The following is a 115343-nucleotide window of genomic DNA, read 5'->3' as shown; positions in this document are numbered from 1 at the left end:
TCATATAAAGCACTGCCGTATTTCTCAATAAAAATGCGCTCTTTTTCGGCCTGTATATCCTCAGCTGGGATAACCACCTCATCTTTAAGACTTGAAGCTTTTTTGCTCGCTACCCAATTATCAGTAGCTTTTTCAACTTTAGCCATAATATCTGCGTAAGTTTTGTTTTGTGGTGTATACATCATGTTTTTTCCTTTCTTAAATCCCGCCATCTTATTACTCTACTTCCTTGATTAACTCATTTCCCTGAACCATATCATCCATTTCCTCAGGTTGATCATAATAGTCCTTAAAGCTGTCACAGATACGTTTAAATACTTTGTTTAGCTTTCTGTTCTCTGCATATTCTAACACTAACTGATTAGCATGACCGCCTTCATCATCATTGTGATAAGTCGCTTCAATCACTGGTTACTCATAAGTGCCAGTCATATACCCTAGAATTGCATGACAGGCTACTTGAGCGGTGTCAAAGTCTTTAAAAGTGTAGTGGAATGTGAATGTTTTTGGTGTGTCTGAAATTGTTCTCATGTTATTTCTCCTTTGTAATGGCTATAATTTCTGATAAATTGATGATGGCAGAAGGACACGCTACCCAGTTAGGTTGCTTGCCAGATAGAAGGTATTTGACCAACTCATCATAAAAGGTACGATCACCTTGTATTGTTATAACGTTGCCACCTCGTGTGTGCAGTTTAAGTTTCATATTAAGTTACCTGTATAAGACTAATAGACCTGTGCATGTATCCATGTCCTCATAATGACCATAAGTTGCTTCTTGGAATTTGACGTCTATCACCGATACTGACACCGTAAATAAGTTTACCCGACGTTCAAAGTCATCTAGTGATTCCTTGTATTTTCGATAAAATAGTTTTATTTTCATATTTTCCTCTTATTTTGCTTCAAAGTGGTGGGTGCCACCCACCACCCTTAAAAAGTGAAATTAGACGCTAAAGGCGCATTTTTAAGCCATTTATAGACACCAACCACCACCAACCACCACTTTTCTATATAGAAAAATAAATGAGATAAATGAATAGTACAGTGCAAAGTAAAATACCTACTAAAAATAATTTTTTCTCTTATAAAGTTATGGGTGGTTATGGGTGATTACACCTAATCGCTTGACGTTACTGAATTTATACCACCCACTACCCCTACTGTCTGGGTTATGGGTGGTTGTGTCTTGTTATGGTGAATTTAGATCTTCAAACATATCAAAGATATTGGTATTTTCCTTTTGACCTCCTGAGAATTTGTTGAATCGTTTTATGTTATCGATTTTGTAACCTGGTATTTTACGACTACCTGTTGTCTGCTTACGATAACTTTTAACCCCTATTGTCCGCATTTTTTGGCTAGCTTGGTTATTATTCGTCCCATAAGTAGATTTATACAATTCTTTAACTATGTAATCACGTTCGACAAAATCTGTTTCAGAAAGACGGTTAATCAGATAAATTTGAAAATCATCTAAATCATCATTATTCACCACTTCAACTGCTCGCCAATCGAACTTCATTCCGTTTCTTTGAAAATAATCAAGTGATACGAGTAAGAAACCTATTACTCCTTCTATTTTTGGGCTTTTATCCATTTCAGTGAAGACTTTCCAATATTCTTCAAAGTTTTTTTCACGTTCTAAATCGGTTTCTTCTTCGGGTCTATCTTGGTATTGAATCAATACCGCTCTACCATTCATTTCATCAGATAACGCAACAGTCCTATTGGTATCAATACATAGCACACTGGTAAGATTTACAAGACCTAAATTTCCACCAATACTTCTAGCAATATGAGTCTTCTCAGTAGCAATAATTTTAAGCACACGCTCCATTTTATCGCCTACAATATCGCCCTGTTCCGTTGCTAGAGCCATTTCACCGCCAGCAAAAGCCCCCCAAGCATTATTGGCTTCAAATCCACCTTTGGTTAATAAATCAAGCTCAACATCGATTTTATTAAAGATACCGCTAAGTCCTATATGTCTTAAGCCTTTACCAGTCCTCACTCCAGATTTTGAGATGAAGAAGTTTTGTTTTGATTTTAAGCCACATGCTACTTGGGCAATATAGTAAGCTTGTAACGTTGCATTGTGCAGGCTATCTGTATCAGCAATAACATACTTTAGAAACTTATCCGCCTTTTGCTCACTTCGTTGAGCGGTGTCAAAATCAACATCATAAAACTTAAAAAATGAACTATCAGGTCTGGGATTTGTTCGATATAACCTATGTTCTTTAAGATCAATAATGAAATCTTTTCCAGAAATTTTATAAGCCTCAAGTTGTTTTGCTGGTTGGATATTTAAGGTTTGGTGGATTCCTTGTAAAATCTCTAAAATGAATGGATTATCCTTTTTAAAGCCATATAAAGATTGAATAGTGAAATCATCTAACACTTGCGCTTGACGATTATTGACATCATATAACTTGTTATTAAAGAAGGTAAATCGTCCAAGTAAATAATCCACCACTAACTTAGCAAAGGGTTGAAAGTGAGGGTCAAAGGTTACTGCAAGGTATTCTTGTTTCTCTTTTCCTTTGCCTTTAGACTTTGTTTTAACACTACCTGCAATAAACTTATGCGTCTGCCCCTTACTTTCGCTTAGATACATCACTTCTTGATTGGCAATGATGTATGTTTTTCCATTATGGTGTATATTATTTAATGAATCCAATTCAATAATCTTTGATAACTGACGTTTATAATCTGCTTTCATTTTAGACTGGCCAAAAATTGCTTCAGACCATTCCATAGATACTAATTTATCAATGTGTTCTTTAATACTCATGTTTTCCTTTCTGTGTTTGATAAAGTTTAGACTGCAATAGAATAAATTCTTTTGACAACTTTAGATTCTTAGTTAAATTGCTAAAAATCTGTATCACAGTCTCTTGATCATAACCATGGCAGAATAATAATTTAGTGAAATATTGCATATCATAGCGCGTCCTGATACCATAGCTTAATAAGTGCTCTATATAGGCTTTTATTTGAAGATAACAAGCCATACGATGACTAGCTAAATAACTTACCTCTAAGTCTTCAATAACTTCTAACAGCTCTCCAGTGGCTAAATTAGGCTTTAAATCTCTAATTAATTGCCACCCAGCTAAATTAGGGGCAGTGCTGATGCCAATTTTTATTCCTGATAAATTAAATTCTGTCAAAAAGCGATCCTTAGGCTTAAAGTAAAGTAGCTTGAAATAATCTCTCTTTCGATAAGCTGCAGTGGGATAATCTTTTAAAAAAGGAAACACTGTTAGACAATCTTTTTTTAATGTGATTTCAAGATAATGCACCCCAGATACCTCCTTAGTCAACACTCAAAAAATTATAAACGTCACTCTTTCGATAATAGATTTTCTTGCTATTCTCAAACGGCGATTGATAGGGTTTCAAACCACACTTTTCCCAATTATTTAGGGTTGTTCCTGAAATGCCTAGCTTTTTAATAAGTTCTGGTCTTGCGATTAAGTCCCAACCGTCATTGTTTTCTAACTCTATCTTCAACCGCTGCTCTAGGTGCTTATCTACTTTTTCTAGCAGCTCTAACTCTGCTTCTCGTGATAATATTTGCATATGTCCTCCCTAATTGTAGTAATGGTTCTGTGCTTGAATATATGCTCCATAGTTTGCGTTATACTGTTGTTTCTTTACGGTTTTGCCCTCAGGTATGTCAATAGATACATCGGTCTTAGAACGGATTAAAATGAGTAATAGGATACCTGAGACAATTAATATAGTAATCATTTCTGTTGGTGTGAGGTTAAATTCTTGCATCATGCCGATACCTCACTTAAATAAGTTTCTAGTTCCCCTGTGTCTTTCTCTGAACAAGGTAAACCGTTAACGGCTCTAAAGACAATCTCTGTGGTTCGTTGATAACCTAAAGTATCCCATGCTTCTTCAAAGCTGGTGGCACTTTTTCTGAATTTATTGACGTATTCTGTCATAACGTTAGCAATAATCACCCATGCGATATGTTGGTTATATAGTCGAGTGAAATAAGCCTCAGCCTTTTCTTTGCTGAGTTGGCGATTTTTGAACATTTCTCGTTGTTCAGGAGTGTATCTATCTTTTGAAAAAGGATTTTTTCTACTCTATATTTCATTATGTCTTACCTCCTAAAATAACTGACTTGCTTTAAGTTCTTTGATATTATCGTTTTCAAGTAAAATATAAGAAATATCATCTACTCGTCTCGCCAGTTTCGCTAGGGAAGTATGAAGAGATCTTAAAACTTGTGTATTGGAATTGAGAAGATAATGTTCCATCCCTCTATCCCGTTGGCAAACTGTTTGATAATTCAAATGATAAGTTGCTAACAACTCTAAGGCATTAATGTCGCCTGTAATATCTGCTAAGTCACTGCCAAGGCGTTGAAGCTGTTTGCTAGTTAATTGTGTCATTTTGTCTTCCACTATATTTTCCCTCGTTTTTATTTTTGCTTGTTTCTTATACTAGTTTCATGCTAGTTTAAAGGGGTAGCTCCCTGCGTATGGTCACATACCACTGATTGTGGTATAATAAAATAAATACCTAACTAAATCCCATACTTGCTTTTTGTGGTTTTAGTTGTTTAAGTGAAAAGCCTGTCTCTCGCCAAAGGTCAAGGCTTTTTTTGTTGTTCTAATAATCTTCCGCTAACCATTCAGTAACTTTGATGTATACAGTGTTTTTCACTGTTCCGCCGTTACAAACTTTGCGTAATGTAATTGGATTAATTCCAATAATTTTACTTGTTTGTTTCGCAGTTAATTGCCCATCTGCCATTTTACGACGGACGACTTTAGCGATAGTTGAGGTGATAACTATCATTTAGATTTCTCCTTTTTTAAAAATTTAAAACATCCTTTCGGATACTTTATGATGTCATTATATATCCATTTGTAAACATTATCAACAAAAAATAGCCAAAAGTATATTTTTATTTTTTTATCTATGCTATAATCATTTTGAGGTAATACTATGACTAATGAAATAAAACCAAATATACGAAAACTACGACGTGATACAATTAATCCTGAAACAAATAAAATGCTAACTCAAGAAGAGTTAGCTCAAAAAATAGGCGTTACAAAATTAACTATTGCTCGATGGGAAAACGGTGAACGTGTACCAAAATCCGATAAAGCCAAGCAATTAGCAGACTACTTTGAAGTCCCGGTTTCATATCTATTGGGATATGATGACGGAATTGATCCTAATAAACCTTTCACTATTAACTATTCAGCAATAGATGATGTTTATTATAAACCAGTTATTTCAGCACTAAAACAAACCCAAAAAAATATTCAAGTAGCACAAAAATCTAAAAAAGAGTTGGCAGAAAAATCTAAATACTTCGATTACGCTCCTTTCAGCCAACGTTTAACTAAGAGACTAGATTGGTTACATGGTGACATAATTGAACTAATATCCATGCTGGATCGATACCCAAAAGAAGAATTAACAGATATTGAAAGACAATCTTTAGCTAATTTGTATGAATATCTTAAATTTTTTATAAATGATATACCTGCGACATATGATTTTTTTGAAAAGTCACTATACTTGGATAGTGATAAAAACTAACTAAACTTATTGTATTCTAAATCAAAGCCCAATTGATGAAGTGTTAATGCAACTAGACGATATCTATCGTTGGGGACGCAGAGGAATAAGGAAAGTTATTGTTAAAAAAATAATGATATAATTGGTATTTTTGATACAAAAAAAGACTAGAAACACCGACCGCCTATGGGCGAACGACATCTCTAGTCCTTATTAGTATTGTATCGTATTCTTATTTAAAATCAAGCCAGTAGCTACGGTTCCCACCTTTTTAAGACCTGAAATAGGAGAAAATCATGAAATACTTACTAACCTTTTTATTTTGCTTTATTACTTACCTATAGGTAAGTCACGATGAAAATAAATAAATTTAATCACTTTAAAATGGCTTAAAAAGCTGTCTCCTCTAAATGTTGCCACTACCCATGATAAAAACTAAATACCTAACTAAATCCCATACTTGCTTACTGATGTTAGAAAGGTATTATCATGAATATAACAGAATACAAAAAGAAAAACGGCACAATCGTGTATCGTGCTAGTGTCTATCTTGGTGTTGACCAGGTAACAGGTAAGAAGGCTCGTACAACTATCACAGCTTCAACTAAAAAAGGGGTTAAAATAAAAGCTCGTGAAGCTTTAAATAGCTTTGCTAAGAATGGTCACACCGTCAAAGAGAAACCAACAGTAACCACTTATCGAGAGTTGACAGCCCTTTGGTGGGGAAGCTACAAGAATACGATCAAACCAAACTCTAGGCAATCTATGGAAGGTATCGTAAGGCTTCATATTTTGCCCGCATTTGGGGATTGCAAGCTATCTAAGCTAACCCACCCCTGTTATTCAGCAACAAGTTAATAAGTGGGCTAACGACGCTAATAAGGGCGTTAAAGGGGCGTACGCTAACTACAGCTTTCTGAATAATATCAATCGCCGTATTCTACAATATGGTGTAACCATGCAAGTTATTGAGCATAACCCAGCTCGTGATGTCATTATTCCACGGAAACAAAATAATAGAGAACACAAGGTTAAATTCTTCAGCAATCAAGAATTAAAGCAATTCCTGAACTATCTAGATAACTTAGATTTATCTAGTTATGAAAATTTCTTTGATTACGTTCTTTACAAAACCTTGCTTGCTACTGGTTGCCGTATTGGAGAGGCTTTAGCTCTTGAATGGTCTGATATTGATCTAAAAAAAGGTACCATCAAGATTTCTAAAACTCTGAATAGATACCAGGAGACAAATACGCCTAAATCAAAAGCAGGATTAAGAGACATTGATATTGATAGAGCTACTGTCTTATTGCTCAAACAATATAAAAAACGTCAACAAGTTTTATCATGGGAGTTGGGACGGTCTGAGATGATTGTTTTTACTCCCTTTACCACAAAATACGCCTATGCTTGTTTACTCAGAAAGAGATTGCAAAAGCATTTTAAAGAAGCAGGTGTAACTGATATTAGTTTCCATGGTTTTCGTCATACCCATGCCACAATCATGTTATATGCTGGTATAGAAGCGAAAGATTTACAATATCGGCTAGGTCACTCTAATATCTCAATGACATTGAATACTTACGTCCATGCTACAAAAGAAGGCGCTAAAAAAGCTGTCTCCATATTTGAAGCAGCTATCAGCAATTTATAACTAACAAGGGTATCCCACTTTGAGGCTACCCTCTTACTATACAAAAATCAAACAAGGGATAACTAAAAGGGTAGTTAAACACAAAAAAGCACCTTGGAATAAAGCTCCAAAGTGCCTAATATCAAGGCTTTTAAGCCTCTCTTGTTCAATAAAATATTACAACATTTTGTTGTAGAATTCAACGACAAGAGCTTCATTGATTTCTGGGTTGATTTCATCGCGCTCTGGGTAGCGTGTCAATGATCCTTCTAATTTTTCAGCGTCAAATGATACGAAAGCTGGGCGTCCAAGTGTTGCTTCAACAGCTTCTAGGATAGCAGGAACTTTCATTGATTTTTCACGAACTGAGATGACTTGACCTGCTTCAACGCGGTATGAAGGAATATCAACGCGTTTACCATCTACAAGGATGTGTCCATGGTTAACGAATTGACGTGCTTGACGACGAGTTGTTGCAAGACCTAAACGGTAAACTACATTGTCAAGGCGACGTTCTAAAAGAATCATGAAGTTGAAACCAAGGGTTCCTTCTTTAATTTTTGTAGCTTGTACGAACAAGTTACGGAATTGTTTTTCGCCTAAACCATATGAAAAACGTAGTTTTTGCTTTTCAGCAAGTTGCAAGCCGTATTCAGAAAGCTTGCTACGGTTGTTAGGACCGTGTTGACCAGGTACGTAGTTACGACGTGCCAATTCTTTACCTGTGCCTGTAAGTGACAAGCCAAGACGACGTGATTGTTTCCATGATGGACCAGTATAACGTGACATTATTAATGTCCTCCTCGAATATATATAGTGAGGAAATAACGATTTAAAAAATCCTGATTCGTGCAGGGGGCTTTCGCCTAAACAGCAAAGGTTACTAGAATAGTTAACCACCTGTTGACGAGCTTCATATTTTTCTGCTGTTATTTCACACAAAGGTCATTATAGCAAGTTTATCAACAAAAGTAAAGAAAAGTTATTAAAAAAGCTAATCTTTCAATTAGCTAATCAGCTTAGTCAAAATAGCGAATTAAGGTCTTTTCCGTGAGAATATCCGAATAGGTGTAAGATTCAACGTAAGCATTATTTACAGCACCAGGCTGATCAGATGCTTCATTATATTCAATAATAAATAATGACGGATACACCTCAATTAATCGACCAATTTTATTCTTTTCGCGTTTTCGGCCATTCTCAAGGGTGAGTTCCACTAATTGGCCTTCATGAGCCTTGATTTCCTCTTTTATTTTTTTCATTTTTGCTACATCAGCAAATGCATCACTCATAACACTTTTCTCCTTTATCTTTCCTCAAATTGGGCTATACTTGAAAATTTATTGTATTCTTTTTGGAACATCAATTTGACTGTCCCACGTGCACCAGAACGGTTTTTCTCAAGTATCACTTCAATAGTGTTATCTTCCATCGCATCGTCAGAGTCTTCTCCTTCTTTACGATAGTAATCATCACGGTATAAGAAGGCTACAATGTCCGCATCTTGCTCAATCGAACCAGATTCCCGAATATCTGATAAAACTGGACGCTTATCCTGGCGCTGCTCAACTCCACGTGACAACTGACTAAGGGCAATCACTGGAACTTTTAGTTCCTTAGCTAGAATTTTTAGTTGACGTGAAATATCTGACACTTCTTGTTGACGATTTTCAGGTCTAGTCCCGGTGATTAACTGTAAGTAGTCAATAACAATTAAGCCTAAGCCTTCTTCAACTTCCTGCGCCAATTTACGTGCTCTAGCTCGAATCTCAGTAATTTTAATCCCAGGAGTATCATCAATATAGATTGGAGCTTCTGCAAGGGCTCCTTGCGCTATGGTGACATTAGTCCAATCCTGATCGGTTAATTGACCTGTTCTTAGGTTGTGTGAGTCCACCAAGCCCTCAGCTGCAAGCATTCGATCAACCAAACTTTCTGCACCCATCTCCAAAGAAAAAATGGCGACTGCTTTTTTTTGCTTTGTTCCAACGTTTTGGGCAATATTCAACACAAAAGCTGTTTTCCCGACAGCTGGTCTTGCTGCAAGAATAATCAATTGATCAGGGTGTAAACCTGTTGTAATCTTATCCAAATCTCGAAAGCCAGTTGGTAAACCTGTCACATCTGAGGTTTGCTTAGAGCGCAGTTCCAGATTTTCATAATTGATTTTTAAAACATCTGCTATCTTTCGAAAACCACTCCGATTGCTATGCTCATTAATTTCTACCAATGCTTTTTCAGCACCAGCAATTATCTCATCTGAGGCGGTTGCACCTTCAAAAGCTTGGTTGACAGTCTCTGTCAACCTGGCAATAATATCACGCAGCATAGCCTTTTCAGCTACAATCTTAGCATAGTATTCTGCATTTGCACTTGTTGGCACACTATTGACAAGTTCAACAATGTAGGATAAGCCACCAATATTTTGTAAATCACCTTGATCATCAAGAATGGTTCGAACAGTGGTAGCATCAATAGCATCATTACGATCACTGAGAGTAATCATTGCCCGAAAAATGACTTTATGTGCATATTTGTAAAAATCATCTGGGCTAATAAATTCTCTAACCGTTATCAATTTATCAGGAGAAATAAAGATTGAACCTAAAACAGATTGCTCTGCTAATAAATCTTGGGGTTGAACGCGTAGTTCTGAAACTTCAGGCAACCTCAGCACCTCCACATCTTAACATATTTAAGCTTCTTTAATATTTAATTTGATTTCAGCAAGGACTTCTTTATGCAATTTAACAGGAACTTCAATTAGACCAATTGCTCGAATGGGATGGTCTAATTCAATGTGGCGTTTATCCACTTTTAAGCCATATTGTTTTAACAGCTCTTCTGAAATCTTTTTAGCTGTAATCGAACCAAAGGTGCGACCATCCGGTCCAACCTTCTCAGTAAATAAAACAACTGTTTTTTCATCAGCTAACTTTTCTTTAAGTGCTTTAGCTTCTGCTAGAATTTCAGCTTGTGCTTTAACTTCTGCCTTTTGCTTACCCTTTAATTCACCAATTGTTTGGCTAGTTGCTTCCTTTGCTAACTGCTTTTTCAATAGAAAATTTTGAGCATAGCCATTAGGAACTTCCTTAATTTCTCCTTTTTTACCTTTACCTTTTACATCTTGTAAGAAAATAACTTTCATTATTCCACCTCTTTAGTTTCTTTCATTGTAGTATCAATAGTGTCAATAAGTAATTGCTTGGCATCATCATAGGAAATGTCTTCCATTTGGCAAGCGGCTAAATTGAAATGGCCTCCGCCTCCCATTCGCTCCATAATCCTTTGCACGTTAATTTTACTTCTGCTACGTGCTGATACAATAATTCGGTTTGGGCTAGTTTTAACCATTGCAAAGCTTGCCTCAATACCTGCCATTTGCAACATGGTGTCAGCAGCCTTACTAGCAAAGACATTATTATAAAAGGTTTCTGGATTACCAGTTGCGACCATGATTGATTCATGATACTTTTCCCCTCTCAAAATAATCTCGTTAATTTGCTTATATTCTGTAAAATCTGTCGCAGAAATTTGTTGGATTTCTACACTATCACTTCCTCGATTTCGCAGATAGCTAGCGACATCAAAGGTACGACTCGTAACCCGCGTTGTAAAGTTTTTCGTATCTAACATGATCCCTGCCATCAAAATACTGGCTTGGACTTTACTAAGGCGTGCCTTCGCATTTTGAAACTGAATCAGTTCGGTTACCAATTCAGCTGCGCTACTAGCACCACTTTCGATAAAAGTGAGAATCGCATTTTCTGGAAAATCATCATCACGCCTGTGGTGATCAATGACAATAACATCTTTAAATAGGTCAAAAAAGGCTTGAGATAAGGTCAAAGAGACTTTTGAGTGGTCAACCATAATCAGTAGTGAACGTGAAGTAACCAGGCGCGTTGCTTGAGCCAAGCTAATCAAGCGTGTCTTACCATCGGCCTGCAAACGCTCTATCGCCCGTTCAATGTCAGAACCTAGTTCATCAGGATTGTATACAGCATAGCTATTTTCAATAATATTATGAGCAAAAAACTGCATTCCTACCGATGCCCCTAAGGCATCCATATCTAACTTACGGTGACCAACAATAAAAACATTGTCTACAGTCTTTATTTTATCAGCTATGGCCGTCATCATCGCGCGCGTCCTTGTTCTTGAACGTTTAACAGTTGATACTGATCCCCCACCAAAATAAATCGGATTTTTAGTATCGTCATTTTCTCGGATAACAATCTGATCACCCCCACGGACTAAGGCGATATTCAAATTTTCTAGGGCGACCTGACCGATTTGGTCATGGTTGTCATCACCATATGAAATCCCCATACTCAAGGTTAAGCGCAGCTTTTCTTCCTGAGCCTCTTTTCGAAAAACCTCAAGGATGGCAAATTTATTTTCCATGAGTTCAGATAAATTCGCATAATCTGTAAAGAAGTAAAACCGATCCATGTTGACACGGCGATAAAAAATATGGCGACTTTCCATGAATTCGGCAATAAAGCTAGCGACAAAGCTATTGATTTTTGAGACTTCTGTATCAGGTAGATTATCAGTAATGTCATCGTAATTATCAATAGAGATAATCCCAATAACCGGACGTAGCATATTAGCATCTGAGCTTTGACGACTGCCATGACTACAATCAAAAAAGTAGAACATGCCCGCAGACTCATCAACATACGAAGTATAGCGATTTCCTGAAACTTCAAAGGTCTGAGAAATATCACCCTTACGCTTTTCAGCAAGAATTTGCTGAATGCCTGCATCATCTAGGAAACCATCTTCTGTAGTAAAAATCAGCTCTGTATAGGGATTATACCATTCAACAGTATTCGTTTCTTGGTCAAATTGCACGATTCCAACAGGCATTTTTTCTAACAAGGCCTTAAGATTATTTTCTGTTTGCTCATTGAGCACTTCAATATGACCGAGATTTTCCAATTCATAGACTTCTTTTTGATACCACAATAGAGCCACTACAAAAAGCAAAACGAGAAAAATGGCTGATATAATAAGCTCTTTGGATTCAAGCAAACGAACGCTCAATGCCAATAAGCCAAATAAGATTAAGCCCATCATGACAAGATGGATTGTCCTAAACCGAAATTTTTTCATCATATATCCTCTTAAGCCCATATTATACCATAAAACAGCCCTGAGATACAGAACTGTTCCTTGTGATTATCTGGATTAAGTGATTAATCGATTTTGCGGCGAGCCTTTCCGTTGCCTTCAATATAAACCATTAATATAGAAATATCAGCAGGATTAACCCCAGAAATACGGCTGGCTTGGCCAATTGTTTCAGGATTAATTTTTTTGAACTTTTGCCGAGCTTCAGTAGCAATCGAATCAATGGCATCCCAGTCAATAGTTTTTGGAATACGTTTTTCCTCCATGCGCTTCATCTTAGCTACCTGGTCAAGTGCCTTATTGATATAGCCTTCATATTTGATTTCTGTTTCCAGTAATTCAATGATTCTAGGACTTAGTTCTTCAGCTGCTGGACCAATAAAAGAAACCACTGTCTCATAATTGACACCCGGACGGCGCATGAATTCTTTGGCTGTCATAGCATCTGTTAGTGGCTTAAAGCCTAGAGCCTGCACCTTCTCATTGGTTTCCTTAATTGGTTTTAATTTGATACTCTCTAGGCGCTTTAGTTCATTAGTAAACTGATATTTTTTAATATTGAACTGCTGGTAGCGCACATCGTCCACTAGTCCAACCTGACGTCCAATTTCTGTCAAGCGCATGTCTGCATTGTCATGCCGTAAAATCAGACGATACTCAGCGCGGGACGTCAAAAGACGGTAGGGTTCCAATGTCCCTTTTGTCACCAAATCATCAATCATCACTCCAATATAAGCATCACTTCGCTTGAGAATAAGCTCTGGTTTACCTTGGACCTTTAGCGCAGCATTAATTCCCGCAATTAATCCTTGACCGGCTGCTTCTTCATAACCAGAAGTGCCATTTGTTTGACCTGCGGTAAATAGCCCAGCAATAACTTTGGTTTCAAGAGTTGCTCGCAATTGATGTGGCAAGACAATATCATATTCGATGGCATAGCCTGTTCGCATCATTTCTGCTTTTTCCAAGCCTTTGATGGAATGAATTAATTCTTTTTGGACATCCTCTGGAAGGCTAGTTGACAAGCCTTGCACATAAACTTCCTCCGTGTCCCAGCCCTCAGGTTCCAAAAATAGCTGATGCCTTGGTTTATCAGCAAACCGCACAATCTTATCTTCAATAGATGGACAGTAACGTGGACCAACGCCTTTGACAATCCCTGAGAACATTGGTGCACGGTAAAGATTTTTATTAATAATATCGTGACTAGTTTGATTCGTGTAGGTTAGCCAGCAAGGCACCTGGTCTTTTAGGTAATCCTCATCTTTGGATAAGAAAGAAAAATGGTTAGGTTTTGAATCACCTGGTTGAATCTCAGTTTCATCATAATTAATTGTTGAGGCTTTCACACGAGGGGGAGTTCCGGTTTTAAACCGTCCAATTTCTAAGCCAAGTTTTTTCAAATTATCAGCCAAGGTTACTGATGCCAAACTGTTATTAGGCCCAGAAGAATATTTAAGCTCTCCTAAAATAATCTCCCCACGCAGGGCTGTTCCTGTTGTCACTATCACAGCCTTAGCCGCAAATTTTTGTCCCGTTGCTGTTAAGACTCCAATAACCCGACCGTCTTCAACCAAAATATCATCAATCATAGCCTGTCTTAGGGTTAAGTTGTCCTGCTTTTCAACCGTATGCTTCATCTCCCGTGCATACAAAGCCTTATCAGCCTGCGCACGTAGGGCCCGAACAGCTGGCCCCTTACCCGTATTGAGCATTTTCATCTGGATATAGGTCTTATCAATGTTCTTACCCATTTCACCACCAAGAGCATCAATCTCTCGCACCACTATCCCTTTGGCAGAACCTCCAATTGAAGGATTACACGGCATAAAGGCCAGCATATCAAGGTTGATTGTTGCTAATAAGGTTTTACACCCCATACGGCTAGCCGCTAAGCTCGCTTCAACCCCAGCGTGACCTGCCCCGATGACAATAACGTCATAGCTTTCTGTAAATTCATGTGTCATTTTTTTCAAATCCTTTATTTAAGTCTATTAATTAAAGTAATCTTCTTTAGTTTAGTCTTCAATGTGAACAATATGACCTGACCATTTAGCCAGCTCAGTTTGTAAAAATTCAGGAACTAGCTTAATCTGATCTAGCCGATTAATTGGAATCCATTCACAAACCTGTTGCGTGGCATTCTCCATCATCTTGAGTTTAGGTTCTTCTAAAGGTCGTACGAAATAATGAAATTCAATATTATGCCAAAAAACATCGTTGATATAAAACCGATTTTCAACAATAAAAGCAAGTTGACCTACCTCAACTGGAATGTTAATTTCTTCCAACGTTTCACGTAAAACAGTCTCACGTGTTTTTTCACCCACTAGGCTTGCACCACCAATCGTGTAATATTTGCCAGTTGCATCTCTGGTTAAAAAAATCTTATCATCTCTAACAATCAAAGCACTAGCTCTTAAACTGAAAGTTGTTTTGCCCTGAGTTGTTCTAAAATCTTGTTTCATTTTGTTTCCTCGCTACACAGACCAAACCATAAAAAGAGCCAAAACCCGAGAAGATTGCAGGACAAAAAACCTACAATTTTCATGAGCTTTGACCATCACTAATATTGTTGCTATCTATTTTACCAAAAGCTGGAAAGATGTCAAGAATCACAGTGTAAAGATAGTATCAACTTATTTGACAACGGTGTAAAGATAGTGACAACTGTGTCATAAGGTCATCTTAATTCCAGTCATTAACATTTCAATTCCGATTGTCATCAATATTAAGCCCATCATTCGTGTCATGACATTCATGGCATTAGAACCCAGTAGCTGTGTTATTTTCTTTGCACTAAGGAGGATCATGTACATCATCAGACATAGGAGAGCAAAAGCTAAAATAGTAATAAGCTTGGTTGAAGTATCATTTCCTACTAAACTAATTGCAGTAGCAATAGTGCCAGGCCCTGCTAGTAGTGGCATGGCTAAAGGTGAAATCGCAACATCCATGGGATCTTGCCTGCTTTCTTCTAAGTGTTTATTAGTAGGTGAATGCACACCATTAATCATTTTATAGCCAATAGCAGCAACTAAGATACCGCCCGAAATTTTTAAAGCACCCAAAGTAATCCCGAAAATGGTAAAAATAAAGTGACCTGTCAAAATAAAAAATACGACAATAATGAAGGCTGTCAACACTCCTTTACCAGCAATTTTACGTGAAATATTCTGATCATCATCAGCCACCAAAGCCATAAAAGCAGGTAAATTAGAAATAGGATTCATAATGGCAAAAAACGCCATAAAGGCTAGGAAAAATTTCGACAACATTCAACCTTCCTCTTATTCTTAGTCTGATTGCCCAGAAAGATTTAAATATACTGACAGGCTTGCCCATCTTGATAAGCCATGTCAATCAATCCACCGCCAAGGCATTCTTCTCCATCATAAAACACCACCGCCTGGCCAGGTGTAATAGCTCGCTGCTTTTCATCAAAGACAACCTCGGCCTGGTCACCCTTGACATGAACCGTTACCTTTGAATCAGGTTGACGGTAACGAAACTTGGCTGTACAGGTCATGGTAAATTCTTCAGGCATCTCCCGTGTAAAGTGAACAGTAGAGGCATCCAAGCTAGTTGACATCAATGACTCATGATAAAATCCCTGCCCAACATATAAAATGTTTTGACTAAGATCTTTGCCAACCACAAACCAAGGTTGATTATCACCGCCGTGTTGACCACCAATACCAAGCCCACCTCGCTGACCAATCGTATAATACATCAGCCCAGCATGCTGCCCCATATCACGTCCATCAACTGTAAGCATGCGTCCAGGCTGAGCAGGGAGATATTGGCCAAGAAATTCTTTAAAATTCTTTTCACCAATAAAACAAATCCCTGTAGAATCTTTCTTTTTAGCAGTTGCTAATCCAGCTGCTTCAGCAATTTTACGTACCTCTGGTTTTTGCAAATGCCCCAGTGGAAAGAGTGTTTTTTGCAACTGTTCTTGTGATAACTGACTTAAAAAATAAGTCTGATCTTTTCCATTATCAGCTCCCCGAAGCATGTGTACCGTTCCATCAGAATCACGTACAGCTTGTGCATAGTGACCAGTAGCCACATAATCGGCACCCAAAGTCAATGCATAGTCTAAGAAAGCCTTAAATTTAATTTCTTTATTGCACATCACATCGGGATTTGGCGTTCGTCCAGCGCGGTATTCTGCCAAAAAATATTCAAAAACTCGGTCCCAGTACTCTTTTTCAAAATTTACGGAGTAATAGGGAATACCGATTTGATCTGCTACCGCAGCCACATCCTTGTAATCTTCCGTCGCGGTGCAGACACCAAATTCATCAGTATCGTCCCAGTTTTTCATAAATACACCGACAACATCATAGCCTTGTTCTTTTAATAGCAAGGCGGTAACGGAGGAGTCAACACCTCCACTCATGCCAACAACAACACGAGTATTTGCATTATCTGCCATAATTAGTCTCCCATCTTTTCGTTATAACGAACGATTTGAAGGTCGTCGTTAATCAAAAGTCGATTTGAAGGTCGATTTTGATGCGCCCTTTCAGCGCAGTCTATATTATAACAATTATATAGAAGGAAAGCCAATAATATCGCGATAAGAATAATTTTTTATTATAAGAATAATTTTTTATTTTAAATCACACTATTTTTAATCTTTTCTGTTATAATAAAGGTAGATAAAAAAAGGATGGAGTTGCTTATGAAAACACAAAAATTTCAATCCGTTTTCGATATTATTGGCCCAGTAATGATCGGACCTTCCAGTAGTCATACAGCTGGCGCTGTAAGAATTGGCAAAGTTGTCAACTCAATCTTCGGAGAAATCCCTGAAGAAGTAACTTTCCACTTATATAACTCCTTTGCTAAAACCTACCGTGGGCATGGGACTGATAAAGCACTAGTCGCCGGTATCATGGGAATGGATACTGATAATCCCGATATTAAAAACTCTCTTGAAATTGCTTCCAAAAAAGGCATCAAAATCTATTGGAATGTCATGAAAGAAAGCAACGCTCCCCATCCAAATACTGTCAAGATTTCTGTCAAAAAAGGGGATAAGAGCATGAGTATCACTGGAATCTCAATTGGTGGAGGTAATATTAACGTTACTGAACTAAATGGTTTCCCTGTCTCTTTATCAATGAACACCCCTACTATCATTACTGTTCACCAAGATATTCCTGGGATGATAGCTCAGGTAACTGAAATTCTTTCTGAGCATAATATCAATGTGGCACAAATGAATGTCACGCGCGAATCTGCTGGGCAAAAAGCAATTATGATTATCGAAGTTGACAGTCGTGATTGTCAAGAAGCTGTCAAGCAAATTGCTAAAATTCCCAACCTTCACAATGTCAATTTCTTCGGATAGAAAGGCTCGCCATGTTTTACACGATTAAAGAACTTGTTCAACAAGCCGACGACAATTACAACGGTAATGTCGCTGAATTAATGATTGCAACTGAAATAGAGTCAACGGGACGTAGCAAAGAAGAAATCATTTCTATTATGTCTCGTAATCTTGAAGTTATGAGAGAAGCAGTGGTTGATGGTTTAACACCTAGTAAGTCAATTAGTGGCTTAACAGGTGGCGATGCTCTTTTGATGGACAAATACATGGCAACTAAATCAACCTTGGCCGATTATACAGTGCTTTCTGCTGTACGCAATGCAATGGCTGTTAATGAACTCAATGCTAAAATGGGGCTTGTCTGTGCGACACCAACAGCAGGCAGTGCTGGTTGTTTACCAGCTGTCTTATCTATGGCAATTGAAAAGCTCAATCTTTCAGAAGAAAAGCAGTTAGAATTCTTGTTTACTGCTGGTGCCTTTGGCCTTGTTATTGGTAATAATGCTTCCATTTCTGGAGCAGAAGGTGGCTGTCAAGCTGAAGTGGGCTCAGCATCAGCTATGTGTGCAGCTGCGCTCGTTATGGCAGCTGGTGGAACAGCCTTTCAAGCCAGTCAGGCGATTGCCTTTGTTATCAAAAATATGTTGGGATTAATTTGTGATCCTGTAGCGGGACTTGTTGAAGTACCATGTGTAAAGCGTAATGCTCTAGGAGCAAGCTTTGCTATTGTAGCAGCTGATATGGCCTTAGCTGGTATCCGTTCTCAAATTCCAGTAGATGAAGTGGTTGACGCTATGTATCAAGTTGGCTCTGCTTTGCCATCTGCCTTTAGAGAAACCGCAGAAGGTGGCCTTGCTGCAACGCCAACAGGACGAAAACTACAAGCCCAAATCTTCGGAGAGTAGAGAAGAAGGATAAGAGGCACATGCATTGTTTGACTTAGATGGAACTCTAGCTCACTCAAGTAAAGGCGAAGGTATGAAAAATACTTTTCAACAATCACAAATACCTAGCCCTGATTTAGCCACTTTAGCAACCATTAATGACACCCCTTTACCTGTAACCGATTATCTTATTTTCTCTGATAAGATGATTAGTTATATTAAATCTAGACGCATACAAAAAGTGGAGTAGAGCAGATGAATTTTCTCATCATGCTTTACTCCACTATTTTATAACCTAAGAATCAACGTTTTATTAAAATGCTCTGATTGCCTTATTTATGAAGACACTAGACAGGGAACACTTAGATAGAGTATATAAGCCACCTCTTACAAGTAACCTAATAGTCCTATGTCAAGCCCAATCTCTATATAAAGCCATGACACAAGTTCTCCATTATAATATGGCACCTTCAGATGACAGTTTTAATAACCCCAAGCTGCTAGACCTTGAGCATTATAGGCCCTAATAGCTGAATTTACTTGATCTTGAACAGTTGCAGTTGACCCCCAGCCTGGCATTGTTTGGAAAAGTCCTGATGCCCCTGAAGCATTAGCTACATTGGGGTTACCATTAGACTCACGGGCAATAATGGCTTCCCAGGTTGCTTGTGAAACTCCTGTCGCAGAAGCCATCTGAGCTGCTGCTTGTCGACCCACAGCTCCTGCAGTATTCCCATTAGAAGCACTAACAATATGGCTTGTTTGAGCAACAGTATAAGCCTGTGCTTGTGGTTGGTCAGCTGTTGTTTGAACAGCAGCTACTTCTTGTAATGGGGCTTGAGTATCTTGTGCTTCTGCAGCGGCAGCTTGAGTTGCCGCTGGTGCAGCTGGCTTCGCCTCTGTTTTTACTTTTGCAGGCTCTTTGGGCACAGCTTTTTGACTTGCTTGCGTTTTTTTATTAGCAGAAGACTGCTTTGTTTTTGTACTTTTGACTGCTTTAGCATGAGATAAAGAGTCAGTGTTTACACTTTTACTGGAAAATGTAAATAAGATAGCAAGTATGCTCACTGCAATTGCAGCAACTCCAAAACTAATATAGCGTTTTTTAAACATTTCTTTCTTAAACATAAAATAATACCTCTTTTTTCTCCAGTGTCCATCATAACCTATGATTATTACTACGCGGTAGAGAATATATTAAAAATGTTACAAAGAGATGTAATTATAATAATAAAGACACTATATCTAGTTGTTTGAAGGTGATTTTAAGCAAAATAACACTATACCTAGTATTACCATCCCAACAATGGCTAAGCTATCTTGAAAATGCCATTGTAATAGACGATACTTACTTCGGCCTTCTCCCCCCTGATAACCACGTGCTTCCATTGCAATTGCTAAAGCATCAGCACGCTTAAAACTCGAAGCAAACAAGGGAATTAAAATCGGAATAATGGATTTAACCTTTTGAAAGAGACTGCCTTCTCCAAAGTCAACACCTCTTGCTCTTTGTGCATTCATAATACGAGTAGTATCATCCATTAATGTAGGCACAAATCGTAAACTAAGAGACAGCATCAGCCCAATTTCATGTGCCGGAATTTTAATCACTGCTAAAGGTTTCAAGAGCGACTCTACAGCATCTGATAAACTCAAAGGTGTAGTGGTTAAGGTTAATAGAGTCGAAAAAAAGATAATTAAAACAAAACGCGTAAAAATCAATGCCGCCTGATTAAATCCATTTGAGGTGATATTTAGAATTCCCCAATGAAAGTAAGTGTGCCCCCCAGTAGCAAAAAACATTTGAAACAAGGTTGTAAAAAGAATAATTCCAATCATCGGTTTTAAACCTTTCAAAAAGAAAGACAGGCTTACCCTAGAAAGGAAGACCACAAGAAGTGTAAACACAAGCATAATAATATTGGTGATTAAGTTATTAGCCCAAAAAATGATTATAATATAGACAATCATAGCTAATAATTTACTTCTTGGATCTAAGCGATGAATAATCGAATCTCCAGGAATATATCTTCCTAGAATTAATTTATCCATGTTGCATTTCCTCTCTCAATTCTTCTAAGGTAACAGGTAACTGTTCTAGTTGCCATCCCCTTTTAACCAAACCTTCTGCAAACTTAGTCACTTTAGGAACCCCTAACTGTTTTGCTTCTAAAAAGGCAACATGTTGAAAAACCTGTTTTGGTGTTCCAGATAAGATGATGCGTCCTGTTTCTAATACGTAGACAAAATCAGCATAATTAGCTACATCATCCATTAAATGCGTTACTAAAACGATAGTCAAACCAGCTTGATGCAATTTTTTAAATAAGGTCATGAGCTCTAGACGTCCCTTTGGATCAAGTCCAGCTGTTGGCTCATCAAGTACCAATACTGAAGGCTGCATCGCAAGAATTCCAGCAATTGCCACACGGCGCATCTGACCACCAGATAACTCAAAGGGATTTTTAGTAAATAAATCCTCTGTAATCCCCACAATAGCTAATTTTTCACGGGCAATCTGCTCAGCTTCTTCTTGCGCAATACCAAAATTTTGTGGTCCAAATGCTACATCCTTTAAAACGGTTTCTTCAAATAATTGGCTTTCAGGAAATTGAAAAACTAGACCAACTTTTTTACGGATGGCTCTGATAGATTTGTGTTTTGTTTTAGATGTAATGACTTGATCATCAACCCTAATCTCTCCAGTGGACGGGACCAGTAAACCATTCAACAACTGCATAATCGTTGACTTACCAGATCCTGTATGGCCAATGAAAGCAGTATAGGAACCGTCTTGAATATCCAGAGAAATGTCAAAAAGGGCACGCCCTTCAAAAGGTGTACCAGCTTGATAAGTATAGTCTACATTTTGGAAATGAATTGCCATAATTGATTTTCTAATTCCTCTTCTGTAAGGTAGTGACCACTGATAGGATAACCTTCAGCTTGCAGCATGTTTACTACTGCATTAGTAAAAGGAACATCCAAGCCAAGCTCAATAAGTTCATTACCTCGTTCAAACAACTGGGCAGGGGTCGAACTTGATTCAATTTGACCTTTCTGCATAACAAGAACACGGTCACTTAACGCAACTTCATCTAAATCATGAGTAATCGAAATAACTGTCAAACCATAATCCTTACGAATCGCTTGAATGGTCTGAATCAGGTCTAAACGCCCTTTTGGATCAAGCATACTCGTGGCCTCATCTAAGATAATAATCTTTGGGCGCAAAGCAACTGCCCCAGCAATGGCAACACGTTGTTTTTGCCCTCCAGACAGTCGCGCCGGCTCACGAGAAGAAAAATGAGTCATTCCAACCAACCGCAAGGACTCTTGAACCCGTTCAACCATTTCTTGATGAGGGATCCCTTTATTTTCTAAACCAAAGGCAACATCATCTTCTACTGTCGCACCAACAAATTGATTATCTGGATTTTGAAAAACCATGCCTATTTTTTGTCGGATAGTCCACACATTATCTGCAGTTAGCTGTTCACCGTCAATAAAAATCCGACCGGATTCAGCTTCCAAGAGACCATTTAATAAACGCACAGTTGTGGATTTGCCAGAACCATTGTGACCAATAATAGATAGCCATTCACCTTGTTCCACGTGAAACGAAACATCCTTGAGAGTATAATCTGACTGCTCTTTATGGTATTTAAAAAAGACATTTTCCACTTCAATCATTGTTGCAACCATTATTTGAACGTATCCTTAAATAAGAAACGAGCACCCTTAAAGTAGTCATAGCCTGAATATATAGTAAAGAATAATGCAATATATAAGAGAATCGTTCCTACAAGAGTGAGATGACATAGTAAAAAGATAATAGAAAGCATCTGCGTGGCTGTTTTAATCTTTCCGGGCATAGCTGCCGCAAGCACCGTTCCACCAGTTTCCACAAGGAGGAGGCGCAGACCAGTCACCGCTAACTCTCGACAGACAATGATAGCTGCAATCCAGGCAGGAGCTAATCCTAATCCAACTAACATGATAAAAGCACTCATAACAAGCATTTTATCAGCAAGAGGATCCGCAAATTTACCAAAGTTACTAACCACTTGCCACTTGCGAGCCAGGTATCCATCTAGGTAATCTGTTATGCTGGCAACTGCAAAAAGAATAGCCGCAAATACATGCCAACCAACTGCATGCGTCAATGACGTTATCAGCAAAAAGAAGGGAATCAGCAGGATTCGCAAAATGGTCAATACATTTGGCAGATTTTCTTTTTTTGTCATAATTTGTCCTTTTTAATCTTCAAAAGTGAACGTAATATAATTGGTTGCAGTATTTGCTAGACCAGATAAATCAACTACTTGACCATCAACGGTGACTTCCATTCCTTGAGTAATTCCTAAGGTGAGAATAGATTGTTTGGTTTGCGCTGGAAGAACCGCACTATAAGACGGTGTCTCTTTGGTTAAGGTCATTCCGGTTTCAGCAATATCAGATGATGTCAAGGAAATCCAACTACTATCACCTTCTTTAAGCGTAACTGTGATTTCAGGTTGCTCTTTTGCACCTTTTACCGTCACACCTAGATTATCTTCTTGTGGGACAAGGACTAATTTGGGTTTATGATTTTTCGAAGAAGATAAACCTGTCGAATTATCCTTTAAATATCTGTCATCTGCCGTCTCTTGAACTGTTTTTTGAGCTTGAGGAGAAACATGTGATTTTCCAAATTGCTTCCACACAGCAAATAAGACCAAACTAAAGACTAGTAAAGTTAATAAACCTAGTAAAAGACCTGATAGAAAAGGTTTGGATTTTTTTTCTAAGACCTGTTGACGACTCAAACGTTCGTGATGAGATTTTTTGCGAGAGTGAGGCTTAGCTGCAAGAAATTCTGGTTCATTTGCCGTTTTATAGGGTTTATAAGGTTTTTTATGGGAATAGGATACTTTATAAGTATTTTTCGCATTTTGAAAATTACTATGTGATAAATCAGAATGTGGTAAATCAGGCTCTGAATAAGCATGTTGCTTGCTTAATTTTTCTTCTACAATTTCCGTCACACTGGGATGATCAGACACTTTTTTCATCCGTGTTTGCTGCATGTAACGTGCCTTTAGCAAATCATAATCCAGACCAACTTCTTGACCATAGACTCTTAAAAAATAATCAATATCATTGGTTGGAATAATTTTAAATTGGTTTAATTCCATGGCCAACAAATAGTGAGAGGAAATGCCTGTTTTCCTCTCAAGATCATCTAAAGTAATTTGTTTACTAACACGTGTTTCGCGTAGTAAGTCACCTAAACTATAATTTCTCATACTGGTACCTCTATGAAATTTTTACGTTATTACTATTATATCAAATTTCTACATTAAATTTACTTTTACTTTGGAAAAACAGTAAAATCAGAAGTTTCAGCATTTTTAAAAAAATGCTCACCCGCTGCTATCACATGCTTTAACGTTAAGGATTGCAGGACACTTGGCAAATCATAATAAGATTCATCCTCACTGAAATAAAGATTAAATTGGCTACCTAACTCTTCAATATTATCTAAACTTTGAATAAAATCTCCATAGAGTTCCTTTTTAACCAACTCTAAATGTTGCTCATTAACATCCTCAGCTCTTTGATAATGCTTAATTTTTTTTCTGATATTACTGGACATAGCTATCGGTTGATTAGAATCCAAAGTAATCATTAAAAAAATAAATTCTTGTTGAACTTCTATTTCAACAGTAAAAGAATCATCAATTTTTCCTTCTTCGTACCACGCCTGGTAGGTCTTAGAAGTCCATCCAAACAGCATATTTAATAATAACCGTAGTGCAAGTTTATAAGTCAAAAGAGAAATGTCGTCTCCTAACGGCTTTCCTCGGTAGCCAATAGCTAGCTTGGGAAATGAAACTTCCATACTGATAGAGCTGGTTGTAATTACTGGGTGGTAAGTTATTGATTCTCTTGTTATAGTTGCTCTTCTTTTTTTCTCAAATTGCTGTTCAAAACTTTCTAATTGGCTAAACAATTCAGATGGGTTAAGGTCACCTATGATAATCATGTTCATTTGAGAGGGCCTGTAAAACAAATGATAGTTTTCCAGCAGGAATTCTGGACTAATCTTTTCAATAGACGTTTTTGAACCAGCAATATCTTCTGCTAAACTGGTTTTGGGAAACAAATTTCCCAACATTCCACTGTAAAGCCTGAAGTCAGGATCGTCAAGGTACATGTCAATCTCCTGGGCAATTATTTTCTTTTCCCTATCTATTGAATCCTGGGTGAAGTGAGCAGTATTAACTAATTTTAACAGGAGTAGTAAACTTTGATAAAAATCTCCGCTCGTTGACATTACAAAGCTTGTCTTATCAAAAGTTGTAAAGGCATTGACATCAGAACCTATTTCTGTAAACTTTAGTGTAAAATCTTTTCCATCTTCATCTTCAAATAACTTATGCTCCAAAAAATGCGCAATCCCTGTAGGATAGGACCGTCTCTTTCGGTAATAAGTAAATATATTGTCAAGCGAACCAAAGGCGACTGACAGTATCGCTAACTTTTCTGAGTAGGCCTTCTTAGGAATAAACTGCACTGTCATACCATTAGCCAACTTAGCGGAAATTATTTCTTCATTTATTATTGGAAAAAGGCGTTGTGTCAGCTTAACCATTTTATATTCCTTTCAAAAAGTAAATTGCTTGTAGCCTCATTTGTTTAGCCAGCAAAATTAAGTCTAATTTTTTTACCTTGTCAACCTTGTTAACCCATGTTGACAGAGCATAATCCTTGTCAATATAATCTCTGATATAGGAAATATCAATTAAATTTTTATAATAGTCATCTGTTTGAAGGGCTTCATTGATAATCATTCTTTTAGTCTTATTTAGCATATCAATAGAAAAACGTCCCAGCTTAATGTCATTTAATTCTTTGATAATGAGCTGAAGTGCCTTTGTTTTATCCTCTTTAGAAATGCCTACATAGATTTCAAACAAGCCTGTGAAACTATCAAAACGACACCCTAGGTGATAAGCCAAGCCCTCTTGCTCTCTTAGCCGACTAAATAACTTGGAGTGGGCAAAGGATCCTAATAAACCACTAAGCACAATCAGTGCATAATAATTTTCATCAGCAAAAGAAACAGGATGATGGTAAGCAACTTCTAGAACTGACTGGTTAGCTGGCTTACTTTCAGTAACCTCTTGGACAACATTATGATAAGGCTGCTCATATTGGAATTGAAGACTTTTCTTTCGAGCTTCAAATGGATAAGTATGAAATAATTGGACAACTCTATAGTCATCAAATTCACCCACCAAGTAGATGTCAATCTGATCTTCCATTATCATTTTATGAAATTCTTGGTAGGCTGTAAAGGCAGTTTCCTTGTCAACTAAGTCAGCATCTGCTTCATTAGACACCTGTAAATCTAACTGGTGATAGAATAATTTTTTTAATGCTAAATGACTATAATAGAAAGAATCTTCATTATCTGCCTGCAAATAAGAGATTAAATTCTTCTTTTCTAACTCAAAGACCTTTGGTTGGTATTGGGCAACTTTTAATAAAGGAGAAAAGAGAACGCCTTTAATAAAGGTGATAACTTCTTCTAAGAGTGACTCTCTTTGTAACGTAAAAGCATCTCGAATAAAGATAACATCAATATCAACAATATGCGTCAAACCTTTACTTGAGACACTTGTTGACAAGGTTGCACCATATAAATGAGCTAAAGCTGCGCGAAACTGCTTTGCCGTTGGAAATACTTCATTTGCTGTTTCCAACATTTGAGCAACTAAAGCACGCTTAGCAACAGACTTTGCTGCCAATTCTCCAGAGAACCGGATAGTGAGATGATTAGTCTTAAATTTATCGGTTTTAAGCAGATGTAGGTTAACACCTTCAACAATTTCCATATTATTTCCTTGCATCAAACGGTATTTCCTTAAATTATACCATTTTTAGAGCTATTTATTTAGCCTTAGGTTTAGACTTTTACATTTAATCTCTCAAAAAGTTTCAAACCTGCTTTTTTATTTAATGACCTACCATATAAAATAAGAATCTAGCATATAACTGCAGCATCGATTACTTCTTTGTAAAAATGTAATTTACCTTCATTTATGCTATAATGACTTGAATTAGTTAGAGGAGAACACCATGCAATACAAATTATATTCTGAATACATAACCCTTCAAGCCCTCTTAAAAGAATTATCTCTTATCCCAAGTGGCGGTGCGATCAAAGGCTTTCTTGCCGAGCATGTAGTCTTGTTCAACAATGAGGTCGAAACAAGGCGCGGCAAAAAAATCCGTCTTGGTGATATGATTACATTACCTGAGCAAGACTTAACAATCACCATTATTGAGCCAACAACTGAAGAACAAGAACAACACCTTGTAGAGATAGAAGAAAAAAAGCGGGTTGCTCAAATGGTCAAAGAAATAAATCAACAGCAAAAGGGGAAAACGAAGAAAAATGCGCAGACGCCAGCTAAAACAACTAAACGCATGCGCTTTCCAGGAGTTAACTAATGTGGATTGAGCAATTAACCCTACATCATTATCGTAATTATCTTTCTTTAAATGCTGAGTTTTCTCCACATTTAAATGTTTTTATCGGAAATAACGCACAAGGGAAAACTAATTTTTTAGAGGCCATCTATTTTTTATCTTTAACGCGCAGCCATCGAACTAGAACCGATAAAGAACTAATCCATTTTGCTAAAAAAGAGGTCGAACTCTCCGGTAAAATTAATCGTCTAAGTGGTAGTATTACTCTAGAGATTCAACTCTCAGACAAAGGACGAATCACCAAAATCAACTCACTTAAACAGTCTAAGCTATCGGACTACGTTGGTAATATGATGGTTGTTTTGTTTGCACCAGAAGATTTACAATTGGTAAAGGGAGCACCTAGTCTTCGACGAAAGTTTATTGATATTGATTTGGGGCAAATAAAGCCTGTCTACCTTGCTGATCTTTCTCAATATAACCATGTTTTAAAGCAACGCAATAGCTACCTTAAGCATAATCAGATAATTGATAAGGACTTTTTGGCTGTTTTAGATGAACAACTTGCTTACTTTGGCAGTCGTGTCATCCAACAACGCCTTGATTTTATCACTGCTTTAGAAAAAGAAGCTAAAAAGCACCATTTATCCATTTCTAATCAACAAGAAGAATTAGCTATCCATTACCAGTCATCCTTTCCTCTAAATAAGAATGAAGAACTCCTCACACAGTTTATGAAGGCACTCGCAGCTAATCACAAACGAGATATGTTTCGACGTAATACTAGCCTTGGCCCCCACCGCGATGACTTAATTTTTTATATTAATGAGGTAGACGCCAACTACGCAAGTCAAGGCCAACACCGCAGTTTAATCCTTTCATTAAAACTAGCAGAAGTTGGCTTAATGAAAGCTTTAACCGGGGACAATCCTATTTTACTTCTTGATGATGTGATGAGTGAGTTAGACAATACCAGACAGACTAAGTTATTAGAGACTGTTATTAATGAGCATGTCCAGACATTTATCACCACAACTAGTCTTGAACACCTCTCACAATTGCCAACTGATATTAAAACGTTTACAATCGAAAAAGGTAGCATAAAAGCAGACTCCTAAAGTCTGCTTTTTATTGGCTTAACTAAGCTTTTACAATTCCTAACATAACTGCGCCAAGGACAAAACAGGCAATACCAATCCAGACCCAACGCATTTCTCGTTTTGACTTTTTCTCACCTAACAAAAAGATACTGCCGATAATAGAAATAATTGCTCCTACTTGTGAAAAACTAAATGCAATTGCTAAGCCGGCTTTTGAAGCAGCTAGTAGCATAAAGACATTTCCAATTCCCCACATGAGACCGACAACACTGTTTTTTATGACATAACGATCAAAACTAAGCTTGAAGGACATAAAATAAGCTGCACCAAGGACCATCCCAATAGCCATAGGAAATAATACTGCAAGAAGATCAAATTTCATGATGTTGTTAAATAACACAACATACATAACATAACCTATTGTTGAAATGGTTAAGGCTCTAAAACCTTTTGGATAATCGCGGTGCTGCGTATCCGATTGACCCGTGCTATCTTTTTTACTTGAAAAATAAAATCCAATCGTTAAGAGTATTAAAGCGGTGAAACCTAAAACATAGTGCCAAGTTTGGACCCATTCATGAAAAAAGAGCACTCCAATTAGGCTCCCTAAGACTAGCTGTGATCCACTTGATAATGGATTTGCGACTGAGACTCCCATGTATTGCATGGCTTTGAACTGGCCATTTTGCCCAATAGCCCATAAAATACCACCTAAAATACCAAATACCCATAAGTTCAGAGAGATCTCTGGTTTTACAACGATAAAAACCATAAGGGCAAACCCTAAAGCCCCAAGGGTCATACCAAAGGTTTGTTGCGATGGCTTTCCACCAAAAATATTGCTCACTAAACCAATACTTCCCCAGGCAACCATTGGAACTAGAGCATATAAAATCCCTTCCATTTACACTCCTTTTACTGTCAATATAATTTACAAAACTGTAAACAACTAGTAAAGATAGCTTTATTTACAGCACTTGAACAATTATTATATCGTAAGCTGCCATTAATTTCAAGGAACTAAAAAAGACTAGCATCGATTCTTCGATTGCTTTTTCTTAGTCCACAAGAATTGCAGAGCAAAAAGTATGTAAGGCAAACCATAGCTCGGCAACTCTTACAAGGAGCTGCTTTTTCTTATCACTTAAACAACCTTCTTTTCATCCCTACTTCACGCAAACAAAAAAGAATAGTTAAAAATCAGCTAACTATTCTTTAGAGTAAATCACATTTCATTTATCATCATAGAGCAAAAAAACAAGTTATGCTTTATTGATAAAGGTGAGAAAATAAGCAATGCTTGCAACTAAGTCACGATTATATCTTACTTTATTTGACAGAGTAATTCGGTGCTTCATTGGTTATTTGAACATCATGTGGATGGCTTTCAATCAAGCCTGCACCTGACATTTCAATAAATTGAGCCGTGTCATGTAATGCTTTTAGATCGGCAGCTCCAACATAACCCATCCCAGAGCGAATACCACCTAGCATTTGAAAGACAATATCGGCTACTGCACCTTTATAGGCCACACGTCCTTCAATTCCTTCTGGAACAAGTTTGTTAGCTTCATTAACTGAACCTTGGAAGTAGCGATCACTTGAACCTTTTTTCATAGCTGCGATTGAACCCATTCCGCGATAGGTTTTGAATTTGCGGCCTTGGAAAATTTCTGTTTCACCCGGTGCTTCATCAGTACCTGCAAACATAGAACCAAGCATCACGGCATTACCACCAGCAGCAAGGGCTTTAACAATGTCACCAGAATACTTAATCCCACCATCAGCAATAATAGTTTTTCCATATTCACGCGCAACAGCTGCGGCATCATAAATAGCTGTTATTTGTGGAACACCTACACCAGCAACTACTCGAGTCGTACAAATAGATCCTGGGCCAATTCCCACCTTGACCACATCAACGCCGGCATCATATAAAGCGCGTGCCCCAGCGGCAGTTGCAATGTTACCAGCGATGAGTGTTTTCTTAGGGAAGTGCGCTCTAATCTCAGCAATTTTACGAAGGACACCGGCAGAATGACCATGTGCTGTATCAATGACAATAGCATCCGCCCCAGCCTCAAATAGGGCCTCTGCCCGATCAAAAGTATCAGAAGTAACCCCTACAGCAGCAGCAACTAATAAGCGGCCAAATTCATCCTTAGCAGCATTAGGGAATTCGATAACTTTTTCAATATCCTTAATTGTAATTAAACCAGATAATCGCCCGTTATCATCTACCAACGGTAATTTCTCAATACGATGCTCATGTAAGATGCGTTCTGCTGTTTCCAAATCAGTCCCTACTGGAGCAGTTACCAATTTTTCACTAGTCATGTGTTGAGAGATTGGAGAATTAAAATCAGAGATGAAGCGCATATCACGATTGGTAATAATCCCTACTAATTTGCGATTTGCAAGGGAATCAACAATCGGCACCCCACTAATGCGATAACGTTGCATCAATTCTTCAGCTCCAGCTACTTGATGATCAGGAGTTAAAAAGAACGGATCAATAATGACCCCATTTTCTGAGCGCTTTACCTTACGAACTTCCTCGGCTTGTTCAGCTATGGACATATTTTTATGAATAATACCAAGCCCCCCAGCACGTGCTATTGCAATGGCCATCTTACTGTCTGTAACGGTATCCATCGCTGCTGTAATAATCGGAATGTTCAATGTTAAATTAGGAGCAAGTTTTGTTTTAAGATTCACTTCGTTTGGAAGAACATGGCTTTCAGCAGGAATTAGCAAGACATCATCAAAGGTATAGCCTTTTTTTACGAATTTATTATCCCAATTCGACATTCAATCATCCTCTTTTCTTTAGACATTATAGGTAAAAATACCCAGCTTATTTTTATTGTTACTATCATAACACGCTATTACCATTTGTCAATAACGGAAAATGACGACCAGAAAGCAAGCAAACTTTCCTGATTTTAAAAATAATTAATTCCCATAGCTGCTTTTACTTCTGAAAGGGTTTTTGCGGCAACGGCTTGCGCTGCTTGACTTCCTTGATCTAGTATATGAAAGACTTCTCCCATATCTTTAGCATAGTCTAAGCGGCGCTCACGAATAGGTGCTAATTCCCGTTCCAAAATATCCAAAAGGTAGCGTTTTGTTTTGACATCGCCAAGCCCACCTCTTTGATAATGTTCTTTCATTGCCTGCACCTCTGCCAAATCTTCCTTGCGGGCAAATATATCCAGATAGTGAAAAACCATATTTCCTTCAATCTGACCGGGATCTTCCACCTTAATATGATTAGGATCTGTATACATACTCATAACTTTTTTGCGAACAGTATCCATATCATCAGAAAGGTAAATACCATTGCCTAATGACTTCGACATTTTAGCATTGCCATCTAGCCCTGGTAAACGACCAGCTCCTGCACTACTTGGGTAAATCCCTTCTGGTTCCACTAAGCAAGTTGTTTTATAGGTATGATTGAAACTACGAACAATTTCACGTGTTTGTTCAATCATTGGTTTTTGATCATTACCTACTGGTACTAAGTTTGCTTTAAAAGCAGTAATATCAGCTGCCTGTGAAATGGGATATACCAAAAAGCCTGTTGGGATACTCTCTCCAAAACCTTTTTGAGCAATTTCTGACTTAACAGTTGGATTGCGTTCTAAGCGAGCTAAAGAGACCAAATTCATATAGTACATCGTTAATTCAGCTAACTCCGGAATTTGACTTTGAATGAAAAGGGTTGATTTTTTAGGATCCAAGCCAACTGATAAATAATCCAAAGCCACATTGCCAATAGATTCTTTAATTATTTCAGAATCCTTTGCATGATCTGTTAATGCCTGTTGGTCTGCTAGAAAAACAAACAATTGATATTTGTCTTCATTTTGCAATCGTACTCGATTTTTCAGACTGCCAACGTAATGACCTAAATGCAGTTTTCCCGTTGGGCGATCGCCTGTTAAAATAATTGGTTTTGTCATTATTACCTCCTTAAACTATTAAAAAATCCCTCACGTCAAAAAACGCGAGGGCGTCTAATCTTGTTAGCGCGGTACCACCTCAATTAATTCCTCCTAATTAGGAATTATCTCATTCTTCTCTATAACCAAAGAAGCTGCACGATAAGGAGTGCTAATCCTGAGAGTTATGGTTTGCTCTCAATCATACCATTAGTCCAATTCATCCTGAGGCATACTAGTTTGCAGCAACCACTAGCTCTCTATAAAGCTCTTCAAGACTACTCTCTAATTAAGCTTCATTTTATGAAAATTTGAAACCTTTGTCAATAACTTTTCATTTTTTTCAGAGATTTTACTTGACTGATGTCCTGTCTTTAAGAGATAATAAGTCTCTACAATTTCAACATAATCTAAAATAAAGAAAAGGAGTTGATGACATGCAAAAAAGGGTCATGGATTTTTTTTATGTTACCATTGGAACTTTAATTACCGCTGTGGGTTTTAATACGATGTTTGTTCATAATAACATTGCCTCAGGTGGAATGGTTGGTATTTCTGTTATTATAAAAGAATTATTTGGCATCAGTCCATCACTCTTTTTAATGCTTAGCAATATTCCATTATTATTGCTTTGTTACTTTTTTCTAGGTAAGCAGACTTTTTTAAAAACCTTATATGGTTCGTGGATTTATCCCTTTGCTATTAAGTTAACCAACTTTCTCCCCACAATAACGACTAATCAATTACTAGCTGCTATTTTTGGCGGCATTATTGTTGGTTTAGGCCTTGGCTTAGTTTTTTGGGGAAATTCCTCAACCGGCGGAACAGGGATTTTGACCCAAATCTTACACAAATACTCACCACTATCGCTTGGAGTAGCCATGACAATTGTTGATGGTATCAGTGTATTACTAGGCTTTATTGCTCTATCACCTGATGATGTTATGTATTCAACTATAGGTTTACTGGTGATTGGCTATGTTATTAATGCCATGGAAACTGGTTTTGTTTCTTCTAAAAATGTTATGATTATTTCAGAACACTATCAACCAATTAAAGACCATATCACCCAAGTTATGGATCGTGGCGTTACCAAAATCCCTATTCGAGGTGGTTACACAGTTACTGACAAGGTCATGTTAATGGCCATTGTTACCACCTATGAGCTACCTGCTCTTCAAGATAAAATCCTAGAGATTGATGATACCGCATTTATGGTCGTTATGCCCGCAGCACAAGTTATGGGACGCGGCTTTAGCCTTACCAAACATTACAAAATGGAAGATCAAGATGTCTTACTTCCAATGTAGACTGATAACTCCCCCTTACAATTGAAAAAAGGGGCTTTTTCAGGTACAATAATGTTTAGAGAAAATAGATGAGGTGAACTAGTGTTAACAGTTTCTGATGTGTCACTCCGTTTTAGTGACCGCAAACTTTTTGATGATGTTAATATCAAATTTACAGGTGGAAATACCTATGGTTTAATTGGTGCCAACGGTGCTGGAAAATCTACCTTTTTAAAAATTCTAGCTGGTGATATTGAACCAACAACAGGTCACATAGCTTTAGGCCAGGATGAGCGTCTGTCAGTATTGCGCCAAAATCACTTCGACTATGAAGAAGAACGAGCTATTGATGTTGTTATCATGGGTAATGAACAGCTCTATAATATTATGAAAGAAAAAGATGCTATCTACATGAAAGCAGACTTTTCAGAAGAAGATGGTGTCCGAGCAGCTGAATTAGAAGGGCAGTTTGCTGAATTAGGAGGTTGGGAAGCTGAAAGTGAAGCTTCACAATTGCTACAAAACCTCAATATTGCTGAAGCCCTTCATTATCAAAATATGAGTGAACTCGCAAATGGTGATAAGGTTAAAGTCCTTTTAGCAAAGGCTTTATTTGGAAAGCCAGATGTCTTATTACTTGATGAACCAACCAATGGACTTGATATTCAATCGATTGCTTGGTTAGAAGATTTCCTCATTGATTTTGAAAATACAGTTATTGTTGTTTCCCATGACCGGCATTTCCTAAATAAAGTATGCACCCATATGGCTGATTTAGATTTTGGAAAGATTAAGTTATATGTCGGTAATTACGATTTCTGGAAGCAATCCTCAGAATTAGCCGCCCGCTTACAAGCTGATCGCAATGCAAAAGCAGAAGAGAAAATCAAAGAATTACAAGAATTCGTGGCCCGTTTTTCAGCTAATGCTTCTAAATCTAAACAAGCAACCTCTCGGAAAAAAATGCTTGATAAAATTGAATTAGAAGAAATAGTCCCGTCCAGTCGGAAATACCCTTTTATCAACTTCAAATCCGAACGTGAAATGGGAAATGATTTTCTAACCGTAGAAAATTTATCTGTCACAATTGAAGGTGAAAAAATCATTGATAATATTAGCTTTATTCTTCGACCAGGTGATAAAGCTGCTATTATTGGTCAAAATGATATTCAAACAACTGCCTTAATGCGTGCTCTTATGGATGATATTGATTATGAGGGAACAATCAAATGGGGAGTAACCACCAGTCGCTCTTACTTACCAAAAGATAATTCCAAAGATTTTGCCACAGATGAGTCTATTTTAGAATGGCTTCGCCAATTTGCTGCAAAAGAAGAAGACGATAATACATTTTTACGTGGTTTCTTAGGACGCATGCTCTTTTCTGGCGATGACGTTAACAAGTCTGTCAACGTGCTTTCAGGTGGAGAAAAAGTACGTGTCATGTTATCAAAACTCATGTTATTGAAATCAAATGTCCTGATCCTTGATGATCCGACTAATCACCTTGATTTAGAATCTATTTCAAGTCTTAATGATGGTATTAAGGATTTCAAAGAATCCGTAATCTTTGCTAGTCATGACCACGAATTTATCCAGACAATCGCCAATCATATTGTTGTAATTTCAAAAAATGGCGTCATTGACCGCATTGATGAAACCTATGATGAATTTCTGGCAAATGAAGAAATTCAAGCAAAAGTTGCACAACTATGGCGTTAACACTTTTTTATGTTTCGAGGATTTACTTCGTTAAGCAACAAAGAGAACTTTAAAAATATAAATTCTTATAAATCCTGTTTTAACAGAGTTTATAAGAATTTTTTGCTTAAGCGATAAACTAATGATAGAAGCAAATAGGCCAATCAATTTAAGCTTTTATCTGAGATAAGACTAGTTGAGCTTATCTTTTTGGCATAGAAAGGTATCAATAATGTCTACCAAGTCCAAGAGTTCTATTTATTACTATTTGTGCAGTTTTCTACTTCCTCCGCTTATACTTGGAAGCGTTCTTTTTTCAATGGGAATTTACTGGGGAAGTGATAAGACGATTTTAGCAAGTGATGCCTTTCATCAATATGTGATTTTTGCACAAGCATTCCGCAATATTTTACATGGAAATGACAGCTTCTTTTACACCTTTACAAGTGGTCTTGGCTTAAATTTTTATGCCTTAATTAGTTATTATCTCGGTAGCTTCTTTTCGCCTTTATATTACTTTTTTGATATAAAGAGGATGCCAGATGCAATCTATCTTGTTACCCTATTAAAGTTTGCTAGCATCGGCTTGGCTTCCTTTTTTAGCTTCAAGCACATTTACAAGGGTGTCAAGGACTACTTGACATTGCTACTAGCCATGTGCTTTACACTTATGAGTTTTTTGACCAGCCAACTTGAATTGAATACCTGGTTAGATGTCTTTATTCTCATTCCCTTAATCTTATTAGGATTTCAACACTTAAAAAGAAAACAGCAAAGTTTACTTTACTACTTTACCTTAGCCTTATTATTTTTCCAAAATTATTATTTTGGTTATATGATGTCCTTGTTTCTCATTATCTACTTCAGTATTGAAGTTTCTGAAATAAGGCCTTTAAAACAAAAAGTGGCTTTTTTTGGTAGATTTACATTTGTGTCAATATGTGCAGCCTTAACCAGTGCCATGATGCTTTTGCCTACTATTTTAGATTTAAAAGAACATGGTGAAACCCTGTCAACCAGCACTCATTTCTTTATTGAAGGAAGGGGGGTACTAGATCTATTAGCAAAATACCAATTAGGTGCTTTTGACACCACTAAATTTAATGCAATTCCTATGATCTATGTTGGGATTTTGCCTTTGTTTTTATCTTGTATCTTTTTCACCATGTCTGCTTTCTCCATTAAGCGTCGTCTTGCCTATGCCGTGAGCCTCTTGATTATTGGTGTCAGTTTTTACATTGAACCCTTGGATTTAGTTTGGCAAGGGATGCACGCGCCAAATATGTTTTTGCATCGTTATGCTTGGTGTTTTTCATTATTGCTTATCCTCATCTCATTTGAAACCTTATCACAATTTCACCAAATAACTAAAAAGCAACTCTATCTTAGCTTTCTTATCTTAGGAACCTGTTTAGCTCTTCCTTATATTAATCTTGATCGTTATTCTTTTTTAGCAGTTCATCTTTTATTTCTAACACTAGCAATTTTAGTGGCCTACTTTATTATTATTTGGGTAGAGTTTGAAAATAATGTTCCTCGTCTGGTGATTATTAGTTTTTTACTTATTTTTAGTTTACTTGATGTATCTCTAAATACTTTTTATCAAATTCAAGGAATCAGTAATGAATGGGTCTTTCCTTCACGTTCTGCCTATCATAAAAATTTAACAGCGATAGATACACTAGTCAAACAAACCCGTGCTACCCATTCAAATTTCTACCGTATGGAGCAGTTAGTTCCCCAAACAGGTAACGATAGTATGAAATACAATTATTATGGTATATCTCAATTTTCATCTATTCGTAATCGTTCTTCCAGCCAGTTGCTTGATCGCCTCGGCTATAAATCAGATGGTAGCAATCTCAATCTGAGATACCAAAACAATACTCTCTTGATGGATAGTCTTTTTAATATAAAATACAATCTAAGCCCCTGGCCCTTAGCTAAATTTGGCTTTAGTAGGCAAGCCTTCAAAAATGGCATTATCCTTTATCAAAATCACTATGCCAATGATTTGGCAATCATGTCCAAAAAAGTGTATCAAGATATTCCAATCTCCATAAACACACTTGATAATCAAACGCGATTTTTAAATCACATCAATCAAACCAAGTACAACTATTTTAAAGAAATTCAGGCAAAGCCAGTAACTAAATTAGTAGGCCTTAATCATCGCTTTACGGTTAAAGCTTTAGAAAACTCCAAAGATACGCTCGTTCGCTATACCCTTAAAATACCAGCCAATCAGCAAGTCTACCTTAGTTTGCCTCACTTAAATGTTTCCAATGCTCAAGAAAAAAACCTTTCCATTCGAATAAACCAAGGTTTAATGAACTATACCCTTGATAATACCTTTTCATTGTTTGATTTAGGATACATTAATGAAGAAAAAACTAGTGATGTCGAATTGATTTTTCCAAATAGTCAGAGCGTTTCTTTTGATCAACCGCATTTTTATGCCTTGGATATTGACACTTATCAAAAAAGCTTTACAGCTATCATGCAACGAAAAGTAACAAGTCAAGTGGCTAAAAACAACATTTTCACAACATATCAAGCTCCCCACCCTTCCACCTTAATCTACACTATTCCCTACGATAGGGGCTGGAAGGCTAAGGTGAACGGTCGATCTGTCACCTTACGCAAAATTCAAAATGGACTTGTTGGCATTAACATTCCATCTGGTAAAGGTAAAGTGGTTCTAACTTTTCTTCCTTATGGGCTAAAAACGGGCGGTTTAATCAGTGTTCTAGGTTGCCTATTATACTTTAGTAGCTATTATTACAGTAAGAAAAAAAGACAGGCTTAATGTTTTAAGTCTGTCCTTTTGGGTTAACTGATGCTTGGTAAGAGGACTGATGTTTAACACAAGAGTAAATCAAGTTAATCCTCACTTGGCCCTAGTGACGCACTCTTGTTGAGAATCAATCACTTTTTAAGACTCCGGCAGTAGGACTCGAACCTACGACATCATGATTAACAGTCATGCGCTACTACCAACTGAGCTATGCCGGATAATTTAACATAAAAAAACTCTATAATTTCTGTAGTGGGTAACGCCACTCTAGAGATTATGAGCCTTTTTCCAGCAGACAAAAAGTCCCATATGACTTATAATGAAAAGTAACCAAACCACTCATTAGAAAGCATCATATGGAACAACTCTATCACATACTACAGAAGTAATCGGAATTAAAGATAAACATATCACATTAGATAACGTTTTTAAATGTGAGACGCACATTGAAGTCTATGTAAGGTTTGATTATGAGCCTAAAGGGTGTCCGACTTGTGGAGGAAAACAAGTAAAATACGACTTCCAAAAGCCGTCGAAAATGCCATTTCTTTGACCTGATAACAGAGGCTTGCCCCAACCTCAATCAAGCTTTCAGGATTGCTCTCAATACCCTTGTTCGCTACAAAAAATAGGTCACTAATGCCATCCAACTGCCTTATTCGAACGCCAAGCCTGAGGCAACAAACAAACTTATCAAAGATATTAAGCGCAATGCCTTTGGTTTTCGAAACTTTGAACATTTTAAAACTCGCATCCTTATCGCTTTGAACATAACAAAAGAGAAGACGAATTTCGTCTCCTCTCGCGCTTAGCTATAAGTCACCCACTACAGTAAACATAGAGCTAAATAATTGCCATAGGCAATTAAATAGTCCGTACGGGATTCGAACCCGTGTTACCGCCGTGAAAAGGCGGTGTCTTAACCCCTTGACCAACGGACCAGAAGTTGTTTAAGAGAGGCATCTCCTTAACACTCTTATTATTATATCAGAATGTTTTGGTTTGTCTAGACTTTTTTAAAAAAATTTTTTATTTTTTCTAAATGTTTTTTATTTTATCAATGACAATCATAACAAGTAGTGTTAAAGGCAATTTGACAAAAGTAGAGCATTTTTGTAAAATAATGGAGTTGAGGTCTCATAGCTCAGCTGGATAGAGCATTCGCCTTCTAAGCGAACGGTCGCAGGTTCGAATCCTGCTGGGATCAAAGGAAAAGTAGCAAGTGATTACTTGCTGCTTTTTTTGTTTCACATGAAACCGTTATTGTTTATTTATGATAAGGACTACCTTCTTGAATCATAAAACCACGATAAATTTGCTCAACAAGAACTAAGCGCATTAATTGATGAGGGAGGGTCAGCTTTCCAAAACTTAAAAGCTGGTGGCCTCTGTTTTTAATCTCTTTTGCTAGGCCTAAACTGCCTCCAATAATAAAGGTTAAATCGGAATATCCCCTTAAAGTAGCTTGCTGGATCATCTCACTAAATTGTTCAGAGGATAACTGCTTTCCTTCAATAGCCAACACAACAATGAAGTCTCTTGCGCCAATCTTGTTGAGAATTCTCTTTGCTTCCTTTGCCATGATAAGCTCTTTTTCAGTCGAACTTGCTTTATCTGGTGTTTTTTCATCCGGTAACTCAATGACCTCAAACTGGCAAAAACGCGATAGCCTCTTTTGGTATTCAGCAATACCGTTTTTAAGATAAGCTTCTTTTAATTTGCCGACACAAATAATTTTTACTTTCATGCTCATCATTGTAGCATAAAATAATGCAAATCACACTTTATCCACATTTCTTAAAGGCTTAGTTTTTCCCTTAAAGTGCATAAACTAAGCTTTTTTATAATCCTTAGTAAAAGTTTTCCACAAGCTGTGGATTTCTTTCATTTTACAGGCATTTAAGGTATAATTAAGCAGAGTTTTATAAGCTATGTAGAAAATTAGGAGGAAAGTTCGTGTCAACATTCAAAAAATATTCTCAATTTTTCTGGGTTCTTATTGCAGGTTTTTTAGGTGGCTTCCTTGCGACCCTCTTATTAAATGGAATCAACCATTCCAATACGCCACAAGAAGTCAATTCTAATCCTACAACCGTCAGTAAAGTAACCTATAAAAACACAACTAACACTACAAAGGCTGTTAAAGTTGTGCAAAATGCGGTCGTTTCAGTTATTAACTATCAAAAAGTATCCTCTGGTTCCATTCTTGATCCATCTAAAAATTTATTTGGCAATAATAATGATAATTCCAAAAAAGATGATGGGTTAGCTATCTACAGCGAAGGCTCCGGAGTAATCTATAAAAAAGATGGGAACTCTGCTTATTTAGTTACCAATAATCATGTTATTGACGGTGCTGAACGTATTGAAATCTTACTAGCAGACGGAACAAAAGTTGTTGGTAAATTAATTGGTGCAGATACTTATTCTGATTTGGCTGTTGTTAAAATTCCATCTGATAAGGTAAAAACAGTTGCCCATTTCGCCAACTCTGCTAAATTAAGCGTTGGGGAAGAAGCCATTGCTATTGGTAGCCCACTTGGAACTGAGTATGCTAACTCTGTTACTGAAGGGATTGTCTCAAGTTTGAGTCGAACAGTAACCCTTAAAAACGAAAGTGGCCAAACTGTTTCTACAAACGCTATTCAAACAGATGCTGCAATCAATCCTGGGAACTCAGGAGGGCCTCTTATTAATATTGAAGGTCAGGTTATCGGGATTAATTCTAGTAAGATTTCATCTACTTCTGCCAGTGCATCTGGTGGTGCTGTTGAAGGGATTGGTTTTGCCATTCCAGCAAATGATGTCCTTAAAATAATCAATAAATTAGAAGCAAATGGTGAAGTTATCCGCCCAGCACTTGGCATTGGAATGGTGAACTTAAGTGATCTTTCTACTAATGCACTTAATCAAATAGGGGTCCCCAAAAATGTCACAAGTGGTATCGTCGTAGCCTCTGTCAACAAGCATATGCCAGCAGCCGGTAAGTTAGAACAATATGATATTATTACTGAAATTGACGGTGAGGCCGTCCAATTAAGCAGTGATTTACAGAGTCAACTTTATGGTCATGAAATAAATGACACCATTAAAATCACATTCTATCGAGGAAATAGTAAAAAAACAACAACTATTAAGTTGACAAAAACTACTAAGGATTTACCTCGAAGATAGCTTAGCTTGACAAACTATCCTAAAAACCTTTACACTAATGTAAAGGTTTTTACAGTGTAAAGAGGTACTTATGACTGAACAAATTATTAATATTCCGGTAGAAGAAATTGTAGCAAATCCTCACCAACCTCGTCTAACATTTGACCAAGCTGAATTATTAGAACTAGCAGAATCAATAAAAATGAATGGGCTGATTCAACCCATCCTGGTCCGAAAATCAGAGGTATACGGTTATGAATTAATCGCTGGTGAAAGGCGCTTTAAGGCCACTCAAATAGCAGGCTTAACGCAAATTCCAGCTATTGTCAGACAGTTATCAACCACTGAAAGTATGCAGCAAGCTATTGTTGAAAATTTACAGCGAAGCAATTTAAGCCCGTTGGAAGAAGCTAAAGCTTATCAAAAGATTCTTGATAAAAAGCAAATGACCCATGAGCAATTAGCCAAATTTATGGGCAAATCACGACCTTACATTACTAATACTATTCGTTTATTGCAACTTCCTGCACTAATAAGTCAGTCCTTGGAGGCAAAAGAAATCAGCTCTGGTCACGCACGCGCCTTATTAAGTGTTGACGACCAAAAAGAACAGCTTTTGTTTTTTGATAACATTCGGCGCCATCATTTAAGTGTTCGTCAAACAGAACAGCTCATTAGAGAGCAACATCAAAAGGTCAAAAAAGTAAAATCTAAGGACATTTTCATTCAAGCAATTGAACAAGAAATAGCCCAATCTTTAGGCTTAGATACTTCTGTTTCTTATCATCCTCAAAAACAAAGTGGCGCTATTACGATTCATTTTGCCAATGAGCAAGAAATGAACAGAATTATCAACAAATTGACATAAACTGTTTATAAGCCTACTATCTTGTACGGATTTTTCCACAGAGAGAATGGTGTTACTTCCTTGATTCTAGTGGTTTTTAAGTTCTTTCCACAAGCTGTGGAAAACTATAAATAACAATGTGCAAAACTTATCCACATCCTGTGAGTAAGTCCAGTTTTCCACACACACTTGTGGAAAACTTTTTTATTTTGTGGTAGAATAAAGCACGTATAACCTACTAGAAGGAATTCCTAATGACTGAAAATGAACAATTGTTTTGGAATAGGATCTTAGAGCTTGCACAAAGCCAATTAAAACAAGCTACTTTTGAATTTTTTGTGCTTGATGCACGCCTTATTAATGTCGAAAACCAAGTAGCAACAATTTACCTAGACCATATGAAGGAACTTTTTTGGGAAAAAAATCTAAAAGATGTTATTTTGACAGCCGGTTTTGAGATTTTTAATGCTCAAATTTCAGTCAAATATGTCTTTGAAGATGATTTAGAAGCATTAAATCCACAAACCCAACCACAGCATCATGTTTTTTCCAGAGAGGCTATCCAACCAGTCCCTCTAATGACTTCCGATTTAAATCCTAAATATAGTTTTGAAAATTTCATTCAAGGAGATGAAAATCGCTGGGCTGTAGCTGCATCAATAGCTGTCGCTAATACCCCAGGGACCACTTATAACCCTTTATTTATTTGGGGTGGACCTGGACTTGGAAAGACGCATCTATTAAATGCCATTGGTAATGCTGTCTTATTGGAGCGGCCAAATGCTCGCATTAAATACATTACTGCTGAAAATTTTATTAATGAATTCGTAACTAATATCCGATTAGACACTATGGATGAGTTAAAAGAAAAATTCAGAAACCTGGACTTGTTGTTAATTGATGACATTCAATCTTTAGCTAAAAAAACCCTTCAAAGTACCCAGGAAGAATTTTTTAACACCTTTAATGCTCTGCATAATAACAATAAGCAAATTGTTCTAACCAGTGATCGAACACCAGACCAGCTAAATGATTTAGAACAGCGGCTTGTGACGCGTTTTAAATGGGGTTTGACGGTTCAAATCACACCACCAGATTTTGAAACACGTGTAGCTATTTTAACCAATAAAATTCAAGACTATCATTTTACTTTTCCACAAGATACCATTGACTACCTGGCTGGGCAATTTGATTCCAATGTACGTGACCTAGAGGGGGCTTTAAAAGACATTAGCCTAGTGGCTAACTTTAAGCAAATTGATGTGATTACCGTTGATATTGCAGCTGAAGCTATCCGTGCCCGCAAATTAGACACACCAAAAATGACCATTATCCCAATTGAAGATATTCAACAAGAGGTCGGTAAATTTTATGGGGTTACTGTAAAGGAAATCAAAGCTACCAAACGCACTCAAGATATTGTCTTAGCAAGACAAGTAGCCATGTTTTTAGCGCGTGAAATGACGGATAATTCACTGCCCAAAATTGGAAAAGAATTTGGTGGCCGAGATCATTCAACTGTTCTACACGCTTTCAATAAAATCAAAAATATGATTGCCCAAGATGACAGTCTTAGAATTGAAATTGAAACCATCAAAAATAAAATAAAATAGGGCTGTTGATAAGTCTTAGCAATTCTTCTAAGTTATCCACAAGTTGTGAACAGACTAGAAGCATTGCCCTCACTATACTAGGCTTACTTATCCCCTTTGTACACAAGACCTACTACTACTATTACAATTTATATTATAATTAAAGGAGTTCCCATGATTCAATTTTCTATTAATCGCTCTTTATTTATCCAAGCACTAAGTGCTACTAAACGAGCTATCAGTTCAAAGAATGCTATTCCGATTTTATCTACTATCAAAATTGAGGTTAATCAAACAGATGTTACCTTAACAGGATCTAATGGGCAAATATCTATTGAAAATACCATTCCAGTAAGTAATGAAAATGCAGGGCTGTTGATTACTGATACAGGAGCTATTCTATTAGAGGCATCTTTTTTCATCAATATTGTTTCTAGTATGCCAGATGTCAGCCTTGAGTTTAAGGAAATTGAAAATCAACAAGTTGTGTTAACCAGTGGTAAATCAGAAATCACCTTAAAGGGAAAGGATGTTGTTCAGTATCCACGGTTACAAGAAGTTTCAACTGAAAATCCTCTTGTTTTGGAAACAAAATTGCTAAAAACGATTATTTCAGAGACTGCTTTTGCAGCTAGTCTTCAAGAAAGTCGGCCAATTCTAACAGGGGTGCACTTGGTCTTGAGTAATCATAAAGAGTTTAAAGCTGTGGCTACAGACTCGCATCGTATGTCGCAACGCCTTTTAACCTTAGATAAAACAGCAAGTAATTTTGATGTGGTTATCCCAAGTAAATCACTTCGTGAATTTGCCACCGTCTTTACAGATGATATTGAACAGGTTGAAATTTTCTTCTCACCTAGTCAAATTCTCTTTAGAAGTGAACATATATCCTTTTATACGCGGCTGCTTGAAGGAAATTATCCTGATACCGATCGTTTGTTAATGAAGCAATTTGAAACCGAAGTCGTATTTAATACTCAAGCTTTACGCTACGCCATGGAACGAGCTTTCTTAGTTTCAAATGCTACCCAAAGTGGAACGGTTAAGCTTGAAATTGCTGGTGATACCATCACTGCTTTAGTTAATTCACCAGAAGTTGGTAAAGTCAATGAAGAATTGGAAAGTTTAGAAAAATCAGGTTCTGATTTAACCATTTCTTTTAACCCCACTTATTTAATTGAGTCATTGAAGGCTTTAAAAAGTGAAACAGTCCGCATTCGTTTTGTTTCTCCTGTTCGTCCATTTACACTAATGCCTGGTGAAGAAGAAACGGATTTTATTCAGCTCATTACGCCAGTTAGAACAAATTAAGACTAGCCCCTTAAACACGACTCTTCTTATATCAAAAATAAGTCCTTGGGGCTTATTTTTTGGTATGATATAACTAAACTAATCATGGTAAGGAGACCTTATGTATCAACTTGGTTCAATTGTGGAATTAAAAAAACCCCATGCTTGTATCATTAAGGCAACTGGAAAAAAAGCAAATGAATGGCAAATTATGCGACTAGGGGCAGATATTAAAATTCAGTGCACTAACTGTCAGCATTTTGTGATGATGAGTCGGCATGATTTTGAGCGGAGATTAAAAAAAGTGCTGCAACCGTAAAAATCCTTTTAAGCCAGGGATTTTAGTCATATTTGCAACCCATGTTTGCTTCAATAATTGCTAGTATGTCTTTGAAAAATCAGTTATTCTAAAGGTATTAAAAGACGAAAGGTAATCATAACTAATGACAACAGTTGCAGAACAATTAAAGCAATTACGATTGAAACATCAGTTATCTCAAGATGCCCTAGCAGCACAGTTATTTGTTTCTCGGCAGGCCGTATCAAAATGGGAAAACGGAGATAGCACTCCGGATTTAGATAATTTAATCAGGCTAGCTGACATTTTTGACGTGACACTTGATTACTTAGTGAGAGGAAAAGAATCAGCGTCATCATTAGATAAGGAAACTATTCTAGAAAATGACAGCCTGAATCTTCTTAAAGGTAGAGAATATGCCATTAATCCAGAGACAGGAAAATATGAAAAACGTGATGGCCTTGCAATTTTTATTGACCTTGTATCAGAATATTGGTGGATTGTAATCCTGATATTTTGGATAGTTTTTATCTTTTGGATAATATTTTAATATTCTCGGGTATAAAATGCTTCTTGAATCATTCCCGTAGTTAGTTATTCCATAGCCATCATAGCTTTTCAAACCCTCAAAAAGAAAAATCGCCACGTTAAGTAGCGATTTTTCCCTTTTGTGAGCCTCAATGAAACGTCAAAGCGTTATAATAGTTTTAAGCAAAAATCTCTATTAACGAGGTCTCACTATGAAAATTATAACACAGCTTAACCTTTTTGAAGATCAGGAACTGGGTGATTTGGAAAAAATTTTGATGGTATTAGATGGTCTTCCAGAAACGGATTTCTTTGACCAGTTAGAAGCCAAACGAAAACATGGTCGAAAAGATTACACCATCCAGTCCTATTTCATTGCCTATATTGCTAAAATAGTTCTTCAATTGGAAACCGATCAACAGTTGATTCGTCAGCTTAATATGAATAGTCAACTACGTCAAATCTGTGGCTTTGAAACCCACGGGGTTAAATTGAAAAATGGGACGATAAAACTAGTCCATGCCCCCTCTAAATCTGCTTATTCCCGTTTCATCCAGGACTTGGAAGAGGTCTGCCCTGATATTGAGGACTGGGTATTATCTGGCATATCTGAACTATATGACCTTCTTCCTAATTTCGGTGTTAACTTGGCCTTAGATGGTAAATTCATAGATAGCTATGCTAGTCCTTATGGTAAATATAAGAAAAAGAAAGATAAGCGTGCCGATTTAGATGCCGATAGTGGAATCAAACAGTGCCCTCATAAAAATGGGATGGTAACTAAAGAAACCCATTATGGCTATCGTTGTCATCTTATCGTTGATACGACCTATGAATTACCTGTGGCTTGGAGAGTAACACCAGCCTCAAAAGGGGAACCAACGGTTGCGAAAGAGCTCATCAGGAACCTCAGTCCAATGACGCTTGAAAAAGGGAAGTACCTAATGGCAGACAAAGGCTACAGTGGCAGCCCTCTTCAAGCTCTTTTGGAGGAGGCTCATATCGTCACAATCATTGATAACCCACATAAGTGGAAAAAGAATGGCACTAGGCAATATTTGGATACCGATTTGATTTATAACCAATCAGGAGAAGTGTTTTGGGTAGATGATAGAGGCCAAGCGATTCAGCTCATGTACAAGGGCTATGATTCTTCTAGTGATAGTTTACGATATGGTTTTCACCCTAAGTATCAAGATAACTGTATTTTTCGTTTAAAACGATGTGTTGAACCGATTATCTTTAATCAAGTAGCGCGAGATAGTAAGAAGTTCAAGAGGCTATACAGGAAGCGAATAGCTGTGGAGCGAGTGAATGGACGATTAGACAGAGACTTTAGGTTTGAGACCCATACTATTCGAGGGTTAAAGAAGATGAGTTTAGCTGTTGCCATGAGCTTTTTAGTCATGCTCGGCTTTGCCTTAAGGAAAGCCAAGTCAGGGACAAGGACTCACCTTGCGAGCTGGGTAGTTTAACTGGTTCAAAAAAATCACCACATAAACAAGGGGTTATTTCGCCCTTTTTTGCATTTAATTGGAAGAAAGGGCATCAGTGAATATTGTTGAGCAATTGTTAAGACAAGGAAAGTCATTATTATCTCCCTTTGGACTATAACAAATTGGACAACAATATTAACTACGGGAATGATTCCTTCTTAGTTAGTAGGCATTTAACCCTATTTTTTGATATAATATAAGTGATTGAAATTTTGAACGGAGATTTAGTAACCATGGCATTAACAGCAGGTATTGTAGGCTTACCAAATGTTGGTAAATCAACTTTATTTAACGCTATTACAAAAGCAGGGGCAGAAGCTGCTAATTATCCTTTTGCCACGATTGATCCAAATGTTGGAATGGTTGAGGTGCCAGATGAGCGCTTACAAAAATTGACAGAGCTGATTTCTCCGAAAAAAACTGTTCCTACAACTTTTGAATTTACTGATATTGCTGGTATCGTTAAGGGAGCATCTAAAGGCGAAGGGTTAGGGAATAAATTCCTAGCAAATATTCGTGAGGTTGATGCGATTGTACACGTTGTTCGCGCTTTTGATGATGAAAATGTCATGCGTGAACAGGGCCGTGAAGACGCTTTTGTTGATCCAATGGCTGATATTGATACCATTAATCTTGAATTGATTTTAGCTGACTTAGAGTCTATTAATAAGCGTTATGCGCGTGTTGAAAAAATGGCTCGCACACAAAAAGATAAAGATTCAGTGGCAGAATTTACTGTTCTTGAAAAAATCAAACCTGTTCTTGAAGACGGCAAGTCGGCTCGTACTATTGCATTTACAGAAGAAGAGCAACGTATTGTCAAGCAATTATTTTTGTTGACAACAAAACCAGTCCTCTATGTAGCTAACGTTGATGAAGACAAGGTTGCTGATCCAGATGCTATTACCTATGTCAAGCAAATTCGTGAATTTGCTGCTACTGAAAATGCAGAAGTAGTTGTTATTTCAGCGCGTGCAGAGGAAGAAATTTCAGAACTTGATGATGAAGATAAGGCAGAATTCTTGGAAGCTATCGGTTTAACAGAGTCTGGCGTCGATAAATTAACCCGTGCTGCCTATCATCTGCTCGGTTTAGGAACTTACTTTACTGCTGGTGAAAAAGAAGTAAGGGCTTGGACCTTTAAGCGAGGTATTAAAGCGCCACAGGCTGCTGGTATTATTCATTCTGATTTTGAGCGAGGCTTTATTCGTGCTGTAACCATGTCTTATGACGATTTAATGACCTATGGTTCAGAAAAAACAGTCAAAGAGGCAGGCCGCCTACGTGAAGAAGGTAAAGACTACGTCGTTCAAGATGGTGACATAATGGAATTTCGGTTTAATGTCTAAGATGAAGATTGAATAATGAAAAGGTTGGAAAAACTTTCCAGCCCTTTTCCTATTTAAGAAAGGATAAAAAATGGTAAAAATGATTGTGGGACTAGGTAACCCAGGTTCTAAATATGAGGGGACACGACACAATGTTGGTTTTATGGCAATTGACAGCATTGTCAATAATCTTGACGTCACCTTTACAGAAAATAAAACGTTCAAAGCCCTTGTTGGAGCTGCTTTCCTCAATCAGGAAAAAGTCTACTTTGTAAAGCCGACTACTTTTATGAATAATAGTGGCTTAGCTGTCAAGGCACTGTTAACATATTACAATATTTCGGTCAAAGATATGATTGTCATCTATGATGATTTAGATATGGAGATTGGTAAACTTCGCTTTCGCCAAAAGGGTTCTGCAGGTGGTCATAATGGCATAAAGTCAATCATTGCACAAGTCGGAACACAGGAATTTAATCGCATTAAAATCGGTATAGGCAGACCTGCTAAAAATATGACGGTTATCAATCATGTCTTAGGAAAATTTGATAAGGAAGCAGCAATTGCGATTGATATTGCTTTAGAAAATGTTGTCAATGCTGTCAACTTTTATTTACAAGAACAAGACTTTGCATTGACCATGCAAAAATACAATGGGTAATTATGGATATTATAGAATTATTTAGGCAGAATAAACAAATTGCAGCTTGGCAAGAGGCATTAGGAAAAAAATCTCGTCAATTAATCATAGGCTTATCGGCTTCTAGTAAAGCCCTTGCGGTAGCTTGTGCTTATCGTACCACTTCAGGAAAATTACTTATTATTACTGCCAGTCAAAATGAAGCTGAAAAGTTAGCTAGTGAATTAGTGACATTGCTAGGAGAAAAAGCTGTTTTTCCATTTTTTGCAGATGACGCTGCCGCTGCAGAATTCCTGTTTTCGTCACTAGATAAAGCTGTTTCAAGGATTCAGGCTTTACAATTTTTACTTGATCCTACCCAATCAGGGGTTGTAGTAACGAGCCTTGTAGGAACGCGTATTTTATTGCCAGATCCTAAGATATTTTTAAATAGTATGCCTCATTTACAAGTAGGTTTAGACCTAGATCCTGACTCTTTGGTTCATCAATTGGTGGCTATGGGGTTTGAACGTGTTAATCAAGTTATGAATCCGGGTGAATTTAGTAAACGCGGTGATATTATTGACATTTATGATCTGACCCAAGAATGGCCTATCAGGATAGAATTTTTTGGTGATGAGATTGATGGCATTCGTCAATTTAATCCGGAAAATCAAAAATCCTCTCAAACTTTAGAGAACTTTTTGATTACCCCAGCAACGGAGTTTATTTTGCTGGATGATGATTATATCAGAGGAGTAGAGGCACTTGAAAAAGCAATTCAATTAAGCCAATTAGAAGATAAGACCTATCTTCAAGATATATTTGCAGCAAGCAAGGAACACTTTAAACATAGGGATTTAAGAAAGTTTAGTTCCCTTTTTTATGTAAAAGAATGGACTTTGTTAGACTACCTACCAAAAGAAACTCCCATTTTTATTGATGACTTTCAAAAAATAGTAGATAAAAATGCGACATTTGATTTAGAAACCGCTCATTTGTTAACAGAAGATTTACAACAAGGTAAAGCAGTGTCAAGTCTTCGTTATTTTGCAGACTCCTATCAAGCACTTAGGAGCTATAAACCAGCTACTTATTTTTCAAATTTTCATAAGGGATTAGGAAATATTAAGTTTGAAAAGATCTATAATTTCACCCAATACCCTATGCAAGAATTTTTCAATCAATTTCCCTTATTAATCGATGAAATAAAACGTTATCATAAAAATCAGGCTACTGTTATTATCCAGGTTGATTCTCATAAGGGGTATGAGCGGTTACTTAAAAATTTGGCTGATTTTGATTATAGTATTCCGCTTGTTGATAGCAAAGCTATTCAACCAAAAACTACTCAAATTATTGTTGGTCAATTATCTGCAGGTTTTTATTTTGCCGATGAAAAGCTTGCTCTGATCACAGAACAGGAAATTTACCATAAAAAAATCAAGCGACGTGTTCGTCGTACTTCTATTACGAATGCTGAGCGGCTTAAAGACTATGACGAACTAACAAAAGGAGACTATGTTGTCCATAGTGTTCATGGTATTGGCCAGTTTATGGGCATTGAAACCATCAAAATCCAGGGCGTCCATCGCGACTATGTGACCATCCAATATCAAAATAATGATCGTATTTCGTTGCCAGTAGAACAAATCCAAACCTTATCAAAGTATGTCTCTGCTGATGGTAAAACGCCTAAAATCAACAAACTAAATGATGGGCATTTTCAAAAAGCAAAGCAAAAAGTTTCAAAGCAAGTTGAAGATATAGCAGATGATTTATTAAAATTATATGCTGAACGTAGCCAACAAAAAGGTTTTGCCTTTTCTCCTGATGATGATTTACAGCATGCTTTTGATGATGACTTTGCCTTTGTGGAAACTGCGGACCAATTGCGCTCCATAAAAGAAATTAAGCGTGACATGGAAAGTAACCGTCCTATGGATCGCCTTTTAGTGGGTGATGTTGGGTTTGGGAAAACAGAAGTGGCTATGCGTGCAGCCTTTAAGGCTGTAAAAGATAATAAACAAGTAGCTATCTTGGTTCCCACAACAGTCCTTGCTCAGCAACACTATGATAATTTTCGAGAACGGTTTGAAAATTATCCCATACACGTAGATGTTTTGAGCCGATTTAGAAGCAAGAAGGAGCAAAATCAAACTTTAGATAAACTTCGGCAAGGCCACATTGATATTATTATTGGGACCCATCGTTTGTTATCAAAAGACGTCGTTTTTTCAGATTTAGGATTGATCGTTATTGACGAAGAGCAGCGTTTTGGCGTAAAACATAAAGAAAGGCTCAAAGAATTAAAAACAAAAGTTGACGTCCTAACTCTAACTGCGACCCCAATTCCACGAACTCTACACATGTCTATGTTAGGTATTCGGGATCTATCTGTAATAGAAACACCGCCGACCAATCGTTACCCAGTGCAAACTTATGTCATGGAAGTAAATCTAGGCATTATTCGCGATGCGATTATTCGGGAAATAGAGCGGAGCGGGCAGATTTTTTATGTTTACAACAAAGTTGACACTATTGACAAGAAAGTTGCTGAGCTACAAGAATTAGTGCCAGAAGCCTCCATTGGTTTTGTTCATGGTCAAATGAGTGAAATGCAACTGGAAAATACATTGATTGATTTTATCAACGGAGACTATGATATTTTAGTTGCTACTACCATTATTGAAACGGGCGTGGATATTTCCAATGTTAATACGTTGTTTGTAGAAAATGCAGATCATATGGGCTTGTCAACCTTGTATCAATTGCGAGGACGGGTTGGTCGCTCTAACCGCATTGCCTATGCGTATCTGATGTATCGTCCTGATAAGATCTTAACAGAAGTTTCTGAAAAACGCTTAGAAGCGATTAAGGGATTCACCGAACTAGGCTCAGGCTTTAAAATTGCCATGCGCGATCTTTCTATCCGTGGTGCAGGTAATCTCTTGGGCGCTTCTCAAAGCGGCTTTATTGATTCAGTCGGCTTTGAAATGTACTCCCAGATGTTAGAACAAGCAATCGCTGAAAAGCAAGGTAAACAGCACATTCGTCTCAAAGGTAATGTGGAAATTAACCTTATGATTGATGCTTTTTTACCTAGTGACTATATTGAAGATGAACGACAAAAAATTGATATTTACAAACGCATTAGAGAAATAGAAGGCCACACAGATTATCAAGCTTTGCAGGATGAATTAATCGATCGATTTGGGGAATACCCTGATCAAGTGGCCTATTTGCTAGAAATTGGTTTATTAAAATGGTATATGGACACTGCTTTTGCAGAAATAATTGAAAAACGAGGTTCTACAGTCTTTGTTCGATTTGAAAAAGTCTCTTTACATTATTTTATGACCCAAGATTATTTTGGGGCCTTATCAAAAACGCAATTGAAAGCTACGATTAGTGAGCAGCGAGGTAAAATCGAAATTACATTTGATGTTAGAGGAAAAAAAGATTATCAGATATTAGAAGAATTAATGCTATTTGGGGAAGCACTCAGTGAGATTAAACAAAAAAAACTATCTTCAATTAACAAAACAGTCTAGCTTCATCATTACAATTAGTGGTTTAGTGTCCAAAATCTTGGCTGCTATCTATCGGATTCCCTATCAAAACCTGGTGGGTGATAGAGGTTTCTTTGCTTACCAGCAAATTTACCCGCTTTTAGCTATTATAACAACCTTGAGTTTAACTGCTTTGCCAAATGTTGTCGCTAGTCTCTCTCAAACTACAGAAAAAAAGCAGCTAGGACACTTATTTCAATTACAACTCTTAGTGAGTGCTGCGTTGTCTTTTGTTTTAATTGTATGTCATCAATGGCTTGCAAATAGTATTGGCAGTCCTGCTTTAGCGCCAGCAATTATCATCAGTGGATTGGTTTTACTAACCGTTCCTTTCACCTCGTTTTATCGTGGCTTAGCTCAAGCAGATGATAATATGGTCCCAACAGCAGTGAGTCAAGTGCTTGAGCAGACCATTCGCATTGCCATAATTATTGCGGCAGCTCTTTGTTACTATTGCTTTCATTGGACTATTTATCTTACTGCCAATGTTGCTGCGGCAGGAAATGTTATTGCTAGTGTCGTTATTTTACTCTATTTCTATTTCACTAGTCCTTATTCGCTTAGTTCTTATTTTCATCAGAAGTTTGTGCCAAGTCAGGTGTTAAAAAAGCTGGGTCTTTCAAGTTTTGTTTATATTTTTTATGCCCTGTATTTATTATTGTTTCAGCTGATTGATGCCTTAGTGATTAAAAATAGCCTGATAGCCAAAGGGATGTCAGAGGCCTTGGCAGAGACTACTAAAGGCATTTATGATCGTGGCCAACCCTTATTACAATTTGGACTTATTTTTTCAACCGCTCTCTTTACGAGTTTTTTACCTCAGTTGACACGTTACTATGCTGTTAATAGCGACGTTTATCGGACTAAAAGCCAATCTTTCTTTACCTTTATTTATTATTTTAATGTCACTTTGACCGCGGGATTTTTGGCTATCTTACCTTTAATGAATGTTGTTTTATTTAAGGATAATCGTGGCTGGTTGGCATTGAGTTTTTATGTTATCATCATCAGTTTAGCCAGCCTAATACAATTTTTTCATCAGCAATTGTTTATTGAGCAACATAGTGTGGTGTCATTCTTGTTTTTAACAATTGGACTTGGCTTGAAAATCATGTTAACCGTTCCAATGACCATGCAGTGGTCCATTGTTGGCAGTGCCTTGGCGACTGTCTTACCTTTGCTGGTTGTTTTAGGCTTGTACGCTTATTATTGCAAAATAGATTTTAAAAGCTTAGCTAATGGTAAATTTTATGTTATTTTGGTGATAATGGTTTTGACTGTTATAAGTTTAGCTCGCCTTTTACCCCATGTTGGAAGAATGTCTAGTCTCATCACACTTCTAATAGCAACATTGTCAGGATTAGCGCTTTTTGTTGCGCTAGCGATTTTCCTAAGGATCTTTCCCCAAAAATTATGGTCTTATCTACCAATTAACACTAAAAAATGATAGAATGTAAGGGATTGTGAGGTAAGGTATGAGATTAGATAAGTTTTTGAAAGTTTCTCGAATTATAAAGCGTCGTCCGGTAGCTAAAGAAGTAGCAGATAAAGGACGTATTAAGGTTAATGGCGTTTTAGCGAAATCCTCGACTGATTTAAAAGTCAATGATGCCATTGAAATTCAGTTTGGAACTAAGCTTTTAAGTGTTCGTGTTTTGGAAATGAAAGACAGTACCAAAAAAGAAGACGCCAGACAAATGTATGAAATAATCAAAGAAACAAGGATTCACTCTGATGAAGAAGTCTAGTATCGTTCAACTAAATAATTCTTATATCAATGAAGAAAATACTAAAAAACGATTTGAAGAAGAGGAACATCATAGACACAACCGTCTGTTAGGCTGGATTTTAATTGTTATGGTGTTTCTATTTATCCTGCCGACCTATAACCTGGTTAAAAGTTATGTAGGACTTGAAAAACAGGCTCAGCAAGTAAAGCACCTGCATCAAGAATATAAGGATTTAGAGAGACATACACAACAAGAAAAGGAATTGGCTAATCGTTTGAAAGACGATGACTATGTCAAAAAATATGCCCGGGCAAAATACTATCTTTCTCGTGAGGGAGAGACGATTTATCCAACCCCAGGTTTATTACCAAAATAAATATGGAAGATATTCTAAAAAAAGTAGAGCTCTTTTTGGCCCACTCAGAAGAGAAGCTCAAAGACTTGCATCAGCAAAATCAATCCTTACGTGAGAAGGACCCAAAAGAAGAAAATGACTAGAAGGGAGTTACCATGAAAAAATTATTAGCTGTTATGTTAATTCCTTTTTTTCTAGCTCCCGTTCCAATCATTAGTACTGATAAGGGTACGAAATACAGTCAAGCCAATTTATTCCAATTACAGCAAACAGCTGCCAACCAGACCCTATACTTTTCTACTATTCCTATTAATCCAACTGCTAAGCAAGATATTACTACTTACCATGATGCTGATTTAACATTATCATCTGAGATAATAGGGTCAAATCAACCTCTTCAAATTGTCAATATGGAGATTAATAGTCAGCAACTTCCCGTTTTTGAGCTATCTAATGGCTCTTATATTGTAGCTGCCAAACAGGATGTCACTGAAGATACTATTGTGTCACAAAGATCAATTTCCCAAGATTTTTGGCTACAGCCGCATTTTACGGTCTATAGTCAACCCTATGTTTATGGAACCAGCTCTGTTAGGACCTCTTTACAAGCTTTTCAAAAAGTACATGCTGACCAAGTAGCTACCACACCCAAAGGCATCTTCTACGACATTGAAGGCAAAGGCTGGATTGCTGAGAGTGACCTTTCTCTTGCTGATAATCGCATGATCAAGGTGCAAGACCTGCTCAATCAAAAATATAACAAAGCCAATTATTCTATTTTTGTGAAGCAGCTAGATACGCAAGCTAGTGTAGGGGTAAATGCTGACAAAACAATGTATTCTGCCAGCATTGCAAAATTAGCAACACTCTATTATGTGCAACATAAGCTTAATAATGGCAGCATTAAGAGTAAGGATACATTGAAATATATTGAAGCTGTTAATCATTTTTATGGTGATTATAGTCCTTTAGGCAGTGGTGATATGCCAAAAAAAGCTGATAATGCTAACTATTCCATTGATTTTCTCTTACAAGCCGTTGCTAAACATTCAGATAATGTCGCAACTAATTTGTTAGGTTATTATGTGGCTAATCAATATGATAAAGACTTCCATAATCACATACAGTCCTTGTCTGGGAGTTATTGGGACATGGAAAAGCGTGACCTTTCTGCTAAGGAAGCTGCGCTATTAATGGAAGCTATTTATTATCAAAAAGGACGATTGACGACTTATCTAACAAAGACTGATTTTGATCAACAACGCATTCCAAAGAATATCGATGTGCCAGTAGCTCACAAAATTGGTGATGCTTATGATTACCGGCATGATGTCGCCATCGTTTATGCAAAATCACCTTATATTATTTCAATTTTTACTAATGATTCTTCTTATGACAAAATAACTGCTATATCAGACGATATTTATGCCATTTTAAAATAATGAAGCAAGAAATTTACCAGTATATTGTAAAAAATGCATTTTTTAAAAACCACCAAAAGGTTTTAATAGCTGTATCAGGTGGAGCAGATTCGATGGCTCTTCTTCATTTATTGCAGTGCTACCAGACGAAACTTGGTATAAGCATTGGCATTGCGCATGTCAATCACAAGCAACGCGCTGCTTCTGAAGATGAGGAAGCTTATCTACGTTCTTGGGCCCAAAAAAATCAGATTCCGATCTATGTAGGCTACTTTTCTGGTTTGTTTACAGAGCAAAGAGCACGAGACTTTCGGTATCATTTTTTTGCCTCCATCATGGAAAAAGAACAGTACACAGCTTTGGTAACAGCCCATCATATGGATGATCAAGCTGAAACAGTTTTAATGCGACTAATTCGAGGAAGCCGGCTTCGGCATCTAGCAGGAATCAGACCTGTTCAAGCTTTTGCGTCTGGCGAACTGATCCGTCCTTTTTTGACATTTAGAAAAAAGGAGCTGCCAAGCTATTATCATTTTGAGGATGAGAGTAACTCTGACCACAGTTATTTCCGTAATCGGATCCGACAGTCGTTACTGCCTGAATTAACAAAGGAAAACCCCCAACTTGTTAAAGCCTTATCAGAGGTCGCAAGTGAGATAAGTCTCTTAAATGAAGCCTTTCACTATTTAACAGCAGATATACCAATTACAAATATGGCAAGTTTTCTTCAACAACCAGCGGCTATTCAGTATTTTCTTTTGCAAGATTATATTGCAAAAATTGGCCATTTGAATTTAGCTAAGTCTCAGTTTGACACGGTTTTAACCTTGCTTCAACATCACAAGTGTGGTACTTATCCGCTTAAAGGAGGTTATGCATTAAGCATTGATGAACATACATTTACAATTGCTAAAATCATTCCCAAGACTGATAAAGACTTGTCTCCAATTGTGTTAAACTGTAACAGTGCTACAGACTATTTAGGGTATCAGTTTTTCTATTCCCTTTTTGAACCTTGCTTAGCATATGATACTATGATTCCATTATATAGTCTTTCTTCAGTGACTATACGAAGAAGGCAAGCGGGGGATAGTATTAATTTTGGGACCTTTACTAAAAAATTGCGGCGCCTATTTATTGATAACAAAATTCCACAGAAGGCGCGTGAAAGAGCAATTATCGGTGAGCAAAATGGTCAAGTCATATTTATATTAGTGAATGGTGAAACATATTTGAGAAAAGCAGCTAATCATGATATAATGTTGGGCAAGTTGTATATTGCAAAAATAGAGAAAAGGTGACATCATGCTTGAGCAAGATATTAAAAAAGTCCTCTATTCTGAAGAAGATATCATCGTTAAAACGAGAGAATTAGGACAACAACTCACTAAAGATTATCAGGAAAAAAATCCTTTAATGGTGGGAGTCTTAAAAGGCTCTGTTCCTTTTATGGTCGAATTAATGAAGCACATTGACGTCCATGTTGAAATTGACTTTATGGTGGTTTCTAGCTACCATGGTGGGACTTCCAGCAGTGGTGAAGTGAAAATTTTAAAAGACGTAGATACTAATATTGAAGGACGAGATATTATCTTTGTTGAGGATATTATTGATACTGGTCGTACTTTAAAATATCTGCGAGACATGTTTAAATACCGTAAAGCAAATTCTGTAAAAATTGCCACATTATTTGATAAACCAGAGGGGCGTGTCGTTGATATTGAAGCGGACTATGTTTGCTATGATGTGCCAAATGAATTTATTGTAGGATATGGTTTAGATTATGCAGAAAAGTATCGTAATCTTCCATACGTTGGTGTCTTAAAGGAAGAAGTCTATACTAACTAGAAAAAAGGTCAATTAATACTTTATGAAAAATAATAAAAATAACGGCTTTGTAAAAAACTCGTTCATTTATATTCTATTGATTGTGGTCATTATCACTGGTTTTCAATATTACGTAAAAGGGACGAGTACACAAAGCCAGCAAATTAACTATAGTAAACTTGTTAAACACATTAAGGCTGGTGATGTTAAAAATATTACTTACCAACCAAGTGGAAGCATCATTGAAGTACGCGGTAAATATACCACCCCTCAAAAAGTTTCGGTAAATGAAGGTTTGTCATTTCTTGGTGGATCAGCAACCACTACAGTTAATGAATTTACCTCATTAGTGTTGGCAAATGATTCGACGCTAAAAGAAATAACAGATGTTGCTAATAAAAATGGGACACAAATAACTGTTAAGCAAGAAAGCTCAAGTGGTGCCTGGATTTCCTTCTTAGTTAGTTTCCTTCCCATTGTCATCTTTGCCATTTTTATGGTTATGATGATGAACCAAGGCGGCGGTGGTGCCAGAGGTGCGATGAGTTTTGGTAAAAACAAAGCCAAATCTCAATCAAAATCAGATGTAAAAGTTCGTTTCACCGATGTTGCTGGTGCTGAAGAAGAAAAACAAGAACTGGTAGAAGTTGTTGACTTCTTAAAAAATCCTAAAAAATATACCACTTTGGGTGCACGCATCCCATCTGGCGTTTTACTAGAGGGCCCTCCAGGAACAGGTAAAACCCTACTTGCGAAAGCTGTTGCGGGTGAAGCTGGCGTTCCTTTCTTTAGTATTTCTGGATCAGACTTCGTGGAAATGTTTGTCGGAGTCGGTGCTAGCCGTGTTCGTTCGCTTTTTGAGGATGCTAAAAAAGCCGAACGTGCTATTATTTTTATTGATGAGATTGATGCTGTGGGACGTCGCCGTGGCGCCGGAATGGGCGGCGGTAATGACGAACGGGAGCAAACCCTCAATCAGCTTCTCATTGAAATGGATGGTTTTGAAGGAAATGAAAGCATTATCGTTATTGCGGCAACAAACCGTAGTGACGTTTTAGACCCAGCGCTTCTACGTCCAGGACGTTTTGACCGAAAAGTCTTAGTAGGTCAACCTGATGTTAAAGGACGTGAAGCAATCTTGCGCGTTCATGCTAAAAATAAACCAATGGCAGAAGATGTGGATTTGAAAGTTGTTGCCCAACAAACTCCTGGTTTTGTGGGGGCTGATCTTGAAAATGTACTGAATGAGGCCGCTCTTGTTGCTGCCCGTCGTAACAAAACAAAAATTGACGCTAGTGACATTGATGAAGCAGAAGATCGAGTTATAGCTGGTCCTTCTAAGAAAGATCGAACTATTTCTCAAAAAGAACGTGAAATGGTTGCCTACCACGAAGCTGGACATACCATTGTTGGTTTAGTCCTTTCCAATGCGCGTGTTGTTCATAAAGTAACCATTGTTCCTCGTGGTCGAGCTGGTGGTTATATGATTGCTCTTCCTAAGGAAGATCAAAACTTACTTTCTAAGAGTGATTTAAAAGAACAGCTAGCTGGCCTTATGGGTGGACGTGTCGCTGAGGAAATTATTTTTAATGCTCAAACCACTGGCGCATCAAATGACTTTGAGCAAGCAACGCAAATGGCTCGGGCAATGGTTACAGAATATGGTATGAGTGATAAACTCGGCCCTGTTCAATATGAAGGTAATCATGCCATGATGCCAGGACAAATGTCAGCTGAAAAATCCTACTCAGCTCAAACTGCCCAGCTCATTGATGATGAAGTCAGAGAACTCCTTAACCAAGCTCGTAATCAAGCAGCTGATATTATCAACGAAAATCGTGAAACACATAAATTAATTGCAGAAGCGCTTCTTAAATATGAAACACTTGATGCAGCGCAAATTAGATCTATTTATGAAACGGGTAAAATGCCAGAGGAGAACAATTTAGAAAATGATGATGTTCATGCATTATCATATGATGAAGTAAAAGATAAAATGACCGAATCAAAATCTGCTGAATAATAATGATTATATAAAAAGTTAAGTTTGAGGTAGCTCAGCTTAACTTTTTTAGTTAGTGACTAACTGCAATCAATTAGGGAGATGAAATTTACAATCATTAGTAACTATGATAAACTTAGTAAATAACTCTTTACTATTATTAGAAAGTGATACTATGACTATTTTTCGTAAAAAAAAGAAAGAGCTCACTAAAACAGAAATGCATCGACACCTTAAGGTTACTGATTTAGTCTTCTTAGGACTAGGTTCAATGGTTGGGACAGGTATTTTTACCATTACAGGTATCGGTGCTGCCAATTATGCTGGACCTGCCTTAACGATTTCGATTATCATTTCAGCTATTGCGATTGGTATTTTAGCCTTATTTTATGCAGAGTTTGCGTCTCGAATTCCTTCTAATGGCGGAGCTTATAGCTATGTTTATGCAACATTAGGTGAATTCCCAGCCTGGATTGTCGGTTGGTATATTATGATGGAATTCTTAACAGCAGTATCTAGCGTTGCGGTCGGATGGGGCAGTTATTTAAAAGGTTTACTAGCTAATTATGGAATAGTTTTACCAAATGCTTTAAATGGGACTTTTGATCCTAAAAGTGGAACTTACATTGATCTTTTACCTGTTCTAGTCATGATTTTTGTTACTGGTATTGTACTGATGAATTCCAAAGCTGCTTTGAGGTTTAATAGTTTTTTGGTGCTTTTAAAATTCTCAGCATTGGCTTTATTTATCCTAGTGGGACTTTTTTTTATTAATGGTCATAATTGGTCGCCGTTTGCTCCTTATGGATTAGGACAGCTTTATGGGGGAAAATCTGGTATATTTGCAGGAGCTTCTGTCATGTTCTTTGCATTTTTAGGATTTGAATCCATCTCCATGACAGTTGACGAAGTGAGAGAACCCCAAAAAACAATTCCCAAAGGAATTGTTTTATCATTAACGATTGTTACTATACTATATGTCGTCGTTACCATGATTCTAACTGGTATTGTTCACTATACCAAGTTAAATGTACCTGATGCAGTTGCTTTTGCTCTGCGAAGTATTGGTCTTAATTGGGCAGCAAACTATGTTTCCGTCGTTGCTATTTTAACACTTATTACAGTCTGTATTTCTATGACCTATGCTCTAGCTAGAACTGTTTATAGTATTAGTAGAGATGGTTTACTACCCAAATCACTTTCTGCCCTCACTAACAAGAGCAAAATCCCTAAAAATGCGACTATCCTAGTTGGAGGACTTGCTATGATTTGTGCTGGTCTATTTCCATTAGCAAGCTTAGCAGAGTTTGTTAATATTTGTACTCTAGCGTATTTGATTATCATGTCCTTTGCCATTATCAGACTCAGGAAAACAGAAGGAAAACCAAAAGCTGGTGAATTTAAAACGCCTTTAGTTCCTTTTTTACCAGTTTTAGCGATTGTCATTTGTGCTTCTTTTATGAGTCAATATACAGTCTTTACTTGGCTTACTTTTACTGTTACGACTGTTTTAGGCACTCTGGTCTATATTTACTATGGTTATAAGCACTCAAAAGAACATAAATAGGATTATAGTTAATCGTTTCAGTTGTCTATTTCTTATTCTTATTGACATCTCATAAATATGGAGAATAACAGCTCCATTTATGAGGTGTTTTTATATTATTATCTAAGCATTAGTCAAAGAACTCGCTAAACGCCCCGTAACAGAGTATAGTGAAAACGTTCCAGAGTCAGCTTGACTTTGGAACGTTTTTTTTTTACAAAACTGCTCTTATGTGACTAACTATTTCAAAAGAGATAAGGAGAGCATTTTTTGATAGGGTAGCTTAATAAAGCCCTTCATTATGAGGAGAGCGCTAGCGTGTGTTAATGCTAATGTCACCACAAAGATAACTTTTCCTTGATTAGGCACAGCTAAAGGCGTTGCTTTTAAACAGTAAGAGACTATGCCGATAAAAAGAGGATGAAGGAAAAAGTAATAGACACTTAATTGCTTAAGATGACTTAAGCAATGGTCCTTAAACAGTGACGTACGTATACTCCAGTTAAATAAGAACACTGCACATAAAGGCCCTAGTAGGAAGAAATTTTTATCCAATCCTAAAATAAATAAGCACATTCTCTACAGCTAAGAGTAAGAGAAATACAGTATACTTAAGACCACGAGATGTGGTAAAGAGCTCAGTATTAAAATAATCATAAAGTAAATAGCCTGCTAGGAGATAAATTGGAGTATAAAATAATCCGTTTCGCGTTGTCTGGAAAACTGACATGTAGGCGGAAATCAGTGGATAAAACTTTGTCGGCTGGACAAAAGCAGAGTAGGTTTCTAATGCTCCAGTACAATAAAGTGCAACAACAGTGATAACTGTTCCTCTAGTTCCTAGATACTTCAATAATCCTTGAATAATCACCCAACCTAAAATGACCGCAGGAATGTACCACAGAGTATGTGACATCCCTAAATACAAAAAGGCCACAATAAAACCAGGCAATAAATAGACCTTTGCTATATTTAGAGATTCAAAAAAGAAATAGCCATAAGGCAAATAGATTAGGGTCCATATGCTATACTTTTTAATCCGTTTACGACAATAGGCTTGATGACACAAACCTTGATGTATACGACCTCTCAAAAAGAAAGCAGTACAGATCAAAAAATAAGGGACAGCCATCCGACCTAGAAAACTTTTAAAGGTAAAATGAATGGTATCTTGACTAAATAATCTTCCACTATGAACTAAAATGACCAGTATGGAAAAAGGATATTGTAGCAAGCTAATCATTGAGGTGTTATATTGATTATTATCTGCGCACGGCTTTCTCGTCATCTGTAACATTACTTTCTGTAAATGATCATTCCCATTTTACCAATCTCCCTAGAAAAATATCTCAGTTGCCTTAAATGGTATGTGACAATTATTTTCAATGCTCTATTAGCATTATTAGGATTAAAAAAAGCTGCTTTCTCAAAAGGAAATCAGCTTAGAAAACAAAAGCTCATTGTCAACTGTAGTGAGTGCCAATGAGCCTTTAGTGTTCAGATAATTATTAGATTCTTTATAAACTTCTTCGTCGCATTAAACGATAGGTATAACTGATCAATAGCCCTGCAATTAACAGACGAATACTGATTAGACAGATTTCATTAGCAAAAAAATGATCAAAGAAAAAGCCATTGCTGCCATTACGTGATAATTTTAAAAGTAAACCTGGAGTATCTGTCGTTGATACCGAGAAAATAGTTAATAACTTGTTGATCACACCTTGATTAAAAATAACCATTAAAAAGCCAGGCGCAAAAAAGGCAAGCGTTGAAACAGCAAAAGACGTTAATGGCGAATTTGTGATACTTGAGATGAAGAAATTAAGACTGGCTATAAAAAGGAGCCCAACAAATTGTAAGACAATAATATGAATAAAAGCAGTTGATATTGTCATCGGTACAGGAAATCCCATAATATTAGCAAAGGGGGATGTCCAATATAAATTGAGTTGAACACTTGTCTCCCAGCCACTAAAACTAAAATAATCTGCAAATACCATCAGGATGATGGCATAAGCTAAGATAAATGTGGAAATCCCGATAGTCATTGTGCTCGCTAACTTAGCCCAGGTCAGTTGACCACGTCCATACTGAGTCGTCAGTAATATAGGATTAATCTTCTTAGCCCTATCTCCTGAAAAAAGCGGAGCTGATAAAAATAGAGTAAATAAGACAATCACAATATAAGCACTGTTACTCACTTCGAAAAGTTGATTCCAGGGAGCAAAGTTACCAAGCTTTAATTGTTTTAGTGGCAGCGCAGAACCTAGCTGTTTTTGCTTCTTAATATTTATTTTATTAAAATCAATGGTTTTATCATCTTTCAATTGATTATAGTAAATCAAGAAATCCCGATCAAAAGTATCTAGAACATAATAACTAAAAACATCAAATATAGGGGGGGCGTCCTGCCGGCGGATTAACATAATTTTTAATAATATTTGTCACCCGTTCTTCAGATAAATCCCCTGAATATTTTTCAGCTATTCTACGATTAATGGCAACCGCTTCTGGACCATGTACCTTATCTGCAGAATAGCCGCTAATTTGCCCGACAAAAAAATGCTGATAAAATAGACCAAAGATAGCAAGAAGGAGAATAGTAAAAGTCCCCAATACTACCTTACGTTGTAGCAGTTTTTTTAATTCAAAAGGAAAAATTGATAGCATCTGACTTACTCCCCTCTAAAATGATAAATGTAGAAATCTTCTAGAGTTGGCATGACCAACTGTGCTGAATCACTAGGACAAATATCACTCACTACGCGAAATACCCGATTATCTGAAGTGACTTTTTCATTAACGATGGCAATATTTGGTGTCTGAGATAAGTCTGATTCCCTCGTTATTTCCCACACTTTTCCCTCAATGGTTTTCAATAACTGTGCGGTATTGCCATGTTCGATAAATTTGCCATTTTTTAATACGATGATTTCTTTGGCGACTGCTTCTACATCTGAAACAATATGCGTTGATAAAATGATAATTTTATTCGTGGCTAACTGACTCAAAATATGGCGAAATTTAACCCGTTCCTTAGGATCAAGCCCGACAGTTGGTTCATCCAGAATGAGTATTTCAGGGTCATTGATTAGGGCTTGAGCAATGCCTAGACGCTGCTTCATACCACCAGAATATGACGAAATCTTCTTTTTACCAACATCATCTAGTCCAACAAGTTCTAGTAACCTAGGCATTTCTTGTTTAGCTTTCTTTTTATCAATACCTTTTAAGGTAGCAATATAATTTAAAAAAGCAATGCCAGTAAATTGACCATAATAGCGAAAATGTTGCGGTAAAAACCCAATATGGCGGTAGAATTCTTCGGACTGCTCCTGGTCATTCCAATAAATATGACCACTATCTGCAAATGTAAAATGACTCATCAAATTCAATAAGGTGGTTTTTTCCAGTACCATTTGCTCCTAAAAGCCCATACAAACCAGGGGTAAACTGATAGGAAATCTGGTTAAGTACTATTTTTTTACCGTAGCTTTTAGTGATATTATCTAGCTTTAATAGCATAGTATTGTCTCTCTTTATACAAATTTAAGCGACAGAAGAAGACTCCCCATCGCTTAATTTAAAAAAAAATAATTATACATTGTAGACACGACAAACGCTTCCAGGGTAAAGGGCCATATGATTTTTGCATTAGTCAAAGCAGTGCCATAACTAAGATGCCATGCACTTGTATCAGTGTGCTTACCATTCTTACTGCCTATCCATCTATAACCTACACCACCTTCAACATGTGCTTCATTATCCACAAATTCTAATGGTTCAATTGATTTTATATTCATTTTGAATATCTCCTGGGTAGAATGTTCGTCTGTTGCAACTTGATACATCAAATATAGCATTAAATAAGCCTATAAAAGATTTATTTCCTGAAATGTCATCGAATCGCCTTAAATGGGAAAACTATATCTTTTATGCTCTCGTAAGAATTGTTGACAGCGTTTCTAGAGCTATTTAAGCTTATGTCAATAAGTATCTATTTTTTATGGCAAACTCTTAAAAAGAAAGTTTAATTATTGGAGAGTCCGATCCTAATGTCAGAAATAATCCACTTGACTAAAAATCATTTGGAGTCTAAATGACTAGAGTGGCAATTCTCATGACTGCAAAATCTAATGAAACTGGAAAATTAACCTATTAGTTCGGTATTTGAGACAAAGCTAGAATGAGATCCCAGTATCTTACTTTTTGAGAGACATGCGATAACCAAACAATACTACTATTTAGAAAAGAAATCCAAGATGAATCAAAATAAAACTTTGACATTTAAAACTAAATTTACCCAACTAACGCCCGACCAATTAAATAAAATTTCTGGAGGTGGTTGGATTGATAATATCAAGAAAATAATCAATTTAGATAAATTGAAATGTTTAAAACTATAATATGATTTCAAAAGTTTGGCGGAACTTGCAAACTTGCTTACTTGTTGCGATAGAAATATTCGGATAACGATTAATAATTTCTATGGCATTATAAAGGCCAATTCCTCTATTCTGACCTTTGCTACTTATCTCATAATTGAATAAAGTTGATGTATCAACTGCCTTTTCTTTACTTGAATTTTTTATTATAAAAATTTGTTTATGATTTAACGTAAAATAAGACATAAATGTATAAAATAGAGCTCATCATAGAACTCATATTCCTCTACCTCTTTGACTTTTCTCTATTACTACCATGATGTCTTTTATTTTATTACGAGAAATCAGACAATTTGCACCATTTTTAAAATAGATTAGTTTAGTTGATTTATCCACTTTAAAAACATTTAAGGGATTTACTAAAAAAGAGCGATGGCATTGGAAAAGTCTGGGTTCTTGTTTTAAAACATTTTCCAAAGTAGCTGTAAATTCCATTCGATCTTTTTCAGTATAAAGGACTACTCTATGTGATCTTAATGACGTTTCTATATAAAGGATATCGTTAAAAGGCACTTGTACTTGATTATAGCGTGATTTAAAATAAAAAGAATCTTCCAGTAACGTTTTACTGCAAGCGCTACTGGCATATAATAAAACGTTTTCAACTCTTTGACTAAATTTCTCCTTGGATAGCTCTTTATCAATATAATCTAAAGCTGATACTTGATAACGAAACGTTAAAGGCATCAATTCTGAATGATTTGTGACAAAAACAATCTGAGCATAGGGGTCAATTTGTCTAATCTGCCTTGCGACCTCTAAACCTTTTCGCTCTTCATTTTTTATTTCAATATCTAAGAAAAATAAATTATGCATACCTTTTTCACAGATTGATTCTAGTAATTGAGCTGGTTTTTCAAAGGTATTGATCGTTTTGCTATGTATATTTCTCCTACATTTAACTTCCTCAATTATTTTCTCTAAATATGCCTGTTGAATAAAATTATCCTCTAAAATAAAAATATTCACTTTCGTCTCCTTGTATCCATTATTCTAATAGATAAACCAAATTATAATTTTATTAAAATATTTTATAATAGTTGTTATTGTTTTATCATAATTACCTATGCATTCCAATCTCAGTAAGGAGTTAGATCATGTAAAATATTTTTTCCAAGAAGGTTCCCTAACCCCTGTTTTAGATACAAATTTAGGTTGCTTTTTAATCTATATGAAGTAAGCTAATCTAAAAATTTAAGCGTAAGCAACCCCATGACGGAGTATATTGAAAACGTGGACTTCTCTCCCTATCCGGGATTGACAATATAGGTTTGAATATAGGCTGAGAGGGTGACCAGCAACAGTATCATCCTTTTAGGTTTTTTATTATATTTTATTTTGAAATTAACTGGCACAACAGGCAGTTGTTAAGTAATTCCAATGTAAATGTAAAATATATGCAAGAAAAGTAAAAAAAGTATTGACAGATAGGGGTTAAATAACATATACTAAGAAAGTTGTCAGCTGATTAGCGCAAGTATCAATAAAAAGTAAAAAAAGTTATTGACAAAGCCTTAAGAAGCTGATAGAATAAAGAAGTTGCCTCGCAAGAGGGGAAAGACCTTTGAGAACTGAATAAGACGAACCAAAAAGTGAAGAGGGGTTTATAAGCAGTATAGACTCCGTCAAAGCAAAAATAAATCTGTCAGCGGACAGAAAAGAACGAGTAAGTTCAAACTAAATGAGAGTTTGATCCTGGCTCAGGACGAACGCTGGCGGCGTGCCTAATACATGCAAGTAGAACGCTTTGGACTGGTGCTTGCACTAGTTCAAGGAGTTGCGAACGGGTGAGTAACGCGTAGGTAACCTACCTGATAGCGGGGGATAACTATTGGAAACGATAGCTAATACCGCATAATAGAGTAAGACACATGTTTCACTCTTAAAAGGGGCAACAGCTCCACTATGAGATGGACCTGCGTTGTATTAGCTAGTTGGTGAGGTAAAGGCTCACCAAGGCGACGATACATAGCCGACCTGAGAGGGTGAACGGCCACACTGGGACTGAGACACGGCCCAGACTCCTACGGGAGGCAGCAGTAGGGAATCTTCGGCAATGGACGCAAGTCTGACCGAGCAACGCCGCGTGAGTGAAGAAGGTTTTCGGATCGTAAAGCTCTGTTGTTAGAGAAGAATGGTAATGGGAGTGGAAAATCCATTACGTGACGGTAACTAACCAGAAAGGGACGGCTAACTACGTGCCAGCAGCCGCGGTAATACGTAGGTCCCGAGCGTTGTCCGGATTTATTGGGCGTAAAGCGAGCGCAGGCGGTTTTTTAAGTCTGAAGTTAAAGGCAGTGGCTTAACCATTGTATGCTTTGGAAACTGGAGAACTTGAGTGCAGAAGGGGAGAGTGGAATTCCATGTGTAGCGGTGAAATGCGTAGATATATGGAGGAACACCGGTGGCGAAAGCGGCTCTCTGGTCTGTAACTGACGCTGAGGCTCGAAAGCGTGGGGAGCAAACAGGATTAGATACCCTGGTAGTCCACGCCGTAAACGATGAGTGCTAGGTGTTAGGCCCTTTCCGGGGCTTAGTGCCGGAGCTAACGCATTAAGCACTCCGCCTGGGGAGTACGACCGCAAGGTTGAAACTCAAAGGAATTGACGGGGGCCCGCACAAGCGGTGGAGCATGTGGTTTAATTCGAAGCAACGCGAAGAACCTTACCAGGTCTTGACATCCTTCTGACCGGCCTAGAGATAGGCTTTCCCTTTTGGGCAGAAGTGACAGGTGGTGCATGGTTGTCGTCAGCTCGTGTCGTGAGATGTTGGGTTAAGTCCCGCAACGAGCGCAACCCTTATTGTTAGTTGCCATCATTAAGTTGGGCACTCTAGCGAGACTGCCGGTAATAAACCGGAGGAAGGTGGGGATGACGTCAAATCATCATGCCCCTTATGACCTGGGCTACACACGTGCTACAATGGTTGGTACAACGAGTCGCAAGCCGGTGACGGCAAGCTAATCTCTGAAAGCCAATCTCAGTTCGGATTGTAGGCTGCAACTCGCCTACATGAAGTCGGAATCGCTAGTAATCGCGGATCAGCACGCCGCGGTGAATACGTTCCCGGGCCTTGTACACACCGCCCGTCACACCACGAGAGTTTGTAACACCCGAAGTCGGTGAGGTAACCGTTTAGGAGCCAGCCGCCTAAGGTGGGATAGATGATTGGGGTGAAGTCGTAACAAGGTAGCCGTATCGGAAGGTGCGGCTGGATCACCTCCTTTCTAAGGATAAGGAACTTTTTGGGATTTGTCTTATTTAGTTTTGAGAGGTCTTATAATAGAATAGACACACCACTAATAATGAAACCAGCCGTTTATTAGTCGGGGGCCTTAGCTCAGCTGGGAGAGCGCCTGCTTTGCACGCAGGAGGTCAGCGGTTCGATCCCGCTAGGCTCCATTATCTAGGATACAAAGAGATGTTCGGCTTGCCGAAATTTCTGTAGAAAAATAGGAAACAGACGCTGTGTGCTTGCACACAAGGAAGTTTATCTTTTTTCCTAAGAAATTAATCTCGTGTTCCACTAGATAAATGATATTTGAATACGAACCTAAACTTACTAGAAATAAGTCAAAACCATCTGGTGTCTGAAGACACCTCACTGGTTTGTTCCTTATTTTACGCAAGTTTTACGACAAGTCGTAACGGTTCTTAAAATCATAATAGTCCATTGAAAATTGAATATCTATATCAAATTCCACAATTATGAAAATGATTGTAGAAAAGTAACAAGAAAGAAACCGAAAAAAAGATAAACGCGAACCTATTAAAAAAATAAAGAAGGTCGAAAGACTGGAACTAAGGTTAAGTTAATAAGGGCGCACGGTGGATGCCTTGGCACTAGAAGCCGAAGAAGGACGTGACAAACGACGAAATGCTTTGGGGAGCTGTAAGTAAGCGCTGATCCAGAGATGTCCGAATGGGGGAACCCACTAACTAAAGGTTAGTATCCATAACTGTTAAGGTTATGAGAAGGAAGACGCAGTGAACTGAAACATCTAAGTAGCTGCAGGAAGAGAAAGCAAAAGCGATTGCCAAAGTAGCGGCGAGCGAAAGGGCAAGAGGGCAAACCAAGGAGTTTACTCCTTGGGGTTGTAGGACTGCGACGTGGGATCAGATACTATAGACGAATGACCTGGGAAGGTCAGCCAAAGGGAGTAACAGCCTCGTAGTTGAAATAGTAGATGACTCTAGCAGGATCCTGAGTACGGCGAGACACGCGAAATCTCGTTGGAATCTGGGAGGACCATCTCCCAACCCTAAATACTCTCTAGTGACCGATAGTGAACCAGTACCGTGAGGGAAAGGTGAAAAGCACCCCGGGAGGGGAGTGAAAGAGAACCTGAAACCGTGTGCCTACAAGAAGTTCGAGCCCGTTAATGGGTGAGAGCGTGCCTTTTGTAGAATGAACCGGCGAGTTACGTTTACGTGCGAGGTTAAGTTGAAGAGACGGAGCCGTAGGGAAACCGAGTCTTAATAGGGCGAAATAGTACGTAGATGTAGACCCGAAACCATGTGACCTACCCATGAGCAGGTTGAAGGTGCGGTAAAACGCACTGGAGGACCGAACCAGGGCACGTTGAAAAGTGCTTGGATGACTTGTGGGTAGCGGAGAAATTCCAAACGAACTTGGAGATAGCTGGTTCTCTCCGAAATAGCTTTAGGGCTAGCGTCGAAGTAAGTCTCTTGGAGGTAGAGCACTGTTTGGGTGAGGGGTCCATCCCGGATTACCAATCTCAGATAAACTCCGAATGCCAAGACGATATATTCGGCAGTCAGACTGCGAGTGCTAAGATCCGTAGTCGAAAGGGAAACAGCCCAGACCACCAGCTAAGGTCCCCAAATAATTGTTAAGTGGAAAAGGATGTGGGGTTGCACAGACAACTAGGATGTTAGCTTAGAAGCAGCTATTCATTCAAAGAGTGCGTAATAGCTCACTAGTCGAGTGACCCTGCGCCGAAAATGTACCGGGGCTAAAACAATTTACCGAAGCTGTGGATTACCTTTAGAGGTAATGGTAGGAGAGCGTTCTATGTGTGAAGAAGGTATACCGTGAGGAGTGCTGGAACGCATAGAAGTGAGAATGCCGGTATGAGTAGCGAAAGACAGGTGAGAATCCTGTCCACCGTAAGACTAAGGATTCCAGGGGAAGGCTCGTCCGCCCTGGGTTAGTCGGGACCTAAGGAGAGACCGAAAGGTGTATCCGATGGGCAACAGGTTGATATTCCTGTACTAGTATGTATAGTGAAGGAGGGACGCAGCAGGCTAACTAAAGCGTGCGAGTGGAAGAGCACGTCTAAGCAGTGAGGTGTGAGATGAGTTAAATGCTTATCTCTGTAACATTGAGCTGTGATGGGGAGCGAAATGTAAGTAGCGAAGTTAGTGATGTCACACTGCCAAGAAAAGCTTCTAGCGTTTAACTACATACTACCCGTACCGCAAACCGACACAGGTAGTCGAGGCGAGTAGCCTCAGGTGATCGAGAGAACTCTCGTTAAGGAACTCGGCAAAATGACCCCGTAACTTAGGGAGAAGGGGTGCTGATAGTGATATCAGCCGCAGTGAATAGGCCCAAGCAACTGTTTATCAAAAACACAGCTCTCTGCTAAATCGTAAGATGATGTATAGGGGGTGACGCCTGCCCGGTGCTGGAAGGTTAAGAGGAGGGTTTAGCGCAAGCGACGATCTGAATTGAAGCCCCAGTAAACGGCGGCCGTAACTATAACGGTCCTAAGGTAGCGAAATTCCTTGTCGGGTAAGTTCCGACCCGCACGAAAGGCGTAATGATTTGGGCACTGTCTCAACGAGAGACTCGGTGAAATTTTAGTACCTGTGAAGATGCAGGTTACCCGCGACAGGACGGAAAGACCCCATGGAGCTTTACTGCAGTTTGATATTGAGTATCTGTAGGACATGTACAGGATAGGTAGGAGCCATAGAGAACGGGACGCCAGTTTCGTTGGAGGCGTTGTTGGGATACTACCCTTGTGTTATGGCTACTCTAACCCGGATAGGTTAGCCCTATCGGAGACAGTGTCTGACGGGCAGTTTGACTGGGGCGGTCGCCTCCTAAAGAGTAACGGAGGCGCCCAAAGGTTCCCTCAGACTGGTTGGAAATCAGTCGCAGAGTGTAAAGGTATAAGGGAGCTTGACTGCGAGAGCAACACCTCGAGCAGGGACGAAAGTCGGGCTTAGTGATCCGGTGGTACCGCATGGAAGGGCCATCGCTCAACGGATAAAAGCTACCCTGGGGATAACAGGCTTATCTCCCCCAAGAGTTCACATCGACGGGGAGGTTTGGCACCTCGATGTCGGCTCGTCGCATCCTGGGGCTGTAGTCGGTCCCAAGGGTTGGGCTGTTCGCCCATTAAAGCGGCACGCGAGCTGGGTTCAGAACGTCGTGAGACAGTTCGGTCCCTATCCGTCGCGGGCGAAGGAAATTTGAGAGGATCTGCTCCTAGTACGAGAGGACCAGAGTGGACTTACCGCTGGTGTACCAGTTGTCTTGCCAAAGGCATCGCTGGGTAGCTATGTAGGGAAGGGATAAGCGCTGAAAGCATCTAAGTGCGAAGCCCGCCTCAAGATGAGATTTCCCATGATTTTATATCAGTAAGAGCCCTGAGAGAAGATCAGGTAGATAGGTTAGGAGTGGAAGTGTAGTGATACATGAAGCGGACTAAAACTAATAGCTCGAGGACTTATCCGAGGATAATAGAAAAGTTTATTGACATAGAGGTAGAGTTCTTGTTAAGATAGAGGTATTCAATTTTGAGTGGACGATTAGAAGACAGTTCACCCAAGCAGTTAAGTGACGATAGCCTAGGAGATACACCTGTTTCCATGCCGAACACAGCAGTTAAGCCCTAGAACGCCTGAAGTAGTTGGGGGTTGCCCCCTGTTAGATACGGTAGTTGCTTAGCCAAAGGAAGTTTAGCTCAATGGAGTTAAAGTTCCAACCATGGGAGTTTAGCTCAGCTGGGAGAGCATCTGCCTTACAAGCAGAGGGTCAGCGGTTCGAACCCGTTAACTCCCATAGTATTGAAAAGATACAGGTCCCGTAGTGTAGCGGTTATCACGTCGCCCTGTCACGGCGAAGATCGCGGGTTCGATTCCCGTCGGGACCGTTTTATAAGTCCGTTGGACTTATAAAAGTTGCGGATTGAATAAGCGGAGCTTATGTCATTCGTTACTCAATTGAAGAAAATCAATTAAAAACATTAAATGATGAAAAGACTCGTTAGCTCAGTTGGTAGAGCAATTGACTTTTAATCAATGGGTCACTGGTTCGAGCCCAGTACGGGTCATGTCAGCGGGTTTGGCGGAATTGGCAGACGCACCAGATTTAGGATCTGGCGCTTAACGGCGTGGGGGTTCAAGTCCCTTAACCCGCATAATAGAGAGCCGGCTTAGCTCAGTTGGTAGAGCATCTGATTTGTAATCAGAGGGTCGCGTGTTCAAGTCATGTAGCCGGCATTAATAGAATGCGAACGTAGTTCAGTGGTAGAACATCACCTTGCCAAGGTGGGGGTCGCGGGTTCGAATCCCGTCGTTCGCTTGTGAGGAGCCGGGGTGGCGGAACTGGCAGACGCACAGGACTTAAAATCCTGCGATGGTTCACATCGTACCGGTTCGATTCCGGTCCTCGGCATAACATTTATAGAGCACCCTTAGCTCAACTGGATAGAGTACCTGACTACGAATCAGGCGGTTAGAGGTTCGACTCCTCTAGGGTGCATTTTTTTCGGGAAGTAGCTCAGCTTGGTAGAGTACTTGGTTTGGGACCAAGGTGTCGCAGGTTCGAATCCTGTCTTCCCGATGTTTATTTTATTAAAATAAACATGAGACCTTTGAGAACTGAATAAGACGAACCAAAAAGTGAAGAGGGGTTTATAAGCAGTATAGACTCCGTCAAAGCAAAAATAAATCTGTCAGCGGACAGAAAAGAACGAGTAAGTTCAAACTAAATGAGAGTTTGATCCTGGCTCAGGACGAACGCTGGCGGCGTGCCTAATACATGCAAGTAGAACGCTTTGGACTGGTGCTTGCACTAGTTCAAGGAGTTGCGAACGGGTGAGTAACGCGTAGGTAACCTACCTGATAGCGGGGGATAACTATTGGAAACGATAGCTAATACCGCATAATAGAGTAAGACACATGTTTCACTCTTAAAAGGGGCAACAGCTCCACTATGAGATGGACCTGCGTTGTATTAGCTAGTTGGTGAGGTAAAGGCTCACCAAGGCGACGATACATAGCCGACCTGAGAGGGTGAACGGCCACACTGGGACTGAGACACGGCCCAGACTCCTACGGGAGGCAGCAGTAGGGAATCTTCGGCAATGGACGCAAGTCTGACCGAGCAACGCCGCGTGAGTGAAGAAGGTTTTCGGATCGTAAAGCTCTGTTGTTAGAGAAGAATGGTAATGGGAGTGGAAAATCCATTACGTGACGGTAACTAACCAGAAAGGGACGGCTAACTACGTGCCAGCAGCCGCGGTAATACGTAGGTCCCGAGCGTTGTCCGGATTTATTGGGCGTAAAGCGAGCGCAGGCGGTTTTTTAAGTCTGAAGTTAAAGGCAGTGGCTTAACCATTGTATGCTTTGGAAACTGGAGAACTTGAGTGCAGAAGGGGAGAGTGGAATTCCATGTGTAGCGGTGAAATGCGTAGATATATGGAGGAACACCGGTGGCGAAAGCGGCTCTCTGGTCTGTAACTGACGCTGAGGCTCGAAAGCGTGGGGAGCAAACAGGATTAGATACCCTGGTAGTCCACGCCGTAAACGATGAGTGCGATGAGTGCTAGGTGTTAGGCCCTTTCCGGGGCTTAGTGCCGGAGCTAACGCATTAAGCACTCCGCCTGGGGAGTACGACCGCAAGGTTGAAACTCAAAGGAATTGACGGGGGCCCGCACAAGCGGTGGAGCATGTGGTTTAATTCGAAGCAACGCGAAGAACCTTACCAGGTCTTGACATCCTTCTGACCGGCCTAGAGATAGGCTTTCCCTTTTGGGCAGAAGTGACAGGTGGTGCATGGTTGTCGTCAGCTCGTGTCGTGAGATGTTGGGTTAAGTCCCGCAACGAGCGCAACCCTTATTGTTAGTTGCCATCATTAAGTTGGGCACTCTAGCGAGACTGCCGGTAATAAACCGGAGGAAGGTGGGGATGACGTCAAATCATCATGCCCCTTATGACCTGGGCTACACACGTGCTACAATGGTTGGTACAACGAGTCGCAAGCCGGTGACGGCAAGCTAATCTCTGAAAGCCAATCTCAGTTCGGATTGTAGGCTGCAACTCGCCTACATGAAGTCGGAATCGCTAGTAATCGCGGATCAGCACGCCGCGGTGAATACGTTCCCGGGCCTTGTACACACCGCCCGTCACACCACGAGAGTTTGTAACACCCGAAGTCGGTGAGGTAACCGTTTAGGAGCCAGCCGCCTAAGGTGGGATAGATGATTGGGGTGAAGTCGTAACAAGGTAGCCGTATCGGAAGGTGCGGCTGGATCACCTCCTTTCTAAGGATAAGGAACTTTTTGGGATTTGTCTTATTTAGTTTTGAGAGGTCTTATAATAGAATAGACACACCACTAATAATGAAACCAGCCGTTTATTAGTCGGGGGCCTTAGCTCAGCTGGGAGAGCGCCTGCTTTGCACGCAGGAGGTCAGCGGTTCGATCCCGCTAGGCTCCATTATCTAGGATACAAAGAGATGTTCGGCTTGCCGAAATTTCTGTAGAAAAATAGGAAACAGACGCTGTGTGCTTGCACACAAGGAAGTTTATCTTTTTTCCTAAGAAATTAATCTCGTGTTCCACTAGATAAATGATATTTGAATACGAACCTAAACTTACTAGAAATAAGTCAAAACCATCTGGTGTCTGAAGACACCTCACTGGTTTGTTCCTTATTTTACGCAAGTTTTACGACAAGTCGTAACGGTTCTTAAAATCATAATAGTCCATTGAAAATTGAATATCTATATCAAATTCCACAATTATGAAAATGATTGTAGAAAAGTAACAAGAAAGAAACCGAAAAAAAGATAAACGCGAACCTATTAAAAAAATAAAGAAGGTCGAAAGACTGGAACTAAGGTTAAGTTAATAAGGGCGCACGGTGGATGCCTTGGCACTAGAAGCCGAAGAAGGACGTGACAAACGACGAAATGCTTTGGGGAGCTGTAAGTAAGCGCTGATCCAGAGATGTCCGAATGGGGGAACCCACTAACTAAAGGTTAGTATCCATAACTGTTAAGGTTATGAGAAGGAAGACGCAGTGAACTGAAACATCTAAGTAGCTGCAGGAAGAGAAAGCAAAAGCGATTGCCAAAGTAGCGGCGAGCGAAAGGGCAAGAGGGCAAACCAAGGAGTTTACTCCTTGGGGTTGTAGGACTGCGACGTGGGATCAGATACTATAGACGAATGACCTGGGAAGGTCAGCCAAAGGGAGTAACAGCCTCGTAGTTGAAATAGTAGATGACTCTAGCAGGATCCTGAGTACGGCGAGACACGCGAAATCTCGTTGGAATCTGGGAGGACCATCTCCCAACCCTAAATACTCTCTAGTGACCGATAGTGAACCAGTACCGTGAGGGAAAGGTGAAAAGCACCCCGGGAGGGGAGTGAAAGAGAACCTGAAACCGTGTGCCTACAAGAAGTTCGAGCCCGTTAATGGGTGAGAGCGTGCCTTTTGTAGAATGAACCGGCGAGTTACGTTTACGTGCGAGGTTAAGTTGAAGAGACGGAGCCGTAGGGAAACCGAGTCTTAATAGGGCGAAATAGTACGTAGATGTAGACCCGAAACCATGTGACCTACCCATGAGCAGGTTGAAGGTGCGGTAAAACGCACTGGAGGACCGAACCAGGGCACGTTGAAAAGTGCTTGGATGACTTGTGGGTAGCGGAGAAATTCCAAACGAACTTGGAGATAGCTGGTTCTCTCCGAAATAGCTTTAGGGCTAGCGTCGAAGTAAGTCTCTTGGAGGTAGAGCACTGTTTGGGTGAGGGGTCCATCCCGGATTACCAATCTCAGATAAACTCCGAATGCCAAGACGATATATTCGGCAGTCAGACTGCGAGTGCTAAGATCCGTAGTCGAAAGGGAAACAGCCCAGACCACCAGCTAAGGTCCCCAAATAATTGTTAAGTGGAAAAGGATGTGGGGTTGCACAGACAACTAGGATGTTAGCTTAGAAGCAGCTATTCATTCAAAGAGTGCGTAATAGCTCACTAGTCGAGTGACCCTGCGCCGAAAATGTACCGGGGCTAAAACAATTTACCGAAGCTGTGGATTACCTTTAGAGGTAATGGTAGGAGAGCGTTCTATGTGTGAAGAAGGTATACCGTGAGGAGTGCTGGAACGCATAGAAGTGAGAATGCCGGTATGAGTAGCGAAAGACAGGTGAGAATCCTGTCCACCGTAAGACTAAGGATTCCAGGGGAAGGCTCGTCCGCCCTGGGTTAGTCGGGACCTAAGGAGAGACCGAAAGGTGTATCCGATGGGCAACAGGTTGATATTCCTGTACTAGTATGTATAGTGAAGGAGGGACGCAGCAGGCTAACTAAAGCGTGCGAGTGGAAGAGCACGTCTAAGCAGTGAGGTGTGAGATGAGTTAAATGCTTATCTCTGTAACATTGAGCTGTGATGGGGAGCGAAATGTAAGTAGCGAAGTTAGTGATGTCACACTGCCAAGAAAAGCTTCTAGCGTTTAACTACATACTACCCGTACCGCAAACCGACACAGGTAGTCGAGGCGAGTAGCCTCAGGTGATCGAGAGAACTCTCGTTAAGGAACTCGGCAAAATGACCCCGTAACTTAGGGAGAAGGGGTGCTGATAGTGATATCAGCCGCAGTGAATAGGCCCAAGCAACTGTTTATCAAAAACACAGCTCTCTGCTAAATCGTAAGATGATGTATAGGGGGTGACGCCTGCCCGGTGCTGGAAGGTTAAGAGGAGGGTTTAGCGCAAGCGACGATCTGAATTGAAGCCCCAGTAAACGGCGGCCGTAACTATAACGGTCCTAAGGTAGCGAAATTCCTTGTCGGGTAAGTTCCGACCCGCACGAAAGGCGTAATGATTTGGGCACTGTCTCAACGAGAGACTCGGTGAAATTTTAGTACCTGTGAAGATGCAGGTTACCCGCGACAGGACGGAAAGACCCCATGGAGCTTTACTGCAGTTTGATATTGAGTATCTGTAGGACATGTACAGGATAGGTAGGAGCCATAGAGAACGGGACGCCAGTTTCGTTGGAGGCGTTGTTGGGATACTACCCTTGTGTTATGGCTACTCTAACCCGGATAGGTTAGCCCTATCGGAGACAGTGTCTGACGGGCAGTTTGACTGGGGCGGTCGCCTCCTAAAGAGTAACGGAGGCGCCCAAAGGTTCCCTCAGACTGGTTGGAAATCAGTCGCAGAGTGTAAAGGTATAAGGGAGCTTGACTGCGAGAGCAACACCTCGAGCAGGGACGAAAGTCGGGCTTAGTGATCCGGTGGTACCGCATGGAAGGGCCATCGCTCAACGGATAAAAGCTACCCTGGGGATAACAGGCTTATCTCCCCCAAGAGTTCACATCGACGGGGAGGTTTGGCACCTCGATGTCGGCTCGTCGCATCCTGGGGCTGTAGTCGGTCCCAAGGGTTGGGCTGTTCGCCCATTAAAGCGGCACGCGAGCTGGGTTCAGAACGTCGTGAGACAGTTCGGTCCCTATCCGTCGCGGGCGAAGGAAATTTGAGAGGATCTGCTCCTAGTACGAGAGGACCAGAGTGGACTTACCGCTGGTGTACCAGTTGTCTTGCCAAAGGCATCGCTGGGTAGCTATGTAGGGAAGGGATAAGCGCTGAAAGCATCTAAGTGCGAAGCCCGCCTCAAGATGAGATTTCCCATGATTTTATATCAGTAAGAGCCCTGAGAGAAGATCAGGTAGATAGGTTAGGAGTGGAAGTGTAGTGATACATGAAGCGGACTAAAACTAATAGCTCGAGGACTTATCCGAGGATAATAGAAAAGTTTATTGACATAGAGGTAGAGTTCTTGTTAAGATAGAGGTATTCAATTTTGAGTGGACGATTAGAAGACAGTTCACCCAAGCAGTTAAGTGACGATAGCCTAGGAGATACACCTGTTTCCATGCCGAACACAGCAGTTAAGCCCTAGAACGCCTGAAGTAGTTGGGGGTTGCCCCCTGTTAGATACGGTAGTTGCTTAGCCAAAGGAAGTTTAGCTCAATGGAGTTAAAGTTCCAACCATGGGAGTTTAGCTCAGCTGGGAGAGCATCTGCCTTACAAGCAGAGGGTCAGCGGTTCGAACCCGTTAACTCCCATAGTATTGAAAAGATACAGGTCCCGTAGTGTAGCGGTTATCACGTCGCCCTGTCACGGCGAAGATCGCGGGTTCGATTCCCGTCGGGACCGTTTTATAAGTCCGTTGGACTTATAAAAGTTGCGGATTGAATAAGCGGAGCTTATGTCATTCGTTACTCAATTGAAGAAAATCAATTAAAAACATTAAATGATGAAAAGACTCGTTAGCTCAGTTGGTAGAGCAATTGACTTTTAATCAATGGGTCACTGGTTCGAGCCCAGTACGGGTCATGTCAGCGGGTTTGGCGGAATTGGCAGACGCACCAGATTTAGGATCTGGCGCTTAACGGCGTGGGGGTTCAAGTCCCTTAACCCGCATAATAGAGAGCCGGCTTAGCTCAGTTGGTAGAGCATCTGATTTGTAATCAGAGGGTCGCGTGTTCAAGTCATGTAGCCGGCATTAATAGAATGCGAACGTAGTTCAGTGGTAGAACATCACCTTGCCAAGGTGGGGGTCGCGGGTTCGAATCCCGTCGTTCGCTTGTGAGGAGCCGGGGTGGCGGAACTGGCAGACGCACAGGACTTAAAATCCTGCGATGGTTCACATCGTACCGGTTCGATTCCGGTCCTCGGCATAACATTTATAGAGCACCCTTAGCTCAACTGGATAGAGTACCTGACTACGAATCAGGCGGTTAGAGGTTCGACTCCTCTAGGGTGCATTTTTTTCGGGAAGTAGCTCAGCTTGGTAGAGTACTTGGTTTGGGACCAAGGTGTCGCAGGTTCGAATCCTGTCTTCCCGATTTATGGCGGTGTAGCTCAGCTGGCTAGAGCGTCCGGTTCATACCCGGGAGGTCGGGGGTTCGATCCCCTCCGCCGCTATAATTTAGTTATATGGATTGACTTTGGACCTTTAGCTCAACTGGTTAGAGCACTCGGCTCATAACCGAGCGGTCGTAGGTTCGAGTCCTACAAGGTCCATTAAACGGAGGATTACCCAAGTCCGGCTGAAGGGAACGGTCTTGAAAACCGTCAGGCGTGTAAAAGCGTGCGTGGGTTCGAATCCCACATCCTCCTTTTAAAAGATATCGCGGGATGGAGCAGCTAGGTAGCTCGTCGGGCTCATAACCCGAAGGTCGTAGGTTCAAATCCTGCTCCCGCAATATAGAGTATTAGAGATAATACTTATAGTTGGCTCGGTAGCTCAGTTGGTAGAGCAATGGATTGAAGCTCCATGTGTCGGCGGTTCGATTCCGTCTCGCGCCATTTTAGCGGGTGTAGTTTAGTGGTAAAACTACAGCCTTCCAAGCTGTTGTCGCGAGTTCGATTCTCGTCACCCGCTTTATAGTTTATTCCAAGACTATAGTTATTTTATTGTCTTGGGCGCGTAGCTCAGGTGGTTAGAGCGCACGCCTGATAAGCGTGAGGTCGGTGGTTCGAGTCCACTCGTGCCCATTATTATGGAGAATTACTCAAGAGGCTGAAGAGGACGGTTTGCTAAATCGTTAGGTCGGGAAACTGGCGCAAGGGTTCGAATCCCTTATTCTCCGTTTTGCAAATGTGAATATCGTTTCGATATTCCTTTTTTTATTTTTGAGGGTTTGATATGAATAAGTTTAAAATTTCACGCTTCTTTTTTATTTTAACCATATTATTTATCTGTTTATCATTTTTATTTTTATTGGTAAAAGAATCGTTCTCGCCTTATTTGTCATCTTTAACGCAAAGCTCTTTGTCACGAGTAGATCAGGTTATTTCACGCCCTATTATTACTTTGCAAGAAATTTCTGGTGAGGCAAAAAGTTTTATCAATACCTATAATGAGAATAAAGAATTAAAAGCAAGCTTAGCGACCTCAAAAAGAGATACAGTTAGTGTTAGACAATTAACCTCAGAAAACAGAGAATTAAAAGCTTTGTTGGGTATTGACTATAAGCAGTCTTTTCAGAAATCTGCCGAAGTCATTGTTAGAACTCCAAAAACATGGGGTAATACCATGCGAATAGCTTTAGGAAAGCGTCAAGGTGTGCAAAAAGGGATGCTTGTCTCAACTTCTAAGGGGTTAATTGGGGTAATTAATCAAGTTACACCTCATTTTTCGGATGTTGCCCTCTTAACAAGTGGTCAAACGTTTCATCTTCCAATAAAAATTAACGATGGAAAAAGAACAATATTTGGTAGCTTAAATAGCTATGATTCAGCTGCTAATCTCATCTCCTCTAGTGAATATAATTCTAATACTCCTATTTCTATTGGTACAACGGTATACTCAAGCGGTTTGGATGGTAAATCGCCTTCGGATATTCCTATTGGCAAAGTTGTGAGAACTGTCAATGATGATGATAAATTGAAAAGGAAAATTATGATTCAACTATTTGATGAGGCTTCTGACGTTAATTATGTGTCGGTAGTGGGGAAATAAGATGAAAGTACATTTCAAGAAAATATTTCAATTTTTCCTCATTATTTTATTGATGCTCATCGAAGGGCATTTAGCTGCCTTGGTTCATTTTTTTGTGAATGGTCATATTACAATTTTCCCTATGCTTTTTTTGGCAGCCTTTTATTACTTTTGTAAGCAGTTTAAAATGACGACTTCTTGTTTACTTGCTGTGTTCTTGGGAATGCTTTATGATTATCATTATTTTGCCTATTTAGGAATAATGGTCATTATACTACCAGTTATTACTTTATTTGCCCTTGCTATTTCTCGTTTTTTGGAGTATAGATGGCGATATTTTGAAGAGATACTAATTCTGCTTATCTATCTTTTCTTGGTTCAAGTAACTGCTTATTTTCTTCTGCGTTGTTACCACCGGATTTTTGTGGATTGGGCCTATTTTATTACCTTCCATTTATTGCCGTCGTTACTGGTTACCATTTTTGCAGCTGTCATTGGGAAAAAGCTACTTAATCAGCTATTTGTGTGATTATTACATATAAATGTAATAATAGCGTAATATTAAATCGTGAAAAATCTGATAAAATATAAGATGTCTTATCGAAAAGGAGTAGTTTTTTTAAAATGAAAAAGAGAATATTATTAGCCGTTCTTGTAAGTGGTGCTACCCTTGGAGCAGCTACAGTTGTTAGTGCAGATAACATTGATGTGAAGATTTCTGATGCTGACAAAAAAATCTCAAACCTTACTAGTCAACAGCAAGCAGCAAGTAAACAAGTTAATGCATTACAATCGCAAGTTAGTGCATTACAATCTGAACAAGATAGCTTAGCAGCACAAAACGCAGAGCTTAAAGAGCGTTCAAAACAATATGAACAAGAAATCCAATCTCTGACTAATCAGATTGTTGCTCGTAACGAAAAATTAGCAGAGCAAGCTCGTAGTGCACAGCGTGGTAGTCAGACTTCAACTTATATCAATACGCTTTTGAATTCTAAGTCCATTTCTGATGCTGTAACGCGTTTTTTTGCAATTAGCAGAGCAGTTTCTGCAAATGCTAAGTTGTTAGAACATCAAAAGGCTGATAAAGCAGCTCTTCTAGAAAAACAAGAAGCTAACCAAGCAGCTATTAATACTGTTAGTGAAAATCAACAAGCTTTAAAGGATAATGAAGCTGCTTTAACTACTCAAAAAGCCCAATTAGAAGCTGCTCAATTAGAATTATCAGCCCAGCTAGCTACTGCTGAAGATAAAAAAGCTGAGTTAATTTCTAAAAAAGAGGCCGCAGAAGAAGCTGCTCGTAAAGCAGCTGCCGAACAGGCAGCAGCTAAGGCTAAGGCAGAAGAACAGGCTAAAGCCCAAGCAGCATCAGTAGTTGCTGCACAAGAGCAATTAGCGAAACAGAGTTCAACTGCACCTACAGCAGCACCAAGTTCACTTGTGGCACCTGCAGCTCAAACAGCAGCAACTGCTGCTACAGCGACACCAACTGCAGTCCCACAACCACGGGCTCGTCGTTCTACACCAGCTTCATATACACCATCTATTTCAAACGCAGATAATACTTATCCAATGGGTCAATGTACTTGGGGTGCTAAGGCACTTGCTCCTTGGGCAGGAAACGCTTGGGGCAATGGTGGCCAATGGGCTACAAGTGCAAGAGCAGCTGGTTTTAAGGTTGGTTCAACACCAGTACCTGGCGCGATTGCTGTTTGGAATGATGGGGGATATGGCCACGTAGCAGTGGTAACTTCTGTTGAAAGTTCGTCTAGAATTCGTGTAATGGAATCCAACTTTAATGGAAAACAATTTATTGATGATCATCGTGGTTGGTTTGACCCAACTTCAACCTACCAAGGAGCTGCGGTCTACATCTACCCACATTAATAAGAAATTAAATGATAGGGATTAGCTTTAAGCTAGTCCTTTTTGAATTTGCTTTGGTTGGCTGTTGATTCTAGTTTGGGATCAGTGTTATTTGCAGCGGATGATTGATCACTAAGTAGGATATTGCTTTGGTTTACTTTTACCCAACATTAATTAATGAATGTTATGGCATTACAAAGGTTTAAGGCTTGATTGGAAATGCTTTGAGGTAGCTGTTGTTGGGAAGTCATTGCGCTGTTTGCCTGGTCTTGTTGTAGGGGTAGATGGCTTTAAAAGTACTTTAAGCAGTTGTAGGCAGTGAGTTTTGCAGTGAAGGACTGATGTGGCTTTTGCTTATCATTGCAGGCTGAATGCTGAAAATTCCTGTGATTCAGGCGCTTGCAGGTATTTCTCCTTGTTGAATTACGTTTGAAAAAATGCTAAAAAAGGGTTAAAATGGTAGAGGACTAAAACTTTGGAGGAAATCATGTCTTATTCTGATTTAAAATTGTTTGCCTTATCGTCAAACAAGGAATTGGCGGAAAAAGTGGCATCATCAATGGGTGTTCAGCTGGGGAAATCATCGGTTCGTCAATTTTCGGATGGTGAAATTCAAGTTAATATTGAAGAATCCATTCGTGGGCATCATGTTTTTATTTTGCAATCAACTAGTTCGCCTGTTAATGATCATTTAATGGAAATCTTAATTATGGTTGATGCATTAAAACGTGCTAGTGCTGAAAAAATTAGTGTGGTTATGCCCTATTATGGTTATGCACGACAAGATCGTAAAGCTCGTTCGAGAGAACCAATTACTTCTAAATTGGTTGCCAATATGTTAGAAGTGGCTGGGGTTGATCGTCTTTTGACAATTGATTTGCATGCGGCACAAATCCAAGGCTTCTTTGATATTCCTGTTGATCATTTAATGGGTGCACCTTTGATTGCTAATTACTTTGAACGTCAAGGTTTGGTTGGGGATGATGTGGTTGTTGTCAGTCCTGACCATGGCGGAGTCACACGCGCACGGAAATTAGCACAATTCCTCCAAACCCCCATTGCGATTATTGATAAACGCCGTAGTGTTAATAAGATGAATACGAGCGAAGTTATGCATATTATTGGTAAGGTCGCTGGTAAGAAATGTATTTTAATTGATGACATGATTGATACTGCTGGGACCATCTGTCATGCAGCAGATGCTTTAGCGCAAGCTGGTGCAACAGCTGTGTATGCTTCTTGTACGCATCCCGTTCTATCTGGTCCTGCTCTTGAAAATATTCAAAAATCGGCTATTGAAAAACTGATTGTTTTGGATACGATTTATTTGCCAGAGGAACGGTTAATTGATAAGATTGAGCAAATTTCCATTGCTGATTTGATTGCGGAAGCTATTATTAGAATTCATGAAAAACGTCCGTTGTCACCATTATTTGAGATCGGCCATTAAAAAGTAGTCCTTGGGCTACTTTTTTAATGGCTTTAAACGGTAGGATTTTCTTAAATTTTGTATAATAAAACTAGGCTTAAGAAGGCAGAAATTGAAATAGGAAGGAGACTTATGCGAAGCGTTCAATCCTTGGGTATTGTTCTTTTTAATCGTGATTATCGTGAAGATGATAAACTGGTTAAAATGTTTACAGAGACAGAGGGAAAGCGCATGTTTTTTGTTAAGCATGCTGGTAAATCTAAAGCAGCAGCTCTGGTTCAACCCTTGACGAGGGCAGATTTTATACTGAAAATCAACGATAAGGGTCTTTCTTATATTGATGATACGGGAGAAGTTGAGACCTATCCCAAAATCAATAGTGATATTTTTAAGTTGTCCTATGCTTCCTATTTATTAGCTTTAGTTGATGCTGCGCTACCTGATGGGGAGCCGGATCCTGCTTTATTTGTATTTTTAAGAAAAACATTAGATTTGATGGAAAGTGGTCTTGCTTATGATATTTTAACCAACATTTTTGAAATTCAATTGCTTGATCGTTTTGGCATTCATTTAAATTTTCATGAATGTAGTGTTTGTCACCGGGTGGGATTGGCATTTGATTTTTCACATCAATTTTCAGGAGTGCTGTGCCCAGAACATTATCATCTGGACAAGCGGCGTCATCATCTCAATCCCAATGTGCTGTATTTGCTTGATCAGTTCCATTTGATGAGTATTGATCACTTAACGGCCATTAATTTAAACCCCTCTATAAAGAAGCAATTACGTGCTTTTATTGATGAGCTTTATGAGGACTATGTAGGTCTTCGTTTGAAGAGTAAAACCTTTATTGATCAATTAGATAGTTGGGCAGATATTATGCGCCCTTCGGCTGAGATTAAGGATCCTGCGAGTGATCTTGAGAGGAAGTCTTGATGACATGAGGCTGTTGCTGAAGGCTGCTTAGCTTTATGCTATAATGGAGTTATTCTGTTTAATTTTAGGTAATAAGAATAAGGAGTGATGAGGTATGAAACGAATTGCAGTTGATGCTATGGGTGGCGATAATGCTCCTAAGGCAATTATTGAAGGCGTTAATAGAGCTATTGAAGCTTTTGAGGATATTGAGATTCAGCTCTTTGGTGATGAGGAAAAAATTAAACCTTATTTAACTGCCACAGAACGCGTTACGATTTTCCATACGGATGAAAAAATTGATTCCAATGATGAACCGGCAAAAGCCATTCGACGAAAAAAGCAGGCTTCAATGGTCTTAGCCGCTAAGGCGGTTAGAGATGGTCAAGCAGATGCAGTATTATCAGCTGGAAATACCGGTGCATTGCTGGCAGCAGGCTTATTTGTGGTAGGACGTATCAAGGGTATTGACCGACCCGGTCTTTTATCGACCTTGCCAACGACTGATGGCACAGGTTTTGATATGTTGGATTTGGGGGCTAATGCTGAAAATACGGCTAGTCAGCTTCAGCAGTTTGCTGTTTTGGGTTCTTTTTATGCTCATCATGTCCGTGGGATTGACAAACCACGAGTAGGCTTATTAAATAACGGGACTGAGGAGATGAAAGGTGATCCTTTACGCAAGGAAGCCTACCAACTGCTTGCTAGTGATGCCAGATTTCATTTTATTGGTAATATTGAAGCAAGAGATTTAATGACTGGTGTGGCTGATGTTGTGGTCGCTGATGGTTTCACGGGAAACGCTGTTTTAAAATCGATTGAAGGGACAGCGCAAGCCATTCTTAGCCAATTAAAAACATCTATTAAAAGTGGTGGCTTCAAAGCTAAAGTGGGAGCCTTGCTCCTTAAAAGTAGTTTGTATGATATGAAGAAATCTTTGGATTATTCAAGTGCCGGCGGAGCTGTATTATTTGGTATTAAAGCTCCCGTGGTAAAATCACACGGTTCAAGTGATGCAACTTCCATCTTCTTTACGCTTAAGCAGATTCGTCAAATGCTTGACTCACATGTTGTTGGGCAATTGGTTGAAACTTTTGCACAAGAGCAAGCTTTTGAGGAATAGCTAAGCTGTGTCCATTAGCTGAGTTGGCTGAGCCAATTCTTCGTGCCTATATAGGCTTTCTTTGGCTGCAAGCTTGGAGGAGCAAAAAGTGGCCATGAAGCTCGTGAAGTTTGGTGTATAAGGGTGACTGTTATGTGGCAACATCATTTAATTCGTCTAGTTTTTGCGTTTACAAGCTCATAGCTGTGCTGAGGTAATCGACGCAGCAAGCAGTTAAAGAATGATTTTAAAAATAGTGAGGACGAGGCTGTGCTGGTTAGGCGCTGCTTGTGTGCTCTTTTTAGTACCATAAATAGTGTAAGAAAGAGGAAACTCTTACTTGCACTATTTTTATATAATGAAAAGGTAGTATGACGAGGCTCTTTTTGGATTATAGATATCCGTCACAAAAACTGTCATCTACCGATTCATTATCAGTATTCGATTAAGCAGGTTGGACAAAAAGTCCGCGTAACGAGCTAAAATGACTGGAAATGGGTGCAGGTAGAAACTACAAATAATAATGAGGAGAACAAGGGATGATTTCTATTGGCATTGATATTACTAAAGAAAAATTCACCGCATGTGCATTAGAGCAAGGAAATAAAGTGATTTGGAAATCATATGATGTAATGAATTCCAAATCTGAAATTGAAAAATTTCTCAGACGAATGGCAGATGTAACAGATGTAAGAATTGTTATGGAAGCCACAGGTAAATACCATCTGCCCATTTTATATACCTTAAAGGCAAATGGATACTTTGTAAGCGTAGTAACCCCCCTAAAGATGAAGCAATTCTGTCGATCAATAAGTTTTAGAAAAGCTAAAAATGATCGGCTTGATGCCAAACAGATAGCCGAATACGGTTTAATCTACTGGGACACCCTAGAAAATTACAATCTAGATAATACAAACTACCAAGAACTAAAGCATTTAAACCGTTCTTATCAACACTACATGGAACTAAGGGTCTGTCAAATCAATTTTATTGACCATATCATTGACCAAACATTTCCTGGCATAAAAAAATTAATTCCGCACGGCTCACAAGACTTTTCGAAAGACAAGTTACTAGACTTTCTTGAAAAATGGTGGCATAAGGATAAGGTTCTAGAACTATCAGAAGAAGAATTTGTAAAAAAATATCACATCTGGGCAAAAGAAAAGAGATACCATCCGAATACACAAAAGGCTAAGTCCATCTATAGCCTTGCTCAGGAAGGTATCTCCACTCAACCCTCTAACAGCCCATATATAGAAGCGGACGTACAAGAGAGCATTAAGCTGGTTAAAGGAATTAACCAAAGCTTACATCATATATTATCACAAATGATCGAACTTGCCGAGCCATTAGAAGAATATCAAGAAGCAAAAAAATTTTCAGGAATATCCGATAAATTAGCCGTTCAAATAACGGCGGAATTTGGAGATTTAAGCAAGTTCAGGAATAAGAAATGCCTAATATCCTTTGTTGGAATAGATGCCCCGCCCTATGAATCAGGGAACTTCAAAGCCACCCAACGAAAAATATCAAAAAGAGGAAATTCAATCCTGAGAAAAGTCGGCTACCAGGCAATGAAATGCATGATGAGTGCGAAAAATCAAGACAATGAGATTTACTTATACATGATAAAGAAAGAAAAAGAAGGAAAGCCAAGGAAAGTATGTAAATTTGCAGGTTTGAATAAATTTCTGCGAATCTATTATGCAAAAGTCATGCAAGCTAAGTTGAGAACGGAGCAAAGAAAAGCAGCATAAACTTCAAATAAAACAAATTACCTAGCTGATTTTATTGATTTTAATCAGCTTTTTTGTCATGCACAAAAAACAAAAGTCAAAGTGAAAAAGCACCTTGACTTTTGTTAGCAGGTTTTTGTGCAAAGAAAACGAATGTTAACTTTATTAAAAGATGGAATATCCAATAAAAGTTGAACATTTATGCTTATTATGGTATGATTTAATAAAAAATAATATAAAAGGCGAACGATATGAAGGAGAATCAACTTATTTATTCAGGTAAGGCTAAAGACCTTTATAGCACTGCTGATGAACAGATGATCCGAGTAGTTTACAAAGATCAAGTGACCATGCTTAATGGGCTAAAAAAAGAAGTTGCTATCGGCAAAGGCGCTCTTAATAATAAAATCTCATCTTTGTTGTTTACTAAATTAAATCAGGCTGGTATTTCCACGCATTTTATTAAGCAACTATCTGAGACAGAACAGCTTAACCAGCGTGTGACGATTATTCCACTTGAAGTTGTTCTACGAAATGTGGCAGCAGGTTCATTTTGTAAACGCTTTGGCTTGCCAGAAGGGCAGCTCCTATCAGAGCCGATTATTGAATTTTATTATAAGCAAGATGCCTTAGACGATCCTTTGATGAATGAGGATCATATTCGGGCGCTAGCGATTGCAGATCAGGCTACCATTGAGGCAATTAAGGCAGAGACTAAGCGAGTTAACCACTTATTAAAAGCTTGGTTTGCTTCTATAGATTTGCAACTGGTTGATTTTAAACTAGAATTTGGCTTTGCTCATGACCAGCGTTTGCTCTTAGCTGATGAATTTTCCCCAGACAATTGTCGGTTATGGGATAGGGCGGGAAGGCATATGGACAAGGATGTCTTTCGGCGTGATTTGGGAAACCTCGTGGAAGTGTACCAAGCTGTTTATGATAAATTAAAAGCCTTAGACGAGGCTTAGTGCCTGATAATGATTGAGCAAAGAAATAACCTTTTAAGGGAAGGAAAGCATGGATAAACGGATTTTTGTTGAAAAAAAAGCAGTCTTTGGGACAAAAGCACACGCACTTCGTCACGAATTGATTCAACATTTGCAATTGACGACGTTAACAGACCTGCGTCTTATTCAAGTTTATGAAATCTTTAATATTGAGCAGGATCTTTTAAAGCAAGCCCAAAAGCATTTATTTGCAGAGTCGGTCACAGATACCTTACGTGATGAGCAACAGATGCATGCTTGCTTAGAGGCGTCTACTTTCTTTGCGATTGAGCCTTTACCTGGCCAATTTGACCAGGCGGCAGCTAGTGCCCAGGATGCTTTGTTCTTGCTAGGCGGAGCTCAGCAGACGTGTGTCCATACAGCGCAGCTATATCTCTTAAATCAAGACATTTCCGAGCAAGAATTGGCTGCTATTAAGACCTATCTACTCAACCCTGTGGATTCTCGTTTGAAAGATGTGACGGGGCCTCTGGTGATGCAAGATTTTTTAGCGCAAGAGACTACTATTCCACGGTTGGATTTCTTTTTAGGGTATGATGCTCATGATTTTGCGGTTTATAAGGCTGAGGCCGGTCTTGCAATGGAGGTGGCTGATCTTCTTTACATTCAAGCTTATTACAAGTCAATGGACCGTGTGCCAACAGAAACGGAAATAAAGGTTTTAGATACGTATTGGTCGGATCATTGCCGGCATACGACCTTTGAAACAGCGCTAAAAGAGATTGATTTTTCGGCTTCCAAATTTGAAAAGCAACTGCAGGCAAGCTATGACAAGTATGTAGCTATGCGCCGGGAATTAGGGCGAGAAGACAAGCCGCAAACCTTGATGGATATGGCAACAATCTTTGGTCGCTATGAACGTGCAAAGGGGCGGCTTGATGATATGGAAGTGTCTGATGAAATCAATGCTTGTTCGGTGGAAATTGAAGTGGATGTCAATGGGGTTAAAGAGCCATGGCTATTGATGTTCAAAAATGAAACGCATAATCACCCTACAGAAATTGAGCCCTTTGGTGGAGCAGCAACCTGTATTGGTGGAGCCATTCGTGACCCCTTGTCTGGTCGCTCCTATGTTTATCAGGCTATGCGCATTTCTGGCGCCGGCGATATTACCCTGCCTTATGCGGCTACCCGCAAGGGGAAATTGCCACAGGAGATGATTTCAAAAACAGCGGCGCAGGGCTATTCTTCCTATGGAAATCAAATTGGCCTAGCGACCACCTATGTGAGAGAGTTCTTCCATCCGGGCTTTGTAGCCAAGCGAATGGAGCTTGGGGCTGTGGTGGGAGCTGTTCCAAAAGACAATGTAGTGCGGGAAAAACCACAAGCAGGAGATCTTGTGATTCTTTTAGGTGGTGCGACTGGCCGTGATGGCATAGGTGGTGCGACCGGTTCTTCTAAGGTTCAGACTCAGGCTTCTGTCGAAACGGCTGGCGCTGAGGTTCAAAAAGGAAATGCAATAGAAGAACGTAAACTCCAACGACTTTTTCGTAAACGCCAGGTGACCCGTTTGATTAAAAAGGCCAATGACTTTGGGGCGGGCGGTGTTTGTGTTGCTATCGGTGAGCTTGCTGCTGGCCTTGAAATTGATCTAAACAAGGTGCCTCTAAAATACCAAGGTCTGACGGGGACAGAAATTGCTATTTCAGAATCCCAAGAACGGATGGCCGTAGTGGTACGAGAACAAGATGCTCAAACATTTATAAATGAGTGCCATCAAGAAAATATTCATGCCGTTGTGGTGGCTCATGTCACTGAAAAAGCTAACCTTGTGATGACATGGAATGGTCAAACCATTGTTGATATTGAGCGTCGTTTTCTTGATACCAATGGGGTACGAGCAGAAGTGACTGCCAAGGTTGTTGACAAGGACCTTGCCTTACCAGAAGTGCGACAAACCAGTCTTTTGACTTTAGAAGCTGACACCAAGGCTGTTTTAGCCGATTTAAACCATAGTTCTCAAAAAGGTCTGCAGACTCTTTTTGACAGTTCGGTTGGTCGCTCAACTGTTAATCATCCTCTAGGTGGTCGCTATCAGCTGACTCCAACGGAAAGCTCAGTGCAAAAGCTCCCTGTCCAAAATGGACTAACAAAAACAGCTTCTGTGATGGCTCATGGTTATCATCCTTTTCTTGCAGAATGGTCGCCCTACCACGGAGCAGCCTTTGCCGTTATTGAAGCAACAGCACGCTTGGTGGCGACAGGAGCGCAGTGGACCAAGGCTCGCTTTTCTTATCAAGAATATTTTGAGCGCATGGATCAGCAAACAGAGCGGTTTGGTCAGCCAGTAGCGGCTCTCCTTGGTTCTATTGAAGCTCAGATACAGCTAGGTTTACCTGCTATTGGTGGGAAAGACTCTATGTCAGGCACCTTTGAAGAATTAAAGGTACCTCCCACTCTGGTGGCCTTTGGTATTACTACTGCCCATACGGATCAAGTCCTATCACCAGAATTTAAAGCTGCTGGTCAGAAGATCTACTATCTGCCAGGTGCGGCTTTATCCCAAGAGATTGCCTTTGACCTGATTAAAGCTAATTTTTCTAACTTTAAAGCCATCCAAGAAAAGTATCCCATCACAGCGGCAGCAGCTGTCAAATACGGCGGAGTGCTGGAGAGTTTGGTGCTCATGACTTTTGGCAATCGCATTGGCGCCCAGGTCCAGCTCGATCAGGTTGAAGACAGTTTAAGTGCACAATTGGGAGGCTTTATCTTTACCAGTCCTTTGGAAATTGCAGAGCTTGTGCCGATTGGGCAGACCACTGAGGACTTTACGGTGACGGTTAACCAGACAGTGCTTTCTGGAGCAGCGCTGCTTGAAGCCTTCGAAGGCAAACTAGAAGCTGTCTATCCCACCACATTTGACCAGGCCACTGAACTAGCCGATGTACCAGCAGTAGCCTCAAAGGCAGTTGTCCAAGCCAAAGAAGTCATTGACCAGCCCTTGGTTTATATTCCTGTATTTCCAGGAACCAACTCAGAATACGACTCTGCCAAGGCTTTTGAACAGGCCGGGGCGCGTGTTGAGGTAGTGCCATTTGTTACCTTAACTGAAGCAGCGATTCAAGCATCTGTTGCCACAATGGTAGACCATATCGAAAAAGCCAATATTATCTTTTTGGCTGGCGGCTTTTCAGCTGCCGATGAGCCAGATGGTTCAGCAAAATTCATCGTCAACGTTCTTTTAAATGCCCAAGTGCGTGCAGCCATTGAAGCTTTTCTGGAAAAAGGTGGTTTGATGATTGGGATTTGCAATGGTTTTCAAGCACTGATAAAATCTGGTTTACTTCCTTATGGAAAGTTTGACACAGCTAGTGCAACCAGCCCCACCCTTTTTGCCAATGATGCTAATCAACACGTCGCCAAGATGGTGGAAACCCGTATCGCTAATACCAACTCGCCTTGGCTACAGGGGGTCTCGGTTGGCGATATTCATACCATTCCCGTATCACATGGCGAAGGAAAATTTGTTGTATCACAAGAAGAATTTGCAGAATTACGTGATAATGGGCAAATCTTTAGCCAATACGTTGATTTTAATGGGCAACCAAGCATGGACTCTGTCTATAACCCTAATGGCTCTATTCATGCTATTGAAGGGATTACAAGTAAGAACGGTCAAATAATTGGCAAAATGGGGCACTCTGAACGTTATGAAGCTGGTCTGTTTCAAAATATTCCCGGTCAAAAAGAACAACAGTTGTTTGTGTCAGCTGTGAAACACTTTACACAAAAAGGATTAAAAGATTAAGCATAGTCACCCTTGTTCCTGCTAGAGAACTTGATAATTGACTATTCAAGAGAAAGTTAGACAAAATAGCCCAGAGGGAGCTGTTTTGCAATTATTTTCCTTTCAACTCGTTTATGAGGTAAATATGACATACGAAGTAAAATCACTCAATGAAGAGTGTGGGGTCTTTGGCATTTGGGGACACCCTCAAGCTGCTCAAGTCACCTATTTTGGTCTACATAGTTTGCAACACCGTGGTCAAGAAGGTGCAGGCATTATCACAAATGCTAAAGGACAATTACACCAGCATCGTGCTACAGGTCTCTTGTCAGACGTTTTTAAAGACCCTAAAGATTTAGAAAAACTCATCGGAACAGCTGCTATTGGCCATGTGCGCTATGCTACGGCTGGAACAGCTTCTATTAATAACATTCAACCTTTTCTTTATAACTTTACTGATGCTCAATTTGGCTTATGTCACAATGGTAATTTAACCAATGCCCTGTCGCTTAAACAGGAATTGGAAAGAGAAGGGGCGATCTTTAATGCGTCATCGGATACGGAAATCTTGATGCACTTGATTCGCCGTAGCCAAGAACCTGAGTTTTTAGATAAGTTAAAAGCTGCTTTAAACCAAGTCAAGGGCGGTTTTGCCTATCTCTTGATGACTGAGGATAAGCTGATAGCCGCCTTGGATCCAAATGGCTTTAGACCTTTGTCCATCGGTCAAATGAAAAATGGAGCCTGGGTTGTCTCTAGTGAGACCTGTGCCTTTGAAGTGATTGGTGCAAAGTGGATACGTGATGTTTTACCAGGACAAATCGTTATTATTGATGATTCTGGTCTTAAGATTGATCATTACACCGCTGATACGCAGCTTGCCATCTGTGCTATGGAATATATTTATTTTGCGCGGCCAGATTCAACAATTTATGGTGTGAATGTGCATACTGCTAGAAAAAATATGGGTCGGCGCCTAGCTCAGGAATTTAAGCATGAGGCGGATATTGTGATTGGTGTTCCCAATTCCTCCCTATCAGCGGCCATGGGTTTTGCCGAGGCATCTGGTTTGCCAAATGAAATGGGGCTGGTTAAGAATCAATACACCCAAAGAACCTTCATTCAGCCCACTCAGGAATTGCGTGAGCAAGGTGTGCGTATGAAGCTGTCAGCTGTTTCAGGAGTGGTTAAGGGCAAGCGCGTGGTGATGGTTGATGACTCGATTGTTCGAGGGACGACCTCCCGGCGGATCGTCAAGCTTTTACGCGAAGCTGGTGCTAAAGAAGTGCATGTCGCTATTGGTAGCCCAGAATTAAAATACCCTTGTTTTTATGGCATTGATATTCAAACGCGGCGGGAATTGATTTCGGCAAATCATCAGCGAGATGAAGTTTGCAAGATTATTGGTGCTGATAGTTTAACTTATTTATCTTTGCCCGGCTTGATTGATGCCATTGGTTTAGAAACAGATGCCCCAAATGGTGGCCTATGTGTGGCTTACTTTGATGGTAACTATCCAACACCTCTCTATGATTACGAAGCAGCTTACCTAAAAAGTTTAGAAGAACAGGTTAGCTTTCATATTGATCAAGTGACAAAATAGCTTTGCGATAAAAAGGAGTGCTAAATGACAGAAAAAAATGCTTATGCGCAATCAGGTGTAGATGTGGAAGCAGGCTATGAAGTGGTCGAGCGAATTAAAAAGCATGTGGAGCGGACCAAACGCCAAGGTGTACTTGGTGGTCTGGGTGGCTTTGGTGGCATGTTTGATTTGTCAGGCATGGCTCTAAAGGAGCCTGTGTTAATTTCTGGTACAGATGGCGTGGGTACAAAACTAATGCTGGCTATGAAATATGATAAACATGACACGATTGGCCAAGACTGTGTGGCCATGTGCGTCAATGATATTATTGCTGCCGGAGCAGAACCACTTTATTTCCTGGATTACATTGCAACCGGTAAAAATCAACCAGCTAAGCTAGAACAAATAGTTGCCGGTGTAGCTGCTGGATGCCTTCAAGCAGGAGCTGCACTGATTGGGGGCGAGACGGCAGAAATGCCTGGTATGTATGGGTCAGATGAGTATGATTTAGCTGGCTTTGCAGTTGGCGTCGCTGAGAAGTCTCAGATTATTGATGGTTCTAGAGTTGCAGAAGGAGATATTCTTTTAGGTCTAGCCTCAAGCGGCTTGCATTCCAACGGCTACTCGCTAGTCAGACAGGTGTTTGCTGATTACACAGGCGAGGAGGTGCTTCCTGAATTAGCAGGTAAAAAACTTAAGGAAGTACTGCTTGAGCCCACACGGATCTATGTAACAGCCCTGCAACCTCTCCTTAAAACCGGCCTGATTAAGGGTGTTGCCCATATCACTGGTGGTGGTTTTGTGGAAAATATCCCCCGAATGTTCTCCCAAGACTTGGCCGCAGAGATTGATGAGACAAAATGGCCAGTGCCACCAATCTTTAAGGTTATCGAAAAGCATGGTCACATCAAGCACACAGAAATGTTTGAAATTTTCAATATGGGTATTGGCATGATCTTAGCAGTTGCGCCAGAACACCTTGCCCTGGTTAAAGAAAGTCTAGCTGAACCGGCTTATGAAGTGGGTCGCATTATTAGTAAAAAAGATAAAAGTGTGGTGATTGCATGACAAAAAACCTAGCTGTTTTTGCTTCGGGCCAGGGGTCTAACTTTCAGGAAATAGCAGAGCAGTTCCCTGTTAGCTTTTTGTTCACCGATAAACGCCAAGCTTACGCTTTAAAACGAGCAGCAAAACTGGGGGTCCAATATTATAGCTTTGAGCTGAATGAATTTTCAAGCAAGGTGGCCTATGAAGAAGCAATCATTGCTTTATTAGAAAAACATGACATCGATCTAATTTGTCTGGCGGGTTACATGAAAATTGTGGGACCAGCCTTGTTACAAGCCTATGAAGGCCGTATTATTAATATTCACCCCGCCTACTTACCTGAATTTCCAGGGGCACATGGTATTAAAGATGCTTGGCAGGCCGGTGTGGAAACATCAGGAGTAACGGTTCATTGGGTTGATAGGGGCATTGATACAGGTCAGATCATTAAGCAAGTGCGGGTACCTCGCCTCAAAGATGACACCTTAGAAAGTTTTGAAGCCCGAATTCATGCCGCAGAACGCAAGCTCTATGCTGAAGTTTTACGTGAACTTGGGCTTAAATCAAAATAATATTAGTTTGATTAATAGAAAAGATAGTAAAAGAAAGGAAAGAGGTCTGAGCGGAAAGTTGCTCCTTTAAACAAGATACTTTTAAGAGAAGGTCTATGTGAGATAGTTTAAATAAGCTCTGCTTTCTAATCGTTCTTGACAATTGATATGATAACAAAACGTGCACTTATAAGTGTTGCTGATAAAAGTGGCATTGTTGCCTTTGCCAAAACCTTAAGGCAGCTTGGCTGGGAGATTATCTCAACGGGAGGAACAAAGGCAAGCCTTGATGTGGCTGGGATTGACACTATTGCAATTGAAGATGTGACGGGCTTTCCCGAAATGATGGATGGACGGGTTAAAACCCTACATCCTAATATCCATGGTGGGTTATTGGCGCGTCGTGATTTAGCAAGTCACCTCACTGCTGTCCAAGAAAATCAGCTCAGCTTGATTGACTTGGTGGTGGTCAATCTTTATCCTTTTAAAGAAACGATTAGTAAGCCACAAGTGACTTATGAGCAAGCTGTTGAAAATATTGATATTGGTGGCCCTTCCATGCTACGCTCAGCTGCTAAAAATCATGCGAGTGTGACAGCACTTGTTGATCCCAAGGACTATGATCTCGTCTTAAGAGAGCTATCAGATCTGGGTGCGACCACTTATGAAACACGCCAACGCTTAGCTGCTAAAGTGTTTCGACATACGGCTGCATATGATGCTCTAATTGCTGATTATTTTACGACTCAAGTTGGTGAAACTCAGCCTGAAAAACTGACCCTGACCTATGACCTCAAGCAAGGAATGCGCTATGGAGAAAATCCCCAACAAGCGGCTGACTTTTATCAAAAGGCTTTACCAACAGCCTATTCCATTGCTTCAGCGAAGCAATTAAACGGCAAAGACTTGTCCTTTAACAATATCCGGGATGCTGACGCAGCCATCCGTATTATCCGTGACTTTAAAGACCAAGCCACTGTAGTTGCTTTGAAACATATGAACCCTTGTGGTATTGGCCAGGCCGATACGCTTGAACAAGCATGGGACTATGCTTATGCTGCTGACCCTGTTTCGATTTTTGGTGGGATTGTGGTCTTGAATCGCATAGTCGATGCAGCGACAGCGCAAAAAATGCATGCTATTTTCCTTGAAATCATCATTGCACCCGGCTATTCTACAGAAGCGCTAGCCATTTTGACAAGTAAAAAGAAGAACCTTCGCATCTTAGAATTACCTTTTGATGCGCAAGCTGCCAGTGAGGTTGAAGCAGAGTACACCGGTGTTGTCGGTGGGATGCTGGTACAAAACCAAGATGTGGTTGTAGAACAGCCAGAAAACTGGCAAGTGGTGACAAGGCGGCAACCAAGTGAGCAGGAAAAAGAAGCGCTAGCCTTTGCTTGGAAAGCGATCAAATACGTGAAATCAAATGGCATTTTGATCGCTAATGACCACATGACTCTTGGCGTTGGTCCTGGTCAAACCAACCGCCTAGCTTCTGTTCGCATTGCGATTGAGCAGGCTAAGGATCGGCTTGATGGCGCAGTCTTAGCCAGTGATGCTTTCTTCCCATTTTCTGATAACATTGAAGAAATTGCCGCAGCTGGCATCAAAGTCATCGTGCAGCCAGGTGGTTCCGTGCGTGACCAAGACTCCATCGATGCTGCCAACAAACATGGTATCGCCATGGTCTTTACTGGTGTCCGTCACTTTAGACATTAAGAAAATCCGCCCAAAGTATAGAGGAACAGGGGAACTAACTGTTCACTCATCCACTAGAGCAAGGGGCAAGCCTGGTTTTAGTTTTTTATTAGAATCGTTGGGGATATGAAAAGACTGATGTCTGAAACGTCCAGAAATCAGTCTCTTTATTTAGAGAATCGCTTTGCAGTAAACAAAGTTTGACCAAGAATATTATTCTCGTTGAGCTCTTTGCATGGTTACCCAGGTATTTCTGTTGCCAATTTTAACTTGAATCCCGCTTGTGGCCTTATCTACAGCTAAAATAGTGAATTTACCGGGGATGGTGATGTATTCTCCTACATGAAGGAGTTGATCCCCAAAGAAGTGTCCTTCTTGATCCGTTTCATTGACAGGTGTTGGATCAAGGTAATTCAAGGGGCCAGGGTTGTCACCGGACAAGTCAGCGCTGGTAACGAAGATGCCATTCACGCTGCTTATCTTAAAGACACCAGGAAAGGATACTAAATCTCCAACTTTGAAGTCCGCCGGATTAAGCTCAGATTGGTGAGGTTGCTTAGGAGCGTTGAGCTTTTTGATGGCCACATAGCGGCGGTTACCACTTGCTCCAATATAGGAGAGCCATTGGTAGCCATCTGCAGTTAAGACGCTATCATAAAATACAGACTGACCCTTGTCATAGTAAGCTAACTCTTGAGTGTTTACGTTAGGTTGAGGGCGAACGGCGCTGCGCTCTGTAAAGTAGTAGACACCACTTGGTGCCAAGTCGGTGCGAGTGTCCTCAGTAGTTGTCATACCATGGCTGTCTTTGAGATCCTTAAAGTGGATGAAGCCACTGGCATGGTGTTTGTGGATCTGCCGCCGGTGGTACTTATATGGCCCTTGGCCAGCATTATAATTGTATTCTTCTAGAGTAACAGAGTCGCCATTGACCTCAGCTACCCAAGCCACATGGCCGTAATTATAATCTGAGAAATTGATGCCCTTATCAAACCAGGCGACGGAGCCCACCGTTGGTTGATGGTCAACGCGGTAGCCCTGCTGACGTGCAATGTGGCCCCAGGTATCAGCATTGCCGTAACCTCTAGGCAGCGCAAAGCCATTAGCAGAACTTAAACGAAAGGCAACAAAGGATGTACATTGTCGGGTGTACATGCCCCAAGTGTCTACACCTTGACTAAGGCGCCACTGACTAGGATAGTTATCCCCAAGGACAGCAGCCTGTGTTGCTGGTGTTGTGGTCAGTAAGGACAAGGGCATACCAAATAATAGCCCTAGTGTTAATAATTGTTTTTTAAATGTCATGATATTCCTCCTGTAATTGATTATTCGAAGAAGTTCATCAAAATGGAGCAATCAGTGACATTTTTTGATAAATTTTGTGAAGAGGAGATAACAAAAGGAAAAGGGGAAGGGATTGAGACACGAAAAAAACGCCACAGCTGTGACGTTTTTAATAGTTTAGTGGGTGGTTCCCCCAATTGTTTTGAGGTCTTCTTGGTTGTTATAGTCAATAATAGCTTCGATAGCTGCTTGGATACCACGCGTAATGTCATCTAGATTCATCGCAGCGGTATTTGGCTTATCAACCACTTGTTCCATCATAAAAGGAATATGCATAAAGCCAGCTTTGGCTGAAGGAGCATATTTTTTAGCTAAGTAGAGAGCTTGATACATTAAATGGTTACAAACAAAGGTACCTGCCGAATTGGAGATAGCAGCTGGTAGCCCTGCTTTTTGAATGTAATCAACCATAGCTTTGATGGGTAAGGTTGAAAAATAAGCAGCTTCGCCATCTTCGCGAATAGCCACATCAATGGGTTGGTTTCCTTCATTATCAGCAATTCGTGCATCATCTTGATTAATGGCAACGCGTTCAGGCGTTAGGCCTGTGCGTCCACCGGCCTGACCAATACATAAAATGACATCTGGTTGTTCTGCTTTAATGTGTTTTTCAAGAATATCGGCAGATTTATGAAAAACAGTAGGAATTTCCGCTGTGACAATGGTGGTATCTTTGATGGTTTTTGGTAATTGCTTAATAGCTTCAAGGGCAGGGTTGATTGTTTCACCACCAAAGGGGTCAAAACCAGTTACAAGAATTTTCATAATGGAAGGTCCTTTCTATTTGATAGGAATAGCTACTAAAAAGCTAAGTAATACATTAATACAATGTGGATAAGAATGAGAATGATAGCGATTGGAGCTTGCTTTTTAATGACAGCATTGGGATCAGAAATTTCCATTAATGCTACCGGTAAAGCATTGAAGTTAGCGGCCATAGGTGTTAACAAGGTTCCACAAAAACCAGCTGTCATAGCCAAGGCACCCGCTACAATTGGGTCAGCCCCAAGTGCAAAGACAAAGGGTACACCAATACCAGCTGTGATAACGGTGAAGGCTGCAAAGGCATTGCCCATTATGATTGTAAAGATCACCATCCCAAGGACATAAGCCAGGACGCCAAAGAAGCGACTATCAGCTGGCACAAGTCCTCTGATCATTGAGGAAATGACTTCCCCCACTCCAGAGACTGTAAAGATTGCTCCTAATGCTCCCAGTAACTGAGGTAAGATACCACTGGTTGAGACTTGCTGGTTCATTCGGTTGTTTTCTGGAAGTAAAGCTGCGGGTCCTTTTTTGACAATCACTAAAATGACAATCGTTGCTAAAACTCCGGCAATCCCGATGGCACTTTTGCTAAATTCCGGTAGAACCCGCGCGAGTACTAAAGCGACAACGGCCATTGACATGACAGGGATGAAAATCTTATCTTTTAATTGCAGTGCACTTTGTTCGGCTTTTTCTTCATCAAGTGGTGGTAAAGTACCAATCCTAACCTTTTTCAATAGGGTTAAGACGGCGATAATAATGACAATAACACCGACAGCTTTATTTGGTAGGATTTTTCCACCCATGAAAGTTAAGCTGAGCAAGCCCCAAAAAAGAGCTGTTCCAACTCGAACGGGGTTGGTGTGATCTTTAAAGGCACAATAAGCTGTGTGTGCTAATTGTAGGCCAATGATGACATAGACAATTTCTAAAACAATATCTGCTACTTGTGCCATTCCTTATCTCCTTTTCTGCGCTTTACTATGTAATTTTTGTTCAAAGAGATAGTTGTAAATGCCTACTACCACAATAGTGATCAAAGCAATAGCAACGGAAGCTGACGCAATTTTTGCAAAGTTACCATCATAGCCAAGCTGGTCTAAGGTTCCACCAATTAAAAGGACACCTCCGGCTCCAACAAAGGTATTTTGGGCAAAGAAATTCCCAAAATTTTCATTGGCTGCGGCCATTGCCTTAATATCATCTTTTTCTTTGTCTGTTAAGCTACCATTTCTGGCAATAGCTGCCGCTTCCCCCATTGGCTGAATCAATGGTCTGACAAATTGGGGGTGCCCTCCAAGTCGGATGGAGAAGAAACCAGCTAGTTCACGAATGATTAAGTACAAGGTGAAGAAACGACCAACGGTAAAAGCTTTCACCCCTTGAATCAAGTGAGTAGCACGGTGCTTAAGGCCATAGGTTTCAGACAGCCCAATTAGCGGCAAGGTAATAAAGAAGATGGAAAGAACACGCTGGTTCTGAAATTCTTTTCCTAAAATTTCTAAAAAATCCATGAAGGAAATGCCTGAGACAAGGGCGGTGACAAGGCCGGCAATCACGACTGTTGCAATGGTGTCAAATTTTAAAATGAAACCAAGGACAATAATGACTATGCCGATTAATTTAATCCATTCCATATTTTTCTCCTATTTCTTAATATTCAGATTATACCATTGAAAAGAGCATTTTGCAAAAGGGTTCTTAGAAAAGGAGAGGCAGCTTTTTACTGTTATCTATTATTAAAAAATGCTATACTATATAACATATCATTAATAGATTACTTTAATGTTCATGAGACTTTTTCGTGAACTTTTTCTTTGACTAAAATCTAATAGAAAAGAGAGGGATTGCAAGCGTGATGATTAAAGGACAGGTGCAGCTAGTAAAAACCTACGCTTATTCTGAGGACTTGTACACACAAGGCATTGAGCAATTGACAAAAAACACTATTCTTATTAGTGTTGGACGTTATAGCCATTCACGAGTTGGGGTTTACCAGCTGGATAATGAAAGCTTTCAGCAAGCTTTTTGTTTGTCAGACCAAGAATTTGCCGAAGGCTTGACGATTGTTGGGGATAGTTTTTGGTTATTAACCTTTAAAGAAGGGCTTGCCTATCGTTATGACAAAAATACTTTTAGCTTGCTTCAAACAGCAACTTATGAGGGTGAGGGTTGGGGCTTGGCTTATGATCACCAGCACAATTGCCTATGGATGACAAGCGGCAATGCCTTTCTTCAAAAACGTGACCCCAACACCTTTGCTTTACTAGAGACAATTCGAGTCAGCATTGAAGGCGTGCCCATTTCCATGCTAAATGAGCTAGAGTATGTGGATGGTTATCTTTATGCCAATATTTGGCAAACCAATACGATCGTCAAAATTCAACCACAAGAAGGCAGGGTTGTTGCACATTATGATCTCTCTGATTTACTTGAAAGCCAGCAGTTAACCCCGCAGCATTATCCGAACATCAATGTTTTAAATGGCATTGCTCACCTTAAAGATCATACTTTTTTGCTTTCTGGCAAACTTTATCCGAAATTGCTGGAAGTAAACTTGCTAGATGAGTAATGCATAAAACTAAAGGCTGGTTTAGATGGTAAACCAGCTTTTTTTGAGAAAGCATTGCGGGGCAGGAAAGATTTTATCTGCTATTTTAATAGGAAGAAAAACTAACAAAGCGTCACTGACTGACGCACTGATCCTAGAAAATGCTGATAGACAGTTATAAGAAGCAAAAAAAGCTGCCAATAAATCGGATTTCCTTAGCAAGGCAGCATTTTAATCTTTATTTTACGAACAAATATGCTATAATAGCATTATATAATTCGTATTTGAAAGGGATTAAAGCTAAGAGGAAAGCTTGGGTACTAGATGAATCAGCTTGTGTGCAGCATCCTGTCTTAGTTCCTAAATTGCTTTTGTTTTTCTGATTGCTTTTGGTATTTTTATTATGAAGCTTTTAGTAGTTGGCTCAGGTGGCCGCGAGCATGCCATTGCTAAGAAATTACTGGAATCTAAAGGAGTTGACCAGGTTTTTGTAGCCCCTGGTAATGCTGGGATGACGCTAGATGGCTTGGAACGTCTTAATATCAAAATACACGAACATTCCAAGCTAATTGCTTTTGCTAAAGAAAATGAGATTGCTTGGACTTTTATTGGACCAGATGATGCGCTAGCTGCAGGGATTGTGGATGATTTTGCCCAAGCGGGTCTAAAAGCCTTTGGACCAAGCCGTTTGGCTGCAGAGCTTGAGTGGTCAAAAGACTTTGCTAAACAAATCATGGTCAAATATCAGGTTCCCACAGCAGCCTCTGGCACATTTACAGATTTCAAAGAAGCTGAGGCCTATATCCAGAAAAAAGGGGCTCCGATTGTCGTTAAGGCCGATGGTTTAGCTCTTGGAAAGGGGGTAGTCGTTGCCGAAACAATCGATGAAGCTGTGGCTGCAGCGCATGCGATGTTACTTGAAAACAAGTTTGGTGATTCAGGTGCGCGTGTTGTTATTGAGGAATTTCTAGTTGGAGAAGAGTTCTCGCTCTTTGCTTTTGTTAACGGTGAGCAGTTTTACCTGATGCCAACGGCCCAAGACCATAAACGGGCCTACGATGGAGACCGGGGACCAAATACGGGTGGGATGGGAGCCTATGCACCAGTAGCCCACCTGCCCAAAGACGTGGTAGATAGGGCAGTAGAAACCATTCTAAAGCCGGTTCTTAAGGGCATGATTGAAGAGGGCCGCCCTTATCTGGGCATCCTTTATTGTGGTTTAATCCTTACAGCAGATGGGCCCAAGGTGATTGAATTCAATGCTCGTTTTGGTGATCCTGAAACCCAGGTTATCCTGCCCCGCTTGACCTCTGATTTTACCCAAAACCTAACTGATATTCTTGCAGGCAAAGAGCCTGAGTTGACGTGGCTTGAGGATGGTGTCACCCTAGGCGTCGTGGTTGCCTCAGAAGGTTACCCATTAGCCTATGACAAAGGCGTCCAGCTGCCAGCTAAAACCCAAGGCGACATTATCACTTATTACGCTGGTGCGCGTTTTGCAAAAAATAGCCAGGCTCTGCTTTCTGATGGTGGTCGGGTTTATATGCTAGTCACCACAGCTGATACCGTCCAAGCTGCGCAGAGCAGAATTTACAAAACCCTTGAAGGCCAAAAAATACAAGGACTATTCTATCGTTCGGATATTGGCGATAAAGCAAACTAAAGGCCAGCTTGCTTGCTGAATCCTTAGATTTGCCAAGCAAAGAGCCGGCCAGCTCTCAGCCCATAAAGCCATCGTCTTTTAGAAATAGTTGACCAAATGGCTTTATCAAGTAGGTTACTTCAAACGTCTTGCTGTTACAGAAAAAAAGCTAACCTTCAACAGTAAGCTTCTCTAAAAAAGGAGGAAAGCATGCCAACTGAAATTGCAATTATCATGGGCTCCCAGTCGGATTGGGCCACCATGCGTCAGACAGCAGAACTCTTGGACCGATTTAAAGTTCCATATGAAAAAAGGGTCATCTCAGCCCACCGCACCCCGGACCTCATGTTTACATATGCAGAAAAAGCAGGTGAACGAGGCATCAAAATCATCATTGCCGGGGCTGGCGGAGCTGCCCACTTACCAGGCATGGTCGCTGCCAAAACGAGCTTGCCTGTCATTGGTGTCCCAGTGAAATCACGTGCCCTCTCAGGTGTAGATTCTTTATATTCCATTGTCCAAATGCCTGGCGGTGTGCCGGTGGCGACTATGGCAATTGGAGAAGCGGGAGCTAAGAATGCTGCTCTCTTTGCCCTGCGGCTCTTAGCTCTGGAAAAGCAAGAGCTTGTCACTGCGCTAGCTGATTACACTGAGGAGCAAAGGAAAATAGCAGAGGAGTCGACAGATGAACTCATCTAAAACAATCGGTATTATTGGTGGTGGTCAATTGGGGCAAATGATGGCCATCTCCGCTATTTATCTGGGGCATAAAGTGATTACACTAGATCCGGTGGCTGATTGTCCGGCCTCGCGTGTCAGTGACGTGATTGTGGCACCTTATGACGATGTGGCTGCCCTGACTGACCTTGCACAGCGCTGTGATGTGCTGACTTATGAGTTTGAAAATGTGAATGCAGATAGCTTGGATGCTGTCATCAAAGAGGATCAACTGCCTCAGGGAACAGACTTGCTTCGGATTTCGCAGAATCGGATTTTTGAGAAGGCGTTTTTGGCTAATAAAGCCAAAGTCACTGTCGCACCTTACAAGGTGGTTAAGAGTGCTGCCGATTTGGACGACATTGATCTCAGTAAAAAATACGTTTTAAAAACGGCGACAGGTGGTTATGATGGGCACGGACAAATCGTGCTGACTTCTGAAGAAGACCTTGTAGCGGCTAGGAAAATGGCTAGCGCAGCCCCGTGTGTTTTGGAAGAGTTCCTTGCTTTTGATCTGGAAGTGTCTGTCATCGTCTCAGGTAACCAGACAGAATTTACAGTCTTTCCGGTACAAGAAAATAGTCACAGACAGAATATTTTAGCTAAGACCATTGTACCAGCTCGGATTTCTGATGAGCTGGCTAACAAGGCTAAAAAGATAGCCTTAGCGATTGCACAGCAATTAAAACTTGCTGGCACTTTGTGTGTAGAGATGTTTGTGACCTCAGATAACATTGTGGTTAATGAGATTGCCCCGCGTCCCCATAATTCAGGTCACTATTCGATTGAGGCTTGTAATTTTTCACAGTTTGACACCCACATTTTAGGGGTGCTTGGCTTGCCGCTACCAGCCATTCATTTGCACGCTCCGGCCGTTATGCTCAATATTTTAGGACAGCATATGGATCAGGCGCTAGCTTATTGCCGGAAAAACCCTAGCGCCCATCTTCATCTTTATGGTAAACTAGAAGCGAAACATAATCGCAAAATGGGCCATGTGACGGTGTTTGCAGAGGATGCAGATAAAGTCAAGGCATTTTGCTAATGCTTGCTCTTTGTGGCTGCTAAGGCGCAAGAAGTAGCTAGAAGATTAGATTTATCCTGGCTTTGATCGGCTTGATAGTTTAAAATAGGGATAAGTTTTAGAAGGAGAAAAGATGATCGAACGTTATTCACGCCCTGAAATGGCGGCTATTTGGAGTGAAGAAAATAAGTACCGTGCTTGGTTAGAGGTTGAGATTTTAGCGGATGAGGCTTGGGCTGAGTTGGGGGAAATTCCCAAAGAAGATGTGGCCAAAATCCGTGCCAATGCTGACTTTGACATTAATCGCATTCTTGAGATTGAAAAAGAGACGCGCCATGATGTGGTGGCTTTTACGCGTGCAGTATCTGAAACGCTTGGTGAGGAGCGCAAATGGGTCCACTACGGCTTGACCTCAACTGATGTTGTGGATACTGCCTATGGATATCTCTACAAGCAGGCGAATGCTATTATTCGTCGCGATCTGGCAAACTTCCTTGAGATTATTGCTGATAAGGCGCGTGAGCACAAGCTGACGATTATGATGGGACGCACGCACGGTGTCCATGCTGAGCCAACCACCTTTGGCCTTAAATTAGCGACCTGGTACAGTGAAATGAAGCGTAATCAGGAACGTTTTGAGCATGCAGCGGCAGGTATTGAGGCGGGAAAAATGTCTGGCGCGGTAGGTAATTTCGCCAATATCCCACCATTTATAGAAGAATATGTGTGTGGTAAACTAGGCATTCGCCCGCAGGACATTTCGACCCAGGTCTTACCGCGGGATTTGCATGCGGAATATTTTGCGGTGCTTGCTAGCATTGCTACTTCAATTGAGCGCATGGCGACCGAGATTCGCGGTCTGCAAAAATCCGAACAGCGAGAAGTGGAAGAATTTTTTGCTAAGGGCCAAAAAGGGAGTTCGGCCATGCCTCACAAACGAAATCCAATCGGTTCAGAAAACATGACAGGGCTTGCGCGTGTGATTCGTGGTCATATGCTCACCGCCTATGAAAACGTTGCTCTCTGGCATGAGCGTGACATTTCACATTCTTCTGCTGAGCGGATTATTACACCTGACACGACAATTCTGATTAACTACATGCTTAACCGCTTTGGCACTATCGTCAAAAACTTAACTGTATTTCCTAACAATATGAAACGCAATATGGAATCAACCTTTGGTCTTATTTTTAGCCAGCGAGTGATGCTCAAGTTAATCGAAAAAGGGATGACGCGTGAACAAGCTTATGACTTGGTGCAACCCAAGACAGCTTACGCGTGGGACAACCAGGTTGCCTTCAAACCTCTTTTGGAAGCAGATGAAGAAGTGACGTCACGTCTCAGTCAAGACGACATTGATGAACTCTTCAATCCAATGTATTACACCAAACGCGTAGATCAAATCTTTGACCGTTTAGGACTTTAAAAAAACTAAGACAAGATTGAAGAAGTCGTTCACTAAGAATTGTTTCTTCAGTCTTTTTTTTTGTACCATTATGAGTTGATGAGAAATTATTAACCTATTACATAGGAGGGAAAATGGCTAAATAAGGGCAATTACACCGAAAATTCAATAGAATTCGCTGACATTATAAGTATATAATTGTTTTGATTTATCATTTCATTAACAAATTATTACAAAGGTGTTATAATAGAAAAAATGTATGGAGGAGGCAGATATGAAGCGATTTGGCAAATCATTGCGTAAGCTTCGAATTGAGAAGGGTTTGACCCGTGAAGAATTGTGTGGAGATGAATCAGAATTGTCAATTAGGCAATTAGCGCGAATTGAGTCAGGAGAATCAATTCCTAATTTAGCCAGGGCAGTATATATTGCCAGACAACTCCAGGTGACGATTGATGAAATTACAGGTGGTGAAAGCTTGGAGCTTCCAAAACGTTATCAAGAGTTAAAATATGTCATTCTGCGAATCCCAACATATGCTGATGAGGCTACACTAGATGTACGAGAAGCCCAATTTGATGAGATATTTGAAACTTACTATGATAATCTACCTGAAGAAGAACAAGTAGTTATTGATTGCTTACAATCAAAGTTTGAAGTATATAAAACAGGTGATATTAATTTTGGAATTGATATTCTGCAAGATTATATTGATCAGATAATGTTAAGGTCGATTTATCGTCTTAATGATTTAGTTATACTAGATTTATATTTGACATGTGCTGTTGTTTCGAAATTTGCCTATGCTCATTTTGATGAGTATCTATTTGAAACTGTGGCTTACCGGTTATTAACACAGCGAGAAAATTTACAATTATCAGATAAATTTTGGCTAAATCATGTGGTACTTAATGCAACGTATGTATGTTTACGTTTGAAAAAAGCTGAATATATTCAAAGTTTATTAAATCTTAGCCAACAAATTATGCGAGAAACTCAAGATTTTCAAAAAATGCCTCTTTACTATATGTATCGATGGAAATGCTGTTTATGGATTGATAAGAAACCTGATGAAGCTGTGCTATATTATCAACAAGCGATTCATTTTTCTGAATTAATTGATGCAAAGCACTTAACTCAACTGTTGCGAGAGGAGTGGGAAAAAGATTCTCATTGAAATGAGTGATTTCTTATAAACATGACATTAATGTCATGTTTAAATAAATGAATAAGTAATATAATAGCTTTAGAAATATAATTAAGGAGGTACCAAATGAAAATAATCAAAAAGTATTCTTGGTTATTACTTGCTGCGCTACTTTTTCTTGGGAAGTCAGCTGCATCAGTTCTTGAATGGTGGAGTATGGGATAACATTCACATGGATAACTTTGTGATTAAATAGACTTAACCATCAACTTTAAAACTTTTAAAAAATATAGACAAAGTACGCTTCTAACTTATAGAAACGTACTTTAATTACAGCAAACCTACAGCGGAGACAAACTTACAATTAGAAATTTGACAGCATTTTAGGATGTTGGAATTTGTATAAAATAATGAAACTATTATTAAAATAAATCTTCTAGTAATACTTTATAGTGGTTTGCGATCAGATGTCTTACTGATTGATGCCAACTAGCATATCCCACGATTGTAGAGAGGGCATTTAATAGCTAGGCGGACGATTTCCCCATAGCTATTATGGTAGGAAGAGATGATAATCGGTGGAAGGCCTTGCTTGACTGGACTAAAGGAGTCAAGACCAAGTGAACCTTTCTAGACGTCTTATCCATCACTAAATAGATAAGACCTCAAGCTAAGATTGGATTAACTTGAGGTCTTACCACTTTAATAAGGCTGATTATCAACTGTAGGGGGAATGAAGAACACAGACGAAGAGAAAATCTCCCTGCTTCGTTTTTGTGCTTAGCTATGAATCACTTCCTACTGAAATCAGCCAGACTTTCGTGACAGGTTTTATAACTATATTAATTTAAGGTTACATAATTCTAATTTACTATTTGAGAGAATGGAGCTCAATTTGTGTTCCTAAACATTTTTGCTCAGCCAATTCCTGAGAAAAATTATTCCTCTTACTTTTTTGTTGGCTGATAAAAGAGTTAAGATGGCTGCTGATCTGTAGCTGTTGCAAGGGTGACAACAAATTGTTGAGTATCTGGGTCATAGTTTGCCTGATCAATGTAGTAAGTCTGTCCGTCTTTTCCTGTAATAACAGGCTTACTTCCGTCCCAAGAGATGGCCTGCTTGTCATTAATGGCTTGAATCTCACCTATTTGGGTAACTTGCTCTCCATATTTAAATTGGGCAGGATACATTGCTATTTGTGATTCATCAAAGTAAGGGCTATCTTGTTTTTTAGGGGCGACCACATATTCTTCAAGGATGGCATCGCGATTCACTTCGTGTGTAATGGTTCCTGCTTTATCACGGCTTATCTGTTGAGGTCTGTTTTTTACATGATAAGTAAAGGCTGCAGGGTTCTCACTGTTGTAAAGCTTAATTTCTTTACCCATATAATCTGTCTCGTGGTCATAGTCTTCAACTAGGGTTGTTTGCTGGCGTTGTGTGATTTGATAGCCATCAAAATCCTTGTTTTCAGCAACCAGTTTTTTGGCAAAATTAACAAACTCTAAGGATGAAATCTCACGATTAATAGCTAGCGTATCAATATCATTATGGGTATAGGTCCTAAACTCTTTTAGCTCGTTTGTTTTGGGATCTTTAGTGAAAAATTTAGCGCGGTAACTCAATTTGACAAATTGGGCAGGATTATGGATAAAGTCAGCTGCTCTTTTAAGCTTAATTTGCCCAAGGAGGTTATATTTTTGCTGGGCTGTTTTGTACTTGGGTTTAAGAACAATAATCTCCTGGTTTAAATTATAGGTATTCTGATCCCGGTCACTCAGCTTAGCATTATAGGCCAGATTATCGACTTCGATAGGAAAATCCGGTCTAAGTCCTAGTAACTTATAATTAATGGCATTGACAATCTCTTGTTTTTCAATCTGATGCGGACTTGTGAGTGCTAAATCAATAAAGGGAATCCTAATCAGATGAGAGGGGTAACCATCAATGATGCCATCGACATTAATCGTAATAAAGTCGCCTGTTGGCTCAACCGGTCGATGGTCATCCATGTTATCACCAGACGAAATAGCTGCGACGGGTGCGAGTGGAAATCCTAGCAAGATCAGTAGGCTAACAAATACAGTGGTTAGGGTTAGGCAAATCTTTTTCATTTGTAGTTCTCCTAAAAAATCAAAAAGGTGAAAGTAGGGAGTAAGAACACAGATATGAGCTTTTTATCTTAGATATGGACACCACCTCCTTAGGAATAAACCGATTATAGCATAGAGACAAAATTAAATATTCTGATTTTTTACAATTTGAATACTATTGAAAAAATAGAATTCATGATATAATAATTACATGACAAGATTTTTAGATAGTGATCAGCGAGCCGATGAAGAGCTGGTTGAGCGGACGCTGCGCCCGCAATATTTAAGAGAATATATTGGTCAAGACAAGGTTAAAGATCAATTGAGTATTTTTATTGAAGCTGCAAAACTGCGAAATGAATCTTTAGACCATGTACTATTGTTTGGCCCTCCGGGCTTAGGGAAAACAACCATGGCTTTTGTGATTGCAAATGAACTTGGTGTTAATCTTAAGCAAACTTCCGGACCAGCTATCGAAAAAGCTGGTGATTTAGTGGCAGTGCTTAATGATTTGGAGCCAGGAGATGTTTTATTCATTGATGAAATTCATCGAATGCCGATGGCTGTGGAAGAAGTGCTCTATAGTGCGATGGAAGATTTCTACATTGACATTATGATTGGAGCAGGTGACAGTAGCCGAAGTGTTCATCTTGATTTACCCCCCTTTACCTTAATTGGAGCAACGACACGTGCAGGAATGCTTTCTAATCCTTTACGTGCTCGGTTTGGTATCACAGGTCATATGGAATATTATCACGACCTGGATTTGACGGAAATTGTTGAGCGGACAGCTACCATTTTTGAAATGGAGATTGTCCATGAAGCAGCACTTGAATTGGCTCGGCGAAGTCGAGGAACACCAAGGATTGCTAACCGTTTGTTAAAGCGTGTTCGGGACTACGCTCAGATTATGGGTGATGGGGTGATCACGGCAGCGATTACAGATAAAGCTTTAGAAATGCTTGATGTTGATCATCAAGGCCTCGATTACATTGACCAAAAGATTCTACGTACCATGATTGAGATGTATAATGGTGGGCCAGTTGGACTAGGGACCTTGTCTGTCAATATTGCCGAAGAACGGGATACCGTCGAAGACATGTATGAGCCCTATCTCATCCAAAAGGGGTTTATTATGCGGACACGATCTGGCCGTGTGGCTACTGAAAAAGCTTACCAGCACTTGCATTATCCTTATCCAAAATAAAATATAACAAAATGGGATACTTGCTAAAAAAGCCTAAACAGCAAGCTTTGAACGTCTTATCAGAGCTGGCTTTAGAAATGAGCTGTTTTTTTTCTGTTAGAGGGTGCAAGTGCCAAATGTCCCATCTGACAACATTTGGCTCAAGGGCTTAACCTTGTCTGTCACAAATGCTAGTAAGACCATCAGACCGCGAGAAGGTAAAAGGGTGGTGAGCCTGTTTTATTAGCATGTGGTTGAGTCTAACTTGTTTTTCTGTGAGCTGCTGTATGAGTAAATCCCTAGAACGCCCGCTTCAACTTTTTGTTTGCTTTTGATAGAAATAACTAATAGCTGCTGCCTTGCCTTTTGCAAGTGGTAGCTTTTTTGGCTTCAACAAGGGCTTGGGGGCGGTGCGACTCTGCCCCAGTTTTTTAATCAACTATGCTGGCGCAGCTTCATGTTTATAAAGAAAGGCCTAGCCCCTCTGTGAGTTAGGGAATTACCAAAAAAAGGTCAGGCTTTAAAAGAAGAGAGATTACCAAAATAGCTTTGCTAAAAATTACGGAGTAAGCCTATAACCCTAAAAACTCGATTCACAATCTGCTTCGCTTTTGGGAGTGTGAGCAAGCAATAGGGAAAACTCTCCTCTAAAGCAGTGAGGACTCAGCTATCAAGCTGGTCTGGTGTGGTTTTAATCTATTCAAATGCCAATTGTCACCTGTGGCATTCTAAAAATTGGGCCTTCCCAAACCTCCAATCTGAAGTCGGTTTGCTCTTACGTCCTGTTTGAAAAACAAATGGGTATTTCTTGTAGGAATTGCCAAAAAAATCAAAGCTTTTGTCGGACCTTGCTGACATTTCTGTTATAATGTTTTATGAGGTGTAAAATGAAGAAAGTTTGCTTTGTTTGTCTGGGAAATATCTGTCGCAGTACGATGGCAGAATTTGTCATGAAATCTTATATAACGCATCAAGGTATTGTGGTTGAAAGCCGCGGGACCTCTAACTGGGAGCATGGGAATCCCATCCATCACGGGACCCAAGCGATATTAACGAAGTACGAAATTCCATATGACCCGACCAAGACCTCACAACAAATTAGCCAAGCTGATTTGCAAGAGTTTGATTATATCATCGGGATGGATCAGTCGAATGTTGAGGATTTATATGCCATAGCTTCGCCTAAAGATGCCGCAAAAATTGCTCTTTTTAATCAGGCGGGTGTGCCTGATCCATGGTATACAGGTGATTTTGAGGAAACTTATGCCTTAGTGACAAAAGGCTGTCAAGAATGGTTAGAAAGAATTGAAACGGATGAAAAGTGAAAAAGGGCTAAAGCAGTTCAAAGATAAATGGCAAGCTTTCGCTAGTAGCAATTGGCTCCAAGTGACACGGGTACATGTAGAAGTGCTTTCAATAATAATAATTGTTGCCTGTGGGCTGTCAGTGTTGACATTAAAGACAAAATCACATGCCGCATTGACCTATGATAAGGGAAAAATAACCTATACAGGCTATGTGGTCAATCATCGGATGAACGGACAGGGTAAGTTGGTGTATGCTAATGGCGATACCTATACAGGTGATTTTGTTAACGGTACCTTTGATGGTCAAGGCACTTTTCAAGCCAAAAATGGCTGGTACTACAAGGGTGAATTCTCTAATGGCGAACCTAATGGTCAAGGTGTCCTAAAAGCAAAAAACAACAAAGTATATAAAGGAACGTTTAAACAGGGGATTTATCAAAAATGAGAATAAAATGGTTTTCATTCATTAGGGTAGCAGGTCTAACACTGGTCTTACTTTACCATTTTTTTAAAAATAGTTTTCCGGGTGGGTTTATTGGCGTTGATGTCTTTTTCACCTTTTCGGGCTATCTTATTACGGCTTTGCTGATTGATGAGTATGCGACAAAGGAAAAAATAGATTTGATTGGCTTTTACCGGCGGCGCTTTTATCGGATTGTGCCACCGCTGGCCTTAATGCTCTTGCTTGTCATTCCCTTTACGTTTTTGGTCAAGCGTGATTTTGTTGCAGCTATTGGCGGTCAAATGGCGGCAGCTATTGGCTTTGCGACGAATTACTATGAGATCTTATCTGGTAGTAGTTATGAGAGTCAGTTTATCCCTCATCTCTTTGTACACACTTGGAGTTTGGCGATTGAAGTGCATTTTTATGTCTTGTGGGGCTTAGCAGTCTGGCTTTTAGCCAAGCAAAAGCGGGGACATAGTCAATTTCGGGGGCTACTCTTTATTATTTCCAGCTTTATTTTTGGGATTAGCTTTTTGACAATGTTTGTTAGAGCCTTCTTTGTGGGTAATAACTACTCCTTGCTGTATTTCTCTAGCCTATCACATATTTTTCCTTTCTTTTTGGGAGCGATGTTTGCAACTACGACAGGGATTAGGGATACCACTATTCGTTTTCAAAAAAATGTTCGTCTGTGGCCGCGTAAGTATGTCATTGCAGCGATGGTGGGCGCCTTTGCTCTACTATTTGTTTTGACACTGGGGCTTGATTTTAACCATCGGACTACTTATCTTTTTGGTTTTGTGTTGGCCTCATTATTTACGGCAATCATGATTTATGCAGCCCGTGTCTTGCATGAGCAAACACCTCAGATTGATGAGCCAGCAATTGTCACTTATATTGCAGATATAAGTTATGGGATGTATCTTTTTCACTGGCCCTTTTACATCATCTTTTCTCAGTTGATGGTCAACTGGTTGGCGGTTCTTTTAACCTTATTCTTTTCAGTTTTATTCTCGAGCCTATCTTACTATGTTCTTGAGCCTATTATTGCTGGGAAGAAGCCAAGGATATTTGACTATGAACTTGACGTTCGGACTTATCAGCCCTGGTTGATTCTAGCGGCTACGGTCTTGTTTGTTGTGTTGCTGGGTCGGAGCGCGACAGCTCCACAAGTCGGCCAGTTTGAGCAGGAGCTATTGGTCGGAACCCTGCAGCAGAATCAAAGTAAGCTGAATCGCACCCATACTTTGGCAGCTGGCGATGCCAATGCTTTGAGTGATATTAGTATTATCGGTGATTCGGTAGCCCTTCGTTCGAGCGATGCCTTTTCACGTTTGATGCCGGCGGCGCAGCTAGATGCGGCGGTTAGTCGGAATTTTGTGCGGGCTTTTAGTATTTATGACAATCGTATTAAG

General features: G+C 39.6%; 88 protein-coding genes, 31 tRNA genes, 6 rRNA genes, 9 pseudogenes and 1 other annotated feature (2 of these 135 running past the window's edge). Of the genes and pseudogenes, 89 read left to right on the top strand and 45 right to left on the bottom strand.

Annotated features, from left to right (window positions below; genetic code table 11):
• From K5J94_RS02125 to K5J94_RS02080, 11 genes and pseudogenes are all read right to left on the bottom strand, one after another.
• Positions 1-212 carry the start of a hypothetical protein gene (locus K5J94_RS02125; RefSeq protein WP_231700363.1) on the bottom strand. Its footprint begins 604 nt before the window's first position, so only the first 212 of its 816 coding nucleotides appear in the window; the start codon lies at positions 210-212; its stop codon lies beyond the left edge, outside the window.
• Positions 213-219: 7 nt separating this feature from the next.
• Positions 220-531, bottom strand: a pseudogene (locus K5J94_RS02120) (hypothetical protein); the annotation flags it as partial.
• A 1-nt stretch (position 532) separates the two neighbouring features.
• The gene (locus tag K5J94_RS02115) at positions 533-706 is read right to left on the bottom strand and encodes a hypothetical protein (protein ID WP_221913338.1); all 174 of its coding nucleotides are present in this window, start codon (positions 704-706) and stop codon (positions 533-535) included.
• Positions 707-712: 6 nt separating this feature from the next.
• On the bottom strand, positions 713-886 hold the full coding sequence (locus tag K5J94_RS02110) for a DUF2758 domain-containing protein (RefSeq protein ID WP_221913337.1): 174 nt from the start codon (positions 884-886) through the stop codon (positions 713-715).
• Positions 887-1192: 306 nt separating this feature from the next.
• Positions 1193-2797 (bottom strand): phage resistance protein, encoded by a 1605-nt coding sequence (locus K5J94_RS02105; protein WP_221913335.1) that lies wholly within the window; start codon positions 2795-2797, stop codon positions 1193-1195.
• A complete protein-coding gene (locus K5J94_RS02100) occupies positions 2787-3308 on the bottom strand; it encodes a hypothetical protein (protein ID WP_221913333.1) in 522 nt (173 codons plus the stop codon). The genes K5J94_RS02105 and K5J94_RS02100 overlap by 11 nt, the downstream gene beginning before the upstream one ends.
• A 13-nt stretch (positions 3309-3321) precedes the next feature.
• Positions 3322-3588 (bottom strand): DNA-binding protein, encoded by a 267-nt coding sequence (locus K5J94_RS02095; RefSeq protein ID WP_221913331.1) that lies wholly within the window; start codon positions 3586-3588, stop codon positions 3322-3324.
• A gap of 9 nt (positions 3589-3597) precedes the next feature.
• Positions 3598-3789, bottom strand: coding sequence for a hypothetical protein (locus K5J94_RS09460; RefSeq protein ID WP_231700377.1), 192 nt, complete (start codon positions 3787-3789; stop codon positions 3598-3600).
• Positions 3789-4120, bottom strand: a pseudogene (locus K5J94_RS02090) (hypothetical protein). The gene K5J94_RS09460 and the pseudogene K5J94_RS02090 overlap by 1 nt, the downstream one beginning before the upstream one ends.
• Positions 4121-4133: 13 nt before the next feature.
• Positions 4134-4418 (bottom strand): hypothetical protein, encoded by a 285-nt coding sequence (locus K5J94_RS02085; protein ID WP_221913327.1) that lies wholly within the window; start codon positions 4416-4418, stop codon positions 4134-4136.
• 220 nt (positions 4419-4638) lie between these two features.
• Complete coding sequence (locus K5J94_RS02080; protein ID WP_408022832.1) at positions 4639-4827, bottom strand: hypothetical protein; 189 nt, start codon at positions 4825-4827, stop codon at positions 4639-4641.
• 150 nt (positions 4828-4977) lie between these two features.
• Between K5J94_RS02080 and K5J94_RS02075 the strand changes: the two genes are divergently transcribed.
• Together K5J94_RS02075 and K5J94_RS02070 are read left to right on the top strand one after the other, a co-directional pair.
• Entirely contained in the window at positions 4978-5583 is a 606-nt protein-coding gene (locus K5J94_RS02075; protein ID WP_221913326.1) for a helix-turn-helix transcriptional regulator, read from the top strand.
• Positions 5584-6051: 468 nt separating this feature from the next.
• Positions 6052-7216, top strand: a pseudogene (locus tag K5J94_RS02070) (tyrosine-type recombinase/integrase).
• Between the two features lie 156 nt (positions 7217-7372).
• On the opposite strand, the gene rpsD reads toward K5J94_RS02070, so the two are convergent.
• From rpsD to mnmA, 9 genes are all read right to left on the bottom strand, one after another.
• Positions 7373-7984 carry a 30S ribosomal protein S4 gene (gene rpsD / locus K5J94_RS02065; RefSeq protein WP_159546073.1) on the bottom strand — a complete coding sequence of 204 codons (612 nt, stop codon included), beginning with the start codon at positions 7982-7984 and terminating at the stop codon, positions 7373-7375.
• A gap of 230 nt (positions 7985-8214) precedes the next feature.
• The gene (locus K5J94_RS02060) at positions 8215-8487 is read right to left on the bottom strand and encodes a Veg family protein (RefSeq protein ID WP_159546075.1); all 273 of its coding nucleotides are present in this window, start codon (positions 8485-8487) and stop codon (positions 8215-8217) included.
• Between the two features lie 14 nt (positions 8488-8501).
• Positions 8502-9878 (bottom strand): replicative DNA helicase, encoded by a 1377-nt coding sequence (gene dnaB, locus K5J94_RS02055; RefSeq protein WP_201447709.1) that lies wholly within the window; start codon positions 9876-9878, stop codon positions 8502-8504.
• 12 nt (positions 9879-9890) lie between these two features.
• Positions 9891-10343, bottom strand: coding sequence for a 50S ribosomal protein L9 (rplI, locus tag K5J94_RS02050; protein ID WP_159546077.1), 453 nt, complete (start codon positions 10341-10343; stop codon positions 9891-9893).
• Positions 10343-12316 carry a DHH family phosphoesterase gene (locus tag K5J94_RS02045; protein WP_159563913.1) on the bottom strand — a complete coding sequence of 658 codons (1974 nt, stop codon included), beginning with the start codon at positions 12314-12316 and terminating at the stop codon, positions 10343-10345. Before K5J94_RS02045 ends, rplI begins: the two co-directional genes overlap by 1 nt.
• Positions 12317-12399: 83 nt before the next feature.
• A complete protein-coding gene (gene mnmG / locus K5J94_RS02040) occupies positions 12400-14301 on the bottom strand; it encodes a tRNA uridine-5-carboxymethylaminomethyl(34) synthesis enzyme MnmG (protein WP_159563864.1) in 1902 nt (633 codons plus the stop codon).
• A 51-nt stretch (positions 14302-14352) separates the two neighbouring features.
• Positions 14353-14802 carry an NUDIX hydrolase gene (locus tag K5J94_RS02035; protein WP_159563863.1) on the bottom strand — a complete coding sequence of 150 codons (450 nt, stop codon included), beginning with the start codon at positions 14800-14802 and terminating at the stop codon, positions 14353-14355.
• Positions 14803-15009: 207 nt separating this feature from the next.
• The gene (locus tag K5J94_RS02030; RefSeq protein ID WP_159546080.1) at positions 15010-15612 is read right to left on the bottom strand and encodes a MarC family protein; all 603 of its coding nucleotides are present in this window, start codon (positions 15610-15612) and stop codon (positions 15010-15012) included.
• Between the two features lie 41 nt (positions 15613-15653).
• A complete protein-coding gene (gene mnmA / locus K5J94_RS02025; RefSeq protein ID WP_159548284.1) occupies positions 15654-16775 on the bottom strand; it encodes a tRNA 2-thiouridine(34) synthase MnmA in 1122 nt (373 codons plus the stop codon).
• A 249-nt stretch (positions 16776-17024) separates the two neighbouring features.
• On the opposite strand from mnmA, the gene sdaAB reads away from it, so the two are divergent.
• From sdaAB to K5J94_RS02010, 3 genes are read left to right on the top strand one after another with little or no spacing between them, the layout of a single operon-like run.
• Positions 17025-17696 carry an L-serine ammonia-lyase, iron-sulfur-dependent subunit beta gene (sdaAB, locus tag K5J94_RS02020; RefSeq protein WP_159546084.1) on the top strand — a complete coding sequence of 224 codons (672 nt, stop codon included), beginning with the start codon at positions 17025-17027 and terminating at the stop codon, positions 17694-17696.
• Positions 17697-17707: 11 nt separating this feature from the next.
• Complete coding sequence (gene sdaAA, locus K5J94_RS02015) at positions 17708-18580, top strand: L-serine ammonia-lyase, iron-sulfur-dependent, subunit alpha (protein WP_159546086.1); 873 nt, start codon at positions 17708-17710, stop codon at positions 18578-18580.
• A gap of 25 nt (positions 18581-18605) precedes the next feature.
• The gene (locus K5J94_RS02010; protein ID WP_221913324.1) at positions 18606-18809 is read left to right on the top strand and encodes a hypothetical protein; all 204 of its coding nucleotides are present in this window, start codon (positions 18606-18608) and stop codon (positions 18807-18809) included.
• A 233-nt stretch (positions 18810-19042) separates the two neighbouring features.
• Here K5J94_RS02010 and K5J94_RS02005 read toward each other — a convergent pair whose 3' ends face one another.
• The 8 genes from K5J94_RS02005 to yfmF form a co-directional block, all read right to left on the bottom strand.
• Positions 19043-19687, bottom strand: coding sequence for a transglycosylase SLT domain-containing protein (locus tag K5J94_RS02005; protein WP_159545456.1), 645 nt, complete (start codon positions 19685-19687; stop codon positions 19043-19045).
• Positions 19688-19804: 117 nt separating this feature from the next.
• Positions 19805-20611, bottom strand: coding sequence for an energy-coupling factor transporter transmembrane component T family protein (locus tag K5J94_RS02000; protein WP_159545458.1), 807 nt, complete (start codon positions 20609-20611; stop codon positions 19805-19807).
• Complete coding sequence (locus K5J94_RS01995) at positions 20604-21446, bottom strand: energy-coupling factor ABC transporter ATP-binding protein (protein WP_159563862.1); 843 nt, start codon at positions 21444-21446, stop codon at positions 20604-20606. The genes K5J94_RS02000 and K5J94_RS01995 overlap by 8 nt, the downstream gene beginning before the upstream one ends.
• On the bottom strand, positions 21422-22264 hold the full coding sequence (locus tag K5J94_RS01990) for an energy-coupling factor ABC transporter ATP-binding protein (RefSeq protein WP_159545462.1): 843 nt from the start codon (positions 22262-22264) through the stop codon (positions 21422-21424). Before K5J94_RS01990 ends, K5J94_RS01995 begins: the two co-directional genes overlap by 25 nt.
• Positions 22264-22806: a CDP-diacylglycerol--glycerol-3-phosphate 3-phosphatidyltransferase gene (gene pgsA / locus K5J94_RS01985; protein WP_159545464.1), complete on the bottom strand. Its 543-nt coding sequence runs from the start codon at positions 22804-22806 to the stop codon at positions 22264-22266. The genes K5J94_RS01990 and pgsA overlap by 1 nt, the downstream gene beginning before the upstream one ends.
• Before the next feature lie 12 nt (positions 22807-22818).
• Positions 22819-23847, bottom strand: coding sequence for a helix-turn-helix domain-containing protein (locus tag K5J94_RS01980; RefSeq protein ID WP_159563861.1), 1029 nt, complete (start codon positions 23845-23847; stop codon positions 22819-22821).
• Positions 23848-23912: 65 nt separating this feature from the next.
• Entirely contained in the window at positions 23913-25196 is a 1284-nt protein-coding gene (gene yfmH / locus K5J94_RS01975) for an EF-P 5-aminopentanol modification-associated protein YfmH (RefSeq protein WP_159563860.1), read from the bottom strand.
• A gap of 1 nt (position 25197) precedes the next feature.
• A complete protein-coding gene (gene yfmF / locus K5J94_RS01970) occupies positions 25198-26442 on the bottom strand; it encodes an EF-P 5-aminopentanol modification-associated protein YfmF (protein ID WP_159545470.1) in 1245 nt (414 codons plus the stop codon).
• A 244-nt stretch (positions 26443-26686) separates the two neighbouring features.
• Here yfmF and yaaA point away from each other — a divergent pair, with 244 nt between their 5' ends.
• Together yaaA and recF are read left to right on the top strand one after the other, a co-directional pair.
• On the top strand, positions 26687-27061 hold the full coding sequence (gene yaaA / locus K5J94_RS01965; RefSeq protein ID WP_221913321.1) for a S4 domain-containing protein YaaA: 375 nt from the start codon (positions 26687-26689) through the stop codon (positions 27059-27061).
• Positions 27061-28158: a DNA replication/repair protein RecF gene (gene recF, locus K5J94_RS01960; protein ID WP_221913319.1), complete on the top strand. Its 1098-nt coding sequence runs from the start codon at positions 27061-27063 to the stop codon at positions 28156-28158. The genes yaaA and recF overlap by 1 nt, the downstream gene beginning before the upstream one ends.
• Before the next feature lie 22 nt (positions 28159-28180).
• On the opposite strand, the gene K5J94_RS01955 is transcribed toward recF, so the two are convergent.
• The 3 genes from K5J94_RS01955 to trpS form a co-directional block, all read right to left on the bottom strand.
• Positions 28181-29044: a GRP family sugar transporter gene (locus tag K5J94_RS01955; RefSeq protein ID WP_221913317.1), complete on the bottom strand. Its 864-nt coding sequence runs from the start codon at positions 29042-29044 to the stop codon at positions 28181-28183.
• Positions 29045-29469: 425 nt separating this feature from the next.
• Positions 29470-30951: an IMP dehydrogenase gene (guaB, locus tag K5J94_RS01950; RefSeq protein ID WP_221913316.1), complete on the bottom strand. Its 1482-nt coding sequence runs from the start codon at positions 30949-30951 to the stop codon at positions 29470-29472.
• 134 nt (positions 30952-31085) lie between these two features.
• Positions 31086-32108 carry a tryptophan--tRNA ligase gene (gene trpS / locus K5J94_RS01945; RefSeq protein ID WP_159563857.1) on the bottom strand — a complete coding sequence of 341 codons (1023 nt, stop codon included), beginning with the start codon at positions 32106-32108 and terminating at the stop codon, positions 31086-31088.
• 43 nt (positions 32109-32151) lie between these two features.
• Positions 32152-32390: a binding site (T-box leader), on the bottom strand.
• Positions 32391-32524: 134 nt separating this feature from the next.
• On the opposite strand from trpS, the gene K5J94_RS01940 reads away from it, so the two are divergent.
• The 3 genes from K5J94_RS01940 (at position 32525) to K5J94_RS01930 (ending at position 37886) form a co-directional block, all read left to right on the top strand.
• Positions 32525-33397: a YitT family protein gene (locus K5J94_RS01940; RefSeq protein WP_159545483.1), complete on the top strand. Its 873-nt coding sequence runs from the start codon at positions 32525-32527 to the stop codon at positions 33395-33397.
• A gap of 81 nt (positions 33398-33478) precedes the next feature.
• Entirely contained in the window at positions 33479-35098 is a 1620-nt protein-coding gene (locus K5J94_RS01935) for an ATP-binding cassette domain-containing protein (protein ID WP_159545485.1), read from the top strand.
• Between the two features lie 211 nt (positions 35099-35309).
• Positions 35310-37886: a YfhO family protein gene (locus tag K5J94_RS01930; RefSeq protein ID WP_221913313.1), complete on the top strand. Its 2577-nt coding sequence runs from the start codon at positions 35310-35312 to the stop codon at positions 37884-37886.
• A 132-nt stretch (positions 37887-38018) separates the two neighbouring features.
• Here K5J94_RS01930 and K5J94_RS01925 read toward each other — a convergent pair.
• A tRNA-Asn gene (locus K5J94_RS01925) sits at positions 38019-38092 on the bottom strand.
• A 138-nt stretch (positions 38093-38230) separates the two neighbouring features.
• Here K5J94_RS01925 and K5J94_RS09715 point away from each other — a divergent pair.
• A pseudogene (locus K5J94_RS09715) lies at positions 38231-38424 on the top strand (ISL3 family transposase); the annotation flags it as partial.
• 88 nt (positions 38425-38512) lie between these two features.
• Positions 38513-38686, top strand: a pseudogene (locus tag K5J94_RS01920) (transposase); the annotation flags it as partial.
• Positions 38687-38743: 57 nt separating this feature from the next.
• Here the strand turns inward: K5J94_RS01920 and K5J94_RS01915 are convergent.
• Positions 38744-38815 (bottom strand) — tRNA-Glu (locus tag K5J94_RS01915).
• A 192-nt stretch (positions 38816-39007) separates the two neighbouring features.
• On the opposite strand from K5J94_RS01915, the gene K5J94_RS01910 reads away from it, so the two are divergent.
• Positions 39008-39081, top strand: a tRNA-Arg gene (locus K5J94_RS01910).
• 60 nt (positions 39082-39141) lie between these two features.
• On the opposite strand, the gene rlmH is transcribed toward K5J94_RS01910, so the two are convergent.
• Entirely contained in the window at positions 39142-39621 is a 480-nt protein-coding gene (rlmH, locus tag K5J94_RS01905; RefSeq protein ID WP_159563855.1) for a 23S rRNA (pseudouridine(1915)-N(3))-methyltransferase RlmH, read from the bottom strand.
• A 209-nt stretch (positions 39622-39830) separates the two neighbouring features.
• Between rlmH and K5J94_RS01900 the strand changes: the two genes are divergently transcribed.
• The 19 genes from K5J94_RS01900 to K5J94_RS01815 all read left to right on the top strand — a co-directional run bounded on the left by K5J94_RS01900 (position 39831) and on the right by K5J94_RS01815 (position 61499).
• Positions 39831-41048: a S1C family serine protease gene (locus K5J94_RS01900; RefSeq protein WP_159548270.1), complete on the top strand. Its 1218-nt coding sequence runs from the start codon at positions 39831-39833 to the stop codon at positions 41046-41048.
• Positions 41049-41118: 70 nt separating this feature from the next.
• Positions 41119-41895 carry a ParB/RepB/Spo0J family partition protein gene (locus tag K5J94_RS01895; protein ID WP_221913311.1) on the top strand — a complete coding sequence of 259 codons (777 nt, stop codon included), beginning with the start codon at positions 41119-41121 and terminating at the stop codon, positions 41893-41895.
• 233 nt (positions 41896-42128) lie between these two features.
• Entirely contained in the window at positions 42129-43487 is a 1359-nt protein-coding gene (dnaA, locus tag K5J94_RS01890) for a chromosomal replication initiator protein DnaA (RefSeq protein WP_159563854.1), read from the top strand.
• Positions 43488-43640: 153 nt separating this feature from the next.
• Positions 43641-44777: a DNA polymerase III subunit beta gene (gene dnaN / locus K5J94_RS01885; protein ID WP_159548266.1), complete on the top strand. Its 1137-nt coding sequence runs from the start codon at positions 43641-43643 to the stop codon at positions 44775-44777.
• A 100-nt stretch (positions 44778-44877) separates the two neighbouring features.
• Complete coding sequence (locus K5J94_RS01880) at positions 44878-45075, top strand: DUF951 domain-containing protein (RefSeq protein ID WP_159545499.1); 198 nt, start codon at positions 44878-44880, stop codon at positions 45073-45075.
• A 124-nt stretch (positions 45076-45199) separates the two neighbouring features.
• On the top strand, positions 45200-45604 hold the full coding sequence (locus K5J94_RS01875; protein WP_159545501.1) for a helix-turn-helix domain-containing protein: 405 nt from the start codon (positions 45200-45202) through the stop codon (positions 45602-45604).
• A gap of 190 nt (positions 45605-45794) precedes the next feature.
• Positions 45795-47057 (top strand): transposase, encoded by a 1263-nt coding sequence (locus K5J94_RS01870; RefSeq protein ID WP_221912573.1) that lies wholly within the window; start codon positions 45795-45797, stop codon positions 47055-47057.
• A 254-nt stretch (positions 47058-47311) separates the two neighbouring features.
• Positions 47312-48427, top strand: a complete 1116-nt coding sequence (gene ychF / locus K5J94_RS01865; RefSeq protein ID WP_159545503.1) for a redox-regulated ATPase YchF — start codon at positions 47312-47314, stop codon at positions 48425-48427.
• A 70-nt stretch (positions 48428-48497) separates the two neighbouring features.
• On the top strand, positions 48498-49067 hold the full coding sequence (gene pth / locus K5J94_RS01860) for an aminoacyl-tRNA hydrolase (RefSeq protein ID WP_221913308.1): 570 nt from the start codon (positions 48498-48500) through the stop codon (positions 49065-49067).
• 2 nt (positions 49068-49069) lie between these two features.
• Positions 49070-52579 carry a transcription-repair coupling factor gene (gene mfd / locus K5J94_RS01855; RefSeq protein ID WP_221913306.1) on the top strand — a complete coding sequence of 1170 codons (3510 nt, stop codon included), beginning with the start codon at positions 49070-49072 and terminating at the stop codon, positions 52577-52579.
• A complete protein-coding gene (locus K5J94_RS01850; RefSeq protein WP_221913304.1) occupies positions 52533-54044 on the top strand; it encodes an oligosaccharide flippase family protein in 1512 nt (503 codons plus the stop codon). The genes mfd and K5J94_RS01850 overlap by 47 nt, the downstream gene beginning before the upstream one ends.
• Before the next feature lie 28 nt (positions 54045-54072).
• Positions 54073-54345, top strand: a complete 273-nt coding sequence (locus tag K5J94_RS01845) for an RNA-binding S4 domain-containing protein (RefSeq protein ID WP_159545511.1) — start codon at positions 54073-54075, stop codon at positions 54343-54345.
• On the top strand, positions 54332-54703 hold the full coding sequence (locus K5J94_RS01840; RefSeq protein ID WP_159545513.1) for an FtsB family cell division protein: 372 nt from the start codon (positions 54332-54334) through the stop codon (positions 54701-54703). The genes K5J94_RS01845 and K5J94_RS01840 overlap by 14 nt, the downstream gene beginning before the upstream one ends.
• Before the next feature lie 2 nt (positions 54704-54705).
• A complete protein-coding gene (locus tag K5J94_RS09455) occupies positions 54706-54825 on the top strand; it encodes an SP_0009 family protein (RefSeq protein WP_159581138.1) in 120 nt (39 codons plus the stop codon).
• A 12-nt stretch (positions 54826-54837) separates the two neighbouring features.
• On the top strand, positions 54838-56124 hold the full coding sequence (locus tag K5J94_RS01835) for a serine hydrolase (protein ID WP_221913302.1): 1287 nt from the start codon (positions 54838-54840) through the stop codon (positions 56122-56124).
• A complete protein-coding gene (gene tilS / locus K5J94_RS01830) occupies positions 56121-57404 on the top strand; it encodes a tRNA lysidine(34) synthetase TilS (RefSeq protein ID WP_408022838.1) in 1284 nt (427 codons plus the stop codon). The genes K5J94_RS01835 and tilS overlap by 4 nt, the downstream gene beginning before the upstream one ends.
• A 4-nt stretch (positions 57405-57408) precedes the next feature.
• The gene (gene hpt, locus K5J94_RS01825) at positions 57409-57951 is read left to right on the top strand and encodes a hypoxanthine phosphoribosyltransferase (protein WP_221913298.1); all 543 of its coding nucleotides are present in this window, start codon (positions 57409-57411) and stop codon (positions 57949-57951) included.
• 22 nt (positions 57952-57973) lie between these two features.
• Positions 57974-59953 (top strand): ATP-dependent zinc metalloprotease FtsH, encoded by a 1980-nt coding sequence (ftsH, locus tag K5J94_RS01820; RefSeq protein ID WP_159561425.1) that lies wholly within the window; start codon positions 57974-57976, stop codon positions 59951-59953.
• 154 nt (positions 59954-60107) lie between these two features.
• Positions 60108-61499 carry an APC family permease gene (locus tag K5J94_RS01815; protein ID WP_221913295.1) on the top strand — a complete coding sequence of 464 codons (1392 nt, stop codon included), beginning with the start codon at positions 60108-60110 and terminating at the stop codon, positions 61497-61499.
• Positions 61500-61718: 219 nt separating this feature from the next.
• On the opposite strand, the pseudogene K5J94_RS01810 reads toward K5J94_RS01815, so the two are convergent.
• The 6 genes and pseudogenes from K5J94_RS01810 to K5J94_RS01780 all read right to left on the bottom strand — a co-directional run bounded on the left by K5J94_RS01810 (position 61719) and on the right by K5J94_RS01780 (position 66895).
• Positions 61719-62766: pseudogene (locus K5J94_RS01810) on the bottom strand (acyltransferase family protein).
• Positions 62767-62995: 229 nt separating this feature from the next.
• Positions 62996-64151 (bottom strand): annotated as a pseudogene (locus tag K5J94_RS01805) (ABC transporter permease subunit).
• A gap of 5 nt (positions 64152-64156) precedes the next feature.
• Positions 64157-65006, bottom strand: a pseudogene (locus tag K5J94_RS01795) (ABC transporter ATP-binding protein).
• A gap of 72 nt (positions 65007-65078) precedes the next feature.
• A pseudogene (locus tag K5J94_RS01790) lies at positions 65079-65284 on the bottom strand (ComC/BlpC family peptide pheromone/bacteriocin).
• Positions 65285-65881: 597 nt separating this feature from the next.
• Positions 65882-66112, bottom strand: a complete 231-nt coding sequence (locus K5J94_RS01785; protein WP_221913287.1) for a GHKL domain-containing protein — start codon at positions 66110-66112, stop codon at positions 65882-65884.
• Between the two features lie 30 nt (positions 66113-66142).
• Complete coding sequence (locus tag K5J94_RS01780; RefSeq protein ID WP_221913285.1) at positions 66143-66895, bottom strand: response regulator transcription factor; 753 nt, start codon at positions 66893-66895, stop codon at positions 66143-66145.
• Between the two features lie 708 nt (positions 66896-67603).
• Here K5J94_RS01780 and K5J94_RS01775 point away from each other — a divergent pair.
• From K5J94_RS01775 to purH, 47 genes are all read left to right on the top strand, one after another.
• A 16S ribosomal RNA gene (locus tag K5J94_RS01775) occupies positions 67604-69152 on the top strand.
• A 102-nt stretch (positions 69153-69254) separates the two neighbouring features.
• Positions 69255-69327, top strand: a tRNA-Ala gene (locus K5J94_RS01770).
• Between the two features lie 403 nt (positions 69328-69730).
• Positions 69731-72634 (top strand): 23S ribosomal RNA (locus K5J94_RS01765).
• A 98-nt stretch (positions 72635-72732) separates the two neighbouring features.
• Positions 72733-72848, top strand: a 5S ribosomal RNA gene (rrf, locus tag K5J94_RS01760).
• Between the two features lie 40 nt (positions 72849-72888).
• Positions 72889-72961: transfer RNA gene (locus K5J94_RS01755), tRNA-Val, on the top strand.
• A gap of 18 nt (positions 72962-72979) precedes the next feature.
• A tRNA-Asp gene (locus K5J94_RS01750) sits at positions 72980-73052 on the top strand.
• Between the two features lie 107 nt (positions 73053-73159).
• A tRNA-Lys gene (locus K5J94_RS01745) sits at positions 73160-73232 on the top strand.
• A 5-nt stretch (positions 73233-73237) separates the two neighbouring features.
• Positions 73238-73319 (top strand) — tRNA-Leu (locus K5J94_RS01740).
• Between the two features lie 9 nt (positions 73320-73328).
• Positions 73329-73401, top strand: a tRNA-Thr gene (locus tag K5J94_RS01735).
• Between the two features lie 10 nt (positions 73402-73411).
• Positions 73412-73483, top strand: a tRNA-Gly gene (locus tag K5J94_RS01730).
• Between the two features lie 8 nt (positions 73484-73491).
• Positions 73492-73576, top strand: a tRNA-Leu gene (locus tag K5J94_RS01725).
• Between the two features lie 13 nt (positions 73577-73589).
• Positions 73590-73663: transfer RNA gene (locus tag K5J94_RS01720), tRNA-Arg, on the top strand.
• 7 nt (positions 73664-73670) lie between these two features.
• Positions 73671-73744: transfer RNA gene (locus K5J94_RS01715), tRNA-Pro, on the top strand.
• 144 nt (positions 73745-73888) lie between these two features.
• A 16S ribosomal RNA gene (locus K5J94_RS01710) occupies positions 73889-75446 on the top strand.
• A 102-nt stretch (positions 75447-75548) separates the two neighbouring features.
• Positions 75549-75621 (top strand) — tRNA-Ala (locus K5J94_RS01705).
• 403 nt (positions 75622-76024) lie between these two features.
• Positions 76025-78928, top strand: a 23S ribosomal RNA gene (locus tag K5J94_RS01700).
• A 98-nt stretch (positions 78929-79026) separates the two neighbouring features.
• Positions 79027-79142: ribosomal RNA gene (rrf, locus tag K5J94_RS01695) — 5S ribosomal RNA — on the top strand.
• The 16S, 23S and 5S rRNA genes sit together here with 28 tRNA genes alongside, the layout of an rRNA operon.
• A gap of 40 nt (positions 79143-79182) precedes the next feature.
• A tRNA-Val gene (locus K5J94_RS01690) sits at positions 79183-79255 on the top strand.
• 18 nt (positions 79256-79273) lie between these two features.
• A tRNA-Asp gene (locus K5J94_RS01685) sits at positions 79274-79346 on the top strand.
• Between the two features lie 107 nt (positions 79347-79453).
• Positions 79454-79526, top strand: a tRNA-Lys gene (locus K5J94_RS01680).
• 5 nt (positions 79527-79531) lie between these two features.
• Positions 79532-79613: transfer RNA gene (locus K5J94_RS01675), tRNA-Leu, on the top strand.
• Positions 79614-79622: 9 nt separating this feature from the next.
• Positions 79623-79695 (top strand) — tRNA-Thr (locus K5J94_RS01670).
• Between the two features lie 10 nt (positions 79696-79705).
• Positions 79706-79777, top strand: a tRNA-Gly gene (locus K5J94_RS01665).
• 8 nt (positions 79778-79785) lie between these two features.
• A tRNA-Leu gene (locus tag K5J94_RS01660) sits at positions 79786-79870 on the top strand.
• 13 nt (positions 79871-79883) lie between these two features.
• Positions 79884-79957 (top strand) — tRNA-Arg (locus K5J94_RS01655).
• Between the two features lie 7 nt (positions 79958-79964).
• A tRNA-Pro gene (locus K5J94_RS01650) sits at positions 79965-80038 on the top strand.
• 5 nt (positions 80039-80043) lie between these two features.
• Positions 80044-80117, top strand: a tRNA-Met gene (locus K5J94_RS01645).
• Positions 80118-80142: 25 nt separating this feature from the next.
• Positions 80143-80216 (top strand) — tRNA-Ile (locus K5J94_RS01640).
• A 6-nt stretch (positions 80217-80222) separates the two neighbouring features.
• A tRNA-Ser gene (locus K5J94_RS01635) sits at positions 80223-80312 on the top strand.
• A 12-nt stretch (positions 80313-80324) separates the two neighbouring features.
• Positions 80325-80398 (top strand) — tRNA-Met (locus tag K5J94_RS01630).
• Between the two features lie 30 nt (positions 80399-80428).
• A tRNA-Phe gene (locus tag K5J94_RS01625) sits at positions 80429-80501 on the top strand.
• 5 nt (positions 80502-80506) lie between these two features.
• Positions 80507-80577 (top strand) — tRNA-Gly (locus K5J94_RS01620).
• A gap of 39 nt (positions 80578-80616) precedes the next feature.
• Positions 80617-80690, top strand: a tRNA-Ile gene (locus tag K5J94_RS01615).
• A gap of 7 nt (positions 80691-80697) precedes the next feature.
• A tRNA-Ser gene (locus K5J94_RS01610) sits at positions 80698-80785 on the top strand.
• 56 nt (positions 80786-80841) lie between these two features.
• On the top strand, positions 80842-81657 hold the full coding sequence (gene mreC / locus K5J94_RS01605) for a rod shape-determining protein MreC (RefSeq protein WP_159565223.1): 816 nt from the start codon (positions 80842-80844) through the stop codon (positions 81655-81657).
• A gap of 1 nt (position 81658) precedes the next feature.
• The gene (mreD, locus tag K5J94_RS01600) at positions 81659-82165 is read left to right on the top strand and encodes a rod shape-determining protein MreD (RefSeq protein ID WP_221913283.1); all 507 of its coding nucleotides are present in this window, start codon (positions 81659-81661) and stop codon (positions 82163-82165) included.
• 95 nt (positions 82166-82260) lie between these two features.
• A complete protein-coding gene (gene pcsB / locus K5J94_RS01595) occupies positions 82261-83523 on the top strand; it encodes a peptidoglycan hydrolase PcsB (protein ID WP_221913281.1) in 1263 nt (420 codons plus the stop codon).
• A 466-nt stretch (positions 83524-83989) separates the two neighbouring features.
• Positions 83990-84952 carry a ribose-phosphate diphosphokinase gene (locus K5J94_RS01590; RefSeq protein ID WP_159545970.1) on the top strand — a complete coding sequence of 321 codons (963 nt, stop codon included), beginning with the start codon at positions 83990-83992 and terminating at the stop codon, positions 84950-84952.
• A gap of 111 nt (positions 84953-85063) precedes the next feature.
• On the top strand, positions 85064-85867 hold the full coding sequence (gene recO, locus K5J94_RS01585; protein ID WP_221913279.1) for a DNA repair protein RecO: 804 nt from the start codon (positions 85064-85066) through the stop codon (positions 85865-85867).
• Positions 85868-85961: 94 nt separating this feature from the next.
• Positions 85962-86969, top strand: a complete 1008-nt coding sequence (gene plsX / locus K5J94_RS01580; protein ID WP_159565119.1) for a phosphate acyltransferase PlsX — start codon at positions 85962-85964, stop codon at positions 86967-86969.
• A gap of 518 nt (positions 86970-87487) precedes the next feature.
• Complete coding sequence (locus K5J94_RS01575) at positions 87488-88708, top strand: IS110 family RNA-guided transposase (RefSeq protein ID WP_221913277.1); 1221 nt, start codon at positions 87488-87490, stop codon at positions 88706-88708.
• Between the two features lie 230 nt (positions 88709-88938).
• Positions 88939-89655, top strand: coding sequence for a phosphoribosylaminoimidazolesuccinocarboxamide synthase (gene purC, locus K5J94_RS01570; protein ID WP_159549418.1), 717 nt, complete (start codon positions 88939-88941; stop codon positions 89653-89655).
• Positions 89656-89704: 49 nt separating this feature from the next.
• Positions 89705-93442, top strand: a complete 3738-nt coding sequence (locus K5J94_RS01565) for a phosphoribosylformylglycinamidine synthase (RefSeq protein ID WP_221913275.1) — start codon at positions 89705-89707, stop codon at positions 93440-93442.
• A 124-nt stretch (positions 93443-93566) separates the two neighbouring features.
• On the top strand, positions 93567-95024 hold the full coding sequence (purF, locus tag K5J94_RS01560) for an amidophosphoribosyltransferase (RefSeq protein ID WP_159549425.1): 1458 nt from the start codon (positions 93567-93569) through the stop codon (positions 95022-95024).
• Between the two features lie 24 nt (positions 95025-95048).
• On the top strand, positions 95049-96071 hold the full coding sequence (gene purM / locus K5J94_RS01555) for a phosphoribosylformylglycinamidine cyclo-ligase (RefSeq protein ID WP_221913273.1): 1023 nt from the start codon (positions 95049-95051) through the stop codon (positions 96069-96071).
• Positions 96068-96622 carry a phosphoribosylglycinamide formyltransferase gene (purN, locus tag K5J94_RS01550; protein ID WP_159549431.1) on the top strand — a complete coding sequence of 185 codons (555 nt, stop codon included), beginning with the start codon at positions 96068-96070 and terminating at the stop codon, positions 96620-96622. Before purM ends, purN begins: the two co-directional genes overlap by 4 nt.
• Before the next feature lie 150 nt (positions 96623-96772).
• Positions 96773-98320, top strand: coding sequence for a bifunctional phosphoribosylaminoimidazolecarboxamide formyltransferase/IMP cyclohydrolase (gene purH, locus K5J94_RS01545; RefSeq protein ID WP_221913730.1), 1548 nt, complete (start codon positions 96773-96775; stop codon positions 98318-98320).
• A gap of 192 nt (positions 98321-98512) precedes the next feature.
• Here purH and K5J94_RS01540 read toward each other — a convergent pair whose 3' ends face one another.
• The 4 genes from K5J94_RS01540 to K5J94_RS01525 form a co-directional block, all read right to left on the bottom strand.
• Positions 98513-99604, bottom strand: coding sequence for a CHAP domain-containing protein (locus K5J94_RS01540; RefSeq protein WP_159549434.1), 1092 nt, complete (start codon positions 99602-99604; stop codon positions 98513-98515).
• Positions 99605-99760: 156 nt separating this feature from the next.
• Positions 99761-100408, bottom strand: a complete 648-nt coding sequence (gene pcp, locus K5J94_RS01535; protein WP_159545952.1) for a pyroglutamyl-peptidase I — start codon at positions 100406-100408, stop codon at positions 99761-99763.
• 35 nt (positions 100409-100443) lie between these two features.
• Positions 100444-101367, bottom strand: a complete 924-nt coding sequence (locus K5J94_RS01530) for a DUF979 domain-containing protein (RefSeq protein WP_159545950.1) — start codon at positions 101365-101367, stop codon at positions 100444-100446.
• 3 nt (positions 101368-101370) lie between these two features.
• On the bottom strand, positions 101371-102048 hold the full coding sequence (locus K5J94_RS01525; RefSeq protein WP_159545948.1) for a DUF969 domain-containing protein: 678 nt from the start codon (positions 102046-102048) through the stop codon (positions 101371-101373).
• A 218-nt stretch (positions 102049-102266) separates the two neighbouring features.
• Between K5J94_RS01525 and K5J94_RS01520 the strand changes: the two genes are divergently transcribed.
• The 6 genes from K5J94_RS01520 (at position 102267) to K5J94_RS01495 (ending at position 108927) form a co-directional block, all read left to right on the top strand.
• Positions 102267-102983 carry a glutaminyl-peptide cyclotransferase gene (locus K5J94_RS01520; RefSeq protein WP_221913271.1) on the top strand — a complete coding sequence of 239 codons (717 nt, stop codon included), beginning with the start codon at positions 102267-102269 and terminating at the stop codon, positions 102981-102983.
• Between the two features lie 382 nt (positions 102984-103365).
• Complete coding sequence (gene purD, locus K5J94_RS01515) at positions 103366-104625, top strand: phosphoribosylamine--glycine ligase (protein WP_159549440.1); 1260 nt, start codon at positions 103366-103368, stop codon at positions 104623-104625.
• Positions 104626-104814: 189 nt separating this feature from the next.
• Positions 104815-105303 carry a 5-(carboxyamino)imidazole ribonucleotide mutase gene (gene purE, locus K5J94_RS01510; protein ID WP_221913268.1) on the top strand — a complete coding sequence of 163 codons (489 nt, stop codon included), beginning with the start codon at positions 104815-104817 and terminating at the stop codon, positions 105301-105303.
• Positions 105290-106366, top strand: coding sequence for a 5-(carboxyamino)imidazole ribonucleotide synthase (gene purK, locus K5J94_RS01505; protein WP_221913266.1), 1077 nt, complete (start codon positions 105290-105292; stop codon positions 106364-106366). The genes purE and purK overlap by 14 nt, the downstream gene beginning before the upstream one ends.
• A gap of 112 nt (positions 106367-106478) precedes the next feature.
• Positions 106479-107771, top strand: a complete 1293-nt coding sequence (purB, locus tag K5J94_RS01500) for an adenylosuccinate lyase (protein ID WP_159545936.1) — start codon at positions 106479-106481, stop codon at positions 107769-107771.
• Positions 107772-108024: 253 nt separating this feature from the next.
• On the top strand, positions 108025-108927 hold the full coding sequence (locus K5J94_RS01495) for a helix-turn-helix domain-containing protein (RefSeq protein ID WP_159565231.1): 903 nt from the start codon (positions 108025-108027) through the stop codon (positions 108925-108927).
• 944 nt (positions 108928-109871) lie between these two features.
• On the opposite strand, the gene K5J94_RS01490 is transcribed toward K5J94_RS01495, so the two are convergent.
• On the bottom strand, positions 109872-111011 hold the full coding sequence (locus K5J94_RS01490) for a hypothetical protein (protein ID WP_221913264.1): 1140 nt from the start codon (positions 111009-111011) through the stop codon (positions 109872-109874).
• 190 nt (positions 111012-111201) lie between these two features.
• Here K5J94_RS01490 and ruvB point away from each other — a divergent pair, with 190 nt between their 5' ends.
• The 4 genes from ruvB to K5J94_RS01470 all read left to right on the top strand — a co-directional run.
• On the top strand, positions 111202-112197 hold the full coding sequence (gene ruvB, locus K5J94_RS01485) for a Holliday junction branch migration DNA helicase RuvB (protein WP_221913262.1): 996 nt from the start codon (positions 111202-111204) through the stop codon (positions 112195-112197).
• Between the two features lie 866 nt (positions 112198-113063).
• Positions 113064-113501, top strand: a complete 438-nt coding sequence (locus tag K5J94_RS01480; RefSeq protein ID WP_159545880.1) for a low molecular weight protein-tyrosine-phosphatase — start codon at positions 113064-113066, stop codon at positions 113499-113501.
• Positions 113491-113928 (top strand): MORN repeat-containing protein, encoded by a 438-nt coding sequence (locus tag K5J94_RS01475; RefSeq protein WP_221913260.1) that lies wholly within the window; start codon positions 113491-113493, stop codon positions 113926-113928. Before K5J94_RS01480 ends, K5J94_RS01475 begins: the two co-directional genes overlap by 11 nt.
• Positions 113925-115343 carry the 5' portion of an acyltransferase family protein gene (locus tag K5J94_RS01470; RefSeq protein WP_221913258.1) on the top strand. It continues 363 nt past the right edge of the window, so the window shows 1419 of its 1782 coding nt (coding positions 1-1419); the start codon lies at positions 113925-113927; the stop codon falls past the right edge of the window. The genes K5J94_RS01475 and K5J94_RS01470 overlap by 4 nt, the downstream gene beginning before the upstream one ends.

This window comes from Streptococcus halichoeri (assembly GCF_019774635.1).
Lineage (GTDB): Bacteria > Bacillota > Bacilli > Lactobacillales > Streptococcaceae > Streptococcus > Streptococcus halichoeri.
The sequence above is the reverse complement of the archived record's forward strand: the minus strand, read 5'-3'. Positions and strand labels throughout refer to the sequence as shown.

What these genes read in the sequence shown, in the direction of transcription:
- rpsD (WP_159546073.1), bottom strand. Translation starts at nt 7,984, where the DNA reads ATGTCACGTTATACTGGTCCATCATGGAAACAATCACGTCGTCTTGGC.
- guaB (WP_221913316.1), bottom strand. Translation starts at nt 30,951, where the DNA reads ATGTCGAATTGGGATAATAAATTCGTAAAAAAAGGCTATACCTTTGAT.
- mreC (WP_159565223.1), top strand. Translation starts at nt 80,842, where the DNA reads ATGAATAAGTTTAAAATTTCACGCTTCTTTTTTATTTTAACCATATTA.
- purN (WP_159549431.1), top strand. Translation starts at nt 96,068, where the DNA reads ATGACAAAAAACCTAGCTGTTTTTGCTTCGGGCCAGGGGTCTAACTTT.
- K5J94_RS01995 (WP_159563862.1), bottom strand. Translation starts at nt 21,446, where the DNA reads ATGGCAATTCATTTCCAAAATGTAGACTATACTTATCAAGCTGGTACA.
- K5J94_RS02110 (WP_221913337.1), bottom strand. Translation starts at nt 886, where the DNA reads ATGAAAATAAAACTATTTTATCGAAAATACAAGGAATCACTAGATGAC.
- K5J94_RS01530 (WP_159545950.1), bottom strand. Translation starts at nt 101,367, where the DNA reads ATGGCACAAGTAGCAGATATTGTTTTAGAAATTGTCTATGTCATCATT.
- recO (WP_221913279.1), top strand. Translation starts at nt 85,064, where the DNA reads ATGCGAAGCGTTCAATCCTTGGGTATTGTTCTTTTTAATCGTGATTAT.
- hpt (WP_221913298.1), top strand. Translation starts at nt 57,409, where the DNA reads ATGCTTGAGCAAGATATTAAAAAAGTCCTCTATTCTGAAGAAGATATC.
- K5J94_RS02080 (WP_408022832.1), bottom strand. Translation starts at nt 4,827, where the DNA reads ATGATAGTTATCACCTCAACTATCGCTAAAGTCGTCCGTCGTAAAATG.
- rplI (WP_159546077.1), bottom strand. Translation starts at nt 10,343, where the DNA reads ATGAAAGTTATTTTCTTACAAGATGTAAAAGGTAAAGGTAAAAAAGGA.
- K5J94_RS01480 (WP_159545880.1), top strand. Translation starts at nt 113,064, where the DNA reads ATGAAGAAAGTTTGCTTTGTTTGTCTGGGAAATATCTGTCGCAGTACG.
- pcp (WP_159545952.1), bottom strand. Translation starts at nt 100,408, where the DNA reads ATGAAAATTCTTGTAACTGGTTTTGACCCCTTTGGTGGTGAAACAATC.
- K5J94_RS01525 (WP_159545948.1), bottom strand. Translation starts at nt 102,048, where the DNA reads ATGGAATGGATTAAATTAATCGGCATAGTCATTATTGTCCTTGGTTTC.
- K5J94_RS01835 (WP_221913302.1), top strand. Translation starts at nt 54,838, where the DNA reads ATGAAAAAATTATTAGCTGTTATGTTAATTCCTTTTTTTCTAGCTCCC.
- yfmF (WP_159545470.1), bottom strand. Translation starts at nt 26,442, where the DNA reads ATGGAAATTGTTGAAGGTGTTAACCTACATCTGCTTAAAACCGATAAA.
- K5J94_RS01495 (WP_159565231.1), top strand. Translation starts at nt 108,025, where the DNA reads ATGAAGCGATTTGGCAAATCATTGCGTAAGCTTCGAATTGAGAAGGGT.
- purF (WP_159549425.1), top strand. Translation starts at nt 93,567, where the DNA reads ATGACATACGAAGTAAAATCACTCAATGAAGAGTGTGGGGTCTTTGGC.
- K5J94_RS02085 (WP_221913327.1), bottom strand. Translation starts at nt 4,418, where the DNA reads ATGACACAATTAACTAGCAAACAGCTTCAACGCCTTGGCAGTGACTTA.
- K5J94_RS01980 (WP_159563861.1), bottom strand. Translation starts at nt 23,847, where the DNA reads ATGAGAAATTATAGTTTAGGTGACTTACTACGCGAAACACGTGTTAGT.
- yfmH (WP_159563860.1), bottom strand. Translation starts at nt 25,196, where the DNA reads ATGGTTAAGCTGACACAACGCCTTTTTCCAATAATAAATGAAGAAATA.
- K5J94_RS02035 (WP_159563863.1), bottom strand. Translation starts at nt 14,802, where the DNA reads ATGAAACAAGATTTTAGAACAACTCAGGGCAAAACAACTTTCAGTTTA.
- K5J94_RS09455 (WP_159581138.1), top strand. Translation starts at nt 54,706, where the DNA reads ATGGAAGATATTCTAAAAAAAGTAGAGCTCTTTTTGGCCCACTCAGAA.
- mnmG (WP_159563864.1), bottom strand. Translation starts at nt 14,301, where the DNA reads ATGACACATGAATTTACAGAAAGCTATGACGTTATTGTCATCGGGGCA.
- trpS (WP_159563857.1), bottom strand. Translation starts at nt 32,108, where the DNA reads ATGACAAAACCAATTATTTTAACAGGCGATCGCCCAACGGGAAAACTG.
- K5J94_RS01895 (WP_221913311.1), top strand. Translation starts at nt 41,119, where the DNA reads ATGACTGAACAAATTATTAATATTCCGGTAGAAGAAATTGTAGCAAAT.
- ychF (WP_159545503.1), top strand. Translation starts at nt 47,312, where the DNA reads ATGGCATTAACAGCAGGTATTGTAGGCTTACCAAATGTTGGTAAATCA.
- K5J94_RS02115 (WP_221913338.1), bottom strand. Translation starts at nt 706, where the DNA reads ATGAAACTTAAACTGCACACACGAGGTGGCAACGTTATAACAATACAA.
- dnaN (WP_159548266.1), top strand. Translation starts at nt 43,641, where the DNA reads ATGATTCAATTTTCTATTAATCGCTCTTTATTTATCCAAGCACTAAGT.
- rlmH (WP_159563855.1), bottom strand. Translation starts at nt 39,621, where the DNA reads ATGAAAGTAAAAATTATTTGTGTCGGCAAATTAAAAGAAGCTTATCTT.
- yaaA (WP_221913321.1), top strand. Translation starts at nt 26,687, where the DNA reads ATGCAATACAAATTATATTCTGAATACATAACCCTTCAAGCCCTCTTA.
- K5J94_RS02005 (WP_159545456.1), bottom strand. Translation starts at nt 19,687, where the DNA reads ATGTTTAAGAAAGAAATGTTTAAAAAACGCTATATTAGTTTTGGAGTT.
- sdaAA (WP_159546086.1), top strand. Translation starts at nt 17,708, where the DNA reads ATGTTTTACACGATTAAAGAACTTGTTCAACAAGCCGACGACAATTAC.
- K5J94_RS01845 (WP_159545511.1), top strand. Translation starts at nt 54,073, where the DNA reads ATGAGATTAGATAAGTTTTTGAAAGTTTCTCGAATTATAAAGCGTCGT.
- K5J94_RS01875 (WP_159545501.1), top strand. Translation starts at nt 45,200, where the DNA reads ATGACAACAGTTGCAGAACAATTAAAGCAATTACGATTGAAACATCAG.
- K5J94_RS02075 (WP_221913326.1), top strand. Translation starts at nt 4,978, where the DNA reads ATGACTAATGAAATAAAACCAAATATACGAAAACTACGACGTGATACA.
- purD (WP_159549440.1), top strand. Translation starts at nt 103,366, where the DNA reads ATGAAGCTTTTAGTAGTTGGCTCAGGTGGCCGCGAGCATGCCATTGCT.
- K5J94_RS01475 (WP_221913260.1), top strand. Translation starts at nt 113,491, where the DNA reads ATGAAAAGTGAAAAAGGGCTAAAGCAGTTCAAAGATAAATGGCAAGCT.
- K5J94_RS02105 (WP_221913335.1), bottom strand. Translation starts at nt 2,797, where the DNA reads ATGAGTATTAAAGAACACATTGATAAATTAGTATCTATGGAATGGTCT.
- K5J94_RS01540 (WP_159549434.1), bottom strand. Translation starts at nt 99,604, where the DNA reads ATGACATTTAAAAAACAATTATTAACACTAGGGCTATTATTTGGTATG.
- K5J94_RS01590 (WP_159545970.1), top strand. Translation starts at nt 83,990, where the DNA reads ATGTCTTATTCTGATTTAAAATTGTTTGCCTTATCGTCAAACAAGGAA.
- K5J94_RS01815 (WP_221913295.1), top strand. Translation starts at nt 60,108, where the DNA reads ATGACTATTTTTCGTAAAAAAAAGAAAGAGCTCACTAAAACAGAAATG.
- K5J94_RS01930 (WP_221913313.1), top strand. Translation starts at nt 35,310, where the DNA reads ATGTCTACCAAGTCCAAGAGTTCTATTTATTACTATTTGTGCAGTTTT.
- plsX (WP_159565119.1), top strand. Translation starts at nt 85,962, where the DNA reads ATGAAACGAATTGCAGTTGATGCTATGGGTGGCGATAATGCTCCTAAG.
- K5J94_RS01955 (WP_221913317.1), bottom strand. Translation starts at nt 29,044, where the DNA reads ATGGAAGGGATTTTATATGCTCTAGTTCCAATGGTTGCCTGGGGAAGT.
- K5J94_RS02045 (WP_159563913.1), bottom strand. Translation starts at nt 12,316, where the DNA reads ATGAAAAAATTTCGGTTTAGGACAATCCATCTTGTCATGATGGGCTTA.
- pth (WP_221913308.1), top strand. Translation starts at nt 48,498, where the DNA reads ATGGTAAAAATGATTGTGGGACTAGGTAACCCAGGTTCTAAATATGAG.
- sdaAB (WP_159546084.1), top strand. Translation starts at nt 17,025, where the DNA reads ATGAAAACACAAAAATTTCAATCCGTTTTCGATATTATTGGCCCAGTA.
- K5J94_RS01785 (WP_221913287.1), bottom strand. Translation starts at nt 66,112, where the DNA reads ATGTCTTATTTTACGTTAAATCATAAACAAATTTTTATAATAAAAAAT.
- K5J94_RS01575 (WP_221913277.1), top strand. Translation starts at nt 87,488, where the DNA reads ATGATTTCTATTGGCATTGATATTACTAAAGAAAAATTCACCGCATGT.
- ftsH (WP_159561425.1), top strand. Translation starts at nt 57,974, where the DNA reads ATGAAAAATAATAAAAATAACGGCTTTGTAAAAAACTCGTTCATTTAT.
- dnaA (WP_159563854.1), top strand. Translation starts at nt 42,129, where the DNA reads ATGACTGAAAATGAACAATTGTTTTGGAATAGGATCTTAGAGCTTGCA.
- K5J94_RS02060 (WP_159546075.1), bottom strand. Translation starts at nt 8,487, where the DNA reads ATGAGTGATGCATTTGCTGATGTAGCAAAAATGAAAAAAATAAAAGAG.
- mfd (WP_221913306.1), top strand. Translation starts at nt 49,070, where the DNA reads ATGGATATTATAGAATTATTTAGGCAGAATAAACAAATTGCAGCTTGG.
- purM (WP_221913273.1), top strand. Translation starts at nt 95,049, where the DNA reads ATGACAGAAAAAAATGCTTATGCGCAATCAGGTGTAGATGTGGAAGCA.
- K5J94_RS01490 (WP_221913264.1), bottom strand. Translation starts at nt 111,011, where the DNA reads ATGAAAAAGATTTGCCTAACCCTAACCACTGTATTTGTTAGCCTACTG.
- K5J94_RS01840 (WP_159545513.1), top strand. Translation starts at nt 54,332, where the DNA reads ATGAAGAAGTCTAGTATCGTTCAACTAAATAATTCTTATATCAATGAA.
- K5J94_RS01880 (WP_159545499.1), top strand. Translation starts at nt 44,878, where the DNA reads ATGTATCAACTTGGTTCAATTGTGGAATTAAAAAAACCCCATGCTTGT.
- K5J94_RS01940 (WP_159545483.1), top strand. Translation starts at nt 32,525, where the DNA reads ATGCAAAAAAGGGTCATGGATTTTTTTTATGTTACCATTGGAACTTTA.
- K5J94_RS01870 (WP_221912573.1), top strand. Translation starts at nt 45,795, where the DNA reads ATGAAAATTATAACACAGCTTAACCTTTTTGAAGATCAGGAACTGGGT.
- purE (WP_221913268.1), top strand. Translation starts at nt 104,815, where the DNA reads ATGCCAACTGAAATTGCAATTATCATGGGCTCCCAGTCGGATTGGGCC.
- K5J94_RS01565 (WP_221913275.1), top strand. Translation starts at nt 89,705, where the DNA reads ATGGATAAACGGATTTTTGTTGAAAAAAAAGCAGTCTTTGGGACAAAA.
- mnmA (WP_159548284.1), bottom strand. Translation starts at nt 16,775, where the DNA reads ATGGCAGATAATGCAAATACTCGTGTTGTTGTTGGCATGAGTGGAGGT.
- purK (WP_221913266.1), top strand. Translation starts at nt 105,290, where the DNA reads ATGAACTCATCTAAAACAATCGGTATTATTGGTGGTGGTCAATTGGGG.
- K5J94_RS02000 (WP_159545458.1), bottom strand. Translation starts at nt 20,611, where the DNA reads ATGGATAAATTAATTCTAGGAAGATATATTCCTGGAGATTCGATTATT.
- purB (WP_159545936.1), top strand. Translation starts at nt 106,479, where the DNA reads ATGATCGAACGTTATTCACGCCCTGAAATGGCGGCTATTTGGAGTGAA.
- K5J94_RS09460 (WP_231700377.1), bottom strand. Translation starts at nt 3,789, where the DNA reads ATGCAAGAATTTAACCTCACACCAACAGAAATGATTACTATATTAATT.
- purC (WP_159549418.1), top strand. Translation starts at nt 88,939, where the DNA reads ATGAAGGAGAATCAACTTATTTATTCAGGTAAGGCTAAAGACCTTTAT.
- K5J94_RS02030 (WP_159546080.1), bottom strand. Translation starts at nt 15,612, where the DNA reads ATGTTGTCGAAATTTTTCCTAGCCTTTATGGCGTTTTTTGCCATTATG.
- pgsA (WP_159545464.1), bottom strand. Translation starts at nt 22,806, where the DNA reads ATGACAAAAAAAGAAAATCTGCCAAATGTATTGACCATTTTGCGAATC.
- recF (WP_221913319.1), top strand. Translation starts at nt 27,061, where the DNA reads ATGTGGATTGAGCAATTAACCCTACATCATTATCGTAATTATCTTTCT.
- ruvB (WP_221913262.1), top strand. Translation starts at nt 111,202, where the DNA reads ATGACAAGATTTTTAGATAGTGATCAGCGAGCCGATGAAGAGCTGGTT.
- K5J94_RS01990 (WP_159545462.1), bottom strand. Translation starts at nt 22,264, where the DNA reads ATGGTTGCAACAATGATTGAAGTGGAAAATGTCTTTTTTAAATACCAT.
- pcsB (WP_221913281.1), top strand. Translation starts at nt 82,261, where the DNA reads ATGAAAAAGAGAATATTATTAGCCGTTCTTGTAAGTGGTGCTACCCTT.
- K5J94_RS02095 (WP_221913331.1), bottom strand. Translation starts at nt 3,588, where the DNA reads ATGCAAATATTATCACGAGAAGCAGAGTTAGAGCTGCTAGAAAAAGTA.
- mreD (WP_221913283.1), top strand. Translation starts at nt 81,659, where the DNA reads ATGAAAGTACATTTCAAGAAAATATTTCAATTTTTCCTCATTATTTTA.